Source organism: Phytohabitans kaempferiae (genome assembly GCF_042433955.1).
GTDB lineage: Bacteria > Actinomycetota > Actinomycetes > Mycobacteriales > Micromonosporaceae > Phytohabitans > Phytohabitans kaempferiae.
The window spans coordinates 227,746-339,955 of the sequence record NZ_JBHLUH010000012.1 but is presented as its reverse complement, the minus strand read 5'-3'; the positions used below and the strand labels follow the sequence as shown (position 1 = coordinate 339,955).

Sequence of the window (112,210 nt, the reverse complement as noted above, 5' to 3'; positions counted from 1 at the left end):
GTCCTCGTCGGTGCGGACCTCGTGACCCCCCACGTCCATTTGCGGAATGAGAATACCGTGGCCCCGCCCATATTGAGGAAAGGCCTTGCAGCGCAACAGCGGAGGCCAGTACCGTGATCGAGGAAAGCGCTTACCTCGAAACGATTGGACCCTCGCATGGCCCGCAGGACGATCGGCATCGCGCTCAACGGCGTGACCGGGCGGATGGGATATCGGCAGCACCTGGTGCGCTCGCTGCTCGCGATTCGTGAGCAGGGCGGCCTGGCGCTGCGCGACGGCACCCGGCTGTGGCCGGAGCCGGTGCTGGTAGGGCGCAGCGAGACCAAGCTCCGCGAGATCGCCGACCGTCACGGGCTCACCGAGTGGACCACCGACCTGACGAGCGCGCTGGCCCGCCCCGACGTCGAGATCTACTTCGACGCGCAGGTGACCGCCCAGCGGGAGAAGGCGCTGCGTGCCGCGATCGACGCAGGCAAGCACATCTACACCGAGAAGCCGATCGCCGAAGACCTCGCCACCGCCATCGACCTGGCCCGCCTCGCCGACGCCGCGGGCATCAAGCACGGCGTGGTGCAGGACAAGCTCTTCCTGCCCGGCCTGCGCAAGCTGGCCCGCCTGGTCGAGGGGGGCTTTTTCGGCCGCATCCTGTCGGTACGCGGCGAGTTCGGCTACTGGGTCTTCGAGGGCGACTGGCAGGCCGCCCAGCGTCCCTCGTGGAACTACCGGGCCGCCGACGGCGGTGGGATCACAGTGGACATGTTCCCGCACTGGCACTACGTGCTGGAGCAGGTCTTCGGCCGGGTCAACGCGGTCACCGCGCACGTCACGACCCACATCGACCGGCGGTGGGACGAGGCCGGCGAGGCGTACGACGCGACCGCCGACGACGCGGCCTACGGCATCTTCGAGATCGAGGGCGGCATCGTCGCGCAGATCAACTCCTCGTGGGCTGTGCGGGTCTACCGCGACGAGCTGGTGGAGTTCCAGGTCGACGGCACCGAGGGGAGCGCCGTCGCCGGCCTGCGCAACTGCCGCATCCAGCACCGGTCCACCACGCCCAAGCCGGTGTGGAACCCTGACCTGCCCGCCACCGAAGACTTCCGCAGCCAGTGGCAGGTCGTGCCGGACAACGAGGAGTTCGACAACGGCTTCAAGGCGCAGTGGGAGCTCTTCCTGCGGCACGTGACCGAGGAGACGGAGTACACCTGGGACCTGTGGGCCGGCGCCCGCGGCGTACAACTGGCCGAGCTGGGCCTCCAGTCCGCCCGCGAGGGCCGTCGCATCGAGATTCCTGAGCTGTGAGCGACCGGTTCTCGTTCAACCAGGCGACCGCCAACCGGTGGGCGATCCCCGACCTGGTCGCCGGCTGCGTCGACGCCGGCGTGACGCGCGTGGGGCTGTGGCGCGAGCAGGTCGCCGACTTCGGCCTGGAGAAGACCGCGGCGCTCGTGAAAGACGCCGGCATCGAGGTCACGTCGCTGTGCCGCGGGGGCTTCTTCAGCAAACCCGAGTGGTACGAGGAGAATCGTCGCGCCATCGAAGAGGCGCGCGTGCTCGGTGCGCCCGTGCTGGTGCTGGTCTCCGGCGGGCTGCCGCCCGGTAGCCGCGACATCGACGCGGCCCGGCGGCACGTGGGCGACGCGGTGGGGCGCCTGGTGCCGGCCGCGGTCGAGGCGGGCGTACAGCTGGCGATCGAGCCGCTGCACCCCATGTTCGCCTCGGACCGGTGCGTCGTCTCCAGCCTCGGCCAGGCGCTCGACCTGGCGGCGCCGTATCCGGCGGAGGCTGTCGGCGTGGTCGTCGACACCTATCACCTGTGGTGGGACGACGCGGTGTGGGCGCAGATCGCGCGGGCCGGCCGGGAGGGGCGCATCGCCTGCTTCCAGGCCGCCGACTGGATCACGCCGCTGCCCGAGGGCGTGCTGCTCGGGCGCGCGCTGCCCGGCGAGGGCTGCGTCGAGCTGCGTCGCTTCCGTGCGGCCGTCGACGCCGCCGGCTACACCGGGCCGGTCGAGGTGGAGGTCTTCCACGCCGACCTGTGGGCCCGCCCCGGTGCGGAGATCCTGGCCGCCACGATCGCCGCGTACCGGGAGCACGTCGCCTGAGCCACCGACCTGGCAACACCACACCACATCGCATGAGCAAGGGCGCCTCTCAACGGCGAGAGGCGCCCTCTGCGATGCGAGAGCGGTGCTTTGTCAGTGGTTGTGCGCGGCGAGCTTCTTGCGGACGTCGTCCATGTCGAGCGCCTGCACCTGCTCGATCAGCGACTCCAGCGCCGACTCGGGCAGCGCGCCAGGCTGGGCGAAGACGATCACGCCGTCGCGGATGGCCATGATGGTCGGAATCGACCGGATGTCGAACTTGGCGGCCAGCTCCTGCTGCGCCTCGGTGTCGACCTTGCCGAACACGATGTCCTGGTGCTTCTCCGACGAGCGCTCGTACACCGGCGCGAACCGCACACACGGCCCACACCAGCTGGCCCAGAAGTCGACCAGCACGGTGCCGTCCTTGCTGGTCACCTCGTCGAAGTTCGCCGTGGTCAGCTCAACGGTCGCCATTTGATCTCTCCGATCACGGGGATGTCGCCTACGCGTACTGAAACCTAACGGTCCCGCCCATCATTCCCGACGAACCGGACACGCCGCACGGCGTGGTGGGCTTCACCAGGTGCTCCTTCCGAGACCCTACGGCGAGCATCGAGACAGTGACCATTAGCGATGATCGGCTCGTCACAGGAAGTAATGGGAGCGATTCCATGAGTTTACAAAGCCGTAACCGGGAAAGTATCGAACATGCAGGCCGATACGGGACTCGCGGGTCGGTAACGGTAGGTCACAGCTCGATCGACTCCTACTTACTGTAATGTAACGAAAGGATAACTGTGACCTCTGTCTCGCCCTGAAACCTTTCTCCAGTGCGAGTTGCACGGCAAAATCAACTCATCAAGCGTGGGCGGCGGGTGCCGGGGAGGGCCCCGCCGCTCATTGCGTCCGGGGTCAGTTTTCCGATCTCCCCCTCGCCTCTTGGCTTAACCATCGATAAGGCATCCTTGCCCTAGCTGTTGATCGAGGGAGGGCATGGATGCAGTTCGGCCGGTACTACGAGGAGTTCGAGGTCGGCGCGGTCTACCGGCACTGGCCGGGCAAGACCGTCACGGAGTACGACGACCACCTGTTCTGCCTGCTCACCATGAACCACCACCCGCTCCACATGGACGCTCACTACGCCGAGACGTCCACGCACTTCAAGCGCAACGTGGTGGTCGGCAACTACATCTACTCCCTGCTGCTCGGCATGTCGGTGGCCGACGTGAGCGGCAAGGCCATCGCCAACCTCGAGGTCGAGTCCCTGCGCCACGTCGCGCCCACGTTCCACGGCGACACGATCTACGGCGAGACCACCGTGCTGGACAAGCGCGAGTCCACATCGAAGTCCGACCGGGGCGTGGTCTCGGTGGAGACGAAGGGGTACAAGCAGGACGGCACGCTCGTGTGCGTGTTCCGGCGGCGGGTAATGGTGCCCAAGAAGGAGTACACCGCCGCGGCGGTGCTCGCCGGTGGCGACCCGGAGCGGCCCAGCTTCCCCGAAACTCAGGGCTGAAACGCCGACACGCAGGCCGGCTTTGGCAAGCCGCGCATGACCGCCATATCGGGCATATGCTGACCCCGGGAGGTGGCCATGCCGAGCCAGTCCGCTTCCGGAGAACCGACTTCTACCGATGCCACGTCCGTTGGCGCCGCCGGCCAGGTCGCCGCGATGGCGTTCGCGCCGGGCGAGTGGGAGCTGCTGACCCACCTGCCCGCGCGAGTGATCGTGGCCGCAACCTCCGCCGAGCCGGACGGCCCGCGGCGCACCGTCGCCGAGGGCCTGGCCGGGCTGGACGCGATCGCGGCGGGGCGGGCGTTCGACAGTGACCTGGTCCGCGCGGTGGTCTCCGCCATCTACTCCGAGGCCGACGACGACCGGCCCGCGGCGGAGGAGTTCACCGACCGGGCGGCAGGGCTGGCCGAGGTGCTGGCGGCGTGCCGGCGGGCGACCGCCGTACTCGGCGCGCGGGCCGATCCGGCCGACTCCGCGGCGTACCGCCAGTGGGTCCAGTCGGTGGCCGCGCGCGTCTGTGGGGCCTCCCGCACCGGGGGCCTGCTGGGGCTGGGCGGCGAGCAGGTCAGCAACGCCGAGCGGCGGTTCCTCGACGACCTGGCGGTCGCGCTCGCGCTGAGGTGAGGTTCGGGCCGCCCCCTGCCGGCGGCTCAGGCGCAGCCCGTACCCTCTGATGACCGTGAGTGGCGATGAGGTTGAGGTCGGGGTCGGACCCTGGCCCGGTGACTGGCCGGCCGATCCGCGCTACGACCCGGAGTTGCTCGCCCACGGTGACCGGCGCAACGTGGTCGACCGCTACCGGTACTGGCGGCGCGAGGCCGTCGTGGCCGACCTCGACCAGCGGCGGCACGACTTCCACGTGGCGATTGAAAACTGGCAGCACGACCTCAACATCGGCACGGTCGTGCGCAACGCCAACGCGTTCCTCGCGGCGGAGGTGCACATCGTGGGGCGGCGCCGGTGGAACCGCCGGGGCGCGATGGTGACCGACCGCTACCAGCACGTGCGTCACCACGAGACGATCGAGGAGTTCGTCGGCTGGGCGCACGCGCACGACCTGCCGGTGGTGGGCATCGACAACCTGCCCGGGGCGCATCCGCTGGAGGCGGTCACGCTGCCGCGCCGCTGCGCGCTGCTCTTCGGCCAGGAGGGGCCGGGCCTGTCGGACGTCGCGCGGGCAGCGTGCGACCAGCTCTTCTCGATCGCCCAGTACGGCTCCACGCGCTCGATCAACGCGGGCGTGGCCAGCGGGATCGCCATGCACGCGTGGGTACGCGCGCACGCGCCCTCGCCACCTCCGGATACCCCGCCGCCATCCCCCTCGGTCGGATCATCGATCGCCGAAAGCCTTGACGGGGAGGCGGCCAGCCCCGCACCGTAGGGTGGTGGGCGTTGCGGTGAGTTGCCCCAGATGTGGCGGTCCAGTGCGACCGCCCGACCTGATGCACACCGAGTGGCGTTGTGACGACGACGGGCCGGTGCCCCCGTTGCACATGGCCGAGCACGTGAGCGCCGACATCGTGGCGAGCGTGCTGGCCACGGTGGGCAAGGCCCAGGAGGACACCGGGCGCCCGCAGGTGCCCGCGTGGTGTCCCTGGCCGCTCCCTCCCGGCTGGACGATGACCGGCGTCGCCTGGGCCGGCGACGACCGCACCGGCGTCCGGGCCACCGCCGTCGCATGCAGTGGACCGTCCCCCCTCCGCGACGGTCCGGCTGATCTGGTGTTCGTGGCAGAGGAGCCCGGCATCGGTCTGGGTAACTATTTGGGTGGTCTTCCCGGCCTCGATCCGGGCGCGCTGATCGCCGACGCGCTGGGCGACGAGGGCCTTCCCGCGGGCGACCACGGTGGACCGCACGCGAAGATCAAAGTGGGCGGTCACCCGTCTCCACTGTGGTCTGTGAAGTCGCCCGAAGATCGGAGCGCCTATGCCGGAGAAGCCCGGGGAATGTGGCTGTATGCGATAGCCTGGCCGGCGAGTGCGGGTTACCTCCTCGCGGAGCATGTCGTGCTGCACGACCTCTCCGAGTGGCTGCCGCCCGAGCTCGTGTACGGCGCACCCTCGCCGTACCTGCAGGGGAGAGCGTGACGACGATTTCCCCTTGATCGGAACCAACACGTAAAGACGCGCAACTGATACTCTAAGTACTGCCGGCACCGGCTCGGCGGCGCAGTGCGGAGGGACGGCCCGCAATGGTCAAGAAGATTCTCACCTGGGGCGGCATCGCGTTTCTGCTGTTCTTCATCGCGTACCGGCCTGATTCCGCGGCGGACGTGTTCCAGTCTCTGGGCAGCACTGTCGCGGACATCGGTCAGGGCCTTGGTGACTTCGTCACGGGCCTGATCGCCTAGTTCCCTATGGGCAGCGCACCGGGCGGACCCCCCGACGACCCTGACGAGCCCGACCGAGCCCGACGCCAGCGGGACACGGAGCCGATTCCACGCACACGTGGCGAGGAAGGCCCGGGCTACAGCGATGACGCCGCCTTCTCCCGAGGGCCCTCCTATTCGGATGGTCCGGCGTATTCGGAGAGCGCCAGCTACGCCTCGGACGAGGGGCGGGCTGGCTACCTGCCGCCGGAGTTCTCCGAAGACGAGCTTGCCGGCCTGCGCACCGACGCGGCCGGCATGCCGATCGGGCCGAGGCGCGTCCTCCCGCTCGAAGACGAGCCAAGCTCGCTGGTGGCCCGCTATCTCTTCCCCACCGAGCGCTACCGCGGTGAGTGGAAGCGGCACTGGATCCACCTGTCCACCCCGTTGCTGATCGGCACCGCCGCGACGTTCGCGCTCGGCTACCTGTCCGGGTTCCTGGCCCGGCAGGAGGTCCGCGGGCTCACCACAGCGGCGGTCATCGTGTGGCTCGGCGTGATGGGCTGGGTCGCGTGGCAGATCGCCGACTGGTATTACGACCGGTTCATCCTGACAAATAAGCGAGTAATGGTGGTCAACGGCATCGTTACTCGCAAAGTCGGCATGATGCCACTTCTGCGCGTCACCGACATGAAGTACGAGCAGTCCCCACTCGGGCGCCTGCTCAACTACGGCACATTTGTGCTCGAGTCGGCCGGTCAGGATCAGGCCCTCCGTGAGGTCAAACACCTCCCCAATCCCAATGAGCTCTATCTCCGCGTGGTGGAGGAGATGTACGAGCCGCAGGCAGTCGAGGCGCGCCTCGGCAAAGACGCCGAAGACGTCAAGGCCGACGACGGAGCTTGATGTCCTCGGGTCAATGCCCGCCTAACGCTGGTTTGGCCGTCCGTGCCATGGTCCTTGCCCGAAGGCTGTGACAACCTTCGGGAGGGCACCTACCACGGGGAGGCGAGGGTGAGCCTGTTCCAACCTGGATCGCGTGGCGCCCGCGCCCCGGTCCCCGCCAGCGGCCCGGATGGGTCGCAGGTGGAGGTTGGAAGGGGCTCGGTCGCGGACGCGCGGCAGGAGCTGGAGGAGGAGTTCCGCGAGTTCGTCGCGGCTCGCTCCGCCGCCCTGCTGCGCACGGCCTACCTGCTGGCCGGTGACTGGGCCACGGCCGAAGACCTGCTCCAGACCGCCCTCACCAAGACCTACCTGGCGTGGAAGCGGCTCGGCGAGATCGAGGCGGTCGAGCCGTACGCGCGGCGCGTCCTCGTCAACACCGCGACCAGTTGGTGGCGGCGGCGCTGGCACGGCGAGCGGCCGACCGAGATCCTGCCCGAGCGGGCCGCCCCCGACCAGATCGACGAGCAGCTCGAGCGCGACGCGCTGTGGCGGCACGTCAAGGCGCTGCCGGCCCGCCAGCGGGCGGTGCTGGTGCTGCGCTTCTACGAAGACCTGACCGAGGCGCAGACCGCCGCGCTGCTCGACATCTCCACCGGCACGGTCAAGAGCCAGACCTCGCGAGCCCTCAACACGCTGCGCCAGCGGCTCGGCGCCGACGGCCTGGCCCCCGGGCTCGACGGCGCCGGCGCCAGGGGCGGTGCGGCGGCGGAGCGCGCGCCGGCCGGCAAGCCCGCGGAGCCGCGGCCCGCGCGGCGGCCGGCGCCGGTGGTGCCGGGCCTGCCCATGCCGTCGATCCCGGCCCCCGCCACCGGCCTGGAGCGCGGGTGACGATGGGCGAGCCAGACAACCTGGGGCCGTCGCCAAGGCGTCCATTCGGCGTGGCATCGGAGGATCTGGAGCGGGCGCTGCGCGAGACGCTGTCGCGGGCCGCCGACCCGGCACACGGGGTGGGCGGGCCCGACCCTGCCGGCCGCGCCATCCGCAAGGCCCGTCGCATCGACCGGCGCCGCTCGCTCGCGGGCGTGGTCATGGTCGTGGCCGCGACGGCGGTCGCCACCGTCGGCGTCGTGCAGTTCGGTCCAGGCGACCAGCGATACGCCGGGCCGGCCTGGGTCGACGACCCGGGGCCGGAGGTCAACCAGCCGCTGCCCGCGATCGTCCCCACCACGGCCGTGCCGGCCCCCTCGGGCACGTTCGACCGCGGGCGCATGTCCGCCACCGACGTCCCGGTCGACCTGGTCGTCGCCGCTCAGCTCCGCACCACCACCGGCACCGCGATCACGCTGCCCCCGATCGGCACGGTCACCTCCGCGCACGAGGTGACCAATGGCTGGCTGGTCGTCGGCGTGCCGCCCGCCGGTGGCGCCTCCCTCTGGCACGTGCGGCCCGACGGCTCGTCGCTCCAGGTGCTCCCCGCCGTCGACGCGGTCGTGCTGGCGCAGGATGGCCGCCGAGTGGCCTGGCGCGACAGTGCCCGCCTCTTCAGCGCCGTCTTCGAGAAGGGGCAGCTCAAGGACGCCACGCAGGCGTCGGCACCGGCGCAGGCCCGCCCGGTGGGCTTCGTGGGGCACGGCGTGGTCATGCGGCGCGCGGCCGCCGGCGCCGAGCAGGCCGGCTTCGACGTGTGGTGGCCGCGCCGCGGGATGCCCTACAACCCCGCGTGGAAGGCGGGCACCACGGAGATCTACGGGCCGCTGACCGACGGGCGCACCGTCGTCGGCCAGGTCGCCGCCGAGGCTGGCGACCGCCCGTGCCTCGCGCTGCTCGACGCGGTCAACGCGCTGACCGTACTCAAGACGGCTTGTGCCCTGCAGCTCAACCCCCGCGGCTCCGGCACCGTCTCGCCCGACGGGCGCTGGCTGGTGGCCGACGGCGCTGGGCGGGCGCGGCTGGTCGACCTGCTGGTGGCGTTCACCAGCCAGCCCACGGCGGAGGATGTCGGGCCCGAGCTGAGCGACCAGTCAGCGTGGGCGAGCGGCGGCACGCTCGTGCACGTCTCTCGCGAGGGCGACCTGATGCGCGTGAAGGCGGGGAAGGAGCCGGAGGTCGTGGAGGTGCCCGTGCCCGGCGCCGGCATCGACGACCGCGTGCTCGTCGTAGACCCCATGCTCGTGTGATGCGCATCGACCTGCACGCCCACACGACCGCCAGCGACGGCACGCTCACCCCCACCGAGCTGGTCGCCGCCGGCGCGGAGGCCGGCCTCGACGTCCTCGCCATCACCGACCACGACACCACGGCCGGCTGGATGCCCGCGGCCGAGGCCCGCCCCGCCGGCCTCGCGCTCCTGCGCGGTGCCGAGCTCTCCTGCCGGTGGTACGGCGAGTCCCCCGCCATCCCGCTCCACCTGCTCGCGTACCTCTTCGACCCCACCGCGCCCTCGCTGGTGGCCGAGCTCGCCCGCGTGCGGGGCAGCCGCGAGGAGCGGGCGCAGCGCATCGTGGAGCGGCTGCGCGCCGACGGGGTCGACGTGACCTGGGACGAGGTACGCGACTATGCGGCCGGCGGCACCGTCGGGCGTCCGCACATCGCCCGGGCGCTGGTGCGGGCGGGGCTGGTGGCCGGCACCGACGAGGCGTTCGAGGACCGGTGGCTGGGCGAGCGCTACCGCGTGCCCAAAGAGGACACGGACGTTTTCGCGGCGGTGCGGCTGGTGCGCGAGGCGGGCGGGGTGCCGGTCTTCGCCCACCCCAAGGCGACCAAGCGCGGCAAGGTGGTGCCCGACTCGCTGATCGTGGAGCTGGCGGAGGCGGGCCTCTTCGGTCTCGAAGCCGACCACGAGGCACACTCGCCCGCCGAGCGGGAGCACGTACGCGGGCTCGCGGCCGAGCTGGGGCTGGTGGTGACCGGCTCGTCCGACTTCCATGGCTCACACAAGCAGGTCAAGCTCGGTGCCTACACGACCGAGGTGGATGCCTACGAGGCGATCGTGGCGGCCGCGTCGGGCGTACCGGTACTGGGGCCTTGAACGGTCCTCTAGCGTGGCCGTGTGGATCTCAAGCTGTTCGGCGAGGTGTTCGTCACCCTCCTCGTGATCATGGATCCGCCGGGCATGGTGCCGATCTATCTCGCCCTGACCGGCACGCTCACCCGCCGGGAGCGTAACCGGGCGGGTACGCAGGCGGTCGCGCTCGCGTTCGGCGTGATCGTGGTCTTCGCGGTGGCCGGGCAGACGCTGCTCGACTACCTCCACGTCGACCTGCCCGCGCTCCAGGGCGCCGGCGGGCTGCTGCTGATCCTCATCGCCCTCGAACTGCTCACCGGCCGCACCGACGATCCCAACCAGCAGGCCACCTCCAACATCGCGCTGGTGCCGCTCGGGACGCCACTGCTCGCCGGCCCGGGCGCGATCGTGGCGACGATGCTCTTCGTCCAACGGTCCGACGGGGCGGCCGACTACGTCGCGGTCGGGGTGGGCATCGTGGCGGCGATGGCCGCGGTGTGGCTGGCACTCCGCTTCTCCGGCGGCATCGTGAAGGTGCTCCGCCCCAGCGGCATCGAGGTGCTGACCCGCATCGCCGGCCTGCTGCTGGCGGCGATCGCGGTGCAGTTGATCGCCGACGCGGTGGCCGCCTTCGTGCGCCAGTACGCCAATGGTGGGTGACCCGCCGCCGTGGCGGCCGGTGGATTGTCAGACGGTGGTGGGAGGATCGTGGGGTGCGTAGGGCATATTCCGCGACCCCCCGTCCGCGCGGCGGTGCCGGTCGGCCAGAGCCGGAGCAGCTTGGATTCGAAGGCATGCCGGAGCGGCTTTTCGTGTGCACGCCCAGCAAGCTCGGGTCCTATGTGGACTGTCCACGTCGCTACCGCTACTCCTACGTGGACCGTCCCACTCCGCCGAAGGGCCCGCCGTGGGCGCACAATTCGCTCGGCGCCAGCGTGCACACCGCGCTGCGCAACTGGTTCGCCCTGCCGGTCGACAAGCGCCGGCCCGAGGCGCTGCCCAGCCTGCTCAAGGGCACGTGGGTCCGCGAGGGCTACCGTGACGAGGTGCAGGAGCGGGCCGCCTACCGCCGGGCGCTGGAGTGGCTTGAGTCCTATGTGGAGACACTCGACCCGGCCGTCGAGCCGCTCGGCGTCGAGCGCGTCGTGGCGGTGAAGACGGCCGTGCTCGCCTTCAACGGCCGCGCCGACCGCATCGACTCGCGCCCCGGCCCCGACGGCCCCGAGCTAGCGATCGTCGACTACAAGACCGGCCGCACCGGCCTCGACTCCGACGACGCGCGCGGCTCGCAGGCGTTGGCGCTGTACGCGTACGCGGCCGAACGCGTCTTCCGCCGCCCGTGCCGCCGCGTCGAGCTGCACCACCTGCCCTCTGGCACCGTCGCCGCCCACGAGCACACGCCGGAGTCGCTGGCCCGGCAGGTGAGCCGTGCGGAGGATACGGCCCGCGACATCGCGGCGGCCGAGCGCGCGGTGGCCGAGGGCGGCGACCCCGACACCGCCTTCCCCACCACGCCCGGCCCGATCTGCACCTGGTGCGACTTCCGCAAGGTCTGCCCAGCGGGGGCCGAGGCACCGGCAAAGGAACCGTGGGCCACGGTCGAGCGCGTCCTGACCCCCACCGCCGCCGATGAGTAGCGTCGCGTCGCGCCGTGGGCCAGGGCCCAGGCGCCGCTTGGGCTTGGCAGCCTGCTGATGAAGTTTCCAAAAGGATCTGCGGGCTACCGCGATGTCCGCCGGGGTCCGGGCCGTCGCTCCCGCAGCCTCACCCTCCGCAGCCCTGGATGGTCGGCCAGTGGAAAGCCGGTGGCGGTGTCGGCTCAGCCGGCCATGAGATCGGTGAGTGGGGCGGCACTCGCCAGACGGGCGACGCGTTCGTCGGCGGCCTGGCGGATCGGGCCGACGCGGAATCGTTTCGGGAGCGCGGCCAGCAGCAGGCGCAGCCCCCGCACGGAGACGTCAGCCGAGACGTCGGCCAGTGGCAGGCCGAGGGCGCCGTACATGCGGCGGGCCCAGGGCGGGAGCAGCGAGAAAGCCGTCGCCGCCACGCCCGCGTAGGCGAGTCGCACCGGGGTGAGGCCGAGGCGCCAGGGGAGCGGCGGATGGCTCAGGAAGAGGAACGTCTCGGCGGCGGCCTTGCTCATGCCCAGCTCGGGGCGGACGCGCTCGTAGTACCGCGCGACCTCGGCGGCCGTGCCGGGCACCGTCTCGGGGTCGAGGCCGACCAGCGCGGCGGCCCGGCGTTGCTCGGCGTAGTAGGCGTCGACGTCGGCGGGCGTGAGGCGAACGCCGGCGCGGCGGGCCGTCGAGACGAACGACTCGATCTCGGCGACGTGGACCCACCGCAGCAGGTCGGGCTCGTCGATCCGAAACTCGTCGCCGGTGCGGGGGTCGGTGGCCCGCAGCCGGCCGTGCAGGGCGCGCACCCGGCGGCCGGCGGTCTCGGCCTGGGCGGTGGTGCCGTAGACGGTGGTCGCGACGTACTGCGACGTGCGTATCAACCGGCCCCACGGGTCGGCCTTGTAGTCGGAGTTTTGCACCACGCCCGCGACCGCTCTGGGATGTAGCGCCTGGAGGTAGAGCGAGCGGAGACCGGCGACGAAGAGGATGGGCTCCTCGTGCACGCGCCAGCTCACCGAGTCGGGACCGAAGAGCCCGAGATCGTCGTGCGGGTCAGATGTCATCGGCCTTGCGGGCCTGGCAGACCGGGCACAGCCCCCAGAACGTCACCTCGGCCTCGTCGATCTGGAAGCCGTGCGAGACGTTGGGGTCGAGGCAGGGCGCCTCACCGACCGCGCAATCGATGTCGGCGACCTCGCCACAGCCGCGGCAGACCACGTGGTGGTGGTTGTCGCCGGCGCGGGCCTCGTATCGCGCGGGGCTGCCGGCAGGCTCGAGCCGGCGGGCGAGGCCGGCGCGGGAGAGGGCGCCGAGCACGTCGTAGACGGCCTGAGTGGAGACCGAGTCGAGGCGTGTGCGGACCCGCCGAGCGATCTCGTCGACCTCGAGGTGACCACCGGCGGCCAGGACATCGAGCACCGCGAGACGCGGTCGGGTCACCCGCAGGCCACGCGACCGCAGCAGCTCCTCGCCGTGCATCTAGCAATAACAGCACGCGGATACGCCGCCAGCAAGGCGCGCGGAACCTTCCTGGACCGCCCCGACTCTCTCACCGCGTGGCCCGCCTGCGACATGGGCATCGTTGCGATGATCGACAAATCGTACGCTGATCCCGCGCGACCACGCGATTCCCGGAAAAGGAGGACTCGTGTTCGACGAGTTCATGGGCTTGCCGACGCATCCGCTCGTGGTGCACGCCGCTGTGGTCTTCATCCCACTGTTGGCGCTCGCCGCCGTGGTGTACGCCCTGGTGCCCCGCGTGCGGGCGCGGATCGGCTGGGCCGCCGCACTGCTCGCCATCGCGGGCCCGGTGTCGGCCTTCGTCGCGCGGCAGTCGGGGGAGGAGCTGGAGGCGCGGCTGATCGCGGCCAACTACGGCCAGGAGATCCTCGACAAGGTCAACGACCACCAGGGCTATGGCGACCTGATGTTTTGGTGCAGCCTGGCTCTGGGCGCCGGCACGCTGCTGCTCGTCCTGCTCACCAACGGGCTGACCACCGGCCGGGCCACGGCGGGCGGCGTGCCGGTGTGGCTGACGTGGGTCCTTGGCGCCGCGGTGATCGTGCTCGCCGGCGTCACGGGCGTCTACGTCTACCTGACCGGTGAATCGGGCGCCGACGCCGTGTGGAGCGGCATCTAAGAGACCTTCCGGGTCGAGGTCTGAGTGGATCGCGCAGCGTCCGTGCCCGCGTCGGGCTAGCAGCAGATCGTGTGCCCGTGGAGCGTGGCGCTGCTCCCGGACCTTGCCGAACCGAGCAAACCGATAGAAAGCGGCTATCCGCAAAAGGGTCATCGTGGGCGGGTCCGAAGCCCTGACCCCGAAACCTTTCTGGAGGGGTTTCGGGTCGAGGTGGTCGCGTGGCTGGGCCGTGTTCGGACGTGGTGTCGTGTGTGGGAGAAGCTGTCGAGTTGGGCGCACCGGTGCGCCCAACCCCCGGGACGGGCGTTGGATGCGCGGCTGGTGGGGTGGATGCTGGTGCCGGTGGGCCGGCCGCGCCCGACCGGCGGGTGCGTGGGCGTTGTCGGGGGCATAGCCCTTTCAATCCGGCCGCAAGGGTCTGTGTCCCTGACATAGGCCCTTTGCGATGGGACCAGGCCCGGCGGCGTGGCGATCCAGGGCGGTGTGGGCACGCGTGAGCGTGCCGAGCGGGATGGTCCGTCCGTGGCGACTGGTTGCCGTGTGAGGGTGAGTTTTCGCCGCGCGCGACCTGGATCTTGGTGACCGCGAGCGTCCGCCGCTCCCCGAACACGCGGATACGGCTTCGACCGACCAGGCCCAGCCCCGCGTGCCCGGCCCGCGGCCCAAGCGCCCGCCGTAGGACGACGAGAACCCGCGCCGCGAAGCGGCGCGAACCCCGACCGCGAAAGCTCTCTGGTGCGGTGACCACCGACGCTCAGCGGCGGCCTTCGGGCGCTGGTCACCGGCTCGGCGAAGCGGGCAAAGACTGGTGGTCATCCGTGCGTCGTGTTAGAGGCCCGCTGCTCCCGCGGCCTTGCCCGTCGCAATGCACAGCTCATCCGGCCTGAGCGCTCGCCAGGGGCTACCCGGAGGTGGGTCGGGCTTCGCGTTGGCACGCTCACCTTCTCCTGGGCGTCGCCTCGGCGGTCTGCCCGCCCGAGGTGTTGACTGCGTCGGGGTCGCCAGCGGGAGCCCTCGATGCCCAGCCGGCGCGAAGGCCCGCAGGCGTCGCGGCTCAGAAAAGCGCCCGCGAGCAGAGCAGACAGATCACCACCACGAGGACGGCGGCGGCGATCATGCCGATGCCGTATGTCAGCGTGCGCGCGCTCCGCTCGGCCGAGTCGATCCCCGCGTTGTCCTGGCGGGGGAGCGCGCGGGGCGTGGGCGGCTGGACGACGACCGGTGGGCGCCACCCCCTCGGCGGCGGTGCGCTCGGCGGCGGCCCCGGGTATGCGGGCGCGGCCGGCTCGGCGGGAGGCGGCGCGGGTGGGGGCGCAGTGCCATCGGCTGGCCGCCGCCAGAACTCGTCGTCGGCCGGGCCGCCATTGCGGGTCGTCACGCCCACCGACGCTATCAACGTCGACCTGTCCCCCGCGGTGCACCATGCCTGGGTAGTCTGCTTTGCGTGAACGGGGCGAAAGACCTGCGCGAAGATCCGGACCGCCTGGTCGATCTCGATGACGACGACCTGCCGGTGCTGCCTGACCAGACCCGCGACGACACCGATCGCGGGTGGGGCGAGCTGTCCCACTCCAATGACGACCGCCTGCTGGAGGACCGGCCGCCGCACTGGGGCTGATCACTTCGGCCGCACCAGCGCGCCGAAACGGGTCTCGCCGGGCAGGCCGACGATCGCGCGCGCCCGCTCGGGCCTGAGCGCGAGGAGCACCGCGCTCTCGGCGCCCACCACGCCGAGCACCAGCGCGTCGGAGGCGAGGAGCGAGGCCGCCGCGCCGTCGGCGGCGGCGACCAGGTCGACCCGGTCGCCGGGGTGCACGAGCGCCAGCATCGCGGGATCGGCCAGCCGCACCGGCACGCCCACCGCGCCAGCCGGCACCGCCAGCCGCCCGTTGGCATCGACCGAGGCGGAGGCGGTGGGGGCCGCGACGGCCGGAGCGGGACAGGGCGGTGGCGCCGGGTCGCGGGCGTAGAGGGCGGCGGCCGCGGTCAGCAGAAACACCGCGATCAGCCCGGTGCGCAGCAGCGTGCGCCCGCGCGGCAGGCGAGGCCGCCGGACGGGGTCGAGCGTGGGCTCCCGCATGGCCCAGACCCTAGGCAGCGGCCGCTCGGACCGCCGGCTTCGACCGGGCGCCTGTGGATAACCGGCCCGGCTGTGGATAACGCCCGGGCAGCCGGTGGACCTGCTAGGAGGTGGTCGCCGCGGCGGGCTTGGCCGAACTCGACGTGGAGGACGACGAGGTCGACGGCTTCGACGAGGAAGACGACGACGAAGGGGCCGACGACGAGGTCGACGAGGTCGAGGACGAGTCGGAGGAGGTCGAGCCCGACGAGGTGGTCGACGAGGACGACTCGGACGACGAGGACTTCTCCGCGGCGGAGCCGCCGTTGCGGGAGTCGTTGCGGTAGAAACCCGAGCCCTTGAACACGATGCCGACCGAGCCGAAGAGCTTACGCAGCCGGCCCGCGCACGCCGGGCACTCGGTCAGCGGCTCGTCGGTGAAGGACTGCACCGCCTCGAGCTGGTTGCCGCACTCGGTGCAGGCGTACTGGTAGGTGGGCAACGGATCCTCCGCAGGCTGGCACTCCACTAATCCGAGTGCTAATCATGCGCCAAAGACGCCCGCCTCGTCCACCTCGGGCCGCCAACATCACGCCGACGGAGTGGGCCACCGCGCCGGAGCCCCGCCCAGCGGGCGCGACAGGTCAGACGGGCAGGTGGACCAGGCCACCACTCGGCGTGATCACGGCCCCCACTCTGCGGTCATGTGGCTCCTCGGGGAGTGACTCGACCAGCTCGCCGTCGTACAGGAGGGCCACGACCAGGGTTTCTGGCGAGACCCGGGTCAGGGCGCGATCGTACGAGCCGCCGCCCCGGCCCAGCCGCACGCCCCGCTTGTCGACCGCCAGCGCGGGCACCACGACGAGTTCGGCGGTGGCGATGGCATCGGGCCCGAGGCGGCGACCGCTGGGCTCGCGGAGGCCGTGCGGGCCGGGCGTGAGGGCGTACGGGCCGTGGTAGATCGCCCAATCCAGGTCGGAATCGGGCAGCAGCACCGGCAGGAGCACGCGCGCCTCGGAGCCGAGCATGTCGGCGAGCGCGTCGGGAAGCCCGGGGCCGCCCGGCTCCGGCCCGAGCGGCACGTATCCGGCGACGCAGTTGGGCCTCTCGTTTCGTACCAGAGAGGAAAGCGCGGCCACGACGTGGGCCGAGCCCTCATCCAACGACGTCGCCGGCAGTGCCCGGCGGCGATTGAGCAGCGCGGCCCGGAGGCTCGCCTTTCGCGGAAGATCCGATAAATCCGGCACGCAACACTCCTGCCATAACCCGCCCCCGTTATTCCCGCTGTGTCAGCATCCCAGAGAGAGGGGGAGCTGTGACGCTGCGTGGACGGTTGACAACCGCCTTCCTCGCCGTCGTGCTCGGTCCGGCGCTGCTCGGGGCCTTCTTCGTCGGCGCCACCGTGGCGGCGGTGAGCCGTGACCGGTCGGTCGAGCGGCTGGACGTCGCGGCGACCACCATCCGCTCCTCGGTCGGCGCGCTCTGCCAGCAGTTGCACGCGGTGGCCGACGCGGTGGCCCTCCCCGCGACGACCGAGCAGCGACTCGTCGTCGCCGACCAGGTCATCGCCCGCGGGCTCGCCGCGGCGGTGTGGGTCGACGGCGTCACCACGCCCGACGCGCCGCCCCGGCCGTGGACGGACTGCTCCGGCCGCACGTCAGGGGCCTTCCAGGCGCTCGCCGTGCGGGTCGAGATGCGCGACGCGGCGGGCGGCCTCCTCGGCTCGGTGGAGGTCGCGCAGGTGGTCGACGCGACCTTCGTCCGCCGCCTCGCCGACGCCGCGGGCGCGGCCGTGACCCTGCGGGCGGGCCCGAGCTACAGCACCGAGCTGGGCCGCTCGCGCGACGCCGTGGTCCAGGCTGCCCATGGAGTACGAGCCAACGAGATCGCCGAGTCCGCACCTGGCCGCTACGTGCGGCGCCTCGACCCCTCGCCCGGCCAGCCGCTCCCGCTCGCCCTCTCGGTGCCGCGCAGCGAGCCGGACGGGATCTACGCGGTGCTCGTCGGCGCGGTGGTGCTGGCCGGGCTGCTCGCGGTGCTCGCCGCCTGGTGGCTGGCCCGCTCGACCACGCGGCCACTCGCCGAGCTGGGGCGCGCCGCCGACCGTGTGGCGGACGGTGACCTGGCCGCCCGCGTGCCGGTACGCGCCCGCGACGAGGTGGGCCGGCTGGCGGCCGCGTTCAATCGAATGACCCGCGAGACCCAGTCGTACGTGCGCGCGCTCACCGCCAGCCGCGACCAGCTCCGCAACCACCTGGCCGTACTCGGTGACACGCTCTCCAGCACGCATGACCTGCACCGCATCCTCCAGGTGATCCTCCAGACCGCGCTCGCCGCGACCGGCGCCCGCGCGGGCGTGGTGCTGCTGCTCGACCCGGCCACCAACACGCTCGTGGCCCAGTGCGCGGAAGGGCTCGAGGACGCCAACGTCAAGGTGCCGGTCGGCAGCGGGCTGCTCGGCACGGTGGCCGCGACCGGCGAGCCGCTGCGCGGGCGGGTCGACCGCGACGGCCCGCCGCTGCTGGACGAGGAGCCGCACTGCCGCACGTACGTGGCGGTGCCCTTCGCCGGCCCCACCCTCGGCGCCGACCTCGACCCGCCCGCGGTCGGCGTGCTCGCGCTGTACGACCGGCTGGGGCTGGACGAGTTCGACGACGCCGACCTGGTCACGCTCCGGACCTTCGCCGGGCAGGCGGCCGTGGCGGTGGACAACGTGCGGGTACACGAGGAAGCGCAGCGGCTCTCGCTCACCGACCCGCTCACCGGCCTCTGGAACTACCGCTATCTGAAGGAATCGGTGCGCCGGGAGGTCGAGCGGGCCAGCCGCTTCGGGCGCATGCTCGCGGTGCTGGCCCTCGACCTCGACCGCTTCAAGGAAGTCAACGACACGCACGGGCACGCGGCGGGTGATGCGGTGCTGACCGAGTTCGCCCGCCGGGTGCGAGCCGAGGTGCGCGAGGTCGACCTGGCGTTTCGGCAGGGAGGTGAGGAGTTCGTGGTGTTGCTGCCAGAGACGGACGCCCACGGCGGCACGATCGTGGCCCAGCGCCTGGGCGCGGCCGTGCGCGGCACGCCGATCCCGTACGGCGACGGGTCGATCGCGGTGTCGGTCTCCATCGGTATCGCGGTTTACCCAGATCACGGCGTGACCGGCGCCCAGGTGTTGGACGCGGCGGACGACGCGCTGTACGCGGCGAAAGCGGCGGGGCGGGACACCTACCGGATCGCCGCGGGTGGCAAGCGCCCGATGGCCCAGGAGATGCCGGTGCCGGCCGGCGCGGCCCCGCCGGACGACGATCTGCCGCGAGCCGGCGGCGCGTCACCTGGGACTCACCCGCCGCGACAGACCCGTGGCCGATAGTCTCGCGACATGTCGGAGCACGCAGCCACCACCCTCCCCTCTGGTCGGCGAGCCGTTAAGGCGGTCATCCCGGCCGCCGGCCTGGCCACCCGCTTTCTGCCCGCCACCAAGGCGGTGCCCAAGGAACTGCTGCCGGTGGTCGACCGGCCAGTTCTCCAGTACATCGTGGAGGAGGCGGCGGCCGCCGGGGTCACAGACGTCCTGCTCATCACCGGGCGGGGTAAGACATCGATGGTCGATCACTTCGACCGCCAGCCCTACCTCGAGTCGCGCCTGGAGGAGAAGGGCGACAAGGAGCGGCTCGCGGCGGTCCGCAAGCCCAGCCAGCTCGCTGACATCTACACCTGCCGCCAGCACGAGCCGCTCGGGCTCGGCCACGCGGTGGGGTGCGGCGAGGCGCACGTGGGCGACGAGCCGTTCGCGGTGCTGCTGGGCGACGAGTTCGTCGACCTGGCCGAGCCGCTGCTCCCGGCCATGCTCGAGTTGCAGGCGCGCACCGGCGGCATCGTGCTGTCCTTCATGGAGGTCCCGCCCGAGGAGACGAAGCGCTACGGCATCGCCTCCGTCGCCGCCCCGGAGCCGGAGGTCGCCGACATCGGTGAGGTGGTGCGGGTGACCGGGCTGGTGGAAAAGCCCGCGCCGGAGGACTCACCGAGCAACCTGGCGGTGCTGGGGCGCTACGTCCTCCCGGGCAGCATCTTCGAGGCGATCAAGCGCACCAAGCCGGGCAGCGGGGGTGAGATCCAGCTGACCGACGCGATGGCGCTCCTCCTGTCCGAGGGGACCCCGGTGCACGGCATCGTCTACCGCGGCACGCGCTACGACACCGGGATGCCGCTGGGCTACCTGCAAGCCGTGGTGCAGATCGCGAGCCAGCGGGAAGACGTCGGGCCGGCGTTCCGGGAGTGGCTGGCAGCATTTGTAGAGGAATCGCCGGTGGTGAGGACGACATGACATCAACGGCCGATGCCGAGGCGGCCGCCAACGAGCTGACGCCGCTCGCCGACTACCTGGGCAGCGTGCTGCGCAGGTTGCGGCCGCTGCCACCGCTCGACCTCGACCTCACCCAGGCATACGGCAACGTGCTCGCCCAGGACGTCGTCGCGGCGCACGCCTATCCGGCGTTCGACCAGGCGGCGATCGACGGGTACGCGGCGCGCTGGGAAGACGTCGCCGCCGCCTCCGCCTCGCTCGACGGGGCGCCCCGGGCGAGCGGCGTGCGGCTCAACGTCGTGGGTGACCTCGGCGCGGCCAGTTGGCGGCCGGTGCGGCTCACCGCGGGGACCTGCTTCTCGGTCGCCGCGGGCGCGCCGCTGCCGGCCGCCGCCGACGTCGTGGTGCCGGTGGAGTGGACCGACCAGGGCATGGCGGCCGTCGAGATCTTCCAGGCCCCCAAGCGGGGGTACGGGCTGCGCCGCGCCGGCGAGGAGTTGCCCGCCGGTACGACGTTGGCCCGCGCCGGCACCGCGATCAACCCGGCGCTGGTGGCGGTGTTCGCGGCGACCGGCATCGGCCACGTGGTGGTCCGCTCCAGCCCGCGCGTGGTCGTGGTGGCCACCGGCGACGAGCTGGTCGACGTGGGCCGGGCCAGCCAGCCCGGCCAGGTGGTCGACGCCAACTCGCACGCGCTCACCGCCGCCGCCGTGGAGGCGGGCGCGATGGCGTACCGCGTGGGCATCTGCGACGACGACCCGGAAGGGCTGCGCGGGCTGCTGGAGGACCAGACGCTCCGCGCCGACATCATCGTGACCACCGGCGGCACCGGCACCGGGCCGGGCGACATGGTGCGGCGCATCCTCTCCCGGCGCGACGGGGCGGTGACCTTCCAGGAGGTCGCGCTGTATCCCGGAACCACCCTCGGATTCGGTACGGTCGGGGGCGAGGAGGTGCCGATCGTGTGTCTACCGGGCGAGCCCGCGGCCGCACTGATCGGCTTCGAGGTGCTGGCCCGCCCCGCCATCCAGTTGCTGGCCGGGGCCGAGCCGGTCTTTCGGCCGAGCGTGCGCGCCCACCTGCTGGAGACCGTTCCGTCACCGGCGGGGCTGCGCGAGTTCCGGCCGGCCCACGTCGCCGAGCGGCGCGGCGGGGGCTACACGGTCCAGCCGCTGCCCGGCGGGCCGTACACGATGAGTGGGCTGGCCGACGCCAACGGGCTGCTGGTGCTCGGTGAGAAGGTCACCACCGCGACCGCCGGCTCCACTGTGGACGTGCTGTTGCTGGACCGGCGCAGATGATGTTCGGGGTGTCGCCAGGCTGGCCGGTCGTACTGGTCGACGGTCAGGTCTCGCTGCGCCCGTACCGGCGATCCGACGCCACCGCCTGGGCGGAGGTGCGGCGCGCCAACCAGGAGTGGTTGGCGCCGTGGGAGTCCTCCCCGCCCGGCCCCTGGGCCGAGCTCAACTCGCCGAGCGCCTTCCGCTACGTGCACCGCGACCAGCGCCGCTCGGCCCGGCGGGGCGAGAGCATGCCGTTCGCCGTGTGCTTCCGTGGCCACCTGGTCGGCCACCTCAACCTGGGCAACATCGTGCGGCGGGCGTTCTGCTCGGCGTACGTGGGCTACTGGGTCGACTCCCGCGTGGCGGGGCAGGGCATCATCCCGACCGCGCTGGCGCTCGCCGTCGACCACGCGTTCGGCCCCGGCGGGCTGCACCGCGTCGAGGTCAACATCCGGCCGGAAAACAAGCCGTCCCGGCGCGTGGTGGAAAAGCTGGGCTTCCGCGAGGAGGCATACCACCCGCGGTACATGCACATCGACGGCGCTTGGCGCGATCACATCGGATACGCGATGACGAGCGAGGAAGTCGCCGCCGACGGTGGTCTGCTGGCGCGGTGGCACCGGCTGCGGGCGCCGGCCGGCTGACGCCCCCTTTCGTCTCCCTGGCCCTGCCTTTTGGGGCATCGTTGATCTTTGTGCCCGAGGCTTGCGGCGCGGCGTCCCTTGTTCCTGGTCAGCCCCCTTTAACCTCAGTTAACTGGGACAACGGCGACGGCTAAGGCGGCGGCGACTCTGGCGGCGCCGTGGCGGCCACAGGTCGCCGTAGGGGTGACGGGAGGGGTGAGGGTGCCGACCTCGGTGCTCCTCGCCGTCCTCGCCGCGGCTGGGCTGCTCGCCCTCGCGCCGGCGCTGGTACGCCGGTACGACGCGACCGAGCGCTTGGTGGCGGAGCGGGCGCAGTCGACGGCACGGGTGCTGCAACGCCAGCGCCGTCGCCGCACTGTGCCCGGACCACGTCCGATCCGCGTATCCCGGGTCGTCGTCTCCCTCCGGCCCGCCGCGCCCGTCTCCGGCATCCCGGTCTCCGCGGCTCCGGTCTCCGGCGCGCCCGTGTCCGGCGGTCCCACGGGTCGCCGGGGCCGGCTGCGTGCCGTACCCCAACGGTCGGGACGCCCGCGCCGCCGCCCGCCGGTGCGCCGCCACACGCCGGCCGTGTACCGGCGCCGCCGCGTACTCGCCGCGCTCTTCCTGCTCAACCTGGTGGAGCTGGTCGGCGTCATCGTGGTCGGCCCCGGCTTCTGGATCAGCGTCTCGGTCACCGGCGCGCTCCTCGTCGTGTACGTGGTGCACCTGCGCAACCGCGCCCTGGAGGAGCGCCGCCGGCGCCGCCGGGAGGCCCGCGAGGCGGCGTGGCTGGCCGCGCGGCAGGCCGAGGTACGGCGCGAGCAGGCCCGCCGGGCCGCGCTGCGGAGGGAGCAGCAGCGGCGGCTGGCGGCACAGCGGGAGGCGGTGCGCCGGGCCGCGATGGGGCTGGAGACGGGCGTACAGGCGCCGTCGGTCTCGTACCGGCGGGCTGGCGGGCTGCGCGGGCGTGCGTACGAGGCAGGGCGTCCGGGGGCGGCACACTCGGCCTGAGTGTGGTGTGCTCGGACCTCGCGCCGCCCGTGGGGGTGCTCGCGCTTCGCGCGGCGCGCGGCGCGCCTGGGCGCGTGGTCTGCTTTCGCGCGGCGCGGCTCCGCGCTGCTTCGCGCGGCGCGGCTCCGCGCGTGTGTGGCCGCCGCGCGGCGCGCCGGCATCTGATTCGCGGAGCGGGCGGGCGACCTGTTAGCCTTGTCGCCGGTCCGCTGCCAGGTTTGCTGGTGGCTGGGCTTGCTTGCTGGGCTCCGGTCCAGCGGCGGGGCTGTGGCGCAGACCGGTAGCGCACCTCGTTCGCATCGAGGGGGTCAGGGGTTCAAATCCCCTCAGCTCCACCCAGATAGGGTTTGACCAGGCAATACGTTGCCGCAAGATCAGTAGGACCAATCTCGGCCCAAACTAGCCTTGATCTTGAGGTTTTGCGGTTCGTCGGCGTTCGGCGTCGGCGGTGCGGAGTGCGGTGCTGACGACGTTGCGGCGGCGCTGCTTCTTGGGCCACCAGTGGACGTAGGTCTCCAGGGTGATGCGGAGGCTGGAGTGGCGTAGGGCTCGTTGGACGTCGGTGGGGTCAGCGCCGGCCGCGATGAGCGAGGTGGCGAAGTAGTGGCGCAGTGAGTGGAATGTGCCTTCGTCGGGCCAGCCGGCCGCAGCACGCCATTTTTGCCACATCTTGGACCAGTGCTGGTCGTGGATCGGTCGGCCTTGTTCGTCCGTGAACAGCAGGGCGACCGGGCGGCGTTTCGCGGGTCTGCCGGGGTCGGGTGTTCCGGCGGTGATGTCGGGCAGCTCGACGGTCACGGGTGGGTGGTTGCGGATGTGTTCGGCGAGGATGAGGCCGACCTCGTCGTCCAGGTCGACGTCGCCGACTGAGCCGGCTTTGGGTGGGGAGAGGTAGAAGCCGCCGTACTTGGCTTTGTGGAACCGGAGCTGTTGAACGACGTGAACCTCTCGGTGTAGGTAGTCGATGCAGCGGGTGCCGTCCTCGGTTCCGAGGACTTCGCCGAGTCGCATTCCTTGCCCGGCGCCGAGCCAGATGGCGGCGAGGTATTCGTCCGGTACGACGTCCACGAAGGCAAGCACGTCCGTATCGGTCGGCACCCATTTAGGGGCGCGGGAGAGGCCGCGCAGGATGGTGGAGAGCCGGATTGCCTTGCACGGGTTGTCTGGGATGACTTTGTCGATGACGGCCGCGTTCATGATGGCGTTGAAGACGTCGAAATAGGTTTTGATGGACGATTGGGCGGCGTTGGCTTGAAGGAGTTTCGCGATCCATTCCAGGACGTGGGTTACGTTGATCGCGCGGATCGGCCGGTCGCCGAAGTATGGGTAGTGGTGGTGGCGTAGCCGCGATTCGAGGTGGCGTTGGTATTCGAGAGCTTGCCCGATCTGGCGGGAGAGTCGCCAGCGTTCGGCGTACTCGCGAAACGTGGTACGCCGCTCACTCTGATCGGTTCGGGTTTCCTCAGCGGTGCCGGTCCGGGCTGCCAGGTCCCATGCTTCGGCGTCGGTTTTGCGTTCAAACATCCGCTCGCGAGGTTGGCCATTGGCGTCTTGGTATCTGACTCGCCAGCGTTTGCCTCGCCCGTACCGGGCGGACTTCAGGCGTTCCTTGTTCGGGCCGCGTTTGGACAGGTACCAGCGGTCGTCAACGGCCATGTTCACCGACGTTCTGCTGATTGATCAGCCAGGCGCGTACTTCCGCAGGGTCGTAGCGCAAATGCCGGCCGACCCGGGAGGAGGGCGGACCGATGCGGCGCTGTCGCCACTTGTAGAGGGTGTCGGGAGAGACACGCAGGTAGCGGGAGACGTCGTGGATGTCCCAGAGGGGTTCAACCGTCGTGGTGGTCATCGGTGGGCGCCTCCTTTCGGGTGGCGGTGAGGTAGACGCGGACGTAGCCGGTCCGGTCGGCGTGTCGGGTTTGGGTGCGGTAGGTGGTGTTGTCGCCGAGGAGTTGTCGGGCGTGGCGGGTGAGTTCGGCGATGAGCGCCTGGGCGTGGTCGGGGGTGGTGATGATGCGGGCTTGCAGTAGTGGTGCGGGCATGGGGTTCCTCCGGTTGACGGATGTGGGTCTGTCGCGGGGTTGGTGCTGCTCGACGCGGCGAGCCGGCGGGGTGAAGGTTCCTCTGTGGAGTTGTCAAGGTGCGGGTGCGTTGACACGTACGTGTCAAGCGGCGTGAGGTGGGGCCGGGGTGGCGGGGTTGGTGGCCTCGTCGGTGAGGGCGTCGAGGCCGGCTTGGTGGTAGGTGCGGGCTTGGGCGGCGGCGGTGCGGGCCAGGAGGGCGTCGCCGGTGGTGATCCAGCCGGTGGCGTGGTAGCCGAGTTCGGTGATGACGAGTTCGGCTTGTTGGTCGTCCCAGGTTTCGGGGTGGCCTTGGGTGCGGCGCCAGATGGCGCGCTGCGCGCGTTGGAAGCCGTAGGTGACGGAGAAGCCCCGGCTCTTGGTGGTGATGTGGCCGCCGTAGCCGTATTGGTGGGCGTAGCGGCGGAGGCGGTGCCAGCCTTCGGTTTCGCCGAGGGTCCAGCAGGCGCGGATGAGTCGGCCGAGGTGGGTGTCTGGTGTGGCGTGCAGGTCGATGGTGAGTTCGTCGAGGCGGGTGAAGATGCGTCCGGTTGCCTCGGTGGATTTGGTGACGTATTTGGCGATGTAGCCGGCGAGGTGGTTGAGGTCGATGGTGGGGCCGCCGGGGGCGTTGACGTGTTTGACGTCCAGGCCTTTGGCGCCCCAGGTGATGGGCCAGCCTTCGGGGTTGGCTGGGTGCGGCGCCGACGTGTGGGTGGTGGTGGCGAACGCGTCCCGGATGGCGGTTTCGAACATGGCCCGGGTGATGACCGGCGGTGGGGCCACGATGGCGTCGGGGCAGTCGGGGTTACGGCCGTCGAGGCGGATGACGGCGTGGTAGTGGATGGCGCCTCGGTGTTGGAATTCGTAGACCTTGGCGTACTTGCGGCGTAGTTCGACACCGTGGGTGCGGCCGAGTCGGTCGAGGTTGCGGTCGAATCGGATCATGGTGCGGCGCCACAGTTCGGGGGCTTCGTGGTGCCAGACGGCGTGGGCGTTGTAGTCGTAGCAGTCCAGGCACAGCGGTTGCCCGATCCGCGAGTCAGCAGCCGAATGGCGTTCCCGGCAACGCTGCTCGAGGCCGTGGGGGCAGGCGCGGCCGAACGGGTGGCAGACCGAAGCCCGGCAGGTACAGCCGTCTTTGTTTCGGCAGTCGGCGGCGTGGACGTCGACCACCCTGCGGTGCACCGGGCCGAAGGAGGGGGCGGTGGCGGTGAGGAAGATGGCGATGTGGTCGTGCAGGGGTGGGATGCCCCACCGGTCACCGGTCAGGCCGGCTTTGATGAGGTGGTAGGTGTCGCGGCGGTAGACCTCGGAGCAGGACGGGCAGACGGAGGCGCGGCGGTTGCCGCACGGGGTGTAGATGACGCCGTCGGGCATGTCGGCGGTGTCGAAGGTGGCCATCCGCTCACCGGCGGGGTTGTTGACGTGGATCTGTCCGGACAGGCGGATCGGCCGCCGGCATTCCCCCACGCCCTGGACGTGACGGAGCCAGTCCGGGTAGTCAGGATCAGAACCGCGGGCGAAGGCGGTGGCGACGGTGGCCGGGGAATGGCCGTGGACGTAGCCGGCGCGGGGGTCGACGGGACGGGTTACAGACCAGGGCCAGGTTTCGGCGGATGCTCCCGTGCCCGAAACCTTGGGGGTTTCGGGTACGAGAGGAAGCGTCGATACGCTCACCTGGTGGCTCCGATCGTGGTGCCGTTGTGGGCACCGGTGTTGACGGTTGGTTCGGGGTAGAGGACGTCCAGGACGTCTCTGGCGGTTTTGGTGGGTACTCCCAGCCGGACGGCGAGGGGACCTGCGGTGATGGGTTCGCCGTGTTCTTGCTCGTACGCTTCGGCTTGCCGACGTGCGCGGGGCAGCAGTGCCGCCGTGACCGTGCTTGCCGTGCCGGTAGCCGCAGTCGTGCTCGCGGCCGGAACGCTGGCCGGTTGCTCGACCTTGGGGCGGGGTGGTTCCTCGGGTGTCGGGGTCGGTTCGGGTGCTGCCGGTGCGGGCGGGATGCTCGCGGCGGTGGCCGGGTTGGCGGGTTCCGGGTGCGTCGTCGTGGTGGCCGGTGTCATGAGTTCGGCGGCCGGGCGGACCGTTGCCGGTGCGGTGTCAACAGACGGTGCGGGGGCTACGGTGGCCGGCGTAGGTGCCGTGACAGGGTTGGGCCGGGTGTGACGCTTACCGGTTGCCAGGAGTGCGGCGGTGGCCATGAGCATGAGCCCATCGACAGCGAGTGGGCCGATCCAGACGGTGAGGGTTTCCTCCCCGTAGTGGTCGAGTAGGCCGGACAGGTGCCGGTAGGAGACGATCGCGGCGACCAGGGCGACGGGCGGGAGCCCGATCCAGCGCAGCAGCACCCACGAGACGCCGGTTGGCCATGGCGTGCGGGCGAGGATTTCGATCGCGATGAACAGGAAGACGGGCCAGATCATGGCCGAGATGACCGCGCCAGGCTCAGGAGACCAGTCAGCCGGGACGTCGTCAGGCTTGATGAAGGAGTGGGCGATGTTCGCGGCGATAGAGCCGAGTCCGCCGAGGATGAGGCCGATGTAGGCCCAGAGACGACCGGTTGCCTTGCGGGCAGATGTGGTGTTAGCGGCCATGGTGGTGCCTCCGGGACGGCTGGTCACGCCGGGCGGGCGCGGAGGCGGGCGGGGTGTCCTTGTGGTAGGTGGAGAAGGACAGGACGGTGACGTTGTGGAAGCCCTGCTCGCGGATCAGGTGTACGAGGGTGTGGTTGACGTCCTCGATCGAGCGGATGGGCTGGTGCAGGGTGACGTCGAGGTTGCCGAAGGCGAGGGCTCCGTTGGGGGCCTGGTTGGCGAAGGAGATGAAGTAGCGGTACATGTCAGCGTCCTTTCTCGACGGTGGGGCCAGAGCGCTGTTTGCTGGCGAAGGCTTCGTGTGCGCAGGCGGCGCAGCTCTTGCGTGGGAGGTAGAAGGTGAGGCGGGCTGTCATGGGCCCGTTGGTGGTGTTGCCGCAGATGTGCGGGTACGGCTCGTCGGTGGACACGTCTCGTCCGAGGACGTGGGAGGCGCCGATCCAGCGGTTGGCGGTCATGGGCTCACCCCGGGGTCGGGGTGATCGGTGGCGAGTTCGCGCATGGCTTCCCAGTCGGGGGCCGCGATGCCGAGTGCGTCGGCGAGCATGTCGCCGATAGCGGCGGTGGCGTTCATCCGGGCGCGGATGACGGTCCGGTTGTTGACGTAGCTGTGTGCGTAGGTTTGGCAGTCGGCGTAGTAGCGGTCAGCGATGGTGCGCAGCACCTTCTCCGCGCGGTGGATGGTGTCCGCGTCGTTGTCCTGTGTGGACGGCTGACGGTGGGTGGGGATGTAGACGGTGATGTCGGGAAGCTGCGGCACGGTCGCCAGATCGGTGTCCGGTGGCCACAGGTTGGTGATGCCGAGGCAGGCGCGGCAGCAGTCGGTGTCGTAGCCGAGCGTGTAGAGCGCGGTGAACAGCAGTTCGGAGGCGTAGCCGCCGCTGGCCGGGAAGACAGCCCGGCCGTCACAGCTCAGACAGAGGGTGTGGCAGCACGGGCAGATGCGGTAGACGGGTCCGAAGACGGGGTGGATGCCGGCGGGCATCATGCCGTCCACGCAGAGCAGGCAGCGGTGAAGGTTCATGGCAGTCTCGCCAGCAGGAGGCAGAACAGGTAGACGCCGGCGAGGATGGCCAGAAGGATGAGGACGTCGGTGTTCATGGGTGTACCTCCGGTTCACAGGTCAGGCAGGCGCCGGTACGGCGGGGGATGTAGTAGTCCCGAACCTCGGTGCAGGACGGGCAGGTACGACGCGCGAGCAGGGCGCGTTGGACGGCGGCGAGTTGCGCCGGGGTGGCCGTCCGTTTCGGGACGGCGAGGTCGATGCGGTAGAGGTAGGCGCGGCGGTTACCGCGACGCCACAGGATTTGCGCGGCGATGTCCTGCCCACCAGGACGCAAACCGCGTTGACGAAGCTGCCGCACGGTCGCCAGACCGTCCGGGGCCATCTTGTAGGGGTAGGTGGGTCGGCCGTACTTGACGCCGGTGGGGTCGTAGAAGACGACCATCGGGTCCTCCTCATCGGACACCCCGGTCTCGCCCGGGATGGTGTCGGTGCCGGGGAACGGGTTCGCGGCCGTGTACTCCTCGCGGTCCTCCTCTTCCGGGAGGAACCAGGTGCGGCAGACGCCGCAGCCGACCGGGCCTTCTTCCAGAACGGTCGGAGCGATCCGGATCTTGCGAGGACATTCGCATTCGCACGGGATCGGGTTGTTGTTGTTCGTCCGCCCCTTCTTGGCCCCCACGGGTTCGGGGTGGCGGAACGCGCCCAACGCCTCACCCAGCTGGCCAATGACCGGCTGGTAGTGGGTGATGGTGTCCGGGTTGAGGGTGCAGGGCGAGAAGCCGAGCTTGTCGTCCTTGGTGGCGGTCAGGCCCAGCTCGGCGGCGAGTTTCGCGAAGTGTTTGTTGTGCCAGCGCCCCTGACGTGAGGTGTCTTGAATGTCGCGGGCGGCGGCCAGGCCGTGAGTGGCCTCATGCAACAGGGTGGTGAAGACCTCTTCCGGGCTACGGGACAAACCCTCACCCGATACGAGGACTTCAGGGAGTTGGGTATCGCCGTGCTGCCAGCGCAGGTTCGCGAAGTGCCCGTACTTGAGGTACTGGGAGGCTTTGCCGGTCGTACCGGCACCGACCACGATGACAGCCGCGGGCACCTCGGCATGCCGATCGCGGATCGCAGCCCACGCGGATTCGAGTGCCGCGACCAGCGCGGCGGTGGTGAACGGGTTCGGGTTTTGACACGTACGTGTCACGTCAGGGGTGGCGACAGCGGTCATCGGGCACCGCCGTTGGTGTCGTCGTAGGCGGTGGCGGCGGCGCGGAGTTCGTTGGTGACGTCGATGACCGAGCGCCAGGCGCGGTCGTTCCAGGTCTCGATCGCCAGGCGGATGCGTCGGGTCTGGTCCGGGTCGAAGGTGTGGCCCAGGTGGGCGGCGAAGACCCGTTCGGCGACCAGGATGCGGGTGGTCTGGTTCTTGCTGCGGTCCTTGGCGTCCGGGCTGGGACGGCCGCAGACGACGATCCGGATAGCGCCGGTCACACACGCCGGCGGGCAGGACGTGTAGCCCTCGGGGTAGAGAGCACCTTTGAGCCAGCCGTGCTGGTCGATGTAGTCGGCGGCGGCGCGGAGAACGACCGCCGGGTTGGCGTCGGCCGGGACCGGGGTCAAAACCGGGGTGGTCATCGGGCACCTCCGGCGGGGGTGTGGGTGGTGTCGTAGTAGCCGGCGGCGGCGTCGAGGGCGTAGGTGACGTTGTCGACCGTGCGGCCGTCCTGGTCGTTCCAGGCATCACCGAAGGTGCCGTAGAAGATCTCTTCGCCGTACTCGTTATGGGTGACGTTCGGGTGCGCGTCGGTGAGGTAGTCGTCCAGAGCGGCGCACGCGCGGGTGAACAGCCGGTTGTAGTCCGGGCTGGTCTGGTGGGTGGCGATCGGGAGAGGGCGGCCGAAGACGGCCATGCCGATAGCGCCGTAGGCGCAGGCGGGCGGTGTGGTCAGCAGCTCGCGGCGCCGCACGTCCTCGTTGGGGTAGAGGTCGCCCTGGTGCCAGCCGTGAAGGCGGATGTAGATCGCGGCGCAGCGCAGCACGTCAGCCGGAGTCACGTCCTCCGGCAGTGCGGGCGCGGTGGGCGGGTTTTGGGTAGGGTTCATGGTGGCCACGTCCTTTCGTGGGCGTTGGTCGGGGCCGGCGGACCGGGCGTTGCTTGCTAGGGCTTGGTTCCGGTTCGCCGGTTGTCCTATGTGGATATGGAGTACGAGTGCGGCCGGCAGAGTCAGTGCCGGTGGCGGATGCGGTCTCGCGCCGTCTGGTAGGCGGCGGTGTCACGGTTGCGGGCGCAGCGGCGGCAGGTGCCGGCGGTGACGAGGTAGTGGCGGGGCTTGACCCAGTGCCGGCAGGTGGGGCAGTGGACGGCCAGGACGCGGCCGGTGTTGCGGTTGTAGGTGCTCAGCACGGTCCGCAGGTGAGTGGCGAAGTCCCGCAGCCGGTCGGTGTCGATGGGGCGCACGTGCAGGCGGCGGGTGGTCGTGGTGGTGGTCATGCGACCTTCTCCGTTTCGGGCGCGGTGGTCGGGGTGGTGGTGCTGTCGGGGTGGCGGAGGTAGGTGGCGTAGTCGGCGATGCGGATGATGTCGGCATCGGTGAGGTAGGCGGCCTTGACGCGTTTCGGGGTGCCGCCTTCGGCGATGAGGAAGCCTTCGCCCTGGTTGTCGGTAGCGATGGAGTTCGCGGTGAAGCCGCGTGCGTGCCAGCCGTGGCCGAGGATGATGTCGGAAGAGACGTCGTTGGTGGTGCGGCCGGCGAACCGCCAGGCGAACAGGTCGCGTAGAGACGGCGGAATAATGTCGGATGAGGGTCGTTGGGTGGCGGCGGCAACGATGATGCCGACAGCGCGGCCACGCGAGACGATGTCGCGTAGCAGCGCGGAGAACAGTTCCTGGTCTTTCTTGTCTCCGGCAGTGGCGGAGAAGTAGGCGATCTCGTCGCAGGCGACCAACAGTTGGCCGAAGACGTCGTTGGGGCGGACCTTACGACGGCGGTGCGCCTTCAGGTATGCGTACCGGTTGTCCATGACCTTCTGCACCCGTAGCAGGGTGCGGATGGCCAGGTGGATGTCCGGTCCGACGAACACGTCGGCGCAGTGTTCCCACAGGCCAAGCTCGACCTGTTTGCCGTCCAGCAGGCACAACCGGGTGTCGGGGCACAGTGCGGCGTGTCCGACGATCGTGTTGAGGAGGCTGGACTTGCCAGAGCCGGGTTCGCCGCCGATCAGGATGTTGCGGTACATCATTGGTACGTGGACCGGGTGGCCGAATTCATCGATGCCGAAATAGATCGGGTCGAACATGGACAGCAGTCCAGCGGGCACCCGATCCGAAATTGTCGGATTCACGGGTTGCTCCCAAGGGCAGGGAGGGGGCACGGGACCGTTGGTGTCCTATGGGGACGAAGGTCCCGTGCCGGCCTCTATCTATGTGGTTAGGCGTACTCGGAGTTGTCTGGCTCCGAAGGGGTGTTGCTGTTGCGGGGGTTGCGCGGTTTGCGCGAGGTAGAGGTGTCCGCTGAGGCGGTTACGAGGTCGTCGTTGAGGACGTCGGCCAGGTCCAGGCCGCCGAGCGGTGGCGTGGCGGGTGAGACCGGGATGGTCGGGACGTCCTTGGGCAGCAGGCCCGGTAGCGGGGAACCGATGTGCTCGGTAAGGGTTTCGCGGCGGGTGATGTCCACCCGGACCAGCGCGGCCCGACTACGGGAGGCGCGTTCGACGCGAACTTCGTTGGCCCAGCAGGCCACCGCGAGGCGAGCCATCTGACCCTCTTGCTCCAGGTCGTGGATGGACAGGCCGGGGCGTAGCCACACCCAGACCCGTTCGCCGACCGGGGTCGGTCGGGCCAGCAGGATCAGCGGCAGGGTGCCGTCCCGGTCGGTACGGATCAGCCGGGCGAAGCACAGCCGGAGCCGGTGCCGGACGATCAGGCACCACGACCAGGCGGTCACCTGGCGGCGGATCGGGCCGACCGTCGCGGGCACACCCACGACCAGGACCACGACCAGCAGCGACACCACCACATGAGTGGCGGTCATCAGCCAGACCCAGCCGTAGACGAGGCCCAGACCGAGGCCGATTTCCGCAGCCCAGTGCCACAGCACACGCAGGACCGGCCAGGCGATGACGAACGCACCGACGAGGGCGCCGACCAAGCCGCCGATGAAGACGCCGACGATAGCGCCGAGGATCGGGTGCATGTAGTGGGAGGCGACCGTGGCCGACAACAGGCCAACAACAGCGGTCACCACGAAGAACGCGATAACAGCCCGGCGCACGAACGACCGGGCAACTCCGGACTCGACAATGGTGACGGACCCGCCACGAGGAATCACGTTCAGAGGAGAACGACCAGACGAGCCGTTCGACTTCGAGCCGTTAAACTTGAACACGGCAGATCTCTCCCATTCAACAGGGATGTAGAGGCTGTTGGTGGACGGACCCGGGGTTCGCAGACGACGCCAACCGAAGGCGACCCCGTGTCCGTTCACGCGATGAAACGCTGACACGTACGTGTCAAACAGCAGGACTCAGCCGGCCGGGGTCAGCACCCGCAGCGCCGAAGCGCGGAAGGCCACACCGGAACGGACCTTCCCGTCCCGGTCCGACACCCAGGGCAGCGCCTCCAGATCGACCGGCACGACGAGCTGACCCACGACGACATCCGGCTTGACCTCGGAAACCACCGTGACGTTCAACATCTCGCCGCCCTGGTCATCCAGAGCCATCACCTGAACCGTCCACATCGGAAGGTTCGTCACCCGGTCGAACTTCTGCTTCCCCGTGTTGTCCACCTTCGGACCCGGGACCGTCGTAGCCGTGAACTGCACGTTCGCGGTGTTCACCAACAGACGCATGGCATCACTCCAAAAGACAGGGGCGCGCCCACCATGAGCGACTGCCCGATCTAGTGCCGCAGTTGCGGCCCATGCCACCATCGTATACGTAACTTCGTATACGCACAAGGGCAAGTTTGCGGACCCGCATCTTCCGGGGTGTCCAGCACCTACGGCAGGGGAGCACTCGGGCAGAATCTCGGTATGACCCGACTCGTCCTCACACCTGAACGACGAGCGCAGCTCGTTGAGCTGCTTAGCGATGAGCGCAGGCTAGAGGCCGAGTACCCGCAGGTCGCGGAGTATCTGAACACCGCGCCGGGTCTGGCGGGCACCGGTGACGATGAAGCGGATCGCGCATTCGACTTCCGAATGCTGAACTATATGACCGGCGGCAAGTTGACGAGCGACAACCCGTACTGGGACATCGTTGCGCCCGCCGTCACCACAGAAGGCGGAAGACGGGTCGCTAACGGCGGGAGGCCGCAGGGCAGCGCTCGACTGGCCTACGCACAGACCGTGCTACAGGCAGGCTACGCGTACGCGATCCCCTCACCGGAAACCATCGGCTGGGCAGCTCGGTTCTGCGAGGGCAAACCGCTCATCGAGATTGGCGCCGGGCGGGGCTACTGGGCGGCGCAACTCTCCTACAGCGGGCTCAGGGTTGACGCCTACGACGTAGAGCCGCCCGATCGAGCCGACAACGAATCGTTTCCCCGTGTAGTTGGGCAGACGGATGTCTGGCACCATGTCGGCAATGCAGACGAAGCCAATATCCGTATGCAGAATAGCGCCGATTCAGTGTTGTTCCTCTGTTGGCCACCTGGATGGGACAACCCAATGGCATCAGAAGCGCTTACTTCATTCGAACGAGCGGGCGGAGCGCATCTGATATATGTCGGCGAACCAAGGGGCGGCAAAACCGCGAACAACACCTTCTTTGACGCTCTAGACAATCGCTGGCAACTTGAATCTGTGGACGAACAGTTCGTGTCCTGGTGGAACCTAGCGGATACCGCACAAGGATGGATCCGCCGTTCGTAAGTTCCACCAGGAACACAGAATCTACTGATTCGTTAACCTGTTTGTCTCGACGTCAAGCGTCATTCGGAACATGAAGGCATCGTAGCGGTCACGGGGATACGACACGTCGGACAGCATGACCAGGTGCCCGTCAGCGGCAACAAACCTTTGATGCACATGCTTCACCAAATCACCTGGTGTCGTACGAAGCCAAGCCGAATGCACTTCTGTCGGAAGCCTGTCAGAAATGGTCTCCTCCAGAAATGCGGCTTCCGAGATATCGGGTACCTCAGGTCGTTGATAGGTGTCCGATATCGAAATGGGCTGTCCACCCTCCGACACCTTCGTCACGACGTGAGTGATCACATCTCCGGGCGAAAGGTCGAACGCTTCGGCTAGATCCTCCGGGGCAGGAATCTGCTCGATGTCGCGAAGGATTTCAACGCTAGACTCCGACTCATCACGAAAAGTCTCTGACGGACTCTGCAATTGTCGTTCAGGTGATACCCGAATAAGCGTGGGGCGATCCGCCACGAAGATCCCCCGACGGCGAACTGACCTTACCAATCCTTGACCCTGAAGCAGCTCAATGGCCTTCCGTACAACGATATCGGAGACACCATTTCGCTGCGCAATCTCGGCATAACTGGGTAGTTGCGACCGGGGTGGGATATCGCCGCTACGAATGCGGCGGGCGTACTCACCCGCGATGGTCACGTAGGCAGGTTCCGGCATATTAAGTCCTCTCGCCGATATCTGGTAGCCGGCCACACCCAGCATACGTCTCTTCGTATACGAAGACAAGCGGATTGCTATGCAGGTAAGGGTTGTTGCGCAGATCTGAATATGTCAACTTCCGCATCACCCCCACAGGTCTCTGAAGTCCCAGCAGTGCAAGCTCCCGCGCGGTCTGTGAGAAGTTTCTTTACGGGTTCAAGGCGGCCCGCCTCCGCGGGCCGCTCGCGCCGCCGACCAGGGGCCGCCCACAAGGGGCGCCGCTCGGGGACCCCGCCGCCCCCTAGCTGTCGCTGGCCGGGGGCGGCACCCCGGCGGTGATAGCCCCGCCGGCGGCGCGAACATCCCACATGACAAGAAGCCCCGGGCCGCCTTGAGAACAGGCAAGCACACGGGGCAGAAGAACGAGGAGGACCGGCCTGCGGCCGGACTCATTAGAAGAAAGGTGCCTCCGGCGGGGGCCTCCGACTCCAGGATGGTTGAAGATCCATCCCGTCCACCGACGACCCAGGCAGAGCCGAGCAGACCAGGGCCAGGGCGCCAAGGTCGTTCGTCCAGTAGGGCGCTCCACCTTGGCGCCCTGGCCCTGGTCTGCTCCCCGTGGGTGGGTCGACGGCAGACGGGATGGAGGCTAGTTCGGGCGGTCAAATGGATTGCTCAGCGAACAGACCCTAGGCGCTCATCCGATCAACAATCTCGATGACCTTGGTAGCGCCGAAGATACGCCCATAGCTTCGGCCGGTCATTTCGTTCAATACCTTAATCTCGACAAGATGGTTGATCATCCTTGCAGCTTGCATGGCTGTGACATTATAGCGAGCCGCGACGACAGCGGCCGTGACAACCGGCCACTCAATCAAGTCCTCTAGTAAGTTATGGATTGCACCGGACCACCGCCGGTCGTTGACCGCTTTACGCGCCTCACGCAACCAGTCCAATAGCAAGCCCGCATTGGTAATTAGCGAGTCACACTGTTCACGTACCGCATGACAGAAAAATTGTGCCCAAGGATTCCAATCACCGGTGCAGCTAACCAGCAGCAAATGATTCTGATAGTCAGAGCGTCGCCTAAGGAACCACGGAGAGACGGTAAGCGCAGGATAGTTGAGCGCACCATCTCGAAGAAGCTGAAGCACAACAACGAGCCGACCAATGCGACCATTACCGTCCCCGAAGGGGTGAATAGTCTCGAATTGGTAATGGATCAAAGCAGCACGCAAGACGGGAGGAAGGTTTGCCAGCGGATTTTGCACCCAATTTTCCCACTCATCGAGCGCCGCGTGCAGCCGATCGTCAGGAGGCACCGGAACGAAGCGGGCTTCTTGTATGGGGCGATCACTCGCACCAATCCAGACTTGATCCTGCCGGAGACGCCCTAGATCCCTCGGTGGCGTGTCCGCGTCTTTCAAAAGCTCCATTTGTAATTCGCACAGAAATCCCCGACTGATCGGCCTATTCTTTACTAACTCAAACGCCATAAGAGCCACACGCTCATAGGCTCGGATTTCTGTTATCTCTGGTGATAAGAATTGAGTACTGGGCAGTTGGGCCTCTAGAAGATCACGCAGGGCGCCATGAGTGCCCTCAAGGGCCGACGTGTCGAGCGCCTCTCTCCAAAGGGCGGGACGTATGAGGAGCCGTGGATCGGGCAGCTGAGCGCATGCGAAGTCGAGTTTTCCTAGCGCAGTCGCAGCCTCTGCCACCGCCGTCCATGTTTGGGAAGACAGGCTCACATCTGACGGCAACGGATAAGGATTGAACGCAAAGTAGTCAAACTCGCCGAAACGGGCATCATTGCCCCTGATCGGCACAAGGTGCCCAACCGGACTGCCCCCAAGGGCCTCAAGATCCACAGATTGATAGTCTACCGTACCGAGGCGTTACATCTGGCACAGCGTTTGAACATGCCACGTGCATTTGGGTGTCCTACACCAACATCCAAGCGCTCAAGACGTTCTAACGAGAACCAGCTACTGGGGCATCGGCCCGGCGGCACTGCCCTCAACAGCCAATACTGGCTACCCCAAACGGTAGCAGTACGGGCAACGTACCGAGAGCTACCGACACGCCGACAGCCCTCTTGACAAGATCGTCCGGCCCAAATCCGGCCCAACCGAGAGCGACCAGCGATGACCAACGTTGGCAAACGTTGACCGTCTTCGCCCTGGTCGGAGGGGTGATCCGTCCGATAGGTGCCCATTGAAGCGATGCCGGGGTGTATGGGGTTCAAATCCCCTCAGCTCCACAGAATTAAGGCCCTGACCAGGAAAAACGCTGGTTAGGGCCTTAAGTTTGTCTATGCGATTTGAATCACCCCCCGAAAACTCCCCGCAAACGCCGGGGCGACCACGTTCGTCGGGGCGGGGTGGGGCCTGTCCGCGCTGCGGGGTGTCAGGCGTCCAGCCGTTTGACGAGCGTCGCCGGCGCGATCGTGCGGTAGGCGTCTTCGCAAAGCTCGGCGATCTCGGCCCAGTCGACCTCGCCGTCGAGGCGTACGCCCAGCCAGCCGCGGTGGCCCACGTAGGGCGGGCGGAAGAAGCGCTCCCTCGCCTCGGCGGTCAGCTCGCCCTGCACGCCCGCCGGCGCGGCGCACCACAGGTGGGGGAAGTCGTTGTCGTGGTGGCCGTGCTCCCACAGCGTCACGAAGGTCTTCTTGCCGCGCACGAACCAGGTCGGCGCGCCGTGGCTGAGCCTCTCGCTCACCTCGGGGAACGCCATGCAGATCGCCCGCAAGCGGGTCACCGCCGTCATCCCGGCAGACTAGCGGGCGGGCGGGCGGCGCCGAGCACCACGCCGTCCGGAGGCCCCGACGGCGCGCACTCCGGCCGGAGGTAAAGAGCGAGTACCGGCCGAGGTCCATTTCTGGTCGTTTCAATGGGCCGGAAATCGCGGCAGAGAATTGCGCGAGACGGTGGCGCGGGGCGCCATTCGCGGTTGTTGAAACGTCGTGAGCAGGGGAGATGCTTGACCTGGAATGTGGTTACTGTCCGTATGGCCGCGATTCTGTGCATCGCTCTGGTGGCTGAACGGGAAACCTCAAGATCTTGCCGAGAAGTGAGATCGGCCCGCTCGGGGGCACGTCAGCAAACCTCCCTCTTATCTGCACATTCCGGATATGCCGGGATCGGCGATCGGAGCATCCAGGGAAGGTAGTCGATATCATGGTCGTCGCGTCAGAAATCTGACCAGCCGTGACCCGTTGTGCGGTTGATCCGGGGTGACTAAGCTGACCGGTGCGCGCCCCTATCGCCCGCTTCCCCCGTGGCAGGCGATCGGGGCGCGCTTCTTTGTGTGCAGCCCTAACTTTCCGCCTTGATCTTGAGCTTGGGTATTTCGGGCATAGCCGGGCACAAGACCTCTCTGGCCTGTCCTTGTCCCCGCCGTCGCTGTCCCGCCGATATTCCCGGTGTCAACTAACATGAACGTTCTGGTCGAGTTTCTTTCACGCGAGTTGACATTGTGCCCCCTTGGTCGCGAGGCTTGTCCCGGACCGCCGGCCATAACGGGGGGCGCTCTCGTCTTCGCAAGAGCGCCGAGGGCGCGTGTCGGCGGCGGTCACCGGTGTGGACCGGGGCAGGCTCCTGGTCCACACCGGTCGGCCCGGTCCATCGGAGGTGATCCCCGGTGACGACTCCAGATGAGCCGCGCACCCTCGCCGAGAAGATCAACCAGCTCTTCCGCACGATCCATCCGCGTGACCGGGGGCCGTACAGCAACGAGGAGGTCGCCTCCGCCATCCGCGACGGCGGCGAGAGCATGTCCGCCACCTACCTGTGGATGCTCCGCCGAGGCGAGCGCGCCAACCCCACGATGCGCCACCTCCAGGCGCTCGCCGGGTTCTTCGGCGTCGCCCCGGCCTACTTCTTCGACGAGGCCGTCACCCGCCGCACAGACCGCGACCTGGAGCTGCTCTCCAGCCTGCGGCAGTTGGGCGCCAAGCGGGTCGCGTTGCGCACCGTGCTGGAGAGCGCCGGGCTCTCCGAGGCCAGCCAGCGGCTTGTGCAGCAGGTCGTAGACCGCTGCCTGGAGCTGGAGGGGCTGAGCGAGGAGCCCGCGCGGGAGGCACAGCGGTGACCCCGTGGCTGAGTCGAGACGAGGGCAACGACAAGGACATGCGGCGGCTGCGCCGCCACTGCGCCCGCCTCGTGCGCGACATCGAGGTGCCGGTGCCGTTCGACGCGGAGGCGCTGTGCCGCGTGGTCGGTGACCGGATCGGCCAGCCGATCCACCTGCTCCCGGTCGCGATGCCGGCCGACGGCCCGTCGGGGCTCGTGATCAGCGGTACCCGGGCGCACTACCTCTGCTACGACAGCGGCACGCGCCCGCTCCACCAGCAGCACATCATCGCCCACGAGGTGGGCCACCTGATCGCCGGCCACACCACCGGCCACGCCGAAGACCACGACGAGGGCGCGCCGGCACTGCTGTCCACTCTGGATCCCGCGATGGTGCGGCGGGCACTGGCCCGCGACACCGGTTACGACCGTCGCGAGGAGGCCGAGGCCGAGATCATCGCCGACCTGCTCCTACAGAAGGCACATTCGTGGTCGCCGGAGCGCACCTGGCACGTACCCATGGATGCCGCGGACGTGGTGGCCCGGATCGAGCGCTCACTAGGGTGAGCCGGGGAGTGAGTTGGCGCAAGCCCGCCAAGTAACTGCGACCGTAAGCATCGGGGAGACCGAATGCACGAGGTGCTGTATCCGGCGCTGGCGGCGGTGGCCTGGATCGGCCTCGCGGTCAAGCTCCGCGACCTGCGCCGCGGGCGCAACCCGTCGCGGGTCGCGGTGTGTGGCGCGCTGGCACTGCTCGCCTCCACGTTCACCGTGTCGACGCCGGCGGTGTGGAGCTGGCTCGACCGCACCACCGGCGTGGCCAACCTCGCGGCGCTTTGGGCGCACCTGTGCGTGGTCGCCTTCTCCGGCACGGTGCAGCTGCTCGTACTCTGGTGGGTCAATCCGCCCGAGGCGGCCCGCCCCCGGGCCCGCGCGCGGCTCGTCCTGCTCGCCGTCACGGCGGTGGCGATGGTGGCGCTCTTCCTCGCCGCCGGTCCGACCGAGCCGCGCACGACCGACTTCGTCGCCACGTACGCCGGGCGCCCGGTCTTCGCCGCGTACCTGCTGGTCTACCTGGCCGCGTTCGCGCTCGGCATGGTCGACGTGGTGCGCCTCTGCTGGCCGTACTCGCGGCTCGCCGGCCGCTCGTGGCTGCGGCGAGGGCTGCGCACCACGGCGGTGGGGGCGGCGAGCGGGCTGCTGTACGCCGCTGTGCGTGTCGCCGACGTGATCGGGGCGCAGATGGGCGCCGACGTCAGGCGCTGGGAGCCGATCGCGCCGCCGGCCGCCAGCCTCGGGGCGCTGCTCGTCATCCTCGGGCTCACCATGCCGGCGTGGGGGCCGCGGCTGTCGGAGTTTCGGGGGTGGCTGCGCCGCCGCCGGCAGTACCGCCAGCTCCAGCCGCTCTGGGCCGACCTGCACCGGCTGATGCCCCAGATCGCGCTGGAGCCGCCCGCCACGACTCCGCTGGGCGACCTCGACCGCCGCCTGTACCGGCGCGTGATCGAGCTGTACGACGGCTCGCTCGCCCTCCGCCCGTACCTCGACGAGGCGGCCGCCGGCCGGGCCGGACGGATCGGTGCCCGGCTGGGGCTGCGCGCCGACGACCTGGCCGCGGTGATGGAGGCGGCACGGCTGCGCGGGGCGGTGCACGCGTACGCGCACGGCGAGCCCCGCGCGACCGTGGAGGAGGGTGGTGACGAGCCGCCGCCCGGCCGCCTCGACGAGGGCGCCGACCTGGCCCAGGAAGTGGCCCGTCTGGTACGCGTCTCGCGGGCGTACGCCGGCTCGCCGGTCGTGGCCGCCGCTGTGGCCGGTCGGGACGCCCTGCCCGCGGAGGAGACCGAGGTGGCGATGTGAGCCAGCATGTGGGACCGGCGCGGCGCACCACGCTGCCGGACGGGTCGCCGGTGTGGCTGGTGACCCGCTACGCCGAGGTGCGGGCCGCGCTCGCCGACCCCCGGCTCTCGCTCGACAAGCGGCACGCGACGGGGTGGGCCGGCTTCCGCCTGCCGCCCGCGCTCGACGCCAACCTGCTCAACATGGACCCGCCCCAGCACACGCGGATCCGTTCGCTGGTGAGTCGGGCTTTCACGCCTCGGCGTGTGGAGGAGATGCGTCCGGGCGTGCAGCGCCTCGCCGACCACCTTGTCGACGCGCTGCCGTCGGGCGGCCCGGTCGATCTCATCGCCGTGTACGCCGAGCCGCTCCCGATCGGCGTGATCGGCGAGATGTTCGACGTGTCGCTGGAAGACCTCGCCCGCCTGCGGGGCTGGACCAACGACATGGTCACCGGCTCACGGGAGTCGGCGGGCGCGGCGATCGTGTCGATCCACCGCTTCCTCGCCGAGCTGATCGCCCACCGGCGCGCGGCTCCCGGCACCGACCTGCTCTCCGCGATGATCGCCGCCCGCGACGAGGGCGACCGGCTCTCCGAAGACGAGCTGACGTCGCTGGCGTTCCTGGTGCTCTTCGCCGGATACGAAAACACGGTCAACCTGATCGGCAACGGCATGCTGGCGCTGCTGCGCGACCCCGAGCGGGCGGCGGCCCTGCGTGCCGACCCGGCGCTCCTGCCGTCGGCGGTGGACGAACTGATGCGGTACGACCCGCCCGCGCCCGTCTCGATCCGCCGCTTCCCGACCGAAGACGTGACGATCGGCGAGGTGACCATCCCCAAGGGCGAGACCGTGCTGCTGGGGCTGGCGGCGGCAAACCGCGACCCGGAGCGGTGGGACGACCCGGAGGCGATCGACCTCACGCGGTCGGAAAACCCGCACCTGTCGCTCGGCCACGGCATCCACTACTGCCTCGGCGCGCCACTGGCCCGGCTGGAGGGGCAGATCGCGATCGGCACGCTGCTGCGGCGGGTACCCGACCTGGCGCTGGCGGTGCCGGCGGAGGAGCTGCGCTGGCGGCCCACGTTTCGCACGCACGGGCTGGTCGAGCTGCCTGTGCGCACGACACCGCCGTCAGATCCAGCGACCGCCTAGCCACATCCGCGCGGACCAGTCTTCGTACGGGATGACCTGCCCGACGAAGATCGGATAGAAGTACGCGAAGCAGACGGCGACCAGGAGCACGTAGGCGCCCGCGACCACAGCGCCGACCATCCGCCGGTCGACGCCCGACTCGGGGGCCGCCCCGCCGTCTGCGGAGAGCAGGGATCTGGCCGGTGTCATGATCGCGCCCAGCACGTAGACCACCGCCAGCACCAGGAAGGGCTCGGCCGGCAGCGCGTAGAAGGCGAACATCGTGCGGCCCTCGAGCGCGAAGTAGAACCACGGCAGCAGGCCGGCGCCGACGCAGAGCAGGATCGCGCCGGCGCGCCAGTCGCGGCGGGCGATGCCGAACCAGACGAGCGCGATCAGCGCCGGGATGAACGACCACCACAGCAGCGGCGTGCCGAGCAGCAGGATGTGCGAGGCGCAGCTGGACGCGCCGCAGGCGCCCTCGGTGGACCAGTGGAACGCGATCGGGCGGCCGAGTAGCAGCCACTGCCAGGGCCACGACTGGTACTGGTGCTTGTCGTCAAGTCCACTGTGGAACCTGAGTGCCTCGGTGTGGTAGTGCCACAGGTTTTGCAGGGCTCCGATGATCGGTGCCTCGGACATGCCGTTGTCGGCGCGCCAGTGGCGGAAGTATCCGTCGTCGGTGAGGAACCAGCCGGACCACGTGGCCAGGTAGGTGAGGACCATCAGCCCGCCGCACAGCACCAGCCAGCCGATCTCGCCGATGAACGCGTCGCGCCACGGCCTCGGCGCGCCGGCCGAGCGGCGCGCGCCGGCCTCCCACAGCACGATCATGAGGGCGAACGCGAAGACGAACCACACCGCGCTCCACTTGACCGCGATCGCGCAGCCGAGCAGCGCGGCGGTGGCGAGGCGCCACCACGGGATCTGTATCGGCAGGCGGCCGGCGCGCCCGCTCACGGTCGGGTCGAGCCCACCCTCCAGCGCGCGTAGCCATCGGGCGCGTCGGGAGTCGCGGTCCATCACCAGGGTGCCGAACGCGGCGACGATGAAGAACATCAGGAAGATGTCGAGCAGCGCGATGCGGGAGAGCACGAGGTGGAACCCGTCGAGCGCCATCAGCAGGCCGGCCGCGCAGCCCAACACCGTCGAGTGGAACATGCGGCGGGCGACCCGCACCATGATCAGCACGGAGAGCGTGCCGATCACCGCGCCGGAGATGCGCCAGCCCCACTCGTTGTACCCGAAGATCTGCTCGCCGATCGCGATCATCCACTTGCCGAGCGGCGGATGCACGACGTAGGCCGGGCCGTTGCTCTCCGGGTCCCACTCCACGCCGTGTTGCAACATGTCCCAGGCGTCGGTGGGGTAGTAGACCTCGTCGAAGATCAGGCCGCGGGGGCGGTCGAGGTTGACCAGCCGCAGGATGCCGGCGATGAGCACGATGACACCGGTGGCGACCCATGAGTACGGATCGAGCCGCGCGTCGAACGGCAGCAACCGCCGCCGCACGATGTCGGCGACGCCCGCACGCTGCGGCTCGCTCTCGGATCTGTCGTCGCCACGAGCTGCGGCACCGGTGGGCTCGGTCGCCTCGTCGGAGGCGGCCTCCGGTGCCGTGGGGCTGGCTGTCTGCGCTGTCGCCGCCGGAGTCACCCCGCGATCGTAGGCTGCCGGAGTGTGATCTGGCGCGCACTGCCCATCTGTTGGTGTCATGAACGTCGATGAAAGGCCGTTGGCTGTGGGTGAAAAGTCCGATACTGGCAGGTTGGTGCTGGTTGGCGCACCGCTCGGCAACATAGCCGACGCGTCCGCCCGCCTGCGCGAGACCCTAGCCGCCGCCGACGTGGTGGCGGCCGAAGACACCCGCAGACTCACCCGGCTGGCGCGTGACCTCGAGATCACCATCCCCGGCCGGATCGTCTCCTACTTCGAGGGCAACGAGGAGCGCCGTACCCCCGATCTGGTCGACACGCTCACCGCGGGTGCGGTCGTCGCGCTGATCACCGACGGCGGCATGCCGAGCGTCTCCGACCCCGGCTACCGCTTGGTGCGGGCGGCACTCGACGCCGGCGTGTCGGTGACCGCCGCGCCCGGCCCCAGCGCGGTGACGACCGCACTGGCCTTGTCGGGGCTGCCCGCCGACCGCTTCTGCTTCGAAGGCTTCCTCCCCCGCGGCGGCGGCGCCCGCCGCGCCCGCCTGCGCGAACTGGCCGCCGAGCCCCGCACGATGGTCTTCTTCGAGTCGCCCCACCGCGTCGCCGCCTGCCTGGCCGACCTGGCCGAAGCGTTCGGCGCCGACCGTCCGGCGGCGGCGTGTCGCGAACTCACGAAGACGTACGAGGAGGTGCTCCGCCGCCCTCTCGGCGACCTCGTGAGCTGGGCGTCCGCGCAGCAGCCCCGTGGCGAGATCACCCTGGTGGTGGGCGGAGCCGCGCCAGCCAGCCGCACCGCACCGCCCGCCGGCGACCTACGGGCCGCGGTCGCCAGCCTGGAGGCCGCGGGTACCTCCCGCCGCGACGCCATCACCGCCGTCGCCGAGGAGTACGGCATGCGCCGCCGCGAGGTTTACGAGGTGGTACACGCTCCGTCGCCGTAGCTTGCTGGCGGTTGGCCGGCGCTGGGCGTGGGCGGCGTTCCCGGGTCGTGACACGCCAGCCCTCGGATCAGATCATCTAGAAGGTGGCCGCCAGGAACGCGACCGCCACCAGCAGGGGAGCGGCGAGGCTGGCGAGGGCGGCACGGCGGCGCGAGCGGCTGTCTTCGAGGCGGAGCGCGCCGGTGGCCCACACGATGCCGATGCCGCAGAGCACCACCAGCGCCAAGCCGAGGGCCCAGCGTAGGTGGAGCACGGTGCTGGCGGCGTCGACGTACGCGCGACCGCTGTCCGAGCCGACCATCTTGGCGGCCACGGTGGCGCCCTCGTGGTCCTGGTCGCCGACGCCGAGCAGGCGCACACGTTCGGCCGTGAAGGCGCCGCCCGCCGCCGTGAACTCGCCCAGGCACCGCTGTGACACCCCGTCGCCGGTGCACTCGGTGACCGTGGCGGTGCCGGTGTCGCCGTGGCCGACCGCCAGCCACAGGGGCTCGGCGCTCACCCAGGCGAAGAAGGTCGCCAGCAGCGCGAATATCAGCAACGCGATCAGCCCGGTGGCCGGCCGGCGGGGTGGCTTGGGCGGGCGGCCGGGGCGTCCTCGCACGGGCGGGCGACGCGAGCCGCGGGGCATCTCCTGTACGGGCATCCAGAAGGGGCGCTCGTCGGGCTCGGAGACCGGTGCGCGCTCGGGTACGGCGATGCGGACCGTCTCGCGCGTCTCCGGTACGGCTTCGCGTGTCTCGTGTTGTGCCGCGATGGGCTGGGTGACTGCCTCGGCGCCGGCGGTGGCGGGCTGAGCCGGGACGGGCTCGGTGTCCGGCTGGACGATGAGGTCGATCTCCTCGGCCTCCTGCGCGGCCGGGCGGAGGGCCTCGGCGGCGACCGGCTGGGCCGCGACCGGCTGGGCGGCCGCTGGCTTGGCCGGCCGCACGCGTTCGATGGCGTCGGCGCGCTCGGCGGCCTGTGTGCGCTTGGCAGCCCCAGGGCGCTCAGGCGCGTCCAGGTCGGCTGTGGCGTCCAGGCCGGCCGTGGCGTCCGGGTCCGGCGTGGCATTTGGGTCTGTCGTGGCTTCCGGGTCTGTCGTGGCTTCCGGGTCGGCCGTGGCCGGCTTGCGGCCATTGCGGTCGCCCGCGACGGGCTGGGTCGCGTGGCGGTCGGCCGCCGAGGCCCCGTGAGCGTCCAGGTCGGCTGTCTTGGGCTCGTGATCGTGGCGGTCGGCCGCCGAGGCCCCGTGAGCGTCCCGGCTGGCTGTCTTGGGCTCGTGAGCGTCGCGGTCGGTCGCGGTGGGCTGAGGTGTGTCCAGGTCGGCCGTGGCAGACTCCGGCCCAGTCTCGTTGGCTGCCGCTGCCTCGCGAGGGACGACCACCGGCTTCGCCGCGGCGGAAGACTCCGACGAAGCCTCAGCCGACCCGCGCCCGGGCGAAGCCTCCACCGACTTGCGCGCAGGCGAAGCCTCCACCGAAGGCACCTCTGACGGCGCCGCCGGCACGTTTGACGGCGCTGCCGAAGGCATGGCTGATGGCGCCGCTGTCGGCACGCCGGGAGGCGACGCCTGGCCCAGATCCGAAGGCCGTCCTCGCCCCACAGGCGAAGCCTCCGCCCAAGGGTCGCCCACAGGTGAAGCCTTCGCCTGGGGCACACCGGTGGACGAGGCCGAGGAGGCGCCGCCGGGCGGAGTCGGGGAGGTGCCGGCGGGCAGGGCCCGGGAGGCGCCGCCGGGCGGAGTCGGGGACGCGCCCGCGGGCAGGGCCCGGGAGGCGCCGCCGGGCGGAGTCGGGGACGCGCCCGCGGGCAGGGCCCGGGAGGCGCCCCCGGGCGAAGCCGAGGACGCGCCCGCAGGCGAGGCGGCCCCCGCGGACTGTGGCGCCGAAGGCGCACGAGCAGGCGAAGCCTCGATGGCAGGCTGGCCCGCAGGCAAGGCGGCCACCGCAGGCGAGGCCGGCAACTGCGGGGTCGGTGCCGGCGGGCTCAGTGTCACCGTCGGGACTGGCGGTACGGGCTCGATGGGGCGCACCGCGGCGAATCTCGCCGCCGCGGCTGCTGGGTCGCCGCGCCACCAGGCGCCCTCGGGGCCGTCCGACGCCCACGGACTGGTTCCCGGCGGCGTGTCGGGCAGCTGCGTTTCGCCTGGTTGCGGCGCTGATCCGGTCACAACCTTCATTGGACAACGCCGAAGCGCGCCGACCGCGTAGCGCTCCGCGCGTGTCGGCCGAATATGGAGTTACCACCGGTCTCGCTCGCGGGCCGGCGGCGTCGGATCCTGCCCGCCGCCGACACGGTCTGGCGGGCTCGGTCGTGCTCCTGCTACGGAGGGGACCAACTCGCCACACCGGCACGGCCCGCGCGAGCCGGCCACTCCCCGTAGCCAGGATCAGCCCGCTGGCCGGCGCACCGGCCGCCGGGGGCAGGCCCCACGCCACCAGGGGCAGACCTCCGCGATCGCGCCCAGGCCAGCGAGGGCTAACCGATGCCCGACGGCACAGCCCATGCCCGCGCTGCCGAGGGCCGGGAGAGGCCACACAGGCCGGTGCCTGGGCAGGGCCTAGGCTTGGGCGCTATGAGTCACGTTCTCGCGGCGGTCGCCTGGCCGTACGCCAACGGCCCGCGCCACATCGGCCACGTCTCCGGCTTCGGGGTGCCCTCCGACGTCTTCAGCCGGTACATGCGGATGGCGGGCCACGACGTGCTCATGGTCTCCGGCACCGACGAGCATGGCACCCCGATCCAGGTGCAGGCCGACAAGGAGGGCGTGACCCCCCGCGAGCTGGCCGACCGGTACAACCGGGTGATCGTGGAAGACCTGCACGGGCTCGGCCTGTCGTACGACCTCTTCACCCGCACCACCACCGGCAACCACTACGCGGTGGTGCAGGAGCTGTTCGAGGGGTTGTACCGCAACGGATACATCGTCCCCAAGGTCACCATGGGTGCGATCTCCCCCTCGACCGGGCGCACGCTGCCCGACCGGTACATCGAGGGCACCTGCCCCATCTGCGGATACGACAGCGCGCGCGGCGACCAGTGCGACAACTGCGGCAACCAGCTCGACCCGGTCGACCTGATCAACCCGCGCTCCAAAATCAACGGTGAGACGCCGCGGTTCGTGGAGACCGAGCACTTCTTCCTCGACCTGCCCGCGTTCGCCCAGGCGCTGGGCAAGTGGCTCGACAGCCGCGAGGGGTGGCGACCCAACGTGCTGCGCTTCTCCCGGAACCTCCTCGACGACCTCCAGCCCCGCGCGATCACGCGTGACCTGGAGTGGGGCGTGCCGATCCCGCTGGAGGGGTGGCGCGAGCGTGGTGACAAGCGCATCTACGTGTGGTTCGACGCCGTGATCGGCTACCTCTCCGCCTCGATCGAGTGGGCCCGCCGCTCCGGCGACCCGGAGGCCTGGCGCCGCTGGTGGTCCGAAGACCCCGCGGGCGGGCCGGCGGCCTACTACTTCATGGGCAAGGACAACATCGTCTTCCACTCGGTGATCTGGCCGTCGCTGCTGCTCGGCTACTCGGGCGAGGGCGACCGGGGCGGGGAGCCGGGCGGGCTGGGCCGCCTCAACCTGCCGACCGAGGTGGTCTCCAGCGAATTCCTGACGATGGAGGGGCGCAAGTTCTCCTCCTCCCGCCAGGTCGTGATCTACGTGCGCGACTTCCTGGAGCGGTACGACGCCGACGCCCTCCGCTACTTCATCGCGGTGGCCGGGCCGGAGAGCCAGGACACCGACTTCACCTGGGCCGAGTTTCTGCGGCGCAACAACGACGAGCTGGTGGCCGGCTGGGGCAACCTCGTCAACCGCTCGATCTCGATGGCCGCCAAGAACTTCGGCGCCATCCCGCCCGCCGGCGAGCTGACCGCCGAAGACCGCGCGCTGCTGGAGACGGCGCGGGCGGCCTATGGCAGCGTCGGGAGCCTGATCGAGAAGCACCGCCAGAAGCAGGCGATCACCGAGGCGATGCGGGTCGTGGGCGAGGCCAACAAGTACCTCTCCGACCAGGCGCCCTGGAAGATGAAGGACGACCCGGCGCGGATGGGCACGGTGCTGCACGTGGCGCTCCAGGCGGTGAGCGACTGCAACACCCTGCTCACGCCGTTCCTGCCGCACAGCGCGCAGAAGGTGCACGAGTTGCTGGGCGGCACCGGTGTGCACGCCCCGATGCCGTCGATCGTCGAGGTGGAGGATCTCGACGGCGGCCCGGCCTACCCGATCCTGACCGGCGACTACTCGACCGGGGCGCGGTGGGAGTCGGTGCCGGTCGAGGCGGGCCGGGCGCTGGCCCCACCGAAGCCGGTCTTCCGCAAGCTCGACCCGTCGATCGTCGACGAGGAGCTGGCCCGCCTGGACCCCGCGAACTAGGGCGTGTCTGGTGGATCTTTGCGGGGCTGCGGCGGGCCCAGACGGCGCCCGGCGGCACCGGACGAAAGGCCACATACAACACCGGTATGCGACCTTCCGCCCGGCACCACCGGACCGCCGCCTGGACCTCGCCTCGCACCCACAAGATCCACCAGACACGCCCTAGGGGACAATTCAGGGTGTCGCGCGGGGGTGCGCAGCCGAGAGACTGGCTGGCGTGAGGATCCCGGCCACCGCGCTGACCGGCGTCGTCGCACTGGCGTTCGCCGATGCCTCGATCGTCGCGCTGGCCCTGCCCGCGATCTACGCGCGGTTCGACACGACGATCGTCGGCGTCTCGTGGGTGCTGACGGGCTACGCGGTGGCGGTGACCGTGGCCGCGGTGGCTCTGGTGCTGGCCCGCCGGTGGCTGCCGACCACGCCACTCACCTTGGGCGGGGTGGCGCTCTTCGCCGCCGGTTCCACCTGGTGCGGCATCACCGGCTCGCTCGGCGGCCTGCTCACCGGCCGCGTGGTCCAGGGCATCGGGGCGGCCGCGCTGCTCGCCGGCGCGCTCGAGCTGCTCAGCGCGCACTCGGGTCGCGAGCGGGGCCGGCGGCTGTGGAGCGGCGCGGCCACCGCCGGGCTGGCGGTCGGGCCGGCGCTGGGCGGCGCGCTCACGGAGGCGTTCGACTGGCGGGTGATCTTTATCGCCCAGGTGCCGGTGGCGCTGCTGGCGCTGGCGGTGATCGCGCTGTGGCCGGCGCCGGCGCTCGAGCCGGCGAGTGACGAGCCCGCCGGCCGCAGCCCGCTCTGGGCCATCGGCGGCTACCTGACGCTCTTCGCCGGGCTGGTCGGTGCCCTCTTCCTCGGTGTGCTCCTGCTCGTCGAGATCTGGCGTTACAGCCCGCTCGCGGCCGCGTTCGTGATGATGGCGCTGCCGGCCGGCACGGTGCTCGCCGGCCGCGTGACCGCGGGCGCGGGGGCGGGGGTCCGGGTGGTGGGCGGCACGCTCGCGCTCGGCCTCGGGCTGCTCGGGCTGGCGTTCCTGCCGTCGGCGAGCCTGGGCTGGGCCGCGGCCGCGCTCTTCCTGTGCGGGGCCGGGTCGGGCGTGGTCGCGCGCGTGCTCTCCTCGGCCGCGGTGCCCGCCGGCGGCCCGCTCGTGCGCTCCGGCGGCTCGGTGGTCGCCGCCAAGCACGCCGGCCTGGTGCTCGGCCTCGTGGTGATCGCGCCGCTGCTGGCCAGCTCGCTCACCGACGGCGCGCAGCGGGCGGTCGTCACCGGCACCGCCGTGCTGCTCGACGCGCGCATGCCGGTGCAGGACAAGCTCCAGCTCGCGATGTCGGTGCGCGACACGTTCGCCGAGGCGCCGCGCGGTGCGGTGCCCGACCTGGCCGCCGCCGTCGACACCGCCAACCGCGGCGAGACCACCACCGCCGTGGTCAGGGAGGTCGACCACCGGCTCAGCGCCGTGCTCACCCGGGCGTTCCGCCCGGCTTTCCTGGCCGCCGCCGCGCTCGCCCTCCTCACCGTCCTCGCGGCCTTCGCGGTCCGCCAACAGCCCATGGGGTACGCGCGCCGGCGTGCCGCCCCCACGGCGATCCTTGCCGCTCTCGTCCTGGTCGGGCCCGTCCTGGTCGGCGCCGAGGCGGCCGCCGGCGCCCGTGACTACGGCCGCTACCAGGAGACCGACCCGTGCGCCGCGCCCGCCGACCCGTACCCCGGTGATGGTGTCGATGCGCTGGTCCAGCGCGTCGCCTACGGCGCGCTGCACGGCGCCGCGTGCGAGCTGGGCCTGTCCCGCGAGCGCTTCCTGCTCGCGCTCGCCGGGCAGCCGGGCTTCGCCGAGCTGGAGTGGGATCCGCCGACCGTCGAGCGCACGGTGCGGGCCGCGGTCGACAAGGCGCTCGACGACGTCGACCAGCGTGGCGACCTGCCCGGCTGGACGGTCGACCTGGTGCGCACGGCGGTGCGGGCGATGCCGCTGGAGGAGATCCTGCGGGTCGTGGGGCTCAGGTGAGCCTGTACTCCAGGTTGACCACGCGGTGGTCGGCGATCTCGGCGGCCGGCGCCCACGCCTCGTAGATGCCCCGCTCGTAGCACTGCGCGCCGAGCGCCGCCACGCTGTCGGGGTCGGGTCGGCAGAGGCGCAGGCGGGTCCAGCCCGACTCCTGCCGCAGCACCAGGCAGTCGGCGCCCCGCCACCGCGCGAAGGCGGCGCGGCGGGCCAGCGCCTCGACCGGATAGCGGGCCGCCCGCGTCATCGCCAGCACGCGGAACTCGCCGGGCGGGTCGGCCACCGCCTCGTACTCCTGGCCTCGGTAGCGCCCCACCAGCCGGGTCGACTTGGCCTTCTCGTCACTCGGCACGTACTCCTGCTCGGGCGCGATGTCGGGCACTCCGGCCAGCAGGTGGCGCCACTGCGGGCCGACCATGCGCAGCCAGCCCCGCTGCTCCGGCTGGTAGGTGTAGAGCACGACCTCGGTGCCGTCGGGCGTGTAGGCCAGCAGCGTGGCATTGGCCGGCAGCGGCAGGTCGGCGAGGTCGGTGGTGACCCACTCGGGGATGACGAAGCGCCCACTCGGGGTGAAACCGGTGCCGAGCACCGGCGCGCCCATGCGGTCGTGCGACGGCATGCCGGCCAGGCCACGGTGGTTGTCGCCGAGCGGGATCTCGAAATCCTGCGGATCGGCGGCCCGCCACCGGATCGCGAAGGTCACATCCGGGTCGTCGCGGGCCGAGTCGGAGTCGGTGCGGAGCAGCGCGAGGGCCGAGGGCGTGCGCAGGTGGGCGATGTCGTGCTCGCGGTAGCAGAACCCGTGCGGGAGCCAACCCCGCAGATAGCCGGAGAGCTGGCGGGCGGAGAGCACCTTGACCATGCGGGTGCCACGCCGGATCGCGGCGGTGCGCCGGATGCCGCCGACCGTCGGGTCGTGCGCGTAAGCCGGCGACTGGCTGAGCGCGTGGATGTCGTGCCAGCCGCGTGCCCGGTTGAGCGGCACGAGGAGCGGCGCCTCCAGCCCTTCGGGCACGTCGGCCCGCAGGCCCTGCACCGCGGTCACCTCGGTGACGTGCACGAAGCGGTGCCACGGGTGCGCGGCGCCGGGGCGGGGGTTGCGCTCGAAACCATCGGCCGGATCGACGCTGAACAGCTCGTATGCCGCGCCGTGCGCGATCTCCTCGGCCGCGTAGACGACGCCCTCGTAGGTGACGTGCAGCCCGGCCCCAGCCATGTGCGGCTGCGCGGTCGACGGGGTCACTGTCACCTGCTCGACAATAGGGTGCAGCGTGTGCCCCCGGGTGAACGCAGGGTTACGCCTACCTGTGACACCAGGCACGACACGCCCGTAATTCGCTGGACGGGCCGGTGGGCTCCCGGTCATGGCGACCGCGCGGCGCGTGGGATGCTGAGCGCGATGAGGAGTTCGCGACGCCAGCGCCAGGGAGAGTTCCCACCGGCACCTGAGCCGCTGCCGGTGCCGGTGATCGACAGCCACACGCACCTGGACATCACGGTGGCCGAGGAGGGCGCGCCGGGCGGGGTCGACGAGTTCGTGGCGCTCGCCGCGACCGCCGGCGTCGACCGGCTGGTGCAGGTGGGCGTCGACGTCGAGTCGTCGCGCTGGGGCGTCGAGGTCGCCGCCCGGCACCCCGCGATCGTCGCCACCGTGGCGCTCCACCCCAACGAGGCGCCCCGCCTCGGCGACCTCGACGAGGCCCTGCGCGTGATCGAAGGGCTGGCCGCCGACGAGCGCGTACGCGGCATCGGCGAGACCGGGATGGACACGTTCCGCACCGGCGACGAGGGACGGACGGCGCAGGAGACGAGCTTCCGGGCGCACATCGCGATCGCCAAGCGCCACGGCAAGCCGCTGGTCATCCACGACCGCGACGCGCACGCCGACGTGCTGCGCGTCCTCGACGAGGAGGGCGCGCCGGAGACGGTGGTGCTGCACTGCTTCTCCGGCGACGCCGACTTCGCGGCCGAGTGCGTGCGCCGGGGCTACCTGCTCAGCTTCGCCGGCACGGTCACCTTCGCCAGCGCGGTGGCCCTGCGCGACGCGGCCCGGGTCACCCCGATCAAGCAGATGCTGGTGGAGACCGACGCGCCCTACCTGACGCCGATGCCGTACCGGGGGCGCCCCAACGCCTCGTACCTCATCCCGCTGACCGTGCGCGGCCTGGCCGAGGCGACGGGGGCCGACCTCGACGAGCTCTGCGCCGAGATCTCCGCCACCGGCGACCGCGTCTTCGGGCCGTGGTAGCCGACCTGCTCGGCCCGGCGGAGATCCGGGAGCTGGCCACGCGGCTGGGGGTCGCGCCCACCAAGCGGCTCGGGCAAAACTTCGTGCACGACCCCAACACCGTGCGCCGCATCGTCTCCGCCGCCGGACTCGCCGCCGGCGACGTGGTGGTGGAGGTGGGGCCGGGCCTGGGGTCGCTCACGCTCGGCCTGCTGCCGGCCGCCCGCCACGTGCACGCGGTGGAGATCGATCCGGCGCTGGCCGGTGCGCTCGCCGAGACCGCCGGCCATCCCGGCAACCTCACGGTCCACCACGCCGACGCGCTCCGGATCACCGCCGCCGAGCTGGACCCGCCGCCGACCGCGCTGGTGGCCAACCTGCCGTACAACGTGGCGGTCCCGGTCGTCCTCCACCTGCTCGCCGAGCTGCCGAGCCTGCGGCACGGGCTGGTGATGGTGCAGAAGGAGGTCGCCGACCGGCTGGTCGCCGGCCCTGGCTCCAAGGTCTACGGCGTGCCCTCGGTCAAGCTCGCCTGGTACGCGAGCGCGCGCACCGCCGGCCGCGTACCGCCGAGCGTCTTCTGGCCCGTGCCCAACGTCGACTCCGGCCTTGTCGCCTTCACCAAGCGGGAGCCGCCCGCCGGCCCCCGCGAGCGGGTCTTCGCCGTCGTCGACGCCGCGTTCGCCCAGCGCCGCAAGACCCTCCGCGCCGCGCTGGCCGGTTGGGCGGGCGGCGCCGACCGGGCCGAGGCGGTGCTGGTGGCCGCTGGGGTCGACCCGGGAGCGCGTGGCGAGGCACTGACAGTGGATCAGTTCGCCGCCATAGCGCTTGCCGCACCCGTACCGAGCCGGGCCGCCGAGTAGTCTGACGAGGTGCCCGTGAGGAGGTGTAGGCGATGAGCGCGCAGCCTGTCGAGCCTGGTGCCCGGGCGATGTGGACGCCTGAGCTGGTCGGCGACTCCTACAAGCTCGTCGCCGACACCACCGAGGAGCTGGTGCTCGACCGGCCGTTCGAGATCCGCCTCCCCGTCCAGGACATCACTCCGTGACGGAGGCTTGGCGGCCGGACGAGGAGCTGGACCGGCCGCGCCTGGCGGCGTCCGGGCCGGTGAAGGTGCGCGTGCCGGCGAAGATCAATCTGCACCTGGGCGTCGGTCCGGTGCGGCCGGACGGCTACCACGAGCTGAGCACCGTCTACCACGCCATCTCGCTCTACGACGAGCTGACCGCCCGCCGGGGTGACACGCTCACGCTCACGATGGAGGGCGAGGGCGCCGGTGAGCTGGCCCTCGACGAGAGCAACCTGGTGATCCGCGCGGCCCGCGCCCTCGCCGCGCACGCCAAGGTCCCCGCCCACGCCCGCCTCCACCTGCGCAAGCAGATCCCGCTCGCGGCCGGGCTCGCCGGCGGGAGCGCCGACGCGGCCGCCGCGCTCGTCGCCTGCGACGCGCTCTGGGGGCTCGGCCTCTCCCGCGACGAGCTAGCCACCGTCGCCGCCGACATCGGCTCCGACGTGCCCTTCCTGGTCTACGGCGGCACCGCCCTCGGCACCGGCCGGGGGGAAGCGGTCAGCCCCGTGCTCGCCCGCCCCAGCTCGTGGCACTGGGTCGTGGCGATCGCCGACGGTGGCCTCTCCACGACCGACGTCTACCGCGAGCTCGACCGGCTGCGCGACACCGGCGAGGCCGCCCGCCTCCCCGGCCACGCGAGCAACCCGCTGCTCGGCGGCGCCGACCGGCTGCTCGCCGCCCTGCGGCAGCGCGACCCGGCCGTGCTCGGCGCCGCGCTCGACAACGACCTCCAGGCCGCCGCGCTCTCGCTGCGCCCCGGCCTCGCCGACGTGCTCAAGGCCGGCCACGCCGCGGGCGCGCTCGCCGGTCTCGTTTCCGGGTCGGGCCCGACCTGCGTCTTCCTCGCCACCGACGGGCCACACGCCACGCGCATCGCCGAAGACCTGACCGCCGCCGAGGTGTGCCGTTCGGCCCGCACCGCCCACGGCCCTGTGCCCGGAGCCCGCGTCATCTGATGGCCAACATCGTCAACCTGGACCGGGTGTCCAAGGGGTACGGCGCGGCCGGCCCCCTCCTTACCGACGTATCCCTCGGGCTCGACGACGCCGACCGCGTGGGCGTGGTGGGGCTCAACGGCGCCGGCAAGTCCACGCTGCTGCGCCTGCTCACCAAGCTCGAAGAGCCGGACGCCGGACGGGTCACCCACCGGCGCGACCTGCGAGTGGCGTGGCTGCCGCAGACACTCGAACTCGCCGCCGACGCCACCGTCCACGACGTCGTGATCGGCACCGCCTGGCTGGGCGAGGGGTTCGCCGCCGAGCACGAGTGGGCCGGAGACGCCGGTGTCCGTTCCATCCTTGATGGTCTTGGCATGCCCCACCTCGGCCTGGACCAGCCGGTCGGGCCGATGTCCGGCGGCGAGCGGCGGCGGGTCGCGCTCGCCGCACTGCTCGTACGCGCCGCCGACCTGCTCATCCTCGACGAGCCCACCAACCACCTCGACGTCGCCGGCGTCGACTGGCTCGCCCGCCACCTCACCACCCGGCGCGGCGCGCTCGTGGTCGTCACCCACGACAGGTGGTTCCTCGACGCGGTCTGCACCGCCACCTGGGAGGTCGCCGACCAGACCGTCCGGGCGTACGAGGGCGGCTTCGCGGCCTGGACGCTCGCCCGCGCCGAACGCGAACGGGTCGCCGCCGCCGTCGAGGCCCGCCGGCAGAACCTTCTCCGCAAGGAGATCGCCTGGCTGCGCCGCGGCCCGCCCGCCCGCACCTCCAAACCCCGCTTCCGGATCGAGGCGGCCAACGCGCTCATCGCCGACGTACCGCCGCCCCGCGACACCGTCTCCCTCCGCCGGCTCGCCACCGCGCGGCTCGGCAAGCAGGTGTACGACCTGGCCGACGTCACCCTCCACGCCGGCCCCAAAACCATCCTCGACCAGGTCACCTGGCAGGTCGGGCCGGGCGACCGCATCGCGCTGCTGGGCGCCAACGGTGCCGGCAAGACCACACTGCTGCGGCTGCTCGCCCAGCGGCTCGAGCCGACCGGAGGCACGTTCCGGGTCGGCTCCACCGTGCGCACCGCCTTCCTCTCCCAGGAGCTGGCCGAGCTTCCCGGCAACCTCCGCCTGCTGGAGGCGGTCGAGGAGGTCGCCAAGCGGGTCAAGCTCGGCGACCGCGAGCTGTCCGCGGCCCAGCTCGCCGAGGTGTTCGGGTTCACCGACCGTCGCGTGTGGACACACGTCGCCGACCTCTCCGGCGGCGAGCGGCGGCGCCTCCAGATGCTGCGCCTGCTCGCCGGCGAGCCCAACGTCCTCCTCCTCGACGAGCCCACCAACGACCTCGACACCGACACGCTCGCCTCGCTCGAAGACCTCCTCGACAGCTGGCCCGGCACGCTCGTGGTCGCCAGCCACGACCGCTACCTGGTCGAACGGGTCACCGACACCGTGTACGCGCTGATGGGCGACGGGCAGCTACGCCACCTCCCCAACGGCGTCGAGGAGTACCTCGCGTCGCTGCCCGACGCCCGCCCGACCCGCGAGGCACCTCCGGCGGCGCCGACCCCCGACCGCCCCTCCGCCGGCGAGGCACGCGCCGCCCGCAAGGAGCTGGCCCGCCTCGAACGCACCGTCGCCAAGCTGGAGCAGCGGGAGGCGGGGCTGCACGACGAGATGGCCCGCAACGCCACCGACTACGCCAAGATCGCCGATCTCGACGCGCGACTGAAGGCCGTACAGGCGGAACGAGCCGAGGCGGAGGAAGCCTGGCTGGCGCTCGCCGAGCAGGTGCCAGATCACTGAGAGAGGGGCTGCCCGGCGGCACCTCGGAGCGATGGTCCACAATCACGGGCCATGGCGCACTTTCCCGTCAATCACCCGCTGCGGCCGACCTACCGTGCGCTCGGCGGGCTGACCGGCCTCTACCTGATCGTCTTCGGCGTGCTCGGGCTGATCGAGACGAGCGGCGACGAGTTCTTCGCCCAGACCGACACCGAGGCGCTCTGGCAGGGCACCAACCTCGGCTACTCGGTCATCTCCATCGCCCTCGGGCTGATCCTGCTGATCGGCACCGCACTCGGCCGCAACATCGACGCCGCGATCAACAAGTGGTTCGGCTACGGGTTCGCCGCGCTCAGCCTCGCGGCCCTCGCCGTGATGCGCACCGACGCCAACTACCTCAACTTCACCATGTCCACCGTCATCGTGGCGATGGTGATCGGCCTGGTGCTGCTGATGGCCGGCATGTACGGCAAGGTCGGCACCGACGAGCAGGCGCGGGCCTCGCGGGAGGCACGACTCCTCCTGGAGTGAGGCCGCTGCGGCGATGCGCCGTAGCGGCTGCGGGGACGCCGCCACCGGGCGACAATCCAGCTATGGCGCACATCCCGGTCAACCATCCAATGCGACCGCTGTACCGCACGCTCGCCGGACTGATCGGCCTCTACATCCTGGTGTTCGGGATCATCAGCCTGACCCAGACCTGGGGTGATCCGCTCTTCGACCGTGGCGACGTGACAGTGCTCGGCCTGCGCACCAACCTGGCCTTCTCCATCGTGTCGACCCTCTACGGCGCGGTGCTGTTCGTCGGCGCGCTCATCGGCAACAACGTCGAACACCTGATCAACCTGGCCGGCGGCCTGATCTTCATCCTCGGCGGGCTGGCCATGCTGATAGTGCTGCGCACCGACGCCAACATCCTCAACTTCTCGATGACGAACGTGATCGTCTCGTTCGTCTTCGGCCTGCTCGTCCTCACCGCCGGCCTCTACGACAAGGTCGGCACCTCCGAAGACGTCGAAGCCGAGGAACGCTACCGCCGCAACGCGGTGCCGACGCCTACTTCGTCTGGCGAGTGAGCAGCGCCGGCTTCGCCTCCAGGTGCGACAGGCCGTTCCACGCGAGATTGACCAGATGCGTGGCCACCGTGTCCTTGCGCGGCTTGCGCACCTCCAGCCACCACCGGCCGGTCAGCGCCACCATGCCCACCAGCGCCTGCGAGTAGAGCTCGGCCAGCTTCGGGTCGTATCCACGCGTCTTGAACTCGGCGCCCAGTATGTGCTCGACCTGGTGCGCCACATCGTTGAGCACACTGCTGAAGTTGCCCGTCGCGGACATCAGCGGCGACTCCCGCACCAGCACACGGAAGCCGTCGGTCTCCGACTCGATGTAGTCCAGCAACGCCAGCGCCGCCTGCTCCAGCAACTCGCGAGGGTGACCGGCGGTCAACGCGTTCGTGATGCGGTCGAGCAACGCACGCACCTCGCGGTCGACCACCACCGCGTAGAGGCCCTCCTTGCCGCCGAAGTGCTCGTACACCACCGGCTTCGAGACCTTCGCGCGAGACGCGACCTCCTCGATGGAGGTCGCGTCGAACCCACGCTCCGCGAAAAGCTGGCGGCCGATCGCGATGAGCTGCTCGCGCCGCTGAGCCGCGGACATCCGCACCCGGCTACCGGTCTTGACCGGCGCCGCCCCGTTGGTGCTCAGGCTCTCAGTCACGACGTCGGTTTAACCAGCTTCGCCGCGATGCGCTCCGGCTTCGGCCAGCGCACATTCGACGCCGCGCCCACCTTCTCGAAGATCCAGATCGTGCGCGCCGAGATGTCGATCTGACCGCGCAGCACGCCGTGACGGGCACAGGTCGGGTCGGCGTGGTGCAGGTTGTGCCAGCTCTCACCGAAAGACAGGATCGCCAGCGGCCAGAAGTTGGAGGCACGATCGCCCTGGCGCACCTCGAACGGGCGCTCACCGTACACATGGCAGATCGAGTTGATCGACCAGGTGATGTGGTGCAGCAGGCCCACACGCACCAGACCCGCCCAGAAGAACGCGGTCAGCGCGCCCTGCCACGACCAGGTCAGCAGCCCACCGGCAGCCGCGGGCGCGACCATCGAGATCGTCACCAGCAGCGGAAACAGCCGGTCGATCCGGTTGATGTCCTTGTCGGCCACCAGGTCGGGGGCGAACCGGTCACGGTTGGACAACTCGCGGTTGAACAGCCAGCCCATGTGCGCGAACCACAGGCCCTTCAGGAGCGCCCAGAAGCCGGTGCCGAAGCGCCACGGCGAGTGCGGATCACCCTCGACGTCCGAGAACATGTGGTGCCGGCGGTGATCCGCCACCCACTGGGTGATGTTGCCCTCGACCGCGAACGAGCCGGCCACCGCCAGCGACAACCGCAACCACCGCTTCGCCTTGAACGACCCATGCGTGAAGTAACGGTGGAAGCCGACCGTGATGCCGAGCCCGGACACCGTGTACATGACCGCGAAGATCGCCACGTCGGTCCAGGTGAGCCAACCGCCCCACGCGATCGGCACGGCGGCGAAGACGGCGAGGAACGGGATCACCACGAACGCCCACAGGCCGATCAGGATGCCCTTGGACTGTGTGCCGTCGGTGAGCGGCTTGGGAGCATTGACAGGGGTGTCGTCGAGGGTGGCGGTGGTCATGGCACCTCGCTGAGCTGAGTGTGGCTTCGGACGTCCGGGGTGAGTAAAGCTACGCCTACGTCACCGTAACTTACGGAACCGTAGTCTGACAGTGGCTCATTCCTTTTCCTTCCTGTAAATCGGCTGTGGACAAGGGAACCCGCGCCCTCGTAGGCCCGCCTAGCGTCCTCGGCATGACGCACCCCCTCGCCGCCGAGGCGCGGCGCCTACGCACCGACGAAGAGCTGTCGACCCGCCAGATCCGCGAACGGCTCGGCGTGAGCAGAGACCTGCTCAACGAGCTGCTCCGCGGCGTACCACCACCGGCCTGGACGCGCCGTCCCAACGCCAAGGACGAGCTGCGGGCGCGCGCCGAGGAGTTGCGCGCCGAAGGGCGGTCGGTCAACGACATCGCCCTCGCGCTCGGCGTCTCCAAGTCGACCGCCTGACCTACCGGGTCAGCATCCATGAGTCGGCTGACGCCGAGGCGGCATCGCGCTGGTGGGCCGAGCGGGTCGGGGTCGACGCCGACCTGATGCGCCGACCCACGATCAAGCGACACAAACCCTCGACGACCCGGCGAAACAAGGGGCCTGACTACCGCGGCTGCCTGGTGATCGACGTGCCCAACGGGCGCCTGCTCTACGCGCGCGTCGACGGTGTGATGGCAGGGGTCTTCAAGGCGTTGGAAGAGAGGAGCGGTTTCCTTTCGCGATCTGGCGAACGCTAGGCTGACTACCGCAAACCTTCGGCTGTGGTGTAATTGGCAACACCTGCGGTTTTGGTCCGTATGTTCCAGGTTCGAGTCCTGGCAGCCGAGCTTTCATGAAATGTCCAAATCGCGACATTGGGGCCGCGGAGCCGGCCGACCCGCGCGCGACTACCATGAGGCCGCAACCCCACAGCCACCCCTGAGGGAGCTAGCTCGTGACCTCCTCGCAGTCCCGCACCGTCGTCGTCCTTGCCGCCGGTGAGGGCAAGCGGATGAAGTCGGCGCTTCCGAAGGTGCTGCACCCGCTCCTCGGCCGCACCCTCGTCGGCCACGTCCTCGCCGCCGCCGGTGGGCTCGCCGCGCGCCGCACGCTGGTCGTCGTGGGCCACGGTGCCGAGCAGGTGGAGGCGCACCTGGCCGAGGTGGCCCCGGCCGCCGAGCCGGTGCTCCAGGCTGTTCAGCACGGCACCGGCCACGCGGTGCGCATCGCGCTGGAGGCGACGAGCGACCCGGGCGACACGGTCGTCGTGCTCAACGGCGACGTACCGCTGCTGCGGCCGGAGACGGTGCGCGACCTCGTCGCGGCGCACGAGGCGGGGGGCCTGGCCGCGACGGTGCTCGCCGCCGAGGTCGCCGACCCGACCGGGCTGGGCCGGATCGTGCGCGACGAGTCGGGGCGGCTGGAGCGGATCGTCGAGGAGCGCGACGCGTCCGCTGAGCAGCGCGCGATCCGTGAGATCAACGCGGGTATCTACGCGTTCGACGGCGCGTTGCTGCGTGCGGCGTTGGGCAAGTTGTCGACCGACAACGACCAGGGCGAGGAGTACCTCACGGACGTCTTCGGGCTGCTGGCGACCGACGGCCGGGCGGTGGGCGTTCACGTGGCCGCGGACGCCACGGAGACGTTGGGCTGCAACGACCGGGCGGAGCTGGCCACGCTCCGGGCACTGCTGCGTGACCGGGTCAACCGGGCCTGGATGCGGGCCGGTGTGACGATCCTGGATCCGGCGACGACGTGGATCGACGTGACGGTGGAGCTGGGGCGCGACGCGGTGGTCGACCAGGGTACGCAGCTGCGTGGCACGACGTCGGTGGCGGCGGGCGCGACGGTGGGGCCGGATACGACGCTGATCGACACAGCGGTGGGCGAGGGCGCCTCGGTGGTGCGTACGCACGCGATCGGCGCGGAGGTCGGTGCCGGCGCCGGTGTGGGGCCGTACGCGTACCTGCGCCCGGGCACGAGGCTGGCCCGCAGGGCGAAGGTGGGCACGTTCGTGGAGACGAAGAACGCGGAGATCGGTGAGGGCTCGAAGGTGCCGCACCTGTCGTACGTGGGCGACGCGACGATCGGCGAGCACACCAACATCGGCGCGGCCTCGGTGTTCGTCAACTACGACGGTGTGTCCAAGCACCGCACGGTGATCGGCAGCCACGCGCGTACGGGCTCGGACAACATGTTCGTGGCGCCGGTCGAGGTGGGCGATGGCGCGTACACGGGCGCGGGCACGGTGGTGCGGGAGGATGTGCCGCCGGGCGCGCTGTCGGTGTCGAGCGGGTCGCAGCGCACGTTCGAGGGATGGACCGAGCGTAAGCGTCCGGGTACCCCATCGGCTGAGGCGGCCGCCCGCGCAAGAGTGGCGCGGGGTGAGACTGCGCACGACGGGGGCGATGCCGGGCGAGATGGGTTGACCTCGGGAGATACTGCAACCGAGTGACTCGTTGAACCCACCGACCCACGGGAGCGGATTGCCGATGGGCAGCATCGTCGCGGAAAATCGCAAGAGCCTGATGCTCTTCTCAGGCCGTGGTTTTCCGGAGCTTGCCGACGAGATCGGTGCGGCTTTGGGGGTGGCACCGACCCCGACCGACGCGTACGACTTCGCCAACGGTGAGATTTTTGTGCGCTACCGGGAGTCCGTGCGTGGCTCGGACGCGTTTGTGGTGCAGTCGATTTCGCAGGGCGTCAACAAGTGGGTCATGGAGACCCTCATCATGATCGATGCGTTGAAGCGTGGCTCGGCCAAGCGCATCACGGTGGTGTTGCCGTTCTACCCGTACGCGCGGCAGGACAAGAAGCACCGTGGCCGCGAGCCGATCTCGGCGCGCCTGGTGGCGGATCTGCTGAAGACCGCGGGGGCCAACCGGATTCTCACGGTCGACCTGCACACGGCGCAGATCCAGGGCTTCTTCGACGGCCCGGTCGACCACCTCTTCGCGATGGACACGCTCGCGGGGTACGTGGAGCGCAAGTACGCGGGGCGCCCGCTGTCGGTGGTCGCGCCGGATTCGGGTCGTGTGCGCGTGGCGGAGCGGTGGACCGACCGGCTCGGTGGTTGCCCGCTGGCGTTCATTCACAAGACGCGTGACCCGCTGAAGCCCAACCAGGTGGTTGCCAATCGTGTGGTGGGCGACGTGGAGGGCCGGGTCTGCCTGATCGTCGACGACATGATCGATACGGGCGGCACGATCACGCGGGCGGCCGACATCCTGTACGACTCGGGGGCCGCCGACGTGGTGGTGGCGTCGACGCACGCGCTCCTCTCCGACCCGGCGACCGAGAAGTTGAAGAACAGCCGGATCAGCGAGCTGGTGGTGACCAATACGTTGCCGCTGCCGCCGGAGAAGCGGCTCGACAAGATCACCGTGCTGTCGATCGCGCCGTTGTTGGCGCGGGCGATCCGGGAGGTCTTCGATGACGGTTCCGTTACGACCTTGTTTGGCGGATTGAGCTAGAGGGGTAGTACCCCGAGGGATCGCAGTGGCTGTCTCCGCTAGACTGGATCGGTTGCCACGGCGAGGGTGTCCTGCGGGCTGCTGCTGACACAGCGCCTACCGCATGGCGCACCGTGATCGACGCGGTGCTCCGGGCCCTGCCCCGCGCGCGCCCCCGCCCGGCACCGCCGACCTCATGCAGCAAGACGAAACATCAGGAGTACTCCCGTGTCCGAGGTAAAGATCAGCGCCGAGCCCCGCACCGAGTTCGGCAAGGGCGGTGCCCGTCGCACCCGTCGGGCCGGCAAAGTGCCCGCCGTCCTCTACGGCCATGGCGAGAAGCCGCAGCACATCGCGCTTCCCGCTCGTGAGTTCGCCGCCGCGATCCGCCACGGCGGTCTCAACCAGGTCTTCGCGATCGACATCGTCGGCGGCGGTGCCACGCTGGCGCTGCCGAAGGCGATCCAGCGTGACCCGATCAAGGACACCTTCGAGCACGTCGATCTGCTGATCGTGCGTCGCGGCGAGAAGGTGACCGTCGACGTTCCCGTGCAGCTGACCGGTGAGGCGGCCCGGGGCACCCTGGTCGTGACCGAGAGCACCACGCTTTCGATCACCGCCGAGGCGCTGCACCTGCCCGAGCACCTCGAGGCTTCGATCGAGGGCCTGGAGGCCGGCTCCCGGATCGCCGCCGCGGATGTCAAGCTGCCGCGTGGCGCCGAGCTGGCCGCCGACCCCGAGCTGGTCATCGCCCTGATCACCGTGGCGCCGAGCGCCGAGGAGCTGGAGGGCGAGACCGCCGAGGCGGCCGAGGCAGCCGAGGAGGCCGCTGGCGAGGAGGCCGCCGCCGAGGAGCAGCCGACCGAGGCCGCCGCGTCGGCCTGATCGCACAGGCTGTCGGAGGGGGCCCCACACGGGCCCCCTTCCGTGTATGAGGGATCCAGGATGGACGAGCGCTTTCTTGTGGTCGGGCTGGGCAACCCGGGGCGGGAGTACACGGGTAACCGGCACAATGTCGGCTTCATGGTCGCCGACCTGATCGCGGGGCGGATCGGTGTGCGGCTCGGGCGGCACAAGCGGGCGGTGGCCGAGGTCGGCGAGGGGCGCCTCGCGCCGGGCGGCCCGCAGGTGGTGCTGGCGAAGCCGTTGACGTACATGAACCTGTCCGGCGGGCCGGTGGCCGCGCTCGCCCAGTTCTACAAGATTCCCGTCGGCAACATCATCGCCGTGCATGACGAGCTGGATCTCGGGTACGGGACGGTGCGCGCGAAGGTCGGTGGTGGCGAGGGCGGCCACAACGGTCTGCGTTCGATGTCGAAGTCGTTGGGGAGCAAAGACTACGTGCGTGTGCGGTTCGGCATCGGGCGTCCGCCGGGTCGGCAGGATCCGGCCGACTTCGTGCTGTCCGACTTCTCCTCGGCGGAGCGCAAGGAGCTCGAGTTCCTGGTCGATCGGGCGGCTGACGTTGTCGAGACGGTTGTCACCCGCGGGGTGGAGGTCGCCCAGAACGCCTACAACGCGCGCGGTGTCGGGGAGTGAGCCTCGCGGGCGACCGGGGAGCGCGTAGCCGCGCAAAGTAGGGCAAAGCGTGACGCTCAGACCGTTCGGCGCGTTGGTCACGAGGAACGCGATCGACGGGGGGCAAAGTGCGGCAGTTGTGGGACGTCGACGACGAGCTGGATCTCTTCCCGACACCGCTCCCGTCCCGCCCTCCGGTCCGCCCATCGCGGCGTACGCCCGGGCGCCACGCGGCCCCTCCCCGGCGTGCGGCGTGGGAGTCGCGGTACGTACGCCAACTGCTCGTCGGCGACGTGCTCGTCGGGCTGGTCGCGGGCGCGCTGGCGTTCGAGGTGCGCTTCGGCCTGACGGTCACCTCGTACAACCGCGTGTACCTGCTGCTCTCCCTTCTCCTGCCGGTGTTGCTGGTGGGCACGCTCGCGCTGCACCGCACGTACGAGGGTCGCTTCCTGTACGTGGGCACCGAGGAGTACCAGCGGGTCATCCGTTCGGGGCTGAGCCTGATCGCGGCGGCCGCGGTCGTGTCGTACGCGCTCGACCTGCCCACCGCCCGCCTCTACGTGCTGGTGGCGCTGCCGGCCGCGACCGTCGCCGCGCTGGTGGTGCGCTTCGCCGCGCGCAAGCGGCTGCACCGGGCGCGGGAGCGGGGTGAGTGCCTGCGCCGCGTGATCGTGGTGGGGCACGAGTTGGCGGTCGTGCACATCACGCGGCAGTTGCGCCGCGAGCGGTACCACGGCTTGGAGGTTGTCGGGGCGTGCCTGCCCGCGGGGGGTGACGGTGACGTGGGCCTGCCGGTGTACGGCACCTTCGACGACGTCGCCGACGCGGTGGACGCGGCGGCGGCCGACACGGTGATCGTGCTCTCCTGCCCGGAGCTGGACGGGCACGCGTTGCGGCGGCTGGCGTGGCGGTTGGAGCGCGACGAGGTCGACCTGATCGTGGCGAGTGCGCTGGTGGACGTGGCCGGCGACCGCACGACGATCCGGCCGGTGGACGGGCTGCCGATGCTGCACGTCGAGCATCCGCGCCTGGAGGGTGGTGCGCGGGTGGTGAAGGAGGTCGTCGACCGGGTCGGCGCGGCGCTGCTGCTCGCACTCCTCTCCCCGCTGTTGCTGACTCTCGCCGTCCGAATCCGTCGTGACTCGGACGGGCCGGTATTCTTCCGTCAGGTGCGGGTCGGCAGAGATGGGCGGCCCTTTGTCATGTACAAGTTCCGCAGCATGCACCTCGACGCCGAGGCGCGGCTCGCGGAGATCCGGCACCTCAACGAGCACGACGGTGTGCTCTTCAAGGTGCGGGACGACCCCCGGGTGACCCCCGTCGGTCGGTGGTTGCGCAGGCTGTCGCTCGACGAGCTGCCGCAGCTGTTCAACGTGCTACGCGGCCAGATGTCGCTGGTGGGCCCGCGCCCGCCGCTGCCGGAGGAGGTGGCGGTCTACGCGGACGACGTCCGGCGCCGGCTCGCGGTCAAGCCCGGCATGACCGGGTTGTGGCAGGTTTCCGGTCGGTCGGACCTGCCGTGGGAGGAGGCGGTCCGCTTGGACCTGCGATACGTGGAAAACTGGTCGCTCTCGTTCGACCTGGTCATCATGGCGCGCACCGTCTCGGCGGTGGCCCGGTCGGCGGGGGCGTACTGATGGCGCCCCCGGTCATCGACGGCGCGTTCGCCCGGTGGCTCGCCGCCCGCGCGGGCGAGCTGCTGCTGGAGGTGCGCTCCGAGCGCGGCCACGAAGACCCGGCGGCGCTCAAGTCGGCCGGCGACAAGCTCTCCCACGACCTGATCCGCACCGAGCTGGCGCGGTGGCGTCCGGCCGACGCGGTGCTGTCCGAGGAAGACGACCACGCGCGCAAGGCGTGGGTCGAGGGCGACGGGCCGCGGCCGCCCGCCCGCCTGGGGGCCGAGCGCGTGTGGATCATTGATCCGCTCGACGGCACGCGCGAGTTCGCCGAGCAGGGGCGGGCCGACTGGGCGGTGCACGTGGCGCTCTGGGCGCGGGAGGCGAGCGGGCCGCTCAATCTCGCGGCGGGCGCGGTGGCGCTGCCGGCGCAGCACCGGGTCCTGGGCACCGACTACCCGCCCGCGTACCCGCCGGCGAGCCTCGCCTCGCCCAGCGGTGGCGCGATCCGCCTGGCGGCCAGCCGCAGCCGGCCGCCGGCGTTCCTCAGCGCGGTCGCCGACGAGGTGCGCGCCGAACTCGTCCCCATGGGGTCCGCCGGCGCCAAGATCGCCGCGGTCATCAGCGGCGAGGTCGACGGGTACATCCACGCGGGCGGTCAGTACGAGTGGGATTCCGCCGCGCCCGTGGCTGTGGCGACGGCCACCGGGCTCCACGCTTCCCGGATCGACGGGTCCGCGCTGAAATACAATCAGGCCGATCCCCGCCTGCCGGATCTGCTGGTCTGCCGGAAGGATCTCGCCCCTCGGTTGCTGGCCGCGGTGCGGAGGCAGCTGCAGGTAGAGTGATCCTGGGTAAACCAATCGGAAAGGTCTGGAATGTGAGCGAGCGCAGCGACCGAACCATCGGGTGCAGCGCCCTTGGCGCCTCACGGCCGCCCGCGGCGAAGCGAGGACGGCCGTGAGCGGGGCGCAGACCTACCGGGTTTCGCACCTGGCCGCTCTCGAGGCCGAGAGCATCTTCATCATGCGCGAGGTCGTCGCCGAGCTGGAGCGGCCGGTGCTGCTCTTCTCCGGCGGCAAAGACTCGATCGTGATGCTGCGGTTGGCGGAGAAGGCGTTCGCGCCGGGGCGGATCCCGTTCCCCGTGATGCACGTCGACACCGGGCACAACTTCCCCGAGGTCATCGCCTACCGCGACACGCGCGTCTCCGACCTGGCCCTCCACCTGGTCGTGGCGAGCGTGCCCGAGGCGCTGGAGGCCGGGCTGGTGCGCGAGCCCGCCGACGGCTCGCGCAACCGCATCCAGACCCCGGTGCTGCTCGCGGCCGTGGAAAAGTACCGGTTCGACGCGCTCTTCGGCGGCGCCCGCCGCGACGAGGAGAAGGCCCGGGCCAAGGAGCGCGTGTTCAGCTTCCGCGACGACTTCGGCCAGTGGGACCCGAAAAACCAGCGCCCCGAGCTGTGGTCGCTCTACAACGGGCGGCACCATCCCGGCGAGTCGATCCGCGTCTTCCCGCTCTCCAACTGGACCGAGCTCGACGTGTGGCACTACATCGCCAGCGAAGGGCTCGCGCTGCCTGAGATCTACTACGCACACGAGCGCGAGGTCATCGAGCGTGACGGCATGCTCTACGCGGTCAACGAGTTCCTGGCGGCGCGTGCCGGCGAGACCCCGTTCGTCGAGACGGTGCGCTACCGCACGGTCGGCGACGCGTCCTGCACCGCCGCCGTCCGTTCCGTCGCCGACACGGTGGAGAAGGTCATCGAAGAGGTGGCCGCCACGCGCATCACCGAGCGCGGCGCCACGCGCGGCGACGACCGGGTGAGCGAGGCCGCGATGGAAGACCGCAAGCGGGAGGGCTACTTCTGATGACCGCGCCCGTGCTGGAGCCGCGCACGATGGACCTGTTGCGGTTCGCGACCGCCGGCTCGGTAGACGACGGCAAGTCCACCCTGATCGGGCGACTGCTGTACGACACCAAGTCGCTCTTCACCGACCAGCTCGAGGCCGTCGAGGCGGTCAGCCTGGCCCGCGGCGACGAGTACACCAACCTCGCGCTGCTCACCGACGGCCTGCGCGCCGAGCGCGAGCAGGGCATCACGATCGACGTGGCCTACCGCTACTTCGCGACGCCCCGGCGCAAGTTCATCATCGCCGACACGCCAGGCCACATCCAATACACGCGCAACATGGTCACCGGCGCCTCCACCGCCGACCTCGCGCTGATCCTGGTCGACGCGCGCAAGGGGCTGGTCGAGCAGTCCCGGCGGCACGCGTTCCTCTGCTCGCTGCTGCGCGTGCCACACGTGGTCCTCTGCGTCAACAAGATGGACCTGGTCGACTGGTCGCAGGAGGTCTACGAGCGGATCGCCGACGAGTTCACCTCGTTCGCGGCCAAGCTCGAGGCGCCCGACCTCACCGTCATCCCGATCTCCGCGCTGCACGGCGACAACATCGTCACCCGCTCCGACAAGAGCCCGTGGTACGAAGGCCCGTCGCTGCTGCACCACCTGGAGCACGTGCACATCGCCTCCGACCGCAACCTGGTCGACGTGCGCTTCCCCGTGCAGTACGTGATCCGTCCCCAGTCCACCACCGTCACCGACTACCGGGGCTACGCCGGTCAGGTGGCCTCCGGCGTGCTCAAGCCCGGCGACGAGGTGATGGTGCTGCCGTCCGGCTTCACGAGCCGCATCGCCGCGATCGACACCGCCGACGGCCCGGTCGCCGAGGCGTACCCCCCGATGTCCGTCACTGTGCGGCTCGCAGACGAGATCGACATCTCCCGCGGCGACATGATCTGCCGCCCGCACAACGCCCCCGCGGTCGCGCAGGACATCGAGGCGATGGTCTGCTGGATGGACGAGAGCCGCCCGCTGACCGTCGGCGGCAAGTACGCGGTCAAGCACACGACCCGGGCCGCCCGCGCCGTGGTCCGCGGCCTTCAGTACCGGCTCGACGTCAACTCGCTGCACCGCGACGAAAGCGCCACGCAGCTGTCGCTCAACGAGATCGGCCGCATCCGCCTGCGCACGACCGTGCCGCTGCTCGCCGACGAGTACCGCCGCAACCGCACCACGGGCGGCCTCATCCTCATCGACGAGACCACCAACCGCACGGTCGGCGCCGCGATGATCATCGAGACCTCCTAGATCGTTTGAGCTACCGCGACGTCCGCGTGGTCCGGACCTACAATGCCACTCAGCTTAAGTCGATCATGAGATCGGGCCTATCCTGGGCTGCCCCGCGTGAGCAGGGAAATCCATGCGCGCGCATGGATTCGGCCGAACCCGACACTTCGCGTGGTCTCGGAGAATGTCCAGGTCATCGCCTTGATCAAACTATATTGAGTGGCATTGGGTCCGGACCGTTGCTCCCGCAGCCTCACCCTCCGCGGCTGGCAATCTCACCCCTGCCCGGCTCGCCGGGCCCCGTCAGACAAACCTCCCACGGCTTACAACCGGAGGGTCACAAAGTTCGAACCTAGCCGACGGTGCTGGCTGAGTTTCCGGTGCGGAGCACGGCGTAGGTCCGGAGGTGGGTCGGAGCGTCCCGATAGAGTGTTGTGACGTCCAAGCGTCGAAGGGGGGCATGATGGCGCTCACCACGTCTCTGGTGGGTCGGGTTCAGAACACGAGTCTCCCGAAGAGCCACTCCCTCCTACCGCTGCTTGAGGCTGTCGTCAACGGTCTCCAAGCGATCGATGCACGCTTCGGCTCGGACACCGGACAGGGACGCCTGCAGGTCACGATCGAACGGAGCGGGCAGGATGAGTTCGACTTCGGCCCCTCTGGGCCTGGCCGGGCGGCGCTGAAGCGGATCGTCGGCTTCGCCGTCGAAGACAACGGCGTGGGCTTCACCTCAGACAACATGGGCTCGTTCGAGACGTTGGACAGCGACTACAAGGCCGAAATGGGTTGCCGCGGGGTGGGCCGTCTCCTCTGGCTCAAGGCATTCGACAGGATTTTGATCCGCAGCGCGTACAAGAATGAAGACGGCGATCTGTGCACACGACAGTTCAGGTTCTCTGTAGACCGCGAAGTCGAGCATATCGAACCGCCGGACGGCTTCAGCGACACTGGGACCGTTGTGCATCTGAACGGATTCAAAGACAGCTTCCAAAGGAACGCGGCAAAGACCGTCGAAGCCATCGCCCGCGAAGTGTTCGAACACTGCATCTGGTACTTCCTCCGACCCGGCGGCGCTCCTGAGGTGACAGTTGTAGATGATGATGAGGTCGTGTCCCTCAACAAGTTGATGGATGGCTTTGTCTTCTCCGGGTTGCCGACGACTACAGTCACCATCAAGGGCAAGAAGTTCGACATGACCAACCTCGGCCTCAAGTCCTCGACGCGCAATCCCACGCCTCGGCTGTACTGGTGCGCTGCGAACCGCGTCGTCATGGAGGAAAACCTAACCGGCAAGATCGCCGGATTGTACGGCCGGCTGAAGGACGACACGTCAGCCGAGTTTACGTACGTCTGCTACCTGTCGTCCGACTATCTTGACGCGCACGTCCGCGCCGATCGCACTGCTTTCGACATTGACGAACGGCTGGGTGGCACGTTACTGGATGAGGATATTTCACTTGAAGACATCCGCTCGGGCGTGCTGCAAGAGGTAGAACGACTCCTTTCCGAGCCGCTGGCTGCGGCCCGCAACGAGGGCAAGGCGCGCGTCAATGAGTTCGTGAGTAACCGCGCGCCTCGGTATCGCCCGGTCCTCTCCCGGCTCGAGTTGCTCGGCGTGACCGTGGATCCGTCCATCAAGGACCCGGACCTCGAACTTCTGCTGCATCGCAACCTCCAGAAGTTGGAGGCCGAGGCCATCGCTGAGGGGCAGGCGGTGTTCGCGGAGGCCGGTTCTGCCCCCCTGGAGGAGTACCAGGAACGGCTAAATCGCTATCTTGATGCCGTCAAGGACATCAATCAGTCCGATCTTGCGGCGTATGTCTCCCGTCGGAGGGTGATTCTCGACATCCTGTTTAAGATCATCAGGATGAACGGACAGGGCAAGTACTCCCGAGAAGACGCTATTCACTCGCTTCTCATGCCGATGCGCACAGATTCGGACGAGATCGGGTCTGATGCATCGAATCTGTGGATCATCGACGAACGACTCGCCTTCCACGACTACCTCGCCTCTGACAAGACGCTCAAGAGCATGCCTATCACCGGTTCCGAGTCGACGAAAGAGCCGGACATAATCTCAACGCGGCTCGTCGACACGCCCGTGCTGACAGCGGAGGGCGAGACTATGCCGCTGCCGTCGATTGTCGTGGTCGAGATTAAGAGGCCGATGCGGAATGACGCATCAGAGGACAAGGACCCAATTCTTCAGTCGCTTGACTATGTGAAGCGAGTACGCAGTGGTGGCGTGTTGACGGCTTCGGGACGTCCAATCCCAGCGTCTCAGGATTCGCCGGCATTCTGCTACGTCCTGGCTGACCTCACGCCGACACTAGTGAGTAGGTGCGAGTATGCAAATCTCCGGCGGACTCATGACGGCCTCGGGTACTTCGGATTTAATGAGTCAGCAAAGGCGTACATAGAGGTCCTGTCTTTCGACAGGCTTATAAACGCCGCTACGGAGCGCAACCGAGCATTCTTTGACAAGCTGGGACTGCCATCGAGTTAGTCCTTGCAGCAGGCCTCCTAGTGGAGTAATGCCACGCGCGAGCACACTGACAGATCATAGGCGGACGGCGCCGTGGCCGGGGATGGCGACGAAGGGCTCGGGCGGGGCGAAGCCGCGCGTCGCGAAGCTCTCTGCGACCGCCGCGGCCACAGTGTCCGTCGCGTCGGTGTCGGCCAGGGCGAGCACGCAGCCGCCGAAACCGCCGCCGGTCATGCGGGCGCCGTAGGCACCGGCGGAGATGGCTGCCTCCACCGCGGCGTCGACCTCGGGCACGGTGATCTCGAAGTCGTCGCGCATCGAGGTGTGCGAGGCGGTCATCAGTGGCCCGATGTCGCGCACACGCCCGTCGCGGAGCAGGGCCACCGTGTCGATTACGCGCTGGTCCTCGGTCACCACGTGCCTCGCCCGGCGCTGGAGGACCGGGTCGGTGATGGCGGCGACCGAGTCGGGCGTGGCGTCGCGCAGGGCGGGGATGCCGAGGACGCGGGCGGCCTCCTCGCAGGCGGCACGGCGGGCCGCGTACTCACCGGTGACGTGGCGGTGCGGCGCCTTGGTGTCGATGACCAGCACGGCCAGCCCGGCGGCCGCCACGTCGAACGGGATGTGCTCGACCTCCAGCGAACGGCAGTCGAGGAAGAGCGCGTGCCCCGCGCGGCAGCGGATCGACGCGGACTGGTCCATGATGCCGCAGGGCATCCCGGCGTAGTCGTTCTCCGCGCGCTGGGCGAGCGCCGGCCGCTCGTCGACGGGCAGGTCGAGGCCGCCGAGGTCGACGAGTGCGGTGAGCACGGCCGACTCCAGCGCCGCGGACGAGGACAGGCCAGCGCCGAGCGGCACGTCGGAGGTGATCGCCATCCGGGCGCCGGGCACGTCGAAGCCGGCCTCGCGCAGGGCCCAGACGACGCCGGCGACGTACGCGCCCCAGCCGGAGACGTGCTCGGAGAGGTCGAACTCGATCCGCTCGTCGGCCTGCTCCGACCACACCGTCCACTGTTGAGTGTCCAGCATGGACGCTCCGACGACGGTGCGCTGCGGCAGCGCGAAGGGGAGGACGAAACCGTCGTTGTAGTCGGTGTGCTCGCCGATCAGGTTGACCCGGCCCGGCGCCGCCCACACTCCCTCGGGGTCGGCGCCGTAGACCGCCGCGAACTGCTTCACGCGACGTGCTCGCGGTAGAACGCCCACGCGTCGGAGACCATGTCGTGCAGCGTCGTCTTGACCGGCGTCCAGCCCAGCTCGCGGCGGGCCAGCTCGGAGGAGGCGACCAGCGCCGCGGGGTCGCCGGAGCGGCGGGGGGCGGTCTCGACCGGGAGCGGATGGCCGGTGACCTCACGGACCACCTCGACCACGCGGCGGTTGGAGAAGCCGGCGCCGCTACCCAGGTTGTAGATCTTGTGCTCCCCGGGCGTGGCCTTCTCCAGCGCGAGCAGGTGGGCGCGAGCCAGGTCTTCGACGTGGATGTAGTCGCGCACGCAGGTGCCGTCTTCGGTGGGGTAGTCGTCGCCGAAGAGCTGGAGCTTGTCGCGCTTGCCGGCGGCGACCTGGAGCGCGATCGGGATGAGGTGGGTTTCCGGGTCGTGCCGCTCGCCGATCGCGATGCCGGGGCGCAGGTAGGCGCCGGCCACGTTGAAGTAGCGCAGCGACACCGCGGCCAGCTCGTGCGCGAACGCCTCCGAGGTGAGCGCCAGGTCGAACGCGAGCTTGGTCGCCCCGTAAGTGCTCGTGGGGTGCTTGACCGCCGACTCGGGGATGGGCAGCTCGGTCGGATTGCCGTACACCGCGGCGGTGGAGGAGAAGACGAAGCGCCGCACGCCCGCCGCCCGCACCGCGTCGAGCAGGGCGAGCGAGCCGACGACGTTGGCGTCCCAGTACAGCTCGGGCTTGGCCATCGACTCGCCGGCCGCGATCAGCCCGGCGAAGTGGAGCACCCCGTCGAAGCCGGCCTCCGGCGTGAGCACCTGTGCCGCGTCGTGGATCGGGGCGCGGACGAACGTCGCCTCCGGCGCGATCGCCACCTCGTGCCCGGTGCGCAGGTCGTCGAGGACGACCACCTCGTGGCCGGCGTCGAGGAGCAGGCGGCTGACAACGCTGCCGACGTATCCGGCGCCGCCGGTGACGAGCAGTTTCACGAGTGCCCTCTCTCATCGGATGGTTGGTGCGCGGGCCAGGGTACTGGCCTCAGTATTCCACCAGATTCGAGCAAGAGTAAACAAGTTCGAACACTGGTAAGGAAGCGCGGATAAACCAGCGCCTGTCTACCATTTCCCCATGCAGGACACGGGCGGCGGAAACGCCGGGCCCCGACGACATACCAAGACGTCGGGGCGTTCCCGACGAGAGCCCGGTCCGGTCGCGCGCACGGCGGCCGGGATCGTGATCCGGCTGGCCGACGCGCTCGCCGGCATGATCGGCGCCGGTCGCACCGCCGGCCGTGAGCGCATCAGCGAGGCCGACCTGCGCGACCTGATCGCGGCCAACACGCTGCTCGACCCGGTGGAGCGCCGGATCCTCGACGAGGTGCTCACCGCTGGCGCCAGCCTCGTCCGCGAGGTGATGATGCCGCGCACCGACGTTACCTTTCTCGACGCTGGGCTCAGCCTCGACGAGGCGGCCCAGATGGTACGGGCGGAGACACATACCCGATACCCGGTTGTCGACGGCACACACGACGACGTGGTCGGCTTCGTCCACCTGCGCGACCTGCTGATCCGCCCGCCGGGCGACGGGCGGTGCACGATCCGCGAGCTGACCCGCGAGGTCAAGCGGCTGCCCGGGAGCAAGCGCGTGCTCGCCGCCCTCTCCGAGATGCGCCGCGAGCGGCACCACCTGGCGGTGGTGGTCGACGAGTACGGGGGCACCGCCGGCATCGTCACGCTCGAAGACCTCATCGAGGAGCTGGTCGGTGAGATCCACGACGAATACGATGCCGCGCCCGACCCCGCGGCAGCCGGTGCCGAGGTCGACGGCCGGCTCAACCTCGCCGACTTCGCCGAGCGCGCCGGCTTCCCGCTGCCCGCCGGTCCGTACGAGACGGTGGGCGGTTTCGTCATGTCGCGGCTGGGCCGGCTACCGCTGGTCGGCGACGAGGTGACCGTCGTCGTGCCGGAAGACGGCGACGCCGAGCCGGCCACCTGGCGGCTGCGCGTGCTGGAGCTCGACGGCCGCCGGGTCGCCCGGGTCGGCATCGCCGCTCAGGTGTCGGCGCCGCCCGTACCGACCGCGCGTGTGCCCGTCGAGGCGACGGGCACGGAGCGCGCCTGACTCACCTGACCTGGAGCTTGCGCCACGTCGAGCCGTCCGCGGAGAAGGCGGACCAGGGGCTGCCGAAGAGGTCGTACGCCACGTAGCCGGCCGTGGTGCGGACGATCCGGCCGACCGCGGGGAGGGAGCCTTCGGCGCGGGCGAACGTACGGCCGTCGTCCTCGCTGACGTACCAGCGCTGGTCCGTACCGGTGATCAGGAGCCGCCCGTCGAGCAGCGGCACCACCTCGCCGGCCAGCCCGGGCCGCGGCGAGATCGAGGGGAGCGTGGTCCGGGAGAACTGCCGGCCCGAGTCGGTCGAGAGGTAGATCGCGGAGATCGCCCGGTCGTCGCCGAGGACGGTGGCGTACGCGCGCTGGCCGAGCACCGACACCTGGACGGTCCAGCCGGTCGCGTCGAAGGTCTCGACCTCCCACGTACGGCCGCCGTCGCGGGTGACCGCCGCCGCCGGCCGCCCGTCGCCGAGCTGGCCACCGACCCACCACGCGCCGGTCGCGGTGGGCGCACCGGCGACCCAGTTGACGGTCATGTCTCGCGGCTGGTTGACCAGTTCGCCGCGGTTGCCGTACGTCGAGCTCCAGACCTCGACAGCCCTGTCGCCGAGCCGGAGGATGTCGCCGAGCCGGAGGATCTGGCCCGCGGCGATGGCGGCCGCCGGGCCCGTGGTGTGCGCGGCGGCCCGCCAGGTCTGCGCGCCGTCGGCGGAAATGTAGCCGGCGACGACGATGCGCCCGTCCCGGAACCCCGTGATGTCGAGGAACGGGCCCTGGCCGGTGGTGTCGAGCTGGCCGGTATCGGCGGGGAGCGTGGCGAGCCGCCAGGTGATCCCGCCGTCGGTGGTGCGGGCCAGGCTCGGCGCGCAGCGCCCGTTGTCGTCGCGGCACTGGAGCAGCGCGTACCCGTTGTCAGGATCGGTGAACTCGACATCGGTGATCTGGCCGCGGGGGTCGAGGAAGCCGTCGCCGGTGAGGCCGTTGATCGTGATGCCGGCGTCGGTGTAGACGACCCCGGGCGACGGACTGGGGTCGGCCACCACCACCGGCGGCGCCTGGTCGCTCGCCCAGGGGCGCAGCCCGGCGAAGCCGGCCACCGCGAGCACCGCCACGACCGCACTGGCGATACGGGCCCGGCGGCGGTGGCGGATCGCCGTGGCCCGGGCGCCGATCTGCTCCAGCGCCGGCTGCTCGATCGCGTCGAGCAGGGCGGCGCGCTCGCGGGACAGCTTGGTCTCCAGCTCAGGCACGGGCCACCTCCGTGGACGTCGTGCCCAGGTCGCGATAGTCGCCGAGCCGCTCGGCGAGGGCGGCGCGGCCGCGGGAGAGGCGGGACTTGACCGTGCCCACGGGCACCTGGAGCACGGCCGCCACCTCCTCGACCGGCAGGTCGGCGAAGTAGTGCAGCACGATGACCTCGCGGAACGTGGCGGGTATGGCGGCGATCGCCTCGCGCAGGTCGGCCCGCTCCGGACCGGGCGCGGGCTCGACGGTGCGGACCACCGGGCGGTCGCGGAGCAGGATGGCGTCGAGCAGCTTGCGCCGCCGCCACCGGCGCCGGACCACGTTGACCGCGACGGTACGCAGCCACGCCTCCGGATTGTCCACGCCGGCCAGACCCTGCGGCCGGGCCAGCGCGCGGGCGAATGCCTCCTGGACCACGTCCTGCGCCTCCGTCAGATCGGTCGTGAACGCGTAGACCTGCGCGACCAGGCGCCGGTAGCAGGCGTGGTACAGCTCCCCGATCGCCTGCTCCGCTGTCCGCGCGTCCCGTCCCGGCACCGACCACCGCCCTCTGCTCGAGATCTCTGACGGTATGAGCCCTGGCCGGCTTCGTTGGTTCCGGCCACTCCTGTCAGAATGGCCGGCATGTCGGTGTCTGACGCAACCCCCCGCCCCCGGGTGCTTTCCGGCATCCAGCCGACCGCCGACTCATTCCATCTCGGTAACTACCTGGGCGCGGTGCGTAACTGGGTCGCCATGCAGGAGACGCACGACACCTTCTACTGCGTCGTCGACCTGCACGCGATCACGATGGGCCACGACCCGGCCCAGCTGCGCCAGCGCACGCGCCTCTCGGCCGCCCAGCTGCTCGCCGCCGGCCTCGACCCGGAGCGGTGCACGCTCTTCGTGCAGTCGCACGTGCCCGAGCACCCCCAGCTGGCCTGGGTGATGAGCTGCATCACCGGGTTCGGCGAGGCGAGCCGGATGACCCAGTTCAAGGACAAGTCGGCCAAGCAGGGCGCCGACCGCTCCAGCGTCGGGCTCTTCACCTACCCGATCCTCCAGGCCGCCGACATCCTGCTCTACCAGGCCGACGCCGTACCGGTCGGCGAAGACCAGCGGCAGCACCTGGAGCTGACCCGCGACCTGGCCCAGCGGTTCAACACGCTGTTCGGGAAGACGTTCACGGTGCCCGCGCCGTACATCGTGCGCGATACCGCGAAGATCACCGACCTTCAGGAGCCCACCGCCAAGATGTCCAAGTCGGCCTCCTCGCCGGCCGGCATCATCGAGCTGCTCGAAGACCCGGCCCGCTCGGCGAAGAAGATCCGCTCGGCGGTCACCGACACCGGGCGCGAGATCATCTTCGACCAGGCAAACAAGCCCGGCGTCTCCAACCTGCTGACGATCTACTCGGCTCTCTCCGGCCGCACGATCGAGGACCTCGTCGGGGCGTACGACGGGAAGGGCTACGGCGACCTGAAGAAGGATCTCGCCGAGGTCGTGGTGGAGTTCGTCAAGCCGATGCAGGAGCGCACGCGCGCCTACCTCGACGACCCGTCCCAGCTCGACAAGCTGCTCGCGGTCGGCGCCGAGAAGGCTCGCGCGGTGGCCACCGAGACGCTGCGCACCGCGTACGAGCGGGTCGGCTTCCTCGCACCGTCGCGGAACGCGTAGCAGGTGTCCGCCCACGACGATCGGGTCACCCGGATCGGGGTGGCCATCGACATCCCCGAGCCCTGGGGGAGCGCCCTCACCCGGCGGCGCGCCGAGGCGGGCGATCCCCAGGCCGCGTACGTGCCCGCGCACCTGACCCTCCTCGGCCCCACCGAGATCGAGCCCGACCGGCTGCCCGCGATCGAGGAGCACCTCGCCGCGGTGGCGGCCGCGCAGCCGGGGTTCTCGCTGCACCTGCGCGGCACCGGCACGTTCCGGCCGCTGACCGAGGTGGTCTTCGTCGTGGTCGCGGCCGGGATCAGCGAGTGCGAGCAGTTGGCCGCGGCGATCGGCAGGAGCGGCGACCTGAAGCGGGAGACGCGCTTCCCGTACCACCCGCACGTCACGGTCGCGCAGGACGTGTCGCCGGATGCGCTCGACGCGGTCTACGACGACCTCGCCGGCTTCTCCGCGCTGTTTCATGTGGACGCCTTCACGCTCTTCTCGCACACGGGCGAGGCGCGCTGGCAGCCACGCCGGGATTTCTCTCTCGGCAGGTGACGGGCGCGCCGGGCACGCATCCGTCAGGATGTCGGCGTGAACATCGTTGCCCGGGTGGAAGCGGGAATCAACGGGCGGCTTGAGGCAGCCCGCCGCCGGTCCCGGGCGTTCGACCACCTCTACCGCGCGCTCGACCGCTACGGTGCGGTGCTGGCCGGCCGGCTCGCGGCGGCGATCGCCTACTACGGCTTCTTCGCGGTCTTCGCGCTCGGCCTGGTGGCGTACTGGGCCTTCGGCTTCGTGCTCAACCGCAACGAGGCGCTTCGCCACGCGGTCGACGACTTCCTCCACCAGAACCTGCCGTTCCTCCAGCTCGAGCAGATCCAGGAAAGCAGCGGCACGGTCGGCGTGGTCGGCCTCCTAGCGCTCGCCTTCACCGGGATCGCCTGGGTCGAGGCGATCCGTTCCTCGCAACGGGCCCTGTACGAGGTGCCGCAGCAGCCCGGCAACCTCGTCGTGCGCCGGATCGTCGACATGCTCGTACTCCTCGTGGTCTTCCTCCTGCTGTCGCTCTCGCTGGCCGCGGCGGACACCGCGCAGGCGCTGGTGGGATGGCTGATCGGCGACGACGGCTCGGTCGCGCTCACCGCCGTGCGGTGGCTCATGACCGTGGCGTTCAACCTGGTCCTGGCGACCGCCCTCCTGGTGGTCGTACCGCGGCTGCGCATGTCGGTCCGCCGCCTCCTGCCCTCCATGCTGGTGGTCGCGGCCGGCATCACGCTGCTCAACACACTCGGCCGGGAGTACGTGATCCGGATCGACCGCAATCCGGCGTACACAGTGGTCACCGGCGCGGTGGGCCTGCTGCTCTACCTGTACCTGCTCAACCAGCTCCTGCTCTTCGGCGCCGCGCTGGCCGCGACGAGTACGCACGGGCGGGTCACCGACCTCGCCGCCGAGGCAGCACCGGCCGACGATTTGCCGCAAAACGAGGATCCGCGACGTCCAGACGCCTCATGATGACTGGAATGGGGGCACTGGTGACGCTGGAGCTGACGGAGGACTCGCCGGTACGCGACCTGCCGTGGATCGTGACGTTCGGACCGCTCGGCGACGAGGAGGAGTGGGAGCCGGTGGTCTGCGGCCCGTACGAGCGGGAGCACGCGCTCGCGCTGGCCGAGTCCGTCGTCGCCGACGAAGACCTGATGGCGGTCGTCGAGCCGCTGCTGCCGCACGTGACCGTCGAGGAGATCCAGGGGGAGATCGCGGCGGCCCGGATGACCGCCGAGGACGAACGCGCGGAGGCCGACGACGCCGACGACTTCGGCGACTACGACGTGTACGGGCTGGAGTCGGCCACCGGGCCCGAGCCCGAGCAGATGGTCGAGGCGACCCCACCGCCACCGCCCGAGGAAGTACGTGCCGGAATGGCACGCATAGCCGCGCGCCTGGCGGGGTAGGACAAGGAGCAGCCCGGTCGTTCGTTGAGCTTCGCGCCGACGGGCGACTGGGGAACGAGTGGCTTCCCGGGCCACCACGGGCAGTCGGGAGCCGCTTTCCTCCCGCCAGTGGGCCGGCCGCCGATTGGCAGGTCGGCCCGCTGCTGCGGCCGCCGCGGCGGCGGCCCAACGCTCAGGCGAGCACGGGCAGCGGCGCGGTACCGGTCGAGGAGCGGACCACCAGCTCGGGGCGGAAGACGTACTCGGAGCGGTGGGTCCCGTGCCCGTTGATCTCGTCGATCAGCGCGCGTACGGCCGCCACCGCCATCGCGATCACGGGCTGGCGGACCGTGGTCAGCGGCGGATCGGTGAACGCGATCAGCGGCGAGTCGTCGTATCCGACCACCGACACATCGTCGGGAATGGACAGTCCACGCTGGCGGGCGGCCCGGATCGCGCCGAGCGCCATCAGGTCGGAGCCGCACACGATGCCGGTCACGCCGCGGTCGAAGAGGCGCGCGGCGGCGGCCTGCCCGCCCTCCACGCCGAAGAGGGAGAGCGAGATCAGCTCGTCGAGCGCGGCGTCGTCGAGCCCGACGAGCTTCTTCATCGCCGCGCGGTACCCCGCGATCTTGCGCTGTACGGGCATGAAGCGGTTGGGGCCGGAGATGAGGCCGATCCGCCGGTGGCCGAGCGCCACCAGGTGCGCGACGCCCAGCTCGCCCGCCTCCCGGTCGTCACAGGAGACGAAGGGCGCGTCGATGCCGGACACGTACCCGTTGATCAGCACGATCGGCAGCGGCCGGGTGAGCAGCTTGCGGTAGCGCTCGTGGTCGGCGGTCGTGTCCGCGTGCAGGCCGGAGACGAAGACGATGCCGGAGACCTGCCGGTCGAGGAGCATCTCCACGTACTCGTCTTCGGTCACGCCGCCCGGCGTCTGGGTGCACAGCACCGGCGTGTAGCCGCTCTGGGCCAGGTTGGACTCGATGATCTGGGCGAACGCCGGGAAGATCGGATTGTCCAGCTCCGGCACGACCAGACCCACCAGGCCGGCGCTGCGCTTGCGCAACCGCGCTGGACGCTCGTAACCGAGGACGTCCAGTGCGGTCAGCACCGCCTGGCGGGTTTCCGTCGACACGCCGGGGCGGTCGTTGAGCACGCGGGACACGGTGGCCTCGCTGACTCCGGCCTGCTGGGCGATGTCGGACAGTCGTGCGGCCATGACCATCACGCTAGCGCACCAGCAAGTTCTTACGCTGTGAGCTGCTTGGTGCTACCAGCAGATGCAAGAGATTGCTATGCCGCCGTCGCCCGCAAGGCATCCCGCAGCCAGACGAAGAGTGGCGTCTGGGTCGGGATCGGCGGCCAGCCGTTGATGATCGCCATGAGCTGCCAGTACCGCTCCGGGCGCGGATCGGTCGAGGACTCCAGCGCGGCGAGCACCTCCCGCCGGTACTCCGGCAGGTCGGTCCGCCCGGTCTCCTCGGCCATCGCCGCGATCAGCTCGTCGACGACGGGTACCGCCCCGGGAGAGGCCGGGTCGATGCCGGCGGTGACCGCCGCGCCCGCCCTCCGCGTGACCAGCTCGGCGGTCCGCGCGCCGATGATGGGCGGCGTGGCGGCCCCGCCACCGCCGAACGTCCCCTCGGTCATCCGCCGCAGCAAGGCCCGAAAGTCCGGGTCGCTGACCAGGTCGTGCAGCTCCAGCCAGGCGTCGACCTGCTCGTCGCTCGGGTCGTCGGGCAGCTCGGGGGCGGCCGAGCGCATCCTCCCCTCGAACTCCGGGTCGACGGGTATGCCCTCGAAGACGCTGTCGAAGAACTCGGCGATGATGCGGCGGCGCTCCTCGGCCGTGGCGCGTGCGATGCGGTTCATCCGGTCCACCTCCTGTGGCGTGGGCTCATGCTTGGCCAGCGCGCGCAGCACCGCTCGCTGCACGCGCAGCACCCGGATCTGCGCCTCGATCGCCTCCGCGTGGCGGGCCGCCACACTCCGCAGGTCGGCCTCGCGGTCGAGCAGCCGGCGGATGGTGGCGAGGTCGAGGCCGAGCTCGCGCAGCGTCCGTACGAAGTCGAGGCGCAGCGCGCTCTCCGCGTCGTACCGCCGGTGTCCGGTCCGGGTCCGCGCCGCCTCGGGTACGAGCCCGAGGTCGGAGTAGTACCGGATGGTCTTCACCGACAGGCCGGTGCGTCGAGCCAGCTCTCCGATGTGCATGAGACCGATGGTGAAACCTCCAGCCACTGGAGATTCAAGCCTTTAACAGGACCCGAAGCGCGTCCGCGTAGCTTTTCTTGTCGGGGCCATTGCCGAGGATGCGCTGGAGCGCGAAGCCGGGGACCATCCCGAAGAGGGCGGCGCCGATCGCCTCCGGGTCGGCGTCGGGGGGCAGCTCGCCGGTCTGCTGGGCGCGGCGGGCCAGGTCGGCGAAGAGCCCGCGGAAGCGCCCGTACTTGTCCGCGACGAAGACCGCGAGCGCCGGGTCGCGCAGAGACTCGGCCCAGACCTGGATGGCGATCCGCAGCACGCCCCGCGGCCCGGTCTGCGAGTCGGCGAAGTCGAGCGCCCGGTCCATCGCCTCGGCCAGCGGCAGCGGCGGCTCGTGCGCCACCAGCTCGGCGAAGACGTCTTCGGCGCCATCCATCACGCCCTCCGCGATGGCGGTGATCAGATCGTTCTTGCTCTTGAAGTAGCGGTACACGGCGCCGACCGAGAGGTTGGCCTCGGCGATCACGTCCTGCATCGATGTGTTGTGGAAGCCGTTGCGGCTGAAGCAGGTGTAGGCGGCGTCGAGGATCTGCTGCCGCCGGGCGGCCAGATGAGCGTCCGAGACACGGGGCATGGGCGCAAGTATAAAACGAACGCTCGTTTCAGGCACGGGTGCCCGTGGCCGCTCAGCAGGGACAACGGGTATTGTCACCCGCCGTGGAGGCTCTGCGTCTGATCCTGCTGTACACCCATCTGATCGGCTTCGCGCTGCTGCTCGGCGGCGTGGTGGTCCAGTACGTCTCGGGCCCGCTGCGGATCAACCGGCCGATGCTGTGGGGAGCGGTGATCCAGCTCGTCACGGGCATCGGGCTCTCCGCCCCGCTGCGCGGCGAAGGCGAGGAGCCGTCGCCGGCGAAGCTCGCGGTCAAGCTCGTCATCGCCATCATGATCTTCGTGATGGTGTTCTTCTCCCGCAAGCGCGAGGTGGTCAACAAGGGCCACTTCCTGGCGATCGGCGGGCTCACGCTGGTCAACGCCGCGGTCGCGGTCTTCTGGCGCTGAACCCGTCCGCGGGTAGGGTTTGGAGAAAGCTACAAGCACGGGCGAGGGCCGGCCGCTTTCCTTTGGACGCCGTGGCCATTACCGGTCAACAGGGCGCCTGCTCTACTACTCGGAACGCGTCTGGCGCCTGTCTCGTGATCTCCGAACCTGCCGGTCACAGGCGGGTAACAGGGGCTCAACAACAGTGCATGGATCTCACCTGTTGGGCGTACGGAAGCGTACGCTCCCGACCGTGGAAGCACCGCAGACTTCGCGGTGTGCATTGGGGAAGGAGACCGTCTTGCGCTCTGCGCGTGGGATGCGGGTCGTCTCGTTGTTCGCGGTGGGCGGGCTCGCGCTGAGCGCCGCCGCGTGTGGAGACGCGCCCGACGAGGGTGGCAGTGGCTCGAGCCCTGCCGCTCAGAAGTACACCGCCTGCATGGTGACCGACGTCGGCGGCATCGACGACCGTTCGTTCAACACATCCGCCTGGAAGGGTCTCCAGGCTGCCGCCAGCGAAAATAACAACATCGAGCCCAAGTACGTCGCCTCCAGCGCCGAGGCCGACTACGAGCCCAACCTGACCCAGTACGTCAACCAGGACTGCAACTTCATCCTGGCCGTCGGCGGGCTCATGACCGAAGCCACGAAGAAGGTGGCCGCGGGCAACACGAGTCAGCAGTTCGCGATCGTCGACTCCAACCCCGGCGTGTCCAACGTCTACCCGATGCAGTTCGACACGGCCCAGGCGGCGTTCCTCGCCGGCTACCTGGCCGCGGGCTACTCGAAGGCGGGCAAGGTCGGCACGTACGGTGGCATGCCGATCCCGCCGGTGACCATCTTCATGGACGGCTTCGCCGACGGCGTGGCGCACTACAACCAGGTCAAGAGCAAGAACGTCCAGGTCCTCGGTTGGAACAAGGGCACGCAGCAGGGCCTGTTCACCAACGACTTCGTGAAGCAGGACGAGGGCAAGAAGGTCAGCGACACGCTGGTCGCCCAGGGCGCCGACATCGTCTTCCCGGTGGCCGGCGGCGCCGGTCTCGGCACCGCGGCGGCAGCCCAGGCGGCTAACGGCGCGTACAGCGTGATCTGGGTCGACGTCGACGGCTGCGAGAGCGCGCAGCAGTACTGCTCGACGTTCCTGACCACGGTCGTCAAGAACATCCCCGACGCTGTGAAGGACGCGGTCATCAAGGGCGCCGATGGCGAGACCCTGGCGAGCGCGCCGGGCTTCCTCGGCACGCTGGAGAACAACGGCGTCTCGCTCGCGCCGTACCACGAGTTCGACAGCAAGGTCCCGGCTGAGCTCAAGGCCGAGGTCGAGAAGCTGAAGCAGGACATCATCGCGGGCACCGTCAAGGTCACCTCGGCGGCCCAGCCCAAGTAACCGTCCTTTCGTGAACAGGGCGTCCCCCACACGGGGGACGCCCTGTCACCCATCGGAGGTCCCGCTGAAACTCGAGCTGCGCGGCATCACCAAGCGGTTCGGTGACCTGGTCGCAAACGATCACATCGACCTGACGGTCGAGCCCGGGGAGATCCACGCCCTCCTGGGCGAAAACGGCGCCGGCAAGTCGACGCTGATGAACGTTCTCTACGGGCTGCTCCAGCCGGACGAGGGCGAGATCCTGGTCGACGACGAGCCGGTGCAGATCCGCAGCCCCCGCGACGCGATCAACGTGGGCATCGGCATGGTCCACCAGCACTTCATGCTGGTGCCGGTCTTCACCGTCGCGGAAAACGTGATGCTGGGCGCGGAGAAGGTGCGCGGCGGGCTCGCCGGCTTCCTCGACCGCCGCCGCGCGCGCCGCGAGGTGGAGGAGGTCTCCACGCGATACGGCCTGCGGGTCGACCCGGACGCGGTGATCGAAGACCTGCCGGTCGGCATCCAGCAGCGGGTCGAGATCATCAAGGCGCTGACTCGCGAGGTCGACCTGCTCATCCTGGACGAGCCGACCGCGGTGCTGACCCCGCAGGAGACCGACGAACTGCTCGCTGTCATGCGGTCGCTCAAGGAGTCCGGCAAGTCGATCGTCTTCATCACCCACAAGCTGGGCGAGGTGAAGGCCATCGCCGACCGCATCACCGTGATCCGGCGCGGGCGCACCGTGGGCACCGCGACGCCCGACACCAGCCGCGACGAGCTCGCGGCGCTGATGGTGGGTCGCAACGTAAACCTCACCGTGACCAAACTTCCCAAGGAGCCGGGCGAGCCGATGCTGCGGGTGGAAGGGCTGGTCGTCAACGACGAGCGCGGCCACCAGGCGGTCTCCGGCGTCGACCTCGAGGTGCGCGCCGGCGAGGTGCTGGGCATCGCGGGCGTGCAGGGCAACGGCCAGACCGAGCTGATCGAGGCGATCATGGGGCTGCGCCCGGTGCTCGCCGGCAGCGTCACGCTCGACGGGCGGCGGATCGAGGGCTGGCCGACGAAGAAGGTGCTCCGCGCCGGCGTCGGCTACGTCCCCGAAGACCGCAGCGTCGACGGGCTGGTCAAGGAGTTCACGGTCGCGGAAAACCTGGTGCTGGACATCTACGACCGGCCGCCGTTCGGCTTCCGTGGCGTACTCCGGCCGGATGCGATCGCCGACTCGGCCAGGGAACGGATCGAGCAGTTCGACGTGCGTACGCCCTCGGCGGACGCGTCGGTCGGCACGCTCTCCGGCGGCAACCAGCAGAAGGTCATCGTGGCGCGGGAGATGTCCCGCCCGCTCAAGCTCTTCATCGCCGCCCAGCCCACACGGGGCGTCGACGTCGGCTCGATCGAGTTCATCCACAGCCGCATCGTGCACGAGCGCGACGTCGACACCGCCGTACTCCTGGTGTCGAGCGAGCTGGACGAGGTGATCGGGCTCGCCGACCGGGTCGCGGTCATGTACCGGGGACGGATCCTGGCTATCGTCTCGCCCGACACCCCACGCGAGGATATCGGCCTGCTCATGGCGGGCGTGCATGGTGAGGAGACGGCCGCATGACGCAGGAGAAGGCGCCGGCCGAGCCTCGGCGGGAATCCTTCGCGCAGGCGTTCCTGCACGGCCTCTGGGCGGCCAACACCCTCACCGTCACGATCCTGGCTGTGGTGCTGGCGCTGGTCATCGGCGGCATCCTGATCATCGTCTCCGACCCCGACGTGCTCACCGCGTACGGCTACTTCACCGCCCGCCCTCAGGATGCGCTGGAGGCGAGCTGGGATGTGGTCAGCCGCGCGTACGCGAGCCTCTTCAAGGGCGCGATCGTCGACCCCGCGGCGGTACGCGCCTGGGTCAGCGGTGAAGGGAGCTGGGAGCGGGTCTTCGGGCCGATCTCGGAGACGCTGACCTACACGACGCCTCTGGTCTTCACCGGCCTCTCGGTGGCGCTGGCCTTCCGTGGCGGCCTCTTCAACATCGGTGCGCAGGGCCAGGCGATCATCGGCGTGATCATGGCGGCGCTGGCCGGCTTCCTGCTCCCGCTCCCGCCGGTGCTGCACCTGATCGTGGCGCTGCTCGCGGGCGGGTTGGGCGGCGCGCTGTGGGGCTTCATCCCGGGCTTCCTCAAGGCGCGCACCGGCGCCCACGAGGTGATCAACACGATCATGCTCAACTACATCGCGCTCTACTTCCTGACCTGGATCATCATCCAGAAGGGCGTGCAAAACCCCGACCGCACCGACGCGATCAGCAGGCCGGTCGACTCCTCCGCCCAGCTGCCCCGGCTGCTCGGCGACAACCTGCGGGTACACCTCGGCATCCTGCTCGCGGTGGCGGCCACCTGGGGCGTGGCCTGGTTGCTCAACCGGTCGACGCTCGGCTTCGAGCTGCGGGCGGTGGGCAACAACCCGGACGCCTCCCGTACGGCGGGCATCAGCGTCACCGCCACGTACGTCGCGGTCATGGTGATCGCCGGCGGCCTGGCCGGGCTCGGCGGGGCCAACATGGTGATCGGCTCGACAGCCAACGCGCTGACCCCGCTGGTCGTGGCACAGATCGGCTTCGACGGCATCCTGGTCGCACTGCTCGGCCGGGTCAAACCCTGGGGCGTCGCGCTCGCCGCGCTGCTCTTCGGCGCGCTGCGGGCCGGCGGCAACACGATGCAGTCGGTGTCGAGCATCTCGCTGGAGCTGGTGACCGTGCTACAGGCGCTGATCGTCATCTTCATCGCCGCGCCCGCCCTGGTGAAGGCGATCTTCCGGCTGCGCGCCGCCCGCGCCGCGCGCCTGTCGACGAGCCTGGCGAAGGGCTGGTGAGCGAAGTGTCCACGATCACCGCGGACGAGGCGGTCGTCACACCGGTCCAGATCGGCTTCTGGAGCCGGGCCCGCAAGGTGGGGGTCGGGCTCGCCGCCGCCGGCCTGCTGGCCACCGTGCTCTTCGGCGCGCTCGCCACCTCGCAGACCGTGCGGTTCACGCTGAGCGACGACGCGCAGGGCGCCTCGCTGCGGATCAACGGCACGGTCGGCGCGATCTTCTTCGGGCTGATCGCCACCGCGGCCGGGTTCGCGATGCTGGCCGAAAAGTGGTTCACCTGGCTGCTCGGCCTCGGCATCGTCGGCTTCCTGCTCTCCTTCCTGTGCTGGCAGATCTCCGACGCGCCGGACGGGCAAAACTTCATGCCGCTGGTCAACATCGTCCGCGGTACGTTCCTGCTGGCCGTACCACTGATCTTCGGCGCCCTCGCCGGTGTGCTCTGCGAGCGCTCGGGCGTTGTCAACGTGGCGATCGAGGGCCAGTTGCTGATGGGCGCCTTCGCCGGCGCGCTGGTCGGCACGATGGCGGCGAGCGCCTGGGTCGGCCTGATCGCGGCGGCGATCGGCGGGGCGCTCGTCTCGCTGCTGCTGGCGGTCTTCACCATCCGGTACCTGGTCGACCAAGTCGTGATGGGCATCGTGCTCAACCTGCTCGTGCTCGGCGTCACCGGCTTCCTCTACGAGCGGCTGATGCAGACCGACCAGGCCAAGTACAACGAGCCGCCCAAGTTCGGCAACTGGGAGATCCCGCTGCTCAAGGAGATCCCGGTGATCGGGCCGGCGCTCTTCCAGACCAACCTGTTCCTCTACCTCGCGCTGATCCTCGTCGCGGTCATCCACGTCGGGCTCTTCCGCACCAGGTGGGGCCTGCGCACGCGCGCGGTCGGCGAGCACCCCACGGCGGCCGACACGCTGGGCGTGCGCGTACTGGCCGTGCGCTACCGCAACGTGCTGCTCGCGGGCGCGGTGGCCGGCATCGGCGGCGCGTCCTACACGCTGCTGCTCTACTCGTTCACCAAGAACATGATCAACGGTAAGGGCTTCATCGCGCTCGCCGCGCTCATCTTCGGCCGGTGGAGCCCGACGGGCGCGCTGCTCGCCGCGCTCTTCTTCGGCTTCGCCGACCAGTTGGGTGTCTACCTCGGCGCGATCAGCAGCATCATCCCCGGCCAGTTCCTGGCGATGTTGCCGTACCTGGCGACGATTTTGGCTGTGGCTGGGCTTGTCGGCCGGGTACGGGCCCCCGCCGCGGACGGCAAGCCGTACATCAAGGGGTGAGGGAGGCCGTGGCCGGGCTTGTCGGCCGGGTACGTGCCCCCGCGGCCGACGGCAAGCCGTACATCAAGGGGTAAGCGAGAGTACAAAGGAACCGTGGAGATCGACTGGGAACGGCTGCGCGCTGCGGCCGTCGAAGCCATGCGCAACGCGTACGCGCCGTACTCGAACTTTCCGGTCGGCGTGGCCGGGTTGGTCGACGACGGCCGGGTGGTGGTCGGCTGCAACGTGGAGAACGCCTCGTACGGCGTGACCCTCTGCGCCGAGTGCGGTTTGGTCTCGTCGCTGCACGCCAGCGGTGGAGGGCGGCTGGTCGCGGTCTCGTGCGTGGGCGGCGACGGCGAGCCGCTGATGCCGTGCGGGCGGTGCCGCCAGCTCCTGTACGAGCACGGTGGCGCGGACTGCCTGGTCGAGGCGGTGCCCCGGCCGCTGCGCGTGGCGGAGCTGCTGCCGTACGCGTTCGGCCCGGAGGACCTGGTCGCGGCCGACGCGTCGAAGGAGCCGAAGGTGCCCAGCCGGCTGCTGCGGTGGCGCGGGCGGGGCACCGTGTTCGTACATCCCGACCTGGCCAGCGGTCAGCGGGTCTGGACGGGGTACTGGGACCGGTCGACCGGCACCGACGGCAAGGAGACCGGCATCCTGGAGGAGGCGCCCACCTGGGGCAACGTCGACGACGCGATCGCCTGGGGGCGGGTCCGCACACCGCGGGTCGTACTGATCGACGAAGAGGGCAAGATGCGCTGGGTGGGCGAGGGCGACCCGCCGGATGGGAAGTAGATGACGGGCTTCGCGGCTGTTGACGTGATCCGGACCAAGCGCGACGGCGGGACGCTCTCCGACCCGCAGATCGATTGGGTGGTCGACGCGTACACCCGGGGCGAGGTGGCCGACGAGCAGATGTCCGCGCTGGCCATGGCGATCCTGCTGCGTGGCATGACGCCGGCGGAGATCGCCCGGTGGACGGCCGCGATGATCGCCAGCGGCGAGCGGCTCGACCTGTCCGCCGTGTCCCGCCCGACCGTCGACAAGCACTCCACCGGGGGCGTCGGCGACAAGATCACGCTGCCGCTCACGCCGCTCGTGGCCGCCTGCGGCGCGGCCGTGCCGCAGCTCTCCGGGCGCGGGCTCGGCCACACCGGCGGCACGCTCGACAAGCTGGAGGCGATCCCGGGCTGGCGGGCGACGCTGAGCAACGAGGAGTTCGTCGCCCAGCTCCGCGAGGTGGGCGCGGTCGTCTGTGCCGCCGGGGAGGGGCTCGCGCCGGCCGACCGCAAGCTGTACGCCCTCCGCGACGTCACCGCCACCGTCGAGGCGATCCCGCTCATCGCCAGCTCGATCATGAGCAAGAAGATCGCCGAGGGTACGGGCGCGCTGGTCCTGGACGTGAAGGTCGGCTCCGGAGCGTTCATGAAGTCGGCGGCGGACGCGCGCGAGCTGGCCGGCACGATGGTCGACCTGGGCAAGGCGCACGGCGTGGCGACGGTCGCGCTGCTCACCGACATGTCCACCCCGCTCGGGCGGGCGGTCGGCAACGCGGTGGAGGTGGCGGAGTCGGTCGAGGTGCTCGCCGGCGGCGGACCGTCCGATGTGGTCGAGCTGACCCTCGCGCTGGCCGAGGAGATGGTCGCCGCCGCAGGGCTCCAGGTCGATCCGTCGCAGGTGCTCAGGAGCGGGAAGGCCATGGACTCCTGGCGCGCGATGATCAGCGCGCAGGGCGGCGATCCGGCCGCGCCGCTGCCGGTCGCGCCAGAGACCGAGACGGTCCGCGCCGAGCGCGACGGTTACGTCTCCACAGTGGACGCGCTCGGCATCGGCGTGGCGGCCTGGCGCCTGGGCGCCGGACGGGCGCGCAAGGAAGACCCGGTCAGCGCCGCCGCCGGGGTCGTACTGCACAAGAAGCCGGGCGACCCGGTGCGGGCCGGTGAGCCCCTCTTCGAGCTGCGGGCCGACGACGCCAGCCGGATCCCCGCGGCGCTGGCGGAGGCCGCCGCCGCGGTCACCGTCGCGGACACACCGCCCGGCCGGCGGGCCCTGGTCATGGAACGCGTCGCGTAACGCCCCGACCACGCTCTTCGCGCGTAGGAGCGATCCCGTCCGTGCGGGGCGTGGTGCGACCGGGCCGAAACAGCTATTCTCCCTGGCCAGGGGGCGCAGCAGCGACGATTGGCAGGGACGAAGACCAGTGGCTGTTCCGGCTCCTGACCCGCGGCATGTCCGCGTGGCCAGCGTCGAGGAGATGCGCCGCCTCCGGCTACCCCAGCCACCACCGCACTTTCCCCTGGTCTGGGAGCCGGGCGACGAGGTGGAGCTGCGCCCGACCGCCGAGATCGAGGCGCGCGCGGCGATCCTGCACGTGGTGCTCGCCCGGTGCTTCGGCATGCCGCCCCAGGCGGCGATGAGCTGGCTGCTCGGCTCCCGCCTGGTCGACCAGGTGACGCCCCCGGAGTGGCAGTTCGTCATGGGCGGGCGGGGCGACCATCGCTCGTTCGTGTTGCACCACGACGCGGTCTACGCGCTGGCCTGGCTGCTCGGCCTCTCCAAGCACCTCGACCCGGAGGCGCCGGCCGACGACCGGCTCATCGAGCTGCTGCCCAACCTGCCCGCCGGTGAGACGTTCGCCGAGTGGCGCTCGCGCACGCTGGCCGCGCCCCGCTCGGCCCTCGACGCGGCGACCGTGCTCGACTTCTACTACTGCCTCGACTGGGGCTACCTCGAGGCGGAGCGGATCGGCGCTCCGCTGCCCGGTGAGATCGACGCCAACGCGATCGGTCAGCGGCGGTGGGCGCTCGAGTGGGCGGTGATCTTCCGGGGGCCGTATCACGACCCGCCGGCCGGCTGGGAAGAGGTAGACCTCTCCACGTAGACGCCGAGCCGCACCGAGGCGGTCACGGTGATCGGCCCGGGCAGCTCCACCGGGGCCGCGCCTGATGCGCTCGCTTCGCTCGCTGGCCGCCACGGGCGGCCGGCGCGCTCCGCCCTCGTCGCTGCGCTCCTGGGATCGGAGCTGGCCAGCCCCGGGGCGGTGTGCCACGCGCTCGGCCCCATCGCGACCAATGCGGCCGCCTCCCGCGGGCTGAGTTCCAGCGTGCGGGTGAGCGTGCTCTCCCGGGCCAGGGCGAAGTGGCCGTCGAGGCTGGCCGCCACTCGTTCGGCCTTGTCCGGGTCGACCCGCAGCAGCCCCAGCCGCGCGACGAGTTCGGCGAGGTGGTCGGGGGCGGGCGTGACCACCAGCAGCACGCCGCCCGGCCGCAGCACACGGCGAAACTCCGGGCCGTTGCGCGGCGCGAACACGTCGAGCACCACCCCGGCCGCGCCGTCCGCCACCGGCAGCCGCCCCCACGTGTCGCACAGGGCGGCGCCGGCCCGGGGGTGGGCGCGCGCCGCCCGGCGCAGCGCCGGCTTCGAGGCGTCCAGGGCAAGACCGGGAGCGCCGGGGAGGGCGTCGAGCACCGCTGCCAGGTGCCGGCCCGTGCCGGCGCCGGCGTCAAGGACAAGACCGCCCGGGTACGCCGTGCGTGCCGCCTGCGCCAGCGCCGAAGAGATGAAGTCGTAGTGCCCGGCGGCCAGGAAGTCGGCGCGCGCGGCCACCATCTGCGCCGTGTCGCCGGAGTGGGGCGCATGGCCGGTGGTCAGGTTGACGTACCCCTGGCGGGCCAGGTCGAAGCTGTGCCCGCGCGGGCAGCGCAGCGCGGATCCTCCGGGCGACGCGAGCGGCTCGCCACAAACCGGGCAGCGCAGGTGTGCGACAACGTCTGAGTCCATAATCTTTCCTATGGTCGCAATCGCGTACGAGGACATCGTCAAGGCCCCGAAGGCCCTCTTGCACGACCACCTCGACGGCGGGCTTCGCCCGGCGACAATCATCGAGCTGGCGGCCGAGGTCGGCCATCCGCTGCCCGCCACCGAGCCGGGCGAACTGGCCGAGTGGTTCGTCTCGGCGTGCGACTCGGGTTCGCTGGAGCGCTACATCGCGACCTTCGAGCACACGGTCGCGGTGATGCAGACCGAGCGGGCGCTGCACCGGATCGCCGCCGAGTGCGCGCTCGACCTGGCCGACGACGGCGTGGTGTACGCGGAGGTGCGCTTCGCCCCCGAGCAGCACCTGGCCCGCGGGCTCAGCCTGGACCAGGTGGTCGAGGCGGTGCTGGCCGGGTTCGCCGAGGGCGCGGCGCGGGCGGCCGAGGCGGGGCGCCCGATCCGGATCGGCACGCTGCTCACCGCGATGCGCCACGCCGCCCGTTCCCAGGAGATCGCCGAGCTCGCGGTGCGCTTCCGGGACACCGGGGTGGTCGGCTTCGACATCGCGGGCGCGGAGGCCGGCTTCCCGCCCACGCGACACCTCGACGCGTTCGAATACCTCCAGCGGGAAAACTTCCACTTCACCATCCACGCCGGCGAGGCGTTCGGGCTCCCGTCGATCTGGCAGGCGATCCAGTGGTGCGGCGCCGACCGGCTGGGCCACGGCGTGCGGATCGTCGACGACATAACCGGTGGCGTGCTGGGGCGGCTCGCGGCGTACGTGCGGGACAAGCGGATCCCGCTGGAGCTGTGTCCCTCCTCCAACGTGCAGACCGGCGCGGCTCCGTCGATCGCCGAGCATCCGATCGGCCTCCTGCGCGACCTGCGCTTCCGGGTCACGGTCAACACCGACAACCGCCTCATGAGCGGCACGTCGATGTCCCGTGAGATGGCGTTGCTGGTAGAGGCGTTCGGGTATGGCTGGGCGGAAATGCAGTGGTTTACGATCAATGCGATGAAAAGCGCTTTCATCCCCTTTGATGAGCGGCTTGCGATCATCAACGAAGTCATCAAACCGGCGTACGCGAAGTTGTTGTAATGCGGCGCCGCCGGCCGTCAGGCAACTGTGGCGATTCGGTCAGCCGTGCCGCGCCGAGCGGTTATCTGGCGGTATGCACGCAGCGCGTAAACCGGCACTTCGGCCTTGCTCTCGCTGGCCGGTCGGGCAATGGTCGGCACTGCCGCAGCGTCGCCATCCTTGGCGAGGTAGTCATCACGGCCAAGAACTAGCAGGACAAGTTGGACAGCGCGTGCGCTCACAATTAGTGACCGATCATGAACGCATTGCTATCAATAGCTACTTTCGTCCGGATGCGGGGATGGTTAGGGCGAACCTGGCCTTTCTCTTTGACACGGGTCGTGATGGAATCTCGGAGGTTCGACCCGACCGGGTCGGTCGCTGAGCGGTGCCCAGGTTGACGGGCCGAGGCACCGGGACATTGGGAGAGGGCGGTGACGTGAGTAAGCAGCCGAAGACGGCCGACTCTGTCATGTCGCGTCTCCGTCGGCCACTTGGTCGGCTTCGAGATCTTCCGATCTGGTCGAAGCTGGGCCTGATCATGATCGTGCCGACGCTGGCGACGATCGGTGTCGGCACCAACGGGCTCATCGAGCACCTCGGCACCGCAAACGACGCCGACCGCGCGCGCACGCTCTCGCAGCTCTCCGAGGCTTCCGGCGCTCTGGTGCACAACCTGCAAAACGAGCGGGCCGCCGCCGCGATGCTGCTCGGCGTCCGGCCAAACGACCAGGCTGGCAGGCAGAAGTCCGGCGACACGTACACGAACGTCCAGGCGGACGTCGACACGACCAAGCGTCCGTACCAGCAGGAGCGCAACGCGCTCGGGACGGACGACCTCCCGGCCAACCTCCGCGACCTGCTCACCACCATCGACGGGCGCCTGGGCGACCTGCCCGCGATCCGCAGCCAGGTGACAAATGGCAGGCTGCAGCTAAGCAACGCGGTCAGCAACTACACGACCCTGCTCACGCACCTCATCTCGGTGCGTGACTCGGCCGCCCAGCTCGCCGGCGACACCACGCTGGGTGACGAGATGCGCGCCGCCGCCTCGCTCGCCCGCTACAAGGAGTTCATCTCCCAGGAGCGGATCGTCGGCCTCAAGATCCTGATCCAGGGCAACTTCTCCCCGAGCCTCCGCAACGAGTACATCGAGACGCGCACCGGGCAAAACCAGGCCGCGCAGTCGTTCAAGGTAGTCGCGGCCCGCGGCGACGTCGAGTTCTTCGACCAGACGGTCGCCGGTGCCGACCTGCGCAAGGCCGAGCTCTACGGCGGCTACCTGCAGAGCAACGGCGGCGGCGACATCCGCGACGCTCCGTTCAACGCGGCCAGCTGGGATGGTGCCCTGCTCGCCAAGGCCGAGCTGGTGCGCAAGGTGGAGACTTCCGTCGACTCCGTGGTCGTCGACCGTGCCACCACGCTGCGTGACGAAGAGTACCGGCAGCTGCTCATCGAGGCTGGCGTGCTGCTCGGCGTCCTCCTGCTCGCCATCCTCTTCGCCTGGGCGGTCGCCCGCTCGATGGCCCGGTCGCTGCGCGAGCTGCGGCACGGCGCGCTCTCCGTCGCGCAGTACGGCCTCCCGCAGGCGGTGGCCCGCCTCCGCGACCCGGCCATCTCCAGCCAGCTCTCGCCGGTGCAGGCGGCCAACCAGATCGCCGAGCCGCTGCCGGTGCGGAGCAAAGACGAGTTCGGCCAGGTGACCGAGGCGTTCAACGCCGTCCACCTGGAGGCCGTCCGCACCGCCGCCGAGCAGGCCGCACTCCGCGCCTCCGTCGCGACCATGTTCGTCAACCTTGCCCGCCGCTCGCAGATTCTTGTCGACCGGCTGATCGGTCACCTCGACCGGCTGGAGCGCGGCGAGGAAGACCCGGACCGCCTGGCCGAGTTGTTCCAGCTCGACCACCTGGCCACGCGGATGCGCCGCAACGACGAAAACCTCCTGGTGCTCGCCGGTGCCGACTCCACGCGCGTCCAGCGTGAGCCGGCGGCGCTGATCGACGTGCTGCGGGCCGCGCAGTCCGAGGTCGAGCACTACACGCGGATCGAGTTCGGCGTGATCGACCGCGACATCGAGGTCGCCTCCAGCGCGGTCAACGACCTGGTCCACCTGGTCGCCGAGCTGTTCGACAACGCCACCGCCTTCTCTCCGCCTGACTCCCACGTCATGGTCGAGGCACGGCGGGTCGGCGAGCGCGCCGTGCTGTACGTCGAAGACCGAGGCATCGGCATCACGCCCGAGCAGTTGCACGACCTCAACGAGCGGCTCGCCACGCCGCCCATGGTCGACGTCGCCGTCTCCCGGATGATGGGCCTCGTCGTGGTCGCGCGGCTGGCCGCCCGCCACGACGTCAAGGTCGAGCTGCGGCCGGCCAGCGAGCGTGGCACCGTTGCCGACGTGACGCTGCCGACTGCGGTGCTCGTGCCGCGGGCGCTCTCCGGGCGCGGCGAGCCGGGCGGGGGTCCGTTCCAGGTTCCGCCGCCACCGCTACAGCAGCACACCCCGCCGCCGCCCGCACCGCCCGCGCCGACCCAGCGGCCCCCGATGGGCGCGCCGCTGGCGCTGGAGAGCGGGCCGACCTCGGCGCCGCCCGGGCGCCCGTTCGACCCCGCCCCGCTCAACGGCGGTCGCCTGGTCGGTCCCCCGCCCTCGGGCACGCCGCAGCGTTCCATGCCGGCCTGGTCCGACCTCACCGGCGCGGCCTCCGCGAGCAACGGCACCAGCAACGGCGCGGGCAGCGGGTTCAGCCCGCGTACACCTGCGAACGGCCAGGGGAGCGACCCGCTGCCGCAGCGGCGGGGCACCGACCACTGGACCGTCGACGGCGAGGTGACCGGCAGCGGTCCGGCGCCGAGCATCCCGCGGCAGATCCCGGCAAACCCGGAGACCCAGACGCGCAATGGTGGCTTCCCGGCCGTGCCGCCGGTGTCCGCGCCGCCGGTGCCGCCCGTCTCGGCCCCGCCGATACCGCCGCAGGCTCAGGTGCCACCGCCCACCTCGGCTCCGCCGGTCTCCCCGCCCCGCCCCATGCCCGCCGGGTCGCCCCCCTCGGCGCCCCCGGCCTGGCCACCGGTGAGTGCGCCGGAGACCGGTCCGAGCACCACACCGCCGGTGCCGGAAAAGCTCGCCGCCGCGCTCGACATGACCGCCGAGCTGCCCAAGGTCACGCGTTCCGAGCCCGGTGCCAAGCCGGATGCCAAGGCGCCCACGCCGGTGAGCGGCCCGCCCGCGTTGACCGGTCCGACCACCGCCGCCGCGGCGGGGGGCAGTGCCGCCGGCAAGCCGCGGTTCGCAGACGAGACCATGGAACTGCCGATCTTCCGTGAGCTGGAGTCGGCCTGGTTCCGCACCCGGCGTGCAGCGCCAGAGGAGCCGCGCACGCCCGCGCCAAACGGCGACTACGTCACCGTGGACGCCGCACGACCGGCCAGCCCCGCTCCGCAGGACGCCCCGACGGCCAGCGCGGCCACCAGCACACCGGTGCCCGCCGCGGCCACCCGCCCGTCCCTGCCGCCACCCTCCGGCGGCAACGGCAACGGTGCGGCGCGCCGGGAGCCCACGGGCGGCTGGCAGACTGCCGCCGACGACGGCTGGCGCGCTGCCAGCGCCGCGGCCGAGCGGCCGGCCGCCGAGACCACCCAGGCCGGGCTACCCAAGCGGGTGCCGATGGCCCAGCTCGTCCCCGGTGGGGTGGACAAGGGCGCCGCTGCGGTGCAGCGTCGTACACCAGAGGCGGTGCGCGGGCTCCTGTCCGCGTACCACCGAGGGGTGCAGCGTGGTCGCACGCACCCCAAGGACGACCAGCCGGGCTCGGGGGCGACCCCCAAGAGCGGTTTGGGCCCCGCGGCCGGGAGCGGCCAGAAGGAGCATGAGGGATGACAACAACGCAGGATCTCGGCTGGCTACTCGCCAATTTCGCCGATCGGGTGCCGGGCGTCGCGCACGCGGTCGCGGTTTCCGCCGACGGTCTGCTGCTCGCAGCGTCGCGTGATCTCCCGCGCGACCGGGCAGACCAGCTCGCGGCGATCGCGTCCGGGCTCGTCAGCCTGACACAGGGGGCGGCGCGGTGCTTCGAGGGCGGCGCGGTGCTCCAGACAGTGGTCGAGATGGACAACGGCTTCCTTTTCCTGATGTCGATCTCGGACGGCTCCTCCTTCGCCGTACTGGCCGCGCGCAACTGCGACGTGGGCCAGGTCGGCTACGAGATGGCACTGCTCGTCGACCGCGTGGGCGACGCGCTGACGCCGGCTCCGCGCACGACCGCGGGCATGTTGGGTTGAGCGCACAAGCGGTCCGACATAGTGGGCCGCTCGTGCACGGATTCTGTTTTCGAGATTTGTTCGGGTCGACAGGAGGGGGTGAACGGCGATGATGGCGGAACGCGATGAGCCGACCGGTGCGCTGGTCCGACCGTATGCCGTTACCCGCGGCCGGACCCGTCCCAGGCTTGAGATCGCGCTCGAAGCGCTCGTCGAGACCACCGTTCGGGGTCGGTCCGCGGGTGCGACCAAGGGCGGTCAGGGTCGGGAGCATCAATACATCGCCGCGCTCTGTGACGGCCGGCTGCAGTCGCTTGCGGAGATCGCCGCACGGATGCAGTTGCCGCTCGGGGTGGCTCGGGTCCTCATCGCCGACATGGCCGCCGACGGCCTGCTCGCGGTGTACGAGCCGACGTCCCTCGACGACGCCAATGACGCGGTGGGCACTGAACTGCTGGAGAGGGTGCTGAGTGGACTTCGCAGGCTCTGACACGTCGCATCGCCCGCCGGTGACGGGCCGCGTGACATCGGCGAAGATCGTCATCGCCGGTGGTTTCGGCGTCGGCAAGACGACGCTGGTCGGCTCGGTCTCGGAGATCACGCCGCTGACCACCGAGGCGATCATGACGTCGGCCGGCGTCGGTGTCGACGACACCCGGCAGGTGCCGGGCAAGACCACCACCACGGTGGCGATGGACTTCGGTCGTATCTCGATCGACCGCGACCTGATCCTCTACCTGTTCGGCACCCCTGGCCAGACGCGGTTCTGGTTCATGTGGGACGAGCTGGTGCGGGGAGCCATCGGCGCGGTCGTGCTCGTCGACACACGTCGACTCGCCGACTGCTTCGCGGCGATCGACTTCTTCGAGCACCGGCGGTTGCCGTACCTCGTGGCCATCAACTGCTTCGACGGTATGCAGTACCACGACCCGCAGGATGTGCGCGACGCGCTCGCCATCTCCAGCGAGATCCCCGTGGTGAGCTGCGACGCCCGCAACCGTGAGTCCACAAAGCACGTTCTCATTTCCCTTGTGGAGTACGTGCTGAGCATGCGCCGTTCCCGGGCGGTCGCTCCCGCCTGAGGGCAGCAAGACATCGTCGCCGACGGGCCTTGAGCCCGTCGGCGGCTGTTTGCTGTCGCGTGTCGGTGACCCGGTCCGTCCACTGCGGACATGAGCTGGGCCGTCGGTCCGGTGCCTGATCGCTCCCGGGCGAGACCGACCTACGACTGTCGGTGGAAACCAAACCGCCTGGCGGGTCCATTGAGGACGCGCCAGGCGGCCAGGGGTGCGGAAAGGTCAGGAACGGTAGCCGGCGGAGCGGTATTCGTCTTCGCGGCCCACGGAGTCGCGGCTGAAGTCCCAACCGCCGGCCGACTCGCGACCGGGGCGACCGCCGACCGCGTAACCGCCGATCTCCTGCCCGCGACGCCAGCCGCGGAAGTAGCCGGTGGTGTGGGCGGCGATGCTCTGCGCGTCGCGGACGATGCGCAGCGGGCGCTCCTCCCGGGGCGGCAGGGCGGAGCCGGGCACGAGGTTGGCCTGGGGGACGCGCCGGGGCAGGCCCGAACTCGTCTCCGCGCCCACCGACGGCTTGGCGGCCTGCTCGGCGGCGCGCCAGCCGGTGTCGGCCGAGGAGGCCCAGTCGAGCTGGTCTTCCTCCGGGTGACCGACGAACCACGCCGACCGGGTCTGGGCGAAGATCAGCAGGTCGCCGTCGCCCTCCTCGGCCACCGGCACGGCACTGCGCTCGACCGCGCGCCGGGAACGGGCGGTGCGGGCGCCCCGGTCGATCGCCTCGGTGTCGACCAGGCGCAGTGACGGAGCGTCCAATGCGGTCAGACCGGTGAGCGGGCGGTCGTCGAGCGCGCGGTCGGCCAGCGGCGGCGGCTCGACCAGGCGCAGCATCGGCGGCTCCTGGGGAAGGTCGTCGGCCTGCCACGGGGGCGTGACGCGACCGTCCTGAGCGGCCTGCTGAGCCGGTCGATCCAGCTCGCTGTATGCCGAGTAGGAACGGTCGCCGTTTGCCCGCTGGTGGCTCCCTCCGCGGGCTGCCGGGTCGGCCTCCACGCGGGGCGGCGCCGGCTCCGCGTCGAGGCGCGGCCGGGACGGCTCGGCGTCGACGCGGGAGCGGTCGCTCTCGGACGAGTTGACCAGGGGCCAGTTGGCGCGGGAGCCGGGCTCGGGCGCGTGTCGTGGCAGAGGCACACTCAAATCCGTAGCACCAAAACCACTCTGAGTGGGTGCGCCACCCTGATGCGCTGGTGGCGCGTCGTGCCGAGTGTTGGGGCGCGGCGGGATCGGCGTGGGGCGCTGGCGCTCGGCGCGGGCGCTGTTGATCGCGGCCGTGGTGAGCGTGGCGCGGAACGGCTCGCCGCTGTCGGCCGGTGCCAGACCGCGCTGGCTGGGCACGACGGCGGCCGGCGCGATCGGGGTGATGCCGGGCGGCGGGGGCGGCGGCGCGGAGATCGGCCGGTTGGGCGCGGGCTCGGGCGCGCGCGGCAGCTCCAGCCCGCGGGCCGGCTCAGGTGTGCGTGCGGGCTCCGGCGGCCGGGGCGGCTCGGGACGGGAGAGCGGCAGCGCGATCTGGGCGGTGTCGGAGCCCTCGCCCGAGTGCGCCGCAGGCATGGCGGGCCGGGCGGGCGGCGCCGACGAGCGGATCGGCAGCGGCGTGGGGGCGCTGATCGCGGCCGGGGCGACCGGCGGAGTCATCGGCCGGCCCGCCGGCGGTGGCGCCACGGACGGCCGGACGGGCGGCTCGGCCGAGGCGGCCGGTGCGAGCGGCGGCGCGGAGGGGAGAGCCGGCGGTGCGGCGGGCTGGCCATGCGGCGCGGGGCGACCGGCCGGCTCGGCGTGGCGGCGGCCGGTGTCACCACCGCGCGCGGCGGCGGGCCGGTTGATCGGCGGCGGCGCGACCGGCGGGCGGCTCACCGGGGCGGGCGCCACCGGCGGCGTGGTCACCGCCTGCGGCAGCGTGGGCGCGGCACTGGCGGCGGCCGGCTCGGGGCGGGCGCGGCGGCCGACGCGGGTCGGCGCCGGCTCCTCGGCCGGGGGACGGACCGAGTGTAGGCCGGTCAGGGCCGGAGCGGACGGTGCGGCACCGGCACCGGGCCGGCGCACGGTGGTGCGGCGCCCGGCAGCGGGCGGAACGGTCAGGCGGGCGTTGAGCGTGGAGACGAGCGCCTCGCAGCCCAGGTCGCAGGCGCGCACGGCGGCGACGGCCTGGCGCACCGCCTCTGACACCGCCGGCACCAGCGCCTTGTTGGCGCTGCCGCGGCGCGGCGTCTCGGCGATCGCCACGCGCAGCGCGGTGACCTTTTCGGCGACCGTCTCGGCGTCGGCGACGCCCTCGGCGGCGAGCTGGCTGATCACCGCGTCGGTGGCGGACGTCGTCTCGCGCCCTCGCCCGCTGGCGGTGCCGTTGAGCAGGCTCGGCTCGGGCAGCGCGTCGAGCACCGCGAGCGAGACCGGCTCGGCCGGATCGGGGTAGGCCCGCAGGGCCGCGGGGTAGAGCTCGCGGAGCACCTCGCGCAGTGCCACAGCGGCGGAGAGCCGGCCGTTGCAGAGTGCGGCGTGCGCGGCGAGCACCGGCTTGTATGCCAGGAGATCTCGCGGCACGGGGAGGGCGACCGCGGAGAGGGCACCGGCCTGGAGGGCACGCGCGAGGCCGACGGCCCGCCGCTCGTCGGCGGGAGACTGCATCTCCTCCACCGACTCGTCATCGGCGAAACGCTCCGCGTAATCGTCGACCGCGTCGTCGTCGGCGATGGCGAGCGGGCGCCCGGCTGCGGTGAGGAGCGACGTGACCAGGTGATCGTCACTGTCCGCGGCGATCGCCACGCCGGTCGGCCCGCTGGAGCGCTCTACGAGCAACGAGCCCAACTGGGCATAGCCCGCCGGGTCGTCACTGATCTCGCAGACGTCGAGCAGCCGGCCCGCGTCATCGACGACGGCGACTGTCAGACGCGACTCGGCCGAGGCCTCTCGCGCTGTCGGATCCGCCGACGCCAGACCGCAGTACACGCGCACGAGCGCCACGGCGTCGTCCTCCTCCCCGGACTTAAGCGTGTGCCAAGGACTGATGCTCCCTGGTGAGGGGTCAGTCGCGCCAGTCCACAGCGGCAGAGATCTTGCCGATAATCGTGCGCCAGCCGAGACTTGCCTGTTGTGCCCCGATTTTCTTCAGTCGCCGGCGACCCCGGAAAGCGCCGAGGCCACCGCCCGCGGCGGCACGGAGTGCCTCGTCAAGGTCATCGAGCGGGGAGCCCGGGGCGAGGGCGGTAAGGACCGGGTTGAGACGCAGGGCGTACGACAAATCGCGGGCCGCCTCGCCTGCCTCGATCAACAGGTTGAAGTCCCACGTGTCGTGCCCACCGCGCAGGTTTTCCACGACCAGATCGAGCTCGTACGAGTCTTCGTCGGAAGGCGCCACGTCGGCCGGCTGGATCCGCTCGACCAGATCGGCCCATCCTTCGACCTGGGCGAGGTCGTTGGGCGCGCCCGAGCGCACGAAGGTCACCAGCGACTCGGGGCTCTTGAAGAGCAGGAGCCGTCCGCGGTGGCTGAGGAAGACCGGGACATCCTCGGCCGCCTCCTCTTCCTCCTCGTCTTCGAAGTCTTCGGCCGACGGCTCCTCGGCGTCTTCGGTGCGGGCGTGCTTGCCGCGGCGCGAGGTCTCGTCGTCCTCGTCCTCTTCGTCTTCCTCGCTCGGGAAGTCGTCGTCGAGGATCACCACGGTGTCGTCGTCTTCATCCGGCACCGCGTGCTTGGCCTTGGCCGCGAAGAGGTCCTCCTCCTCGCGGTCGCCGATGTCGGTCGGGGTCAGCGACGTGGAGAGGCGGTATGCCCGCAGCGTGTAGCCCACGCCCGAGGGGAGCGCGATCTCGACCGGATCGATCTTGGTGTCGGCCCAGAGTGCCGAGCTGCCGGACGAGGTCGACCGGGAGGTCGCCGCCTCCTCCTCGATCTCGTCGTCATCGATCTCGTCGCCGGCCTCGTCGAGATCTTCGTCGATCTCGAGGTCGGGCTCGGGCTTGTCGGCGTCCGGCCGGTTGGGCGACTGGCGGGCCACGCTGACCTCCGTGTGGGCTCAGGTCTGGCACCGGTCCGATGGCTGTCGGGCCGGCGACTCTGCGCACACAGTAGTAGCCCCGGCTGTGTGGTGAGCGCCCGCACCCCGTTGGAGATCTCCGCACCAATCGGTAGCCTTGCTACCTATGAAGTCGCAGGCCCTGCACGGACACCTGGATGCGCTGCTGCTTTCCGTGCTGGAGGGCGGCGCACTGCACGGTTACGCGATCATCGAGGCGCTCAAGTCGCGCAGCGACGGCACGCTCAACCTTCCCACCGGCACCATCTATCCCGCACTGCGGCGCCTGGAGCGCGCGGGCCACGTGGAGAGCGAGTGGAGCACGGTCAATGGCCGGGAGCGGCGCACCTACCGGCTCACCAGCTCCGGCCACCGCGCGCTCGCCGGCGAGCGGGCCAGCTGGCAGGAGCTCAGTTTGACCGTCGGCCGCTTTCTGGGCACCGAAACCCCACCGCCAGCTCCAGCCTGACCGCGCCGCCGGCCCACGGCCTTACCGGCCACCGCCGGCCCACGACCTGACCGCGACCTGACCCCCGGCCGGCCCACGACCTGACCGTGCGGCCGTCTGTCACGGCGCGGGGGCGGCGACGCGGGGCCCCAGCCACGACCGGTGGTGCCGAGGGCGGCCCGCTACGACGCGAGGGCGCGGCGGCGCGAGGTGGCGATCAGGCAGGTCGCCGTCGAGTGCAGGAGCCAGACGTAGGCGGCGCCGACCAGCAGCCCGCCGGCCAGCATCGGCGGCCAGGTGAGCGCGGCGTCCCACAGCCGGAGCGACCACAGGTAGAGGACAGTGCCGGAGAGCCAGGTGACCAGCACGACCGAGAGGGTGACCAGGCCGATCGCCCGCACCGCGTGGCGCCCGGTCTGGCGGCCGCGCCGGGCCGACCACGCCAGCCACAGGTAGACCGACAGGGCCAGACCGGCCAACACGTATCCGAAGTGGTCCTGGGCCTCGGAAATGAACAGGTAGAGCGTGGGCGGGTAGGGCCCGGTCGTCGAGGTCGACCACGGCGAGCCGCGCCACATGACCTCGGTCAGCGTGGCGAAGACCGCGCCCATCAGCGCCATCCGCAGCGCCATCCGCCGGGCCGCGCCGATACCGAGTTCCGCCTGGTAGGCCGGGGCCAGGGCGCCGACCTCGCCGAACTGGGCCACCGCGAGCCGCTCCGCCTCCGCCCGGGGCAGCCCTTCATCCTGGTACGCCGCCGCGGCGTCGACCAGCCCGTCCCGTGCCTCGCGCAGCATGTCGCCCTTGAGGCGGCCGGGACCGGCGAGCGCGCGGCCGAGGCTGTGGACGTACTCGTCGATGGGAGCGGGCACGTTCCCGAGCGTGCCACGGCCACCGCTGCCGCAGCATCGGGGAGCTGCCCTTAAGGGCGGGCGGCGACGTAGCCGCGCTCGGCCGCCTCCTGGGCGAGCCACTGGTCGCGGTACCAGCCAGGGGTCTCGACCAGCTCGGCGTGCGTGCCGCGGCTCACCACACGGCCACCGTCGAGCACGATGATCTCGTCCAGCCCCGCCAGCCCGCGCAGCCGGTGCGTGACCAGCACCACCGCACCGCGCGCGGCGGCCAGCACACCGGCGAGCACTTCGTCGGCGGCGGCCGGGTCGAGCCCTTCGGTGGGCTCGTCGAGCAGGAGCACGGCGGGGTCGAGCAGCACCGCCCGGGCCAGCGCGAGCCGCTGCCGCTGCCCGCCGGAGAGCTGGCCCCCGTCTTCGCCCACCACGGTGTCCCAGGTGTCCGGCTGCTCCCGTACCCAGTCGAGGAGCCCGGCCGCCGCGGCGGCCGAGGCCAGGTCGTCGTCGGTGGCGTCGGGGCGGCCGAGGAGGAGGTTTTCCCGCACGGTGGCGTGGAACACGTGCGCCTCGGCGAGCAGTCCGCCCACCTCTCGCGGCGACCCGCCCCACTCGGCGAGCGCCGCCAGCAGCGTGCTCTTGCCCGCACCGCTCGGGCCGACGACCGCGAGCCGGCGGCCGGCCGGCAGGTCGACGCGCACGCCGTCGAGCGCGGGCGGGCCGTCGGCGCGGTATCGCACCGTGATGTCAGCGAGGTCCACCGGCTGCGCGGCTACCGGCGGAGGAGGCGTGAGCAGCGCGGAGACCCGGGCCAGCGGCGTGCGCAGCCCCGTCCATTGCCGGGCCGCGGCGACCAGCGCGAGGCAGGTCTCCACCGCGGCGAGCGTGCCGACGGCCAGCACGCCCACGAGTACGCCGTCGACGCCGGCGCGCAGCGCGACGACGGCCACCGCGGCGGCGGTGGCGCCGGAGACGAGTACGCCCGCCGCGTCCACCGCCCACCCCGCCGTGGCGAGCCGCCGCTCCAGCCGGGCCAGCTCGTCCGCCCGCTCGCGGGCCGCGCGCAGGGCCGCACCGGTCGCGCCGTACGCGGCGAGGTCGGCGGCGCCGTGGGTCAGGTCGACCGCGTCGTTGGCGAGCGTGCCGCGCAGCGGGGCGACCCGTGCCGCGATGTGGCGGGTCGACGCGGTGGCCGCCGCGGGTAGCGCCACTCCGGCGCCGAGCAGCCCCACCACCAGCGCGGTCGCGGCGGCCGGGGAGATGAGCGCGGCTCCGCCCACCGCCAGTACGCCGACCGTGGCGGCCGCCGCGCCCGGCACGAGTACCCGGAGCAGCAGGTCCTGCACGGCGTCCACATCGGACACCACGCGGCTGAGCGAGTCGCCGGAGCGGGCCGCCGTGCGCTGGCCGGCGAGCGTGGCGAAGACCCGGGCCCGTACGTCGGTGAGGATCCGCAGCACCGCGTCGTGGCCGGTGAGCCGCTCGGTGTACCGGAGCACGCCCCGCCCGATCGCCAGCGCCCGTACCGAGACGATCGCGACCGTGAGCGCGTTGAGCGGCGGCTGGCCGGCGGCGGTCATGAGCAGCCAGGTCGCGGTCGCCATCAGCGCGACCCCGGCGACCTCGGTGGCGGCGGCGAGCAGCCCGGCACCGACCAACTGGCCGAGGTACGGCCGGGCGAGCTTCAGGACGGGAGTCATGCCACCGCCTCCGCCAGCGTCACCACGCGTCCCTCGCAGACCCGGATCACCCGGTCGGCCTCGGCGAGCAGCGCGGGGCGGTGGGCCACCATCAGCGCGGTGCGGCCGGCCACGAGTCGCCGCGTCGCGTCGAGTACGGCCGCCTCGGAACCGCCGTCGAGGCGCGCGGTCGGCTCGTCGAGGAGCAGGATCGGTGCGTCCCGGATGAACGCCCGGGCCAGCGCGACCCGCTGCCGCTGCCCGCTGGACAGGCCGTGGCCGCGCTCGCCGAGCACGGTCTCCAGCCCTTCGGGCAGCGCCTCGACGACCTCGTCGAGCGCCGCCGCCTTGACCGCGATCCGCACCGCCTCGTCAGGGGCGTCAGGGGCGCCGAGCCGGATGTTGTCGGCCAGCGAGGCGGCGAAGAGGTGCGCCCGCTGCGGTACCCATGCCAGCCGCTCCCGCCACGCGTCCAGGTCGAGCGTGGCCAGGTCGACACCGTCGACGAGCACGCGTCCTTCGGTCGGCTGCACGAAGCCGAGCAGCAGCCCGAGCAGCGTGCTCTTGCCCGCCCCGCTCGGCCCGATGATCGCCACTCGCTCGCCGGCCCGGATGGTCAGCGAGACGTCCTTGAGGGCGACCGTGCGGTCGTACGCCACGGTGACCGACTCCAGCCGGACCTCCCGCACCGGCCCTGGCGCGACGCCGGACCGCTCCGGAGTCTCCACAGTGGAGAACGAGAGCGCGGCGTCGAGCGCGGTCAGCCCCTCCATGCTGGCGTGGAAGCGGGCGCCCGCCGCGCGCAGCGGCAGGTATGCCTCCGGGGCGAGCAGCAGCACCAGCAGCGCCGTCTCCAGCCCGATCCCGCCGTCGAGCAGCCGCAGGCCGATCGGCACCGCGACCAGCGCCACCGAGAGCGTGGCGACCAGCTCCAGCACCAGCCCGGAGAGGAACGCGATGCGCAGCGTCCGCATCGTCGCCGAGCGGTGCTCGTCGGCCATCCGCCGGACGGTCTCGACCTGGGCCCGCTCCCGCCCGAACGCGCGCAGCGTGGGCAGCCCCGACACCATGTCGAGGAAGTGGCCGCCGAGCATCGCCAGCCGCCGCCACTGCCGCTTGGTGGCCGCCTCGGTCTGCCAGCCGAGCAGCGCGCCGAAGATCGGGATGAGCGGCAGCGTCACCGCGACGATCAGGGCCGAGCTCCAGTCGGCGAAGACCATCCGCCCCAGCACCGCCACCGGCACGGTCACGCCGAGCACGAGCTGCGGCAGGTAGCCGGTGAAGTAGGCGTCCAGCGCGTCGAGCCCGCGCCCGGCCAGCGTGGCGATCTCGCCGGCCCGCTGCCCCGCGACCCAGGCCGGCCCGCGCTGCCCCACCGCGCCGAGCAGCTCGCCGCGGAGCGCCGCCTTGACGGTGGCCGCCGCCCGGGCCGCCACCACGCCCTGCCCCCACACCACGCCCGCCCGCGCGGCCACCGCCGCCACGAACCCGGCCAGCGCCGCACGATCGAGCCGCCCGTCGAAGGCGGCCGCCAGGAGCGCCGCGAGCGTCGTGGCCTGGGCGAGCACCACCACCGCGGCGGCCACACCGAGGAGGCCGAGCGCGGCGAACTGCCGCCGGGTCGCGGGGACCCGGCGTAGCAGGCGTGGATCGAAGGGGCGGCGACTCACCAGTACACCGGGTCCCTGCCGCCGATCCGTCCACGGAAGATCCACCAGGACATCACCTGAAAGCTTAGTAAGACCGGAACCAGCGGCACCGCCAGCCAGCTCAGCAGCCGCGGCGCCGTGCCGACCAGCGCCACCGACATGGCCGCCAAACCAACGCCCGGCCGGCGCGGCGCGAGGAACGCGGCGCCGTGTACCGCCACGAGGGTGAGCAGCGTCACCGCCGAGGCCCCCGCGAACGGGATGACGATGTGCCCCACGCCCTCGGCGTGGCCCGCAGCCACACCATCTGGGACCGGGCCGTCACCGGGGGCAGCGCGCTCACCGCGCTCGGTTGGGGCGCGGTCCTCGGTGGGCTCCTCGGGCCGGCTGCGCAGCCGCACCGCCGCGGTGACCACGAGCACGCCGGCGAGGGCGAGCACGACCGCCGGGTACAGGCCGGCGAGCAGCTCGCCTTCGAGCACCGGAAGCGCAGAGGTGGCGGTCGCGAACCGAGGGCGCGCGAGGAACAGCGGGTCCATTCGGCCCCCTCCCCGGTAAGCCCTTCACTCATGCCACCTGTAGGACGTAATGCTACGACGCCGCGTAGTAGAAAACTCTACATGGGAGCGCGGTGGCCGGCGAAGCCCGGAGAGCACGTCCGGACCACGACGCGGGGCAGGACGCCCGTGCGGTGGGGTTGTGTATCGCGGAGGGAGCGGCGGCATGGACCGCGGCGGACAGCGCGGTAGCCCAGGTCTGTCTCTTGGGACAGATCCGCTAGCCGACGAACAGGGCGACGGTCGTGACGACCAGCGTGGCGGTGACCCCGAGGGCGATCGCGCCCCGCACGCGCGGCGGGCGACCGGTGGTGAGCAGCCGCCGCACGCGGGCGTCGAGGTGATTGTCGGCGATCCCGAGGGTGATCGGCAGCGGACGGACCGGCCGCGCGACCAGGCCCGCGGGGCTCTCCGGCGTGGTGCCAGCGACACCGAGGGCGCCCGCCGGAGTGACGCGTGACGGTGCGGACGCGAAGCGCAGCAGCGCGGCGGCGAGTGCGCCATCCATGTGGTGGCGCCGCGCCCGGTCGTCGGCGCGCATCTCCACGAGGAGGGCGACCGTGTCGCGGGCGGCCCGGACCCAGCCGGCCCAGGGCAGCGCCCGGCACAGCGCCGTGAACGGCAGCAGCACCAGGTCGTGCCGCTCGTCGGCGTGTGCCCGCTCGTGGCTGAGCACCGCGGCGAGCTGGGCCCGGTCGAGCAGGCTGAGCGTGCCGGCGCTGACCACGACGGTCGGCCGCACGCCCGGCAGGCAGTAGGCCGCCGCGCTCGGATGGTCGAGCACCAGCGCGCCGGGCGCGGCCGGGTCATCGCGGGCGACGAGGGTGAGCAGGTCGCGGTGGCGGCGCTGGGCGCGGATCGCGCGCAGGCCGCAGGTGATCGTGGTGCCGATCAGCACCCCGCCCACGCCGAAGCCGGCCAGCACCAGCGCCACGTGCGGCGGCCCGAAGCCCGGCGCCAGCTCACCCGAGGCGAGGCGGAACAGCGCGTTGCCCACGCCGTCGTGGTAGGGCTCCAACCCCGCCGACAGCGGCAGCCCGATCGCGGCCAGCCCCAGCGCGAGACCCACCGCCTGCCAGCAGACGATCGCGACGCGTGGTGAGTTGTAGGTCCAGGTGGAGCGGGTCAGGACCTGGGCGATGAGGTAGCACGCCAGCACGGCCCCGGCGAAATGCACGGCGTACACCATGGCGGTCAGTCTTTCCCGTCCGCGGCTTCCTCAGCGAGGGCGGCTCGGAGCACCTCCGCCTCGGTGCCGCTCACCGAGCGGGCGAAGCGCACCAATGCCGCGTCGCGGCTGCTGGAGAGGTCGAGGGCGTCGAGCATGAGCTGAGCGATGTATGCCTCGCGGCTGGCCGCCGGCCGGTAGCTCCACGCCCGCCCGGCCCGCTCCCGCTCGACCATCTCCTTGCCGGCCAGCCGGTCGAGGACCGTCATGACGGTGGTGTATGCCAGCTCGCGGTTTTGCAGGGCCTCGGCGACCTCCCGCACGGTCAACGGCGTGCCGCGATCCCACAGCACGTCCATCACCGCGCGCTCCAACTCACCCAGCCGCATCACGCCCTCGATCCTACCGACACATCCCGGCCATCCGCCTACACGCGATGGCCACGATGGGGTGGGCCGCCCACGTCGTCCACTGGCAGGATGCGCACAAGGGGGCGAGATGGTGACGTTACCGATCGAGTTCCGCACTCCGCTCACCGAAGGCGATGTCGGCGCGCTCGGTGTGCTCGAACGGGATGGAATTCGTTTTGAGATCGACAGTGGTCGACTCATCCTGATCGCGCCGCGCACGCTCTGGCACGCGGATGCCTGCCATCGGGTCGCCAACCTGCGGCCGTATGCCTACGGCCGGCAGGGCATGCGGATCAGCCGGACCACGGTCCGGTGCCCGGACGTCATGGTCCTTTTCGCCGAACCGGACCCCGACGCCTCGTGCCACGACCCCGCCGACGTCGCGATCGTCGTCGAGGTGGTCTCACCGGACACCGCAGTCGAGGATCGTGTGGTGAAGCCGCGGATCTACGCCGGTGCCGGCATCCCGGAGTACTGGATCGTCGATCGGCATCCGACCGACCCGAGGGACGCGAGCGTCGAACACTTCAAGCTCGGCGTCTCAGGCGCCTACCAGCGCATCGGCCAGGCCGCTCTCAGCGAGCTGGAAAAGACCGGCTAAATGCCCTTGGGGTGCCAGACAGTCTTGGTCTCCAGAAACGCGGTAATCCGGCTGACGCCCGGGCCGGCGCTCCAGTCGACCGGCTCGGCCGGTGGGCGCAGCACGCGCTTGAGGTTTTCGGCCGCGGCCTCCTCCAGCGAGGTCGCCAGCGCGTCCTCGCGTACGCCGGCCAGGTCGAGCGCGTTGACGTCCATGTGGGCGGCCAGCCACGGCGCGGTCTCGGCGACTTTGCCGGTCAGCAGGTTGACCACGCCGCCGGGCAGGTCGGACGTCGCCAGCACCTCGGCGAGCGTGACCGCGGCGAGCGGGCGATCCTCGGCGGCGAGCGCCACCACCGTGTTGCCGGTCACGATCGCCGGCGCCACCACGCTGACCAGCCCCAGCAGCGGCGACTCGGGCGGGGCGACCACGCCGACCACGCCGGTGGGCTCGGGGGAGGAGAGGTTGAAGTACGGGCCGGCGACGGGGTTGGCGTTGCCGTACACCTGGGCGATCTTGTCGGACCAGCCGGCGTACCAGACCCAGCGGTCGATCGCGGCGTCGACCTCGGCCTCGGGTTCGCCGAGCGCCACGAACTGGTCGCGCCGCCCCTCCAGCATCTCCGCCGCCCGGTAGAGGATCTGCCCCCGGTTGTACGCGGTGGTGCCCGACCAGCCCTTCACCGCGGCGCGGGCGGCGACGACCGCGTCGCGTACGTCTTTGCGCGAGGCCAGTGCCACGTTGGCGTCCTGCACGAGATACGACCGCCCTGACTCGCTGCGCGGAAACTTCCCGCCGATGAAGAGCTTGTACGTCTTCCGGACGGCAAGGCGACTAGACGTCAAGGTACGCCTCCAAACCGTGCCGGCCGCCCTCGCGACCGTAGCCGGACTCCTTGTAACCACCGAACGGCGACGCCGGGTCGAACTTGTTGAACGTGTTGGCCCACACCACGCCTGCGCGCAGCCGGTCGGCCATCCACAGGATGCGCGAGCCCTTGTCGGTCCAGACGCCGGCGGAGAGCCCGTACGGCGTGTTGTTGGCCTTGTCGACCGCCTCGGCCGGCGTGCGGAAGGTGAGCACCGAGAGCACCGGCCCGAAGATCTCCTCGCGGGCGATCCGGTGTGCCTGGGTCACGCCCGTGAAGATCGTCGGCGCGAACCAGAAGCCGCGCTCCGGCAGCTCGCACGGCGGCGACCACCGCTCAGCGCCCTCCTCCGAGCCGATCTCGGAGAGCGTGCGGACGCGCTCCAACTGGGCCGCCGAGTTGATCGCGCCGATGTCGGTGTTCTTGTCGAGCGGGTCGCCGACGCGCAGCAGTGCCATCCGCCGCTTGAGCGAGGCCAGCACCTCGTCGTACACCGACTCCTGTACGAGCAGCCGGGAGCCGGCGCAGCAGACGTGCCCCTGGTTGAAGAAGATGCCGTTGACGATCCCCTCGACCGCCTGGTCGATCGGGGCGTCGTCGAAGACGATGTTGGCCGCCTTGCCGCCGAGCTCCAGCGTGAGCTTCTTGCGCGTGCCGGCGACGGCGCGCGCGATGGCCCGGCCCACGTCGGTCGAGCCGGTGAACGCCACCTTGTCGATGCCCCGGTGCGACACCAGCGCGTGCCCGGTCTCGCCCGCGCCGGTCACGATGTTGACCACACCGGGCGGCAGCTCCGCCTCCTGGCAGATCTCGGCGAACACCAGCGCGGTCAGCGGCGTGGTCTCGGCCGGCTTGAGCACGACCGTGTTGCCGCAGGCCAGCGCAGGCGCGATCTTCCACGCCAGCATCAGCAGCGGGAAGTTCCACGGGATCACCTGGCCGGCGACGCCGAGGGGCCGCGGCGAAGGGCCGCCGAGCCCATCTGCCGGCCTCCGGCCGAACCCGGCGTACTCCAGCTTGTCGGCCCAGCCGGCGTAGTAGAAGAAGTGGGCGGCGACCAGCGGCAGGTCGACGTCGCGCGACTCGCGGATCGGCTTGCCGTTGTCGAGCGACTCCAGC

At 70.7% G+C, this 112,210-nt stretch carries 111 protein-coding genes, 2 tRNA genes and 3 pseudogenes (1 of these 116 cut by a window edge); 68 read left to right on the top strand and 48 right to left on the bottom strand.

The features are described 5' to 3' along the window. Nucleotides 1-156 precede the first annotated feature (156 nt). Nucleotides 157-1,302, top strand: coding sequence for a Gfo/Idh/MocA family protein (locus ACFFIA_RS11265; protein WP_377249496.1), 1,146 nt, complete (start codon nt 157-159; stop codon nt 1,300-1,302). Further along, nucleotides 1,299-2,105, top strand: coding sequence for a sugar phosphate isomerase/epimerase family protein (locus ACFFIA_RS11260; RefSeq protein WP_377249494.1), 807 nt, complete (start codon nt 1,299-1,301; stop codon nt 2,103-2,105). The genes ACFFIA_RS11265 and ACFFIA_RS11260 overlap by 4 nt, the downstream gene beginning before the upstream one ends. A gap of 93 nt (nt 2,106-2,198) precedes the next feature. Here ACFFIA_RS11260 and trxA read toward each other — a convergent pair whose 3' ends face one another. Next, complete coding sequence (gene trxA, locus ACFFIA_RS11255) at nt 2,199-2,561, bottom strand: thioredoxin (protein ID WP_377249492.1); 363 nt, start codon at nt 2,559-2,561, stop codon at nt 2,199-2,201. A 523-nt stretch (nt 2,562-3,084) separates the two neighbouring features. Between trxA and ACFFIA_RS11250 the strand changes: the two genes are divergently transcribed. From ACFFIA_RS11250 to ACFFIA_RS11200, 11 genes and pseudogenes are all read left to right on the top strand, one after another. After that, nucleotides 3,085-3,603, top strand: coding sequence for a MaoC family dehydratase (locus ACFFIA_RS11250; protein ID WP_377249490.1), 519 nt, complete (start codon nt 3,085-3,087; stop codon nt 3,601-3,603). Between the two features lie 78 nt (nt 3,604-3,681). After that, nucleotides 3,682-4,227: a hypothetical protein gene (locus ACFFIA_RS11245; RefSeq protein WP_377249488.1), complete on the top strand. Its 546-nt coding sequence runs from the start codon at nt 3,682-3,684 to the stop codon at nt 4,225-4,227. Nucleotides 4,228-4,276: 49 nt separating this feature from the next. Next, a pseudogene (locus tag ACFFIA_RS11240) lies at nt 4,277-4,900 on the top strand (TrmH family RNA methyltransferase); the annotation flags it as partial. Nucleotides 4,901-4,985: 85 nt separating this feature from the next. Further along, nucleotides 4,986-5,690, top strand: a complete 705-nt coding sequence (locus ACFFIA_RS11235) for a DUF6758 family protein (protein WP_377249486.1) — start codon at nt 4,986-4,988, stop codon at nt 5,688-5,690. Between the two features lie 104 nt (nt 5,691-5,794). Then, entirely contained in the window at nt 5,795-5,953 is a 159-nt protein-coding gene (locus ACFFIA_RS11230; protein ID WP_377249484.1) for a hypothetical protein, read from the top strand. A 6-nt stretch (nt 5,954-5,959) separates the two neighbouring features. Then, nucleotides 5,960-6,817, top strand: a complete 858-nt coding sequence (locus tag ACFFIA_RS11225) for a PH domain-containing protein (protein ID WP_377249482.1) — start codon at nt 5,960-5,962, stop codon at nt 6,815-6,817. Between the two features lie 180 nt (nt 6,818-6,997). Continuing rightward, nucleotides 6,998-7,684 carry a SigE family RNA polymerase sigma factor gene (locus ACFFIA_RS11220; protein WP_377249480.1) on the top strand — a complete coding sequence of 229 codons (687 nt, stop codon included), beginning with the start codon at nt 6,998-7,000 and terminating at the stop codon, nt 7,682-7,684. Nucleotides 7,685-7,734: 50 nt separating this feature from the next. Beyond that, nucleotides 7,735-8,973: a hypothetical protein gene (locus tag ACFFIA_RS11215; RefSeq protein WP_377249478.1), complete on the top strand. Its 1,239-nt coding sequence runs from the start codon at nt 7,735-7,737 to the stop codon at nt 8,971-8,973. After that, nucleotides 8,973-9,824 carry a PHP domain-containing protein gene (locus tag ACFFIA_RS11210; RefSeq protein ID WP_377249476.1) on the top strand — a complete coding sequence of 284 codons (852 nt, stop codon included), beginning with the start codon at nt 8,973-8,975 and terminating at the stop codon, nt 9,822-9,824. Before ACFFIA_RS11215 ends, ACFFIA_RS11210 begins: the two co-directional genes overlap by 1 nt. Nucleotides 9,825-9,845: 21 nt before the next feature. Beyond that, nucleotides 9,846-10,460 (top strand): MarC family protein, encoded by a 615-nt coding sequence (locus ACFFIA_RS11205; protein ID WP_377249474.1) that lies wholly within the window; start codon nt 9,846-9,848, stop codon nt 10,458-10,460. Between the two features lie 134 nt (nt 10,461-10,594). Beyond that, nucleotides 10,595-11,437: a RecB family exonuclease gene (locus ACFFIA_RS11200; protein ID WP_377249472.1), complete on the top strand. Its 843-nt coding sequence runs from the start codon at nt 10,595-10,597 to the stop codon at nt 11,435-11,437. A 182-nt stretch (nt 11,438-11,619) separates the two neighbouring features. Here the strand turns inward: ACFFIA_RS11200 and ACFFIA_RS11195 are convergent, their stop codons facing one another. Together ACFFIA_RS11195 and ACFFIA_RS11190 are read right to left on the bottom strand one after the other, a co-directional pair. Beyond that, a complete protein-coding gene (locus ACFFIA_RS11195; protein ID WP_377249470.1) occupies nt 11,620-12,483 on the bottom strand; it encodes an oxygenase MpaB family protein in 864 nt (287 codons plus the stop codon). Continuing rightward, nucleotides 12,473-12,898 (bottom strand): Fur family transcriptional regulator, encoded by a 426-nt coding sequence (locus tag ACFFIA_RS11190; protein ID WP_377249468.1) that lies wholly within the window; start codon nt 12,896-12,898, stop codon nt 12,473-12,475. Before ACFFIA_RS11190 ends, ACFFIA_RS11195 begins: the two co-directional genes overlap by 11 nt. Nucleotides 12,899-13,067: 169 nt before the next feature. Here ACFFIA_RS11190 and ACFFIA_RS11185 point away from each other — a divergent pair, with 169 nt between their 5' ends. Then, complete coding sequence (locus ACFFIA_RS11185) at nt 13,068-13,559, top strand: DUF2231 domain-containing protein (RefSeq protein ID WP_377249466.1); 492 nt, start codon at nt 13,068-13,070, stop codon at nt 13,557-13,559. 1,054 nt (nt 13,560-14,613) lie between these two features. On the opposite strand, the gene ACFFIA_RS11180 is transcribed toward ACFFIA_RS11185, so the two are convergent. Beyond that, nucleotides 14,614-14,937 carry a translation initiation factor 2 gene (locus tag ACFFIA_RS11180; protein ID WP_377249464.1) on the bottom strand — a complete coding sequence of 108 codons (324 nt, stop codon included), beginning with the start codon at nt 14,935-14,937 and terminating at the stop codon, nt 14,614-14,616. A 66-nt stretch (nt 14,938-15,003) separates the two neighbouring features. Here ACFFIA_RS11180 and ACFFIA_RS11175 point away from each other — a divergent pair, with 66 nt between their 5' ends. Then, on the top strand, nt 15,004-15,177 hold the full coding sequence (locus ACFFIA_RS11175) for a hypothetical protein (RefSeq protein WP_377249462.1): 174 nt from the start codon (nt 15,004-15,006) through the stop codon (nt 15,175-15,177). On the opposite strand, the gene ACFFIA_RS11170 is transcribed toward ACFFIA_RS11175, so the two are convergent. Next, the gene (locus ACFFIA_RS11170) at nt 15,178-15,639 is read right to left on the bottom strand and encodes a flagellar biosynthesis protein FlgA (protein WP_377249460.1); all 462 of its coding nucleotides are present in this window, start codon (nt 15,637-15,639) and stop codon (nt 15,178-15,180) included. A 110-nt stretch (nt 15,640-15,749) separates the two neighbouring features. Here ACFFIA_RS11170 and ACFFIA_RS11165 point away from each other — a divergent pair, with 110 nt between their 5' ends. Then, nucleotides 15,750-15,965 carry a hypothetical protein gene (locus ACFFIA_RS11165; protein WP_377249766.1) on the top strand — a complete coding sequence of 72 codons (216 nt, stop codon included), beginning with the start codon at nt 15,750-15,752 and terminating at the stop codon, nt 15,963-15,965. Nucleotides 15,966-15,979: 14 nt separating this feature from the next. Here ACFFIA_RS11165 and ACFFIA_RS11160 read toward each other — a convergent pair. After that, a pseudogene (locus ACFFIA_RS11160) lies at nt 15,980-16,147 on the bottom strand (FmdB family zinc ribbon protein); the annotation flags it as partial. A 115-nt stretch (nt 16,148-16,262) separates the two neighbouring features. Then, nucleotides 16,263-16,865, bottom strand: coding sequence for a 5-formyltetrahydrofolate cyclo-ligase (locus ACFFIA_RS11155; RefSeq protein WP_377249458.1), 603 nt, complete (start codon nt 16,863-16,865; stop codon nt 16,263-16,265). Between the two features lie 68 nt (nt 16,866-16,933). Between ACFFIA_RS11155 and ACFFIA_RS11150 the strand changes: the two genes are divergently transcribed. From ACFFIA_RS11150 to ACFFIA_RS11125, 6 genes are all read left to right on the top strand, one after another. Continuing rightward, nucleotides 16,934-18,979, top strand: a complete 2,046-nt coding sequence (locus ACFFIA_RS11150) for a GGDEF domain-containing protein (RefSeq protein ID WP_377249456.1) — start codon at nt 16,934-16,936, stop codon at nt 18,977-18,979. Between the two features lie 9 nt (nt 18,980-18,988). Continuing rightward, nucleotides 18,989-19,933: a UTP--glucose-1-phosphate uridylyltransferase gene (locus ACFFIA_RS11145; RefSeq protein WP_377249454.1), complete on the top strand. Its 945-nt coding sequence runs from the start codon at nt 18,989-18,991 to the stop codon at nt 19,931-19,933. After that, the gene (locus ACFFIA_RS11140) at nt 19,930-21,213 is read left to right on the top strand and encodes a molybdopterin molybdotransferase MoeA (RefSeq protein WP_377249452.1); all 1,284 of its coding nucleotides are present in this window, start codon (nt 19,930-19,932) and stop codon (nt 21,211-21,213) included. Before ACFFIA_RS11145 ends, ACFFIA_RS11140 begins: the two co-directional genes overlap by 4 nt. Continuing rightward, nucleotides 21,210-21,839: a GNAT family N-acetyltransferase gene (locus tag ACFFIA_RS11135; RefSeq protein WP_377249450.1), complete on the top strand. Its 630-nt coding sequence runs from the start codon at nt 21,210-21,212 to the stop codon at nt 21,837-21,839. Before ACFFIA_RS11140 ends, ACFFIA_RS11135 begins: the two co-directional genes overlap by 4 nt. Before the next feature lie 195 nt (nt 21,840-22,034). Next, entirely contained in the window at nt 22,035-22,829 is a 795-nt protein-coding gene (gene sepX, locus ACFFIA_RS11130) for a divisome protein SepX/GlpR (protein WP_377249448.1), read from the top strand. Nucleotides 22,830-23,090: 261 nt separating this feature from the next. Further along, nucleotides 23,091-23,164, top strand: a tRNA-Ala gene (locus ACFFIA_RS11125). A 64-nt stretch (nt 23,165-23,228) separates the two neighbouring features. Here ACFFIA_RS11125 and ACFFIA_RS11120 read toward each other — a convergent pair. The 15 genes from ACFFIA_RS11120 to ACFFIA_RS11050 form a co-directional block, all read right to left on the bottom strand. Then, a complete protein-coding gene (locus ACFFIA_RS11120) occupies nt 23,229-24,485 on the bottom strand; it encodes a tyrosine-type recombinase/integrase (RefSeq protein WP_377249446.1) in 1,257 nt (418 codons plus the stop codon). Further along, entirely contained in the window at nt 24,475-24,678 is a 204-nt protein-coding gene (locus tag ACFFIA_RS11115; protein WP_377249444.1) for a helix-turn-helix transcriptional regulator, read from the bottom strand. The genes ACFFIA_RS11120 and ACFFIA_RS11115 overlap by 11 nt, the downstream gene beginning before the upstream one ends. After that, nucleotides 24,659-24,871, bottom strand: coding sequence for a hypothetical protein (locus tag ACFFIA_RS11110; RefSeq protein WP_377249442.1), 213 nt, complete (start codon nt 24,869-24,871; stop codon nt 24,659-24,661). Before ACFFIA_RS11110 ends, ACFFIA_RS11115 begins: the two co-directional genes overlap by 20 nt. A 123-nt stretch (nt 24,872-24,994) precedes the next feature. After that, nucleotides 24,995-26,569 (bottom strand): replication initiator, encoded by a 1,575-nt coding sequence (locus ACFFIA_RS11105; RefSeq protein ID WP_377249440.1) that lies wholly within the window; start codon nt 26,567-26,569, stop codon nt 24,995-24,997. After that, nucleotides 26,566-27,486, bottom strand: coding sequence for a DUF2637 domain-containing protein (locus tag ACFFIA_RS11100; protein ID WP_377249438.1), 921 nt, complete (start codon nt 27,484-27,486; stop codon nt 26,566-26,568). Before ACFFIA_RS11100 ends, ACFFIA_RS11105 begins: the two co-directional genes overlap by 4 nt. Next, nucleotides 27,476-27,730: a hypothetical protein gene (locus tag ACFFIA_RS11095; RefSeq protein WP_377249436.1), complete on the bottom strand. Its 255-nt coding sequence runs from the start codon at nt 27,728-27,730 to the stop codon at nt 27,476-27,478. The genes ACFFIA_RS11100 and ACFFIA_RS11095 overlap by 11 nt, the downstream gene beginning before the upstream one ends. A 1-nt stretch (nt 27,731) precedes the next feature. After that, entirely contained in the window at nt 27,732-27,944 is a 213-nt protein-coding gene (locus tag ACFFIA_RS11090) for a hypothetical protein (protein ID WP_377249434.1), read from the bottom strand. Further along, nucleotides 27,941-28,510, bottom strand: a complete 570-nt coding sequence (locus ACFFIA_RS11085; RefSeq protein ID WP_377249432.1) for a hypothetical protein — start codon at nt 28,508-28,510, stop codon at nt 27,941-27,943. Before ACFFIA_RS11085 ends, ACFFIA_RS11090 begins: the two co-directional genes overlap by 4 nt. 73 nt (nt 28,511-28,583) lie before the next feature. Next, complete coding sequence (locus ACFFIA_RS11080; RefSeq protein ID WP_377249746.1) at nt 28,584-28,934, bottom strand: RRQRL motif-containing zinc-binding protein; 351 nt, start codon at nt 28,932-28,934, stop codon at nt 28,584-28,586. Between the two features lie 767 nt (nt 28,935-29,701). Further along, nucleotides 29,702-30,112, bottom strand: a complete 411-nt coding sequence (locus ACFFIA_RS11075) for a DUF6197 family protein (protein ID WP_377249430.1) — start codon at nt 30,110-30,112, stop codon at nt 29,702-29,704. Continuing rightward, nucleotides 30,109-30,579 (bottom strand): DUF6197 family protein, encoded by a 471-nt coding sequence (locus ACFFIA_RS11070; protein ID WP_377249428.1) that lies wholly within the window; start codon nt 30,577-30,579, stop codon nt 30,109-30,111. Before ACFFIA_RS11070 ends, ACFFIA_RS11075 begins: the two co-directional genes overlap by 4 nt. A 122-nt stretch (nt 30,580-30,701) precedes the next feature. Further along, nucleotides 30,702-30,968, bottom strand: coding sequence for a hypothetical protein (locus ACFFIA_RS11065; protein WP_377249426.1), 267 nt, complete (start codon nt 30,966-30,968; stop codon nt 30,702-30,704). Continuing rightward, complete coding sequence (locus tag ACFFIA_RS11060) at nt 30,965-31,774, bottom strand: FtsK/SpoIIIE domain-containing protein (protein WP_377249424.1); 810 nt, start codon at nt 31,772-31,774, stop codon at nt 30,965-30,967. Before ACFFIA_RS11060 ends, ACFFIA_RS11065 begins: the two co-directional genes overlap by 4 nt. A 131-nt stretch (nt 31,775-31,905) precedes the next feature. Beyond that, nucleotides 31,906-32,961 carry a hypothetical protein gene (locus ACFFIA_RS11055; protein WP_377249422.1) on the bottom strand — a complete coding sequence of 352 codons (1,056 nt, stop codon included), beginning with the start codon at nt 32,959-32,961 and terminating at the stop codon, nt 31,906-31,908. Between the two features lie 39 nt (nt 32,962-33,000). Continuing rightward, the gene (locus ACFFIA_RS11050; RefSeq protein WP_377249420.1) at nt 33,001-33,327 is read right to left on the bottom strand and encodes a hypothetical protein; all 327 of its coding nucleotides are present in this window, start codon (nt 33,325-33,327) and stop codon (nt 33,001-33,003) included. Nucleotides 33,328-33,510: 183 nt separating this feature from the next. On the opposite strand from ACFFIA_RS11050, the gene ACFFIA_RS11045 reads away from it, so the two are divergent. Continuing rightward, entirely contained in the window at nt 33,511-34,350 is an 840-nt protein-coding gene (locus ACFFIA_RS11045; protein WP_377249418.1) for a hypothetical protein, read from the top strand. 21 nt (nt 34,351-34,371) lie between these two features. On the opposite strand, the gene ACFFIA_RS11040 is transcribed toward ACFFIA_RS11045, so the two are convergent. The 3 genes from ACFFIA_RS11040 to ACFFIA_RS11030 all read right to left on the bottom strand — a co-directional run bounded on the left by ACFFIA_RS11040 (nt 34,372) and on the right by ACFFIA_RS11030 (nt 37,815). Further along, nucleotides 34,372-35,109: a GntR family transcriptional regulator gene (locus tag ACFFIA_RS11040; protein ID WP_377249416.1), complete on the bottom strand. Its 738-nt coding sequence runs from the start codon at nt 35,107-35,109 to the stop codon at nt 34,372-34,374. Between the two features lie 626 nt (nt 35,110-35,735). Further along, on the bottom strand, nt 35,736-36,917 hold the full coding sequence (locus ACFFIA_RS11035; RefSeq protein WP_377249414.1) for a Fic family protein: 1,182 nt from the start codon (nt 36,915-36,917) through the stop codon (nt 35,736-35,738). 538 nt (nt 36,918-37,455) lie between these two features. Then, on the bottom strand, nt 37,456-37,815 hold the full coding sequence (locus tag ACFFIA_RS11030; protein ID WP_377249412.1) for an MmcQ/YjbR family DNA-binding protein: 360 nt from the start codon (nt 37,813-37,815) through the stop codon (nt 37,456-37,458). Nucleotides 37,816-38,688: 873 nt separating this feature from the next. Here ACFFIA_RS11030 and ACFFIA_RS11025 point away from each other — a divergent pair. From ACFFIA_RS11025 to ACFFIA_RS11010, 4 genes are all read left to right on the top strand, one after another. Then, nucleotides 38,689-39,138, top strand: a complete 450-nt coding sequence (locus tag ACFFIA_RS11025; RefSeq protein ID WP_377249410.1) for an XRE family transcriptional regulator — start codon at nt 38,689-38,691, stop codon at nt 39,136-39,138. Further along, a complete protein-coding gene (locus ACFFIA_RS11020) occupies nt 39,135-39,686 on the top strand; it encodes a hypothetical protein (protein ID WP_377249408.1) in 552 nt (183 codons plus the stop codon). Before ACFFIA_RS11025 ends, ACFFIA_RS11020 begins: the two co-directional genes overlap by 4 nt. Nucleotides 39,687-39,749: 63 nt before the next feature. Then, nucleotides 39,750-40,979, top strand: coding sequence for an MAB_1171c family putative transporter (locus ACFFIA_RS11015; RefSeq protein WP_377249406.1), 1,230 nt, complete (start codon nt 39,750-39,752; stop codon nt 40,977-40,979). Next, a complete protein-coding gene (locus ACFFIA_RS11010) occupies nt 40,976-42,112 on the top strand; it encodes a cytochrome P450 family protein (RefSeq protein ID WP_377249404.1) in 1,137 nt (378 codons plus the stop codon). The genes ACFFIA_RS11015 and ACFFIA_RS11010 overlap by 4 nt, the downstream gene beginning before the upstream one ends. On the opposite strand, the gene ACFFIA_RS11005 is transcribed toward ACFFIA_RS11010, so the two are convergent. Further along, nucleotides 42,092-43,807, bottom strand: coding sequence for a dolichyl-phosphate-mannose--protein mannosyltransferase (locus tag ACFFIA_RS11005; protein ID WP_377249402.1), 1,716 nt, complete (start codon nt 43,805-43,807; stop codon nt 42,092-42,094). The genes ACFFIA_RS11010 and ACFFIA_RS11005 overlap by 21 nt on opposite strands. A gap of 25 nt (nt 43,808-43,832) precedes the next feature. On the opposite strand from ACFFIA_RS11005, the gene rsmI reads away from it, so the two are divergent. After that, a complete protein-coding gene (gene rsmI / locus ACFFIA_RS11000; RefSeq protein ID WP_377249400.1) occupies nt 43,833-44,690 on the top strand; it encodes a 16S rRNA (cytidine(1402)-2'-O)-methyltransferase in 858 nt (285 codons plus the stop codon). 76 nt (nt 44,691-44,766) lie between these two features. Here the strand turns inward: rsmI and ACFFIA_RS10995 are convergent, their stop codons facing one another. After that, nucleotides 44,767-46,146, bottom strand: a complete 1,380-nt coding sequence (locus ACFFIA_RS10995) for a hypothetical protein (RefSeq protein ID WP_377249398.1) — start codon at nt 46,144-46,146, stop codon at nt 44,767-44,769. 1,098 nt (nt 46,147-47,244) lie between these two features. On the opposite strand from ACFFIA_RS10995, the gene metG reads away from it, so the two are divergent. Then, a complete protein-coding gene (metG, locus tag ACFFIA_RS10990; RefSeq protein ID WP_377249396.1) occupies nt 47,245-49,038 on the top strand; it encodes a methionine--tRNA ligase in 1,794 nt (597 codons plus the stop codon). Nucleotides 49,039-49,255: 217 nt separating this feature from the next. Continuing rightward, nucleotides 49,256-51,037 (top strand): MFS transporter, encoded by a 1,782-nt coding sequence (locus ACFFIA_RS10985; RefSeq protein WP_377249394.1) that lies wholly within the window; start codon nt 49,256-49,258, stop codon nt 51,035-51,037. On the opposite strand, the gene ACFFIA_RS10980 is transcribed toward ACFFIA_RS10985, so the two are convergent. Continuing rightward, nucleotides 51,030-52,283, bottom strand: coding sequence for a hypothetical protein (locus ACFFIA_RS10980; RefSeq protein ID WP_377249392.1), 1,254 nt, complete (start codon nt 52,281-52,283; stop codon nt 51,030-51,032). The two genes, ACFFIA_RS10985 and ACFFIA_RS10980, sit on opposite strands and share 8 nt — an antisense overlap. Nucleotides 52,284-52,421: 138 nt before the next feature. Between ACFFIA_RS10980 and ACFFIA_RS10975 the strand changes: the two genes are divergently transcribed. The 7 genes from ACFFIA_RS10975 to ACFFIA_RS10945 all read left to right on the top strand — a co-directional run bounded on the left by ACFFIA_RS10975 (nt 52,422) and on the right by ACFFIA_RS10945 (nt 58,128). After that, nucleotides 52,422-53,282: a TatD family hydrolase gene (locus tag ACFFIA_RS10975; RefSeq protein WP_377249390.1), complete on the top strand. Its 861-nt coding sequence runs from the start codon at nt 52,422-52,424 to the stop codon at nt 53,280-53,282. Next, nucleotides 53,276-54,124, top strand: coding sequence for a 16S rRNA (adenine(1518)-N(6)/adenine(1519)-N(6))-dimethyltransferase RsmA (gene rsmA, locus ACFFIA_RS10970; RefSeq protein ID WP_377249388.1), 849 nt, complete (start codon nt 53,276-53,278; stop codon nt 54,122-54,124). The genes ACFFIA_RS10975 and rsmA overlap by 7 nt, the downstream gene beginning before the upstream one ends. Before the next feature lie 32 nt (nt 54,125-54,156). After that, nucleotides 54,157-54,309 carry a hypothetical protein gene (locus ACFFIA_RS10965; RefSeq protein WP_377249386.1) on the top strand — a complete coding sequence of 51 codons (153 nt, stop codon included), beginning with the start codon at nt 54,157-54,159 and terminating at the stop codon, nt 54,307-54,309. After that, complete coding sequence (locus ACFFIA_RS10960; RefSeq protein ID WP_377249384.1) at nt 54,306-55,286, top strand: 4-(cytidine 5'-diphospho)-2-C-methyl-D-erythritol kinase; 981 nt, start codon at nt 54,306-54,308, stop codon at nt 55,284-55,286. Before ACFFIA_RS10965 ends, ACFFIA_RS10960 begins: the two co-directional genes overlap by 4 nt. Continuing rightward, a complete protein-coding gene (locus ACFFIA_RS10955; protein WP_377249382.1) occupies nt 55,286-57,073 on the top strand; it encodes an ABC-F family ATP-binding cassette domain-containing protein in 1,788 nt (595 codons plus the stop codon). The genes ACFFIA_RS10960 and ACFFIA_RS10955 overlap by 1 nt, the downstream gene beginning before the upstream one ends. A gap of 51 nt (nt 57,074-57,124) precedes the next feature. After that, on the top strand, nt 57,125-57,583 hold the full coding sequence (locus ACFFIA_RS10950) for a DUF4383 domain-containing protein (RefSeq protein WP_377249380.1): 459 nt from the start codon (nt 57,125-57,127) through the stop codon (nt 57,581-57,583). Nucleotides 57,584-57,645: 62 nt separating this feature from the next. Beyond that, nucleotides 57,646-58,128 (top strand): DUF4383 domain-containing protein, encoded by a 483-nt coding sequence (locus tag ACFFIA_RS10945; protein ID WP_377249378.1) that lies wholly within the window; start codon nt 57,646-57,648, stop codon nt 58,126-58,128. On the opposite strand, the gene ACFFIA_RS10940 is transcribed toward ACFFIA_RS10945, so the two are convergent. Together ACFFIA_RS10940 and ACFFIA_RS10935 are read right to left on the bottom strand one after the other, a co-directional pair. After that, nucleotides 58,109-58,771: a TetR family transcriptional regulator gene (locus tag ACFFIA_RS10940; RefSeq protein WP_377249376.1), complete on the bottom strand. Its 663-nt coding sequence runs from the start codon at nt 58,769-58,771 to the stop codon at nt 58,109-58,111. The genes ACFFIA_RS10945 and ACFFIA_RS10940 overlap by 20 nt on opposite strands. Further along, complete coding sequence (locus ACFFIA_RS10935) at nt 58,768-59,724, bottom strand: acyl-CoA desaturase (protein ID WP_377249374.1); 957 nt, start codon at nt 59,722-59,724, stop codon at nt 58,768-58,770. The genes ACFFIA_RS10940 and ACFFIA_RS10935 overlap by 4 nt, the downstream gene beginning before the upstream one ends. 173 nt (nt 59,725-59,897) lie before the next feature. On the opposite strand from ACFFIA_RS10935, the gene ACFFIA_RS10930 reads away from it, so the two are divergent. The 11 genes from ACFFIA_RS10930 to ACFFIA_RS10880 all read left to right on the top strand — a co-directional run bounded on the left by ACFFIA_RS10930 (nt 59,898) and on the right by ACFFIA_RS10880 (nt 71,901). Further along, entirely contained in the window at nt 59,898-60,152 is a 255-nt protein-coding gene (locus ACFFIA_RS10930) for a helix-turn-helix domain-containing protein (protein WP_377249372.1), read from the top strand. 299 nt (nt 60,153-60,451) lie between these two features. Beyond that, nucleotides 60,452-60,523: transfer RNA gene (locus ACFFIA_RS10925), tRNA-Gln, on the top strand. Between the two features lie 107 nt (nt 60,524-60,630). Continuing rightward, on the top strand, nt 60,631-62,130 hold the full coding sequence (gene glmU / locus ACFFIA_RS10920) for a bifunctional UDP-N-acetylglucosamine diphosphorylase/glucosamine-1-phosphate N-acetyltransferase GlmU (RefSeq protein ID WP_377249370.1): 1,500 nt from the start codon (nt 60,631-60,633) through the stop codon (nt 62,128-62,130). Between the two features lie 37 nt (nt 62,131-62,167). Then, on the top strand, nt 62,168-63,148 hold the full coding sequence (locus ACFFIA_RS10915; RefSeq protein WP_377249368.1) for a ribose-phosphate diphosphokinase: 981 nt from the start codon (nt 62,168-62,170) through the stop codon (nt 63,146-63,148). A 207-nt stretch (nt 63,149-63,355) separates the two neighbouring features. Further along, entirely contained in the window at nt 63,356-64,012 is a 657-nt protein-coding gene (locus ACFFIA_RS10910) for a 50S ribosomal protein L25/general stress protein Ctc (protein WP_377249366.1), read from the top strand. A 60-nt stretch (nt 64,013-64,072) separates the two neighbouring features. After that, nucleotides 64,073-64,666, top strand: coding sequence for an aminoacyl-tRNA hydrolase (pth, locus tag ACFFIA_RS10905; protein WP_377249364.1), 594 nt, complete (start codon nt 64,073-64,075; stop codon nt 64,664-64,666). A gap of 116 nt (nt 64,667-64,782) precedes the next feature. After that, the gene (locus ACFFIA_RS10900) at nt 64,783-66,282 is read left to right on the top strand and encodes a sugar transferase (RefSeq protein ID WP_446686963.1); all 1,500 of its coding nucleotides are present in this window, start codon (nt 64,783-64,785) and stop codon (nt 66,280-66,282) included. Then, the gene (locus ACFFIA_RS10895; RefSeq protein WP_377249360.1) at nt 66,282-67,109 is read left to right on the top strand and encodes a 3'(2'),5'-bisphosphate nucleotidase CysQ; all 828 of its coding nucleotides are present in this window, start codon (nt 66,282-66,284) and stop codon (nt 67,107-67,109) included. Before ACFFIA_RS10900 ends, ACFFIA_RS10895 begins: the two co-directional genes overlap by 1 nt. Nucleotides 67,110-67,221: 112 nt before the next feature. Further along, the gene (cysD, locus tag ACFFIA_RS10890; RefSeq protein WP_377249358.1) at nt 67,222-68,133 is read left to right on the top strand and encodes a sulfate adenylyltransferase subunit CysD; all 912 of its coding nucleotides are present in this window, start codon (nt 67,222-67,224) and stop codon (nt 68,131-68,133) included. Beyond that, entirely contained in the window at nt 68,133-69,416 is a 1,284-nt protein-coding gene (locus ACFFIA_RS10885) for a sulfate adenylyltransferase subunit 1 (RefSeq protein ID WP_377249356.1), read from the top strand. Before cysD ends, ACFFIA_RS10885 begins: the two co-directional genes overlap by 1 nt. Nucleotides 69,417-69,858: 442 nt before the next feature. Next, complete coding sequence (locus ACFFIA_RS10880) at nt 69,859-71,901, top strand: ATP-binding protein (protein WP_377249354.1); 2,043 nt, start codon at nt 69,859-69,861, stop codon at nt 71,899-71,901. A 54-nt stretch (nt 71,902-71,955) separates the two neighbouring features. Here ACFFIA_RS10880 and galK read toward each other — a convergent pair whose 3' ends face one another. Next, a complete protein-coding gene (galK, locus tag ACFFIA_RS10875; protein WP_377249352.1) occupies nt 71,956-73,059 on the bottom strand; it encodes a galactokinase in 1,104 nt (367 codons plus the stop codon). Beyond that, the gene (gene galE / locus ACFFIA_RS10870) at nt 73,056-74,030 is read right to left on the bottom strand and encodes a UDP-glucose 4-epimerase GalE (RefSeq protein ID WP_377249350.1); all 975 of its coding nucleotides are present in this window, start codon (nt 74,028-74,030) and stop codon (nt 73,056-73,058) included. Before galE ends, galK begins: the two co-directional genes overlap by 4 nt. A gap of 244 nt (nt 74,031-74,274) precedes the next feature. Here galE and ACFFIA_RS10865 point away from each other — a divergent pair, with 244 nt between their 5' ends. Continuing rightward, nucleotides 74,275-75,162 carry a hemolysin family protein gene (locus tag ACFFIA_RS10865; RefSeq protein ID WP_377249744.1) on the top strand — a complete coding sequence of 296 codons (888 nt, stop codon included), beginning with the start codon at nt 74,275-74,277 and terminating at the stop codon, nt 75,160-75,162. A gap of 1 nt (nt 75,163) precedes the next feature. On the opposite strand, the gene ACFFIA_RS10860 is transcribed toward ACFFIA_RS10865, so the two are convergent. Both ACFFIA_RS10860 and ACFFIA_RS10855 read right to left on the bottom strand, forming a co-directional pair. Beyond that, nucleotides 75,164-76,405 (bottom strand): hypothetical protein, encoded by a 1,242-nt coding sequence (locus ACFFIA_RS10860; RefSeq protein WP_377249348.1) that lies wholly within the window; start codon nt 76,403-76,405, stop codon nt 75,164-75,166. Next, nucleotides 76,398-76,937 carry an RNA polymerase sigma factor gene (locus ACFFIA_RS10855; RefSeq protein ID WP_377249346.1) on the bottom strand — a complete coding sequence of 180 codons (540 nt, stop codon included), beginning with the start codon at nt 76,935-76,937 and terminating at the stop codon, nt 76,398-76,400. The genes ACFFIA_RS10860 and ACFFIA_RS10855 overlap by 8 nt, the downstream gene beginning before the upstream one ends. Nucleotides 76,938-77,030: 93 nt before the next feature. Here ACFFIA_RS10855 and trpS point away from each other — a divergent pair, with 93 nt between their 5' ends. The 4 genes from trpS to ACFFIA_RS10835 are packed head-to-tail and all read left to right on the top strand — an operon-like array spanning nt 77,031 to nt 79,996. Then, entirely contained in the window at nt 77,031-78,056 is a 1,026-nt protein-coding gene (gene trpS, locus ACFFIA_RS10850) for a tryptophan--tRNA ligase (RefSeq protein WP_377249344.1), read from the top strand. Nucleotides 78,057-78,059: 3 nt separating this feature from the next. Continuing rightward, the gene (locus ACFFIA_RS10845) at nt 78,060-78,596 is read left to right on the top strand and encodes a 2'-5' RNA ligase family protein (RefSeq protein WP_377249342.1); all 537 of its coding nucleotides are present in this window, start codon (nt 78,060-78,062) and stop codon (nt 78,594-78,596) included. A 36-nt stretch (nt 78,597-78,632) separates the two neighbouring features. After that, nucleotides 78,633-79,556, top strand: coding sequence for a YihY/virulence factor BrkB family protein (locus tag ACFFIA_RS10840; protein WP_377249340.1), 924 nt, complete (start codon nt 78,633-78,635; stop codon nt 79,554-79,556). Between the two features lie 8 nt (nt 79,557-79,564). Then, nucleotides 79,565-79,996: a hypothetical protein gene (locus ACFFIA_RS10835; RefSeq protein ID WP_377249338.1), complete on the top strand. Its 432-nt coding sequence runs from the start codon at nt 79,565-79,567 to the stop codon at nt 79,994-79,996. 172 nt (nt 79,997-80,168) lie between these two features. Here ACFFIA_RS10835 and ACFFIA_RS10830 read toward each other — a convergent pair whose 3' ends face one another. The 3 genes from ACFFIA_RS10830 to ACFFIA_RS10820 all read right to left on the bottom strand — a co-directional run bounded on the left by ACFFIA_RS10830 (nt 80,169) and on the right by ACFFIA_RS10820 (nt 82,814). Beyond that, a complete protein-coding gene (locus ACFFIA_RS10830; RefSeq protein ID WP_377249336.1) occupies nt 80,169-81,197 on the bottom strand; it encodes a LacI family DNA-binding transcriptional regulator in 1,029 nt (342 codons plus the stop codon). A gap of 74 nt (nt 81,198-81,271) precedes the next feature. Further along, entirely contained in the window at nt 81,272-82,189 is a 918-nt protein-coding gene (locus tag ACFFIA_RS10825; protein WP_377249334.1) for a MerR family transcriptional regulator, read from the bottom strand. A gap of 34 nt (nt 82,190-82,223) precedes the next feature. Next, nucleotides 82,224-82,814, bottom strand: coding sequence for a TetR/AcrR family transcriptional regulator (locus ACFFIA_RS10820; protein WP_377249332.1), 591 nt, complete (start codon nt 82,812-82,814; stop codon nt 82,224-82,226). A gap of 83 nt (nt 82,815-82,897) precedes the next feature. Here ACFFIA_RS10820 and ACFFIA_RS10815 point away from each other — a divergent pair, with 83 nt between their 5' ends. From ACFFIA_RS10815 to ACFFIA_RS10780, 8 genes are all read left to right on the top strand, one after another. After that, nucleotides 82,898-83,242 (top strand): hypothetical protein, encoded by a 345-nt coding sequence (locus ACFFIA_RS10815; protein ID WP_377249330.1) that lies wholly within the window; start codon nt 82,898-82,900, stop codon nt 83,240-83,242. A 298-nt stretch (nt 83,243-83,540) separates the two neighbouring features. Continuing rightward, nucleotides 83,541-84,611, top strand: coding sequence for a BMP family lipoprotein (locus ACFFIA_RS10810; RefSeq protein WP_377249742.1), 1,071 nt, complete (start codon nt 83,541-83,543; stop codon nt 84,609-84,611). A gap of 10 nt (nt 84,612-84,621) precedes the next feature. Next, entirely contained in the window at nt 84,622-86,196 is a 1,575-nt protein-coding gene (locus tag ACFFIA_RS10805) for an ABC transporter ATP-binding protein (protein ID WP_377249328.1), read from the top strand. Further along, nucleotides 86,193-87,446 carry an ABC transporter permease gene (locus tag ACFFIA_RS10800; protein WP_377249326.1) on the top strand — a complete coding sequence of 418 codons (1,254 nt, stop codon included), beginning with the start codon at nt 86,193-86,195 and terminating at the stop codon, nt 87,444-87,446. The genes ACFFIA_RS10805 and ACFFIA_RS10800 overlap by 4 nt, the downstream gene beginning before the upstream one ends. Before the next feature lie 5 nt (nt 87,447-87,451). Next, a complete protein-coding gene (locus tag ACFFIA_RS10795) occupies nt 87,452-88,723 on the top strand; it encodes an ABC transporter permease (RefSeq protein WP_377249739.1) in 1,272 nt (423 codons plus the stop codon). A 93-nt stretch (nt 88,724-88,816) separates the two neighbouring features. After that, complete coding sequence (locus ACFFIA_RS10790) at nt 88,817-89,497, top strand: cytidine deaminase (protein ID WP_377249324.1); 681 nt, start codon at nt 88,817-88,819, stop codon at nt 89,495-89,497. Beyond that, on the top strand, nt 89,498-90,775 hold the full coding sequence (locus ACFFIA_RS10785; RefSeq protein ID WP_377249322.1) for a thymidine phosphorylase: 1,278 nt from the start codon (nt 89,498-89,500) through the stop codon (nt 90,773-90,775). A 181-nt stretch (nt 90,776-90,956) separates the two neighbouring features. Continuing rightward, on the top strand, nt 90,957-91,583 hold the full coding sequence (locus ACFFIA_RS10780) for a DUF4272 domain-containing protein (RefSeq protein ID WP_377249737.1): 627 nt from the start codon (nt 90,957-90,959) through the stop codon (nt 91,581-91,583). Here ACFFIA_RS10780 and ACFFIA_RS10775 read toward each other — a convergent pair. Beyond that, entirely contained in the window at nt 91,538-92,482 is a 945-nt protein-coding gene (locus tag ACFFIA_RS10775) for a putative RNA methyltransferase (protein WP_377249320.1), read from the bottom strand. The two genes, ACFFIA_RS10780 and ACFFIA_RS10775, sit on opposite strands and share 46 nt — an antisense overlap. A 10-nt stretch (nt 92,483-92,492) precedes the next feature. Between ACFFIA_RS10775 and ACFFIA_RS10770 the strand changes: the two genes are divergently transcribed. From ACFFIA_RS10770 to ACFFIA_RS10750, 5 genes are all read left to right on the top strand, one after another. Beyond that, on the top strand, nt 92,493-93,557 hold the full coding sequence (locus ACFFIA_RS10770; RefSeq protein ID WP_377249318.1) for an adenosine deaminase: 1,065 nt from the start codon (nt 92,493-92,495) through the stop codon (nt 93,555-93,557). Between the two features lie 418 nt (nt 93,558-93,975). Then, the gene (locus tag ACFFIA_RS10765) at nt 93,976-97,416 is read left to right on the top strand and encodes a sensor histidine kinase (RefSeq protein WP_377249316.1); all 3,441 of its coding nucleotides are present in this window, start codon (nt 93,976-93,978) and stop codon (nt 97,414-97,416) included. After that, complete coding sequence (locus tag ACFFIA_RS10760; protein ID WP_377249314.1) at nt 97,413-97,817, top strand: roadblock/LC7 domain-containing protein; 405 nt, start codon at nt 97,413-97,415, stop codon at nt 97,815-97,817. The genes ACFFIA_RS10765 and ACFFIA_RS10760 overlap by 4 nt, the downstream gene beginning before the upstream one ends. Before the next feature lie 91 nt (nt 97,818-97,908). Then, on the top strand, nt 97,909-98,286 hold the full coding sequence (locus tag ACFFIA_RS10755; RefSeq protein ID WP_173058844.1) for a DUF742 domain-containing protein: 378 nt from the start codon (nt 97,909-97,911) through the stop codon (nt 98,284-98,286). Beyond that, complete coding sequence (locus tag ACFFIA_RS10750) at nt 98,267-98,878, top strand: GTP-binding protein (RefSeq protein ID WP_377249312.1); 612 nt, start codon at nt 98,267-98,269, stop codon at nt 98,876-98,878. Before ACFFIA_RS10755 ends, ACFFIA_RS10750 begins: the two co-directional genes overlap by 20 nt. A 216-nt stretch (nt 98,879-99,094) precedes the next feature. On the opposite strand, the gene ACFFIA_RS10745 is transcribed toward ACFFIA_RS10750, so the two are convergent. Together ACFFIA_RS10745 and ACFFIA_RS10740 are read right to left on the bottom strand one after the other, a co-directional pair. Then, on the bottom strand, nt 99,095-101,833 hold the full coding sequence (locus ACFFIA_RS10745) for a transposase (RefSeq protein WP_377249310.1): 2,739 nt from the start codon (nt 101,831-101,833) through the stop codon (nt 99,095-99,097). Nucleotides 101,834-101,894: 61 nt separating this feature from the next. Further along, complete coding sequence (locus tag ACFFIA_RS10740) at nt 101,895-102,866, bottom strand: SatS C-terminal domain-containing protein (RefSeq protein ID WP_377249308.1); 972 nt, start codon at nt 102,864-102,866, stop codon at nt 101,895-101,897. Nucleotides 102,867-103,011: 145 nt separating this feature from the next. Between ACFFIA_RS10740 and ACFFIA_RS10735 the strand changes: the two genes are divergently transcribed. After that, on the top strand, nt 103,012-103,353 hold the full coding sequence (locus ACFFIA_RS10735; RefSeq protein WP_377249306.1) for a PadR family transcriptional regulator: 342 nt from the start codon (nt 103,012-103,014) through the stop codon (nt 103,351-103,353). A 161-nt stretch (nt 103,354-103,514) separates the two neighbouring features. On the opposite strand, the gene ACFFIA_RS10730 is transcribed toward ACFFIA_RS10735, so the two are convergent. The 6 genes and pseudogenes from ACFFIA_RS10730 to ACFFIA_RS10705 all read right to left on the bottom strand — a co-directional run. Next, on the bottom strand, nt 103,515-104,204 hold the full coding sequence (locus ACFFIA_RS10730) for a permease prefix domain 1-containing protein (protein WP_377249304.1): 690 nt from the start codon (nt 104,202-104,204) through the stop codon (nt 103,515-103,517). 50 nt (nt 104,205-104,254) lie between these two features. Further along, nucleotides 104,255-105,919 (bottom strand): thiol reductant ABC exporter subunit CydC, encoded by a 1,665-nt coding sequence (gene cydC, locus ACFFIA_RS10725; protein ID WP_377249735.1) that lies wholly within the window; start codon nt 105,917-105,919, stop codon nt 104,255-104,257. After that, the gene (cydD, locus tag ACFFIA_RS10720) at nt 105,877-107,529 is read right to left on the bottom strand and encodes a thiol reductant ABC exporter subunit CydD (RefSeq protein WP_377249302.1); all 1,653 of its coding nucleotides are present in this window, start codon (nt 107,527-107,529) and stop codon (nt 105,877-105,879) included. Before cydD ends, cydC begins: the two co-directional genes overlap by 43 nt. Beyond that, complete coding sequence (locus ACFFIA_RS10715; RefSeq protein WP_377249300.1) at nt 107,526-108,047, bottom strand: hypothetical protein; 522 nt, start codon at nt 108,045-108,047, stop codon at nt 107,526-107,528. Before ACFFIA_RS10715 ends, cydD begins: the two co-directional genes overlap by 4 nt. A gap of 238 nt (nt 108,048-108,285) precedes the next feature. Next, nucleotides 108,286-109,254, bottom strand: coding sequence for a M56 family metallopeptidase (locus ACFFIA_RS10710; protein WP_377249298.1), 969 nt, complete (start codon nt 109,252-109,254; stop codon nt 108,286-108,288). 32 nt (nt 109,255-109,286) lie between these two features. Further along, a pseudogene (locus tag ACFFIA_RS10705) lies at nt 109,287-109,625 on the bottom strand (BlaI/MecI/CopY family transcriptional regulator); the annotation flags it as partial. 106 nt (nt 109,626-109,731) lie between these two features. Between ACFFIA_RS10705 and ACFFIA_RS10700 the strand changes: the two are divergent. Continuing rightward, complete coding sequence (locus ACFFIA_RS10700; protein WP_377249296.1) at nt 109,732-110,244, top strand: Uma2 family endonuclease; 513 nt, start codon at nt 109,732-109,734, stop codon at nt 110,242-110,244. Here the strand turns inward: ACFFIA_RS10700 and ACFFIA_RS10695 are convergent. Together ACFFIA_RS10695 and ACFFIA_RS10690 are read right to left on the bottom strand one after the other, a co-directional pair. Next, nucleotides 110,241-111,068, bottom strand: a complete 828-nt coding sequence (locus ACFFIA_RS10695; protein WP_377249294.1) for an aldehyde dehydrogenase family protein — start codon at nt 111,066-111,068, stop codon at nt 110,241-110,243. The two genes, ACFFIA_RS10700 and ACFFIA_RS10695, sit on opposite strands and share 4 nt — an antisense overlap. Further along, nucleotides 111,058-112,210: the 3' portion of an aldehyde dehydrogenase family protein gene (locus tag ACFFIA_RS10690; RefSeq protein ID WP_377249292.1), read on the bottom strand. Its footprint extends 299 nt past the window's final position; the window shows 1,153 of its 1,452 coding nt (coding positions 300-1,452); its start codon lies beyond the right edge, outside the window — the gene reads right to left on this strand; it ends in the stop codon at nt 111,058-111,060. The genes ACFFIA_RS10695 and ACFFIA_RS10690 overlap by 11 nt, the downstream gene beginning before the upstream one ends.

Excerpts from the sequence above, each read along its gene's own strand:
- ACFFIA_RS11265 (WP_377249496.1), top strand. The coding sequence starts at position 157 with ATGGCCCGCAGGACGATCGGCATCGCGCTCAACGGCGTGACCGGGCGG.
- trxA (WP_377249492.1), bottom strand. The coding sequence starts at position 2,561 with ATGGCGACCGTTGAGCTGACCACGGCGAACTTCGACGAGGTGACCAGC.
- ACFFIA_RS11250 (WP_377249490.1), top strand. The coding sequence starts at position 3,085 with ATGCAGTTCGGCCGGTACTACGAGGAGTTCGAGGTCGGCGCGGTCTAC.
- ACFFIA_RS11245 (WP_377249488.1), top strand. The coding sequence starts at position 3,682 with ATGCCGAGCCAGTCCGCTTCCGGAGAACCGACTTCTACCGATGCCACG.
- ACFFIA_RS11230 (WP_377249484.1), top strand. The coding sequence starts at position 5,795 with ATGGTCAAGAAGATTCTCACCTGGGGCGGCATCGCGTTTCTGCTGTTC.
- ACFFIA_RS11225 (WP_377249482.1), top strand. The coding sequence starts at position 5,960 with ATGGGCAGCGCACCGGGCGGACCCCCCGACGACCCTGACGAGCCCGAC.
- ACFFIA_RS11210 (WP_377249476.1), top strand. The coding sequence starts at position 8,973 with ATGCGCATCGACCTGCACGCCCACACGACCGCCAGCGACGGCACGCTC.
- ACFFIA_RS11200 (WP_377249472.1), top strand. The coding sequence starts at position 10,595 with ATGCCGGAGCGGCTTTTCGTGTGCACGCCCAGCAAGCTCGGGTCCTAT.
- ACFFIA_RS11195 (WP_377249470.1), bottom strand. The coding sequence starts at position 12,483 with ATGACATCTGACCCGCACGACGATCTCGGGCTCTTCGGTCCCGACTCG.
- ACFFIA_RS11190 (WP_377249468.1), bottom strand. The coding sequence starts at position 12,898 with ATGCACGGCGAGGAGCTGCTGCGGTCGCGTGGCCTGCGGGTGACCCGA.
- ACFFIA_RS11170 (WP_377249460.1), bottom strand. The coding sequence starts at position 15,639 with ATGCGGGAGCCCACGCTCGACCCCGTCCGGCGGCCTCGCCTGCCGCGC.
- ACFFIA_RS11145 (WP_377249454.1), top strand. The coding sequence starts at position 18,989 with ATGTCGGAGCACGCAGCCACCACCCTCCCCTCTGGTCGGCGAGCCGTT.
- ACFFIA_RS11140 (WP_377249452.1), top strand. The coding sequence starts at position 19,930 with ATGACATCAACGGCCGATGCCGAGGCGGCCGCCAACGAGCTGACGCCG.
- ACFFIA_RS11135 (WP_377249450.1), top strand. The coding sequence starts at position 21,210 with ATGATGTTCGGGGTGTCGCCAGGCTGGCCGGTCGTACTGGTCGACGGT.
- ACFFIA_RS11120 (WP_377249446.1), bottom strand. The coding sequence starts at position 24,485 with ATGGCCGTTGACGACCGCTGGTACCTGTCCAAACGCGGCCCGAACAAG.
- ACFFIA_RS11115 (WP_377249444.1), bottom strand. The coding sequence starts at position 24,678 with ATGACCACCACGACGGTTGAACCCCTCTGGGACATCCACGACGTCTCC.
- ACFFIA_RS11110 (WP_377249442.1), bottom strand. The coding sequence starts at position 24,871 with ATGCCCGCACCACTACTGCAAGCCCGCATCATCACCACCCCCGACCAC.
- ACFFIA_RS11100 (WP_377249438.1), bottom strand. The coding sequence starts at position 27,486 with ATGGCCGCTAACACCACATCTGCCCGCAAGGCAACCGGTCGTCTCTGG.
- ACFFIA_RS11095 (WP_377249436.1), bottom strand. The coding sequence starts at position 27,730 with ATGTACCGCTACTTCATCTCCTTCGCCAACCAGGCCCCCAACGGAGCC.
- ACFFIA_RS11090 (WP_377249434.1), bottom strand. The coding sequence starts at position 27,944 with ATGACCGCCAACCGCTGGATCGGCGCCTCCCACGTCCTCGGACGAGAC.
- ACFFIA_RS11085 (WP_377249432.1), bottom strand. The coding sequence starts at position 28,510 with ATGAACCTTCACCGCTGCCTGCTCTGCGTGGACGGCATGATGCCCGCC.
- ACFFIA_RS11080 (WP_377249746.1), bottom strand. The coding sequence starts at position 28,934 with ATGGTCGTCTTCTACGACCCCACCGGCGTCAAGTACGGCCGACCCACC.
- ACFFIA_RS11075 (WP_377249430.1), bottom strand. The coding sequence starts at position 30,112 with ATGACCACCCCGGTTTTGACCCCGGTCCCGGCCGACGCCAACCCGGCG.
- ACFFIA_RS11070 (WP_377249428.1), bottom strand. The coding sequence starts at position 30,579 with ATGAACCCTACCCAAAACCCGCCCACCGCGCCCGCACTGCCGGAGGAC.
- ACFFIA_RS11065 (WP_377249426.1), bottom strand. The coding sequence starts at position 30,968 with ATGACCACCACCACGACCACCCGCCGCCTGCACGTGCGCCCCATCGAC.
- ACFFIA_RS11060 (WP_377249424.1), bottom strand. The coding sequence starts at position 31,774 with ATGTTCGACCCGATCTATTTCGGCATCGATGAATTCGGCCACCCGGTC.
- ACFFIA_RS11050 (WP_377249420.1), bottom strand. The coding sequence starts at position 33,327 with ATGCGTCTGTTGGTGAACACCGCGAACGTGCAGTTCACGGCTACGACG.
- ACFFIA_RS11045 (WP_377249418.1), top strand. The coding sequence starts at position 33,511 with ATGACCCGACTCGTCCTCACACCTGAACGACGAGCGCAGCTCGTTGAG.
- ACFFIA_RS11040 (WP_377249416.1), bottom strand. The coding sequence starts at position 35,109 with ATGCTGGGTGTGGCCGGCTACCAGATATCGGCGAGAGGACTTAATATG.
- ACFFIA_RS11030 (WP_377249412.1), bottom strand. The coding sequence starts at position 37,815 with ATGACGGCGGTGACCCGCTTGCGGGCGATCTGCATGGCGTTCCCCGAG.
- ACFFIA_RS11015 (WP_377249406.1), top strand. The coding sequence starts at position 39,750 with ATGCACGAGGTGCTGTATCCGGCGCTGGCGGCGGTGGCCTGGATCGGC.
- ACFFIA_RS11005 (WP_377249402.1), bottom strand. The coding sequence starts at position 43,807 with ATGACACCAACAGATGGGCAGTGCGCGCCAGATCACACTCCGGCAGCC.
- metG (WP_377249396.1), top strand. The coding sequence starts at position 47,245 with ATGAGTCACGTTCTCGCGGCGGTCGCCTGGCCGTACGCCAACGGCCCG.
- ACFFIA_RS10975 (WP_377249390.1), top strand. The coding sequence starts at position 52,422 with ATGCTGAGCGCGATGAGGAGTTCGCGACGCCAGCGCCAGGGAGAGTTC.
- ACFFIA_RS10965 (WP_377249386.1), top strand. The coding sequence starts at position 54,157 with ATGAGCGCGCAGCCTGTCGAGCCTGGTGCCCGGGCGATGTGGACGCCT.
- ACFFIA_RS10955 (WP_377249382.1), top strand. The coding sequence starts at position 55,286 with ATGGCCAACATCGTCAACCTGGACCGGGTGTCCAAGGGGTACGGCGCG.
- ACFFIA_RS10950 (WP_377249380.1), top strand. The coding sequence starts at position 57,125 with ATGGCGCACTTTCCCGTCAATCACCCGCTGCGGCCGACCTACCGTGCG.
- ACFFIA_RS10945 (WP_377249378.1), top strand. The coding sequence starts at position 57,646 with ATGGCGCACATCCCGGTCAACCATCCAATGCGACCGCTGTACCGCACG.
- ACFFIA_RS10935 (WP_377249374.1), bottom strand. The coding sequence starts at position 59,724 with ATGACCACCGCCACCCTCGACGACACCCCTGTCAATGCTCCCAAGCCG.
- ACFFIA_RS10930 (WP_377249372.1), top strand. The coding sequence starts at position 59,898 with ATGACGCACCCCCTCGCCGCCGAGGCGCGGCGCCTACGCACCGACGAA.
- ACFFIA_RS10915 (WP_377249368.1), top strand. The coding sequence starts at position 62,168 with ATGGGCAGCATCGTCGCGGAAAATCGCAAGAGCCTGATGCTCTTCTCA.
- pth (WP_377249364.1), top strand. The coding sequence starts at position 64,073 with ATGGACGAGCGCTTTCTTGTGGTCGGGCTGGGCAACCCGGGGCGGGAG.
- ACFFIA_RS10895 (WP_377249360.1), top strand. The coding sequence starts at position 66,282 with ATGGCGCCCCCGGTCATCGACGGCGCGTTCGCCCGGTGGCTCGCCGCC.
- ACFFIA_RS10885 (WP_377249356.1), top strand. The coding sequence starts at position 68,133 with ATGACCGCGCCCGTGCTGGAGCCGCGCACGATGGACCTGTTGCGGTTC.
- ACFFIA_RS10880 (WP_377249354.1), top strand. The coding sequence starts at position 69,859 with ATGGCGCTCACCACGTCTCTGGTGGGTCGGGTTCAGAACACGAGTCTC.
- ACFFIA_RS10835 (WP_377249338.1), top strand. The coding sequence starts at position 79,565 with ATGGGGGCACTGGTGACGCTGGAGCTGACGGAGGACTCGCCGGTACGC.
- ACFFIA_RS10830 (WP_377249336.1), bottom strand. The coding sequence starts at position 81,197 with ATGGCCGCACGACTGTCCGACATCGCCCAGCAGGCCGGAGTCAGCGAG.
- ACFFIA_RS10825 (WP_377249334.1), bottom strand. The coding sequence starts at position 82,189 with ATGCACATCGGAGAGCTGGCTCGACGCACCGGCCTGTCGGTGAAGACC.
- ACFFIA_RS10820 (WP_377249332.1), bottom strand. The coding sequence starts at position 82,814 with ATGCCCCGTGTCTCGGACGCTCATCTGGCCGCCCGGCGGCAGCAGATC.
- ACFFIA_RS10810 (WP_377249742.1), top strand. The coding sequence starts at position 83,541 with ATGCGGGTCGTCTCGTTGTTCGCGGTGGGCGGGCTCGCGCTGAGCGCC.
- ACFFIA_RS10800 (WP_377249326.1), top strand. The coding sequence starts at position 86,193 with ATGACGCAGGAGAAGGCGCCGGCCGAGCCTCGGCGGGAATCCTTCGCG.
- ACFFIA_RS10785 (WP_377249322.1), top strand. The coding sequence starts at position 89,498 with ATGACGGGCTTCGCGGCTGTTGACGTGATCCGGACCAAGCGCGACGGC.
- ACFFIA_RS10780 (WP_377249737.1), top strand. The coding sequence starts at position 90,957 with ATGCGCCGCCTCCGGCTACCCCAGCCACCACCGCACTTTCCCCTGGTC.
- ACFFIA_RS10775 (WP_377249320.1), bottom strand. The coding sequence starts at position 92,482 with ATGGACTCAGACGTTGTCGCACACCTGCGCTGCCCGGTTTGTGGCGAG.
- ACFFIA_RS10770 (WP_377249318.1), top strand. The coding sequence starts at position 92,493 with ATGGTCGCAATCGCGTACGAGGACATCGTCAAGGCCCCGAAGGCCCTC.
- ACFFIA_RS10760 (WP_377249314.1), top strand. The coding sequence starts at position 97,413 with ATGACAACAACGCAGGATCTCGGCTGGCTACTCGCCAATTTCGCCGAT.
- ACFFIA_RS10755 (WP_173058844.1), top strand. The coding sequence starts at position 97,909 with ATGGCGGAACGCGATGAGCCGACCGGTGCGCTGGTCCGACCGTATGCC.
- ACFFIA_RS10735 (WP_377249306.1), top strand. The coding sequence starts at position 103,012 with ATGAAGTCGCAGGCCCTGCACGGACACCTGGATGCGCTGCTGCTTTCC.
- ACFFIA_RS10715 (WP_377249300.1), bottom strand. The coding sequence starts at position 108,047 with ATGGACCCGCTGTTCCTCGCGCGCCCTCGGTTCGCGACCGCCACCTCT.
- ACFFIA_RS10710 (WP_377249298.1), bottom strand. The coding sequence starts at position 109,254 with ATGGTGTACGCCGTGCATTTCGCCGGGGCCGTGCTGGCGTGCTACCTC.
- ACFFIA_RS10700 (WP_377249296.1), top strand. The coding sequence starts at position 109,732 with ATGGTGACGTTACCGATCGAGTTCCGCACTCCGCTCACCGAAGGCGAT.